This is a genomic window from Methylobacterium sp. 190mf (assembly GCF_900107945.1).
Lineage (GTDB): Bacteria > Pseudomonadota > Alphaproteobacteria > Rhizobiales > Beijerinckiaceae > Methylobacterium.
Genome location: NZ_FNVI01000007.1, coordinates 1 through 111,205 on the forward strand (window position 1 = coordinate 1; position 111,205 = coordinate 111,205).

General features: G+C 73.2%; 96 protein-coding genes. 45 read left to right on the top strand and 51 right to left on the bottom strand.

The genetic code is table 11. The features are described 5' to 3' along the window. Positions 1-529: 529 nt before the first annotated feature. A complete protein-coding gene (locus C4T42_RS09790) occupies positions 530-1,435 on the top strand; it encodes an NAD(P)-dependent oxidoreductase (protein ID WP_020092367.1) in 906 nt (301 codons plus the stop codon). 60 nt (positions 1,436-1,495) lie between these two features. Here C4T42_RS09790 and C4T42_RS09795 read toward each other — a convergent pair whose 3' ends face one another. The 3 genes from C4T42_RS09795 to C4T42_RS09805 form a co-directional block, all read right to left on the bottom strand. Next, positions 1,496-1,732: a hypothetical protein gene (locus C4T42_RS09795; protein ID WP_020092366.1), complete on the bottom strand. Its 237-nt coding sequence runs from the start codon at positions 1,730-1,732 to the stop codon at positions 1,496-1,498. A gap of 72 nt (positions 1,733-1,804) precedes the next feature. Further along, positions 1,805-3,727 (bottom strand): ABC transporter ATP-binding protein/permease, encoded by a 1,923-nt coding sequence (locus tag C4T42_RS09800; protein ID WP_020092365.1) that lies wholly within the window; start codon positions 3,725-3,727, stop codon positions 1,805-1,807. Positions 3,728-3,814: 87 nt separating this feature from the next. Then, positions 3,815-4,009 carry a translation initiation factor IF-2 gene (locus C4T42_RS09805; protein ID WP_020092364.1) on the bottom strand — a complete coding sequence of 65 codons (195 nt, stop codon included), beginning with the start codon at positions 4,007-4,009 and terminating at the stop codon, positions 3,815-3,817. Positions 4,010-4,113: 104 nt separating this feature from the next. Between C4T42_RS09805 and C4T42_RS09810 the strand changes: the two genes are divergently transcribed. Next, positions 4,114-5,448, top strand: a complete 1,335-nt coding sequence (locus C4T42_RS09810; RefSeq protein ID WP_020092363.1) for a PLP-dependent aminotransferase family protein — start codon at positions 4,114-4,116, stop codon at positions 5,446-5,448. A 10-nt stretch (positions 5,449-5,458) separates the two neighbouring features. Here the strand turns inward: C4T42_RS09810 and C4T42_RS09815 are convergent, their stop codons facing one another. Then, positions 5,459-6,955: an Ig-like domain-containing protein gene (locus tag C4T42_RS09815; protein WP_020092362.1), complete on the bottom strand. Its 1,497-nt coding sequence runs from the start codon at positions 6,953-6,955 to the stop codon at positions 5,459-5,461. A gap of 227 nt (positions 6,956-7,182) precedes the next feature. Here C4T42_RS09815 and C4T42_RS09820 point away from each other — a divergent pair, with 227 nt between their 5' ends. The 3 genes from C4T42_RS09820 (at position 7,183) to C4T42_RS09830 (ending at position 13,165) form a co-directional block, all read left to right on the top strand. Further along, complete coding sequence (locus C4T42_RS09820) at positions 7,183-7,779, top strand: TIGR00730 family Rossman fold protein (RefSeq protein WP_020092361.1); 597 nt, start codon at positions 7,183-7,185, stop codon at positions 7,777-7,779. Positions 7,780-7,813: 34 nt separating this feature from the next. Next, positions 7,814-9,592: a methanol/ethanol family PQQ-dependent dehydrogenase gene (locus C4T42_RS09825; RefSeq protein WP_020092360.1), complete on the top strand. Its 1,779-nt coding sequence runs from the start codon at positions 7,814-7,816 to the stop codon at positions 9,590-9,592. 411 nt (positions 9,593-10,003) lie between these two features. Next, the gene (locus tag C4T42_RS09830) at positions 10,004-13,165 is read left to right on the top strand and encodes an autotransporter domain-containing protein (protein WP_026604797.1); all 3,162 of its coding nucleotides are present in this window, start codon (positions 10,004-10,006) and stop codon (positions 13,163-13,165) included. On the opposite strand, the gene C4T42_RS09835 is transcribed toward C4T42_RS09830, so the two are convergent. Next, on the bottom strand, positions 13,149-14,069 hold the full coding sequence (locus C4T42_RS09835; RefSeq protein WP_020092358.1) for a LysR family transcriptional regulator: 921 nt from the start codon (positions 14,067-14,069) through the stop codon (positions 13,149-13,151). The genes C4T42_RS09830 and C4T42_RS09835 overlap by 17 nt on opposite strands. A 92-nt stretch (positions 14,070-14,161) precedes the next feature. Between C4T42_RS09835 and C4T42_RS09840 the strand changes: the two genes are divergently transcribed. Further along, on the top strand, positions 14,162-15,031 hold the full coding sequence (locus C4T42_RS09840) for an aldo/keto reductase family oxidoreductase (protein WP_020092357.1): 870 nt from the start codon (positions 14,162-14,164) through the stop codon (positions 15,029-15,031). Positions 15,032-15,189: 158 nt separating this feature from the next. Here C4T42_RS09840 and C4T42_RS09845 read toward each other — a convergent pair whose 3' ends face one another. From C4T42_RS09845 to C4T42_RS09875, 7 genes are all read right to left on the bottom strand, one after another. Beyond that, the gene (locus C4T42_RS09845; protein ID WP_020092356.1) at positions 15,190-16,419 is read right to left on the bottom strand and encodes an ABC transporter substrate-binding protein; all 1,230 of its coding nucleotides are present in this window, start codon (positions 16,417-16,419) and stop codon (positions 15,190-15,192) included. 262 nt (positions 16,420-16,681) lie between these two features. Next, complete coding sequence (locus C4T42_RS09850; RefSeq protein WP_020092355.1) at positions 16,682-17,569, bottom strand: 3-keto-5-aminohexanoate cleavage protein; 888 nt, start codon at positions 17,567-17,569, stop codon at positions 16,682-16,684. A gap of 18 nt (positions 17,570-17,587) precedes the next feature. After that, entirely contained in the window at positions 17,588-18,346 is a 759-nt protein-coding gene (locus C4T42_RS09855; RefSeq protein ID WP_020092354.1) for an SDR family oxidoreductase, read from the bottom strand. Beyond that, positions 18,343-19,293, bottom strand: a complete 951-nt coding sequence (locus tag C4T42_RS09860; RefSeq protein ID WP_020092353.1) for a 3-hydroxyacyl-CoA dehydrogenase family protein — start codon at positions 19,291-19,293, stop codon at positions 18,343-18,345. Before C4T42_RS09860 ends, C4T42_RS09855 begins: the two co-directional genes overlap by 4 nt. Positions 19,294-19,357: 64 nt before the next feature. After that, positions 19,358-20,209 carry a MoxR family ATPase gene (locus C4T42_RS09865; RefSeq protein WP_020092352.1) on the bottom strand — a complete coding sequence of 284 codons (852 nt, stop codon included), beginning with the start codon at positions 20,207-20,209 and terminating at the stop codon, positions 19,358-19,360. A gap of 233 nt (positions 20,210-20,442) precedes the next feature. After that, positions 20,443-21,084, bottom strand: a complete 642-nt coding sequence (locus C4T42_RS09870; RefSeq protein ID WP_020092351.1) for a hypothetical protein — start codon at positions 21,082-21,084, stop codon at positions 20,443-20,445. Next, on the bottom strand, positions 21,081-22,340 hold the full coding sequence (locus tag C4T42_RS09875) for a hypothetical protein (RefSeq protein WP_020092350.1): 1,260 nt from the start codon (positions 22,338-22,340) through the stop codon (positions 21,081-21,083). The genes C4T42_RS09870 and C4T42_RS09875 overlap by 4 nt, the downstream gene beginning before the upstream one ends. Positions 22,341-22,650: 310 nt before the next feature. On the opposite strand from C4T42_RS09875, the gene C4T42_RS09880 reads away from it, so the two are divergent. Beyond that, a complete protein-coding gene (locus C4T42_RS09880) occupies positions 22,651-24,495 on the top strand; it encodes a cation:proton antiporter (protein ID WP_020092349.1) in 1,845 nt (614 codons plus the stop codon). Between the two features lie 76 nt (positions 24,496-24,571). Here C4T42_RS09880 and C4T42_RS09885 read toward each other — a convergent pair whose 3' ends face one another. Further along, complete coding sequence (locus C4T42_RS09885) at positions 24,572-24,979, bottom strand: hypothetical protein (RefSeq protein WP_020092348.1); 408 nt, start codon at positions 24,977-24,979, stop codon at positions 24,572-24,574. Positions 24,980-25,314: 335 nt separating this feature from the next. On the opposite strand from C4T42_RS09885, the gene C4T42_RS09890 reads away from it, so the two are divergent. Further along, positions 25,315-26,490, top strand: coding sequence for a VWA domain-containing protein (locus C4T42_RS09890; RefSeq protein WP_020092347.1), 1,176 nt, complete (start codon positions 25,315-25,317; stop codon positions 26,488-26,490). A 169-nt stretch (positions 26,491-26,659) separates the two neighbouring features. Here the strand turns inward: C4T42_RS09890 and C4T42_RS09895 are convergent, their stop codons facing one another. After that, positions 26,660-26,980, bottom strand: coding sequence for a 2Fe-2S iron-sulfur cluster-binding protein (locus C4T42_RS09895; RefSeq protein ID WP_020092346.1), 321 nt, complete (start codon positions 26,978-26,980; stop codon positions 26,660-26,662). Positions 26,981-27,113: 133 nt separating this feature from the next. Continuing rightward, a complete protein-coding gene (locus C4T42_RS09900) occupies positions 27,114-27,434 on the bottom strand; it encodes an Hpt domain-containing protein (protein ID WP_020092345.1) in 321 nt (106 codons plus the stop codon). Positions 27,435-27,722: 288 nt separating this feature from the next. Here C4T42_RS09900 and C4T42_RS09905 point away from each other — a divergent pair, with 288 nt between their 5' ends. Further along, entirely contained in the window at positions 27,723-35,126 is a 7,404-nt protein-coding gene (locus C4T42_RS09905) for a hypothetical protein (RefSeq protein ID WP_020092344.1), read from the top strand. 71 nt (positions 35,127-35,197) lie between these two features. Here the strand turns inward: C4T42_RS09905 and C4T42_RS09910 are convergent, their stop codons facing one another. Continuing rightward, on the bottom strand, positions 35,198-35,638 hold the full coding sequence (locus tag C4T42_RS09910; protein WP_020092343.1) for a DUF1489 domain-containing protein: 441 nt from the start codon (positions 35,636-35,638) through the stop codon (positions 35,198-35,200). A gap of 103 nt (positions 35,639-35,741) precedes the next feature. Continuing rightward, entirely contained in the window at positions 35,742-37,040 is a 1,299-nt protein-coding gene (locus tag C4T42_RS09915; RefSeq protein ID WP_020092342.1) for a hypothetical protein, read from the bottom strand. 145 nt (positions 37,041-37,185) lie between these two features. Between C4T42_RS09915 and C4T42_RS09920 the strand changes: the two genes are divergently transcribed. The 6 genes from C4T42_RS09920 (at position 37,186) to C4T42_RS09945 (ending at position 43,597) form a co-directional block, all read left to right on the top strand. Next, on the top strand, positions 37,186-38,361 hold the full coding sequence (locus C4T42_RS09920) for an MFS transporter (protein ID WP_020092341.1): 1,176 nt from the start codon (positions 37,186-37,188) through the stop codon (positions 38,359-38,361). Positions 38,362-38,409: 48 nt separating this feature from the next. Then, positions 38,410-39,564: an MlaE family lipid ABC transporter permease subunit gene (locus tag C4T42_RS09925; protein ID WP_026604795.1), complete on the top strand. Its 1,155-nt coding sequence runs from the start codon at positions 38,410-38,412 to the stop codon at positions 39,562-39,564. Between the two features lie 10 nt (positions 39,565-39,574). Beyond that, on the top strand, positions 39,575-40,384 hold the full coding sequence (locus C4T42_RS09930; protein WP_020092339.1) for an ATP-binding cassette domain-containing protein: 810 nt from the start codon (positions 39,575-39,577) through the stop codon (positions 40,382-40,384). Between the two features lie 158 nt (positions 40,385-40,542). Beyond that, positions 40,543-41,625 (top strand): MlaD family protein, encoded by a 1,083-nt coding sequence (locus tag C4T42_RS09935; protein ID WP_020092338.1) that lies wholly within the window; start codon positions 40,543-40,545, stop codon positions 41,623-41,625. Between the two features lie 121 nt (positions 41,626-41,746). Beyond that, positions 41,747-42,325, top strand: a complete 579-nt coding sequence (locus C4T42_RS09940; RefSeq protein ID WP_020092337.1) for an ABC-type transport auxiliary lipoprotein family protein — start codon at positions 41,747-41,749, stop codon at positions 42,323-42,325. A gap of 252 nt (positions 42,326-42,577) precedes the next feature. After that, positions 42,578-43,597 (top strand): helix-turn-helix domain-containing protein, encoded by a 1,020-nt coding sequence (locus tag C4T42_RS09945; protein ID WP_042673838.1) that lies wholly within the window; start codon positions 42,578-42,580, stop codon positions 43,595-43,597. Here the strand turns inward: C4T42_RS09945 and C4T42_RS09950 are convergent. The 3 genes from C4T42_RS09950 to thiE form a co-directional block, all read right to left on the bottom strand. Further along, complete coding sequence (locus C4T42_RS09950; RefSeq protein WP_020092335.1) at positions 43,572-44,198, bottom strand: XRE family transcriptional regulator; 627 nt, start codon at positions 44,196-44,198, stop codon at positions 43,572-43,574. The two genes, C4T42_RS09945 and C4T42_RS09950, sit on opposite strands and share 26 nt — an antisense overlap. A gap of 136 nt (positions 44,199-44,334) precedes the next feature. After that, complete coding sequence (gene thiD, locus C4T42_RS09955; protein ID WP_020092334.1) at positions 44,335-45,150, bottom strand: bifunctional hydroxymethylpyrimidine kinase/phosphomethylpyrimidine kinase; 816 nt, start codon at positions 45,148-45,150, stop codon at positions 44,335-44,337. Continuing rightward, complete coding sequence (gene thiE / locus C4T42_RS09960; RefSeq protein WP_020092333.1) at positions 45,147-45,875, bottom strand: thiamine phosphate synthase; 729 nt, start codon at positions 45,873-45,875, stop codon at positions 45,147-45,149. Before thiE ends, thiD begins: the two co-directional genes overlap by 4 nt. Positions 45,876-46,092: 217 nt before the next feature. Between thiE and C4T42_RS09965 the strand changes: the two genes are divergently transcribed. Beyond that, positions 46,093-47,088 (top strand): membrane protein, encoded by a 996-nt coding sequence (locus tag C4T42_RS09965; RefSeq protein ID WP_020092332.1) that lies wholly within the window; start codon positions 46,093-46,095, stop codon positions 47,086-47,088. Between the two features lie 6 nt (positions 47,089-47,094). Here the strand turns inward: C4T42_RS09965 and C4T42_RS09970 are convergent, their stop codons facing one another. The 6 genes from C4T42_RS09970 to C4T42_RS09995 all read right to left on the bottom strand — a co-directional run bounded on the left by C4T42_RS09970 (position 47,095) and on the right by C4T42_RS09995 (position 52,493). Then, on the bottom strand, positions 47,095-48,651 hold the full coding sequence (locus tag C4T42_RS09970) for a serine hydrolase (RefSeq protein ID WP_020092331.1): 1,557 nt from the start codon (positions 48,649-48,651) through the stop codon (positions 47,095-47,097). Positions 48,652-48,798: 147 nt separating this feature from the next. Then, positions 48,799-49,080 (bottom strand): DUF333 domain-containing protein, encoded by a 282-nt coding sequence (locus tag C4T42_RS09975; RefSeq protein WP_020092330.1) that lies wholly within the window; start codon positions 49,078-49,080, stop codon positions 48,799-48,801. 13 nt (positions 49,081-49,093) lie between these two features. Further along, the gene (panB, locus tag C4T42_RS09980) at positions 49,094-49,912 is read right to left on the bottom strand and encodes a 3-methyl-2-oxobutanoate hydroxymethyltransferase (RefSeq protein WP_020092329.1); all 819 of its coding nucleotides are present in this window, start codon (positions 49,910-49,912) and stop codon (positions 49,094-49,096) included. A 123-nt stretch (positions 49,913-50,035) separates the two neighbouring features. Further along, a complete protein-coding gene (locus C4T42_RS09985) occupies positions 50,036-50,632 on the bottom strand; it encodes a rhodanese-like domain-containing protein (RefSeq protein WP_020092328.1) in 597 nt (198 codons plus the stop codon). Positions 50,633-50,634: 2 nt separating this feature from the next. Continuing rightward, positions 50,635-51,489 (bottom strand): quinoprotein dehydrogenase-associated SoxYZ-like carrier, encoded by an 855-nt coding sequence (locus C4T42_RS09990; RefSeq protein WP_020092327.1) that lies wholly within the window; start codon positions 51,487-51,489, stop codon positions 50,635-50,637. Positions 51,490-51,530: 41 nt separating this feature from the next. After that, positions 51,531-52,493 carry a quinoprotein relay system zinc metallohydrolase 2 gene (locus tag C4T42_RS09995; RefSeq protein ID WP_020092326.1) on the bottom strand — a complete coding sequence of 321 codons (963 nt, stop codon included), beginning with the start codon at positions 52,491-52,493 and terminating at the stop codon, positions 51,531-51,533. Between the two features lie 160 nt (positions 52,494-52,653). Here C4T42_RS09995 and C4T42_RS10000 point away from each other — a divergent pair, with 160 nt between their 5' ends. After that, the gene (locus C4T42_RS10000) at positions 52,654-53,220 is read left to right on the top strand and encodes a TetR/AcrR family transcriptional regulator (RefSeq protein WP_026604793.1); all 567 of its coding nucleotides are present in this window, start codon (positions 52,654-52,656) and stop codon (positions 53,218-53,220) included. On the opposite strand, the gene queC is transcribed toward C4T42_RS10000, so the two are convergent. The 4 genes from queC to C4T42_RS10020 form a co-directional block, all read right to left on the bottom strand. After that, complete coding sequence (queC, locus tag C4T42_RS10005; protein WP_020092324.1) at positions 53,207-53,926, bottom strand: 7-cyano-7-deazaguanine synthase QueC; 720 nt, start codon at positions 53,924-53,926, stop codon at positions 53,207-53,209. The two genes, C4T42_RS10000 and queC, sit on opposite strands and share 14 nt — an antisense overlap. Then, entirely contained in the window at positions 53,916-54,272 is a 357-nt protein-coding gene (gene queD / locus C4T42_RS10010) for a 6-carboxytetrahydropterin synthase QueD (RefSeq protein ID WP_020092323.1), read from the bottom strand. Before queD ends, queC begins: the two co-directional genes overlap by 11 nt. A gap of 100 nt (positions 54,273-54,372) precedes the next feature. Next, on the bottom strand, positions 54,373-55,326 hold the full coding sequence (locus C4T42_RS10015; protein ID WP_020092322.1) for a dihydrodipicolinate synthase family protein: 954 nt from the start codon (positions 55,324-55,326) through the stop codon (positions 54,373-54,375). A 104-nt stretch (positions 55,327-55,430) separates the two neighbouring features. Continuing rightward, complete coding sequence (locus C4T42_RS10020; RefSeq protein ID WP_020092321.1) at positions 55,431-56,108, bottom strand: GntR family transcriptional regulator; 678 nt, start codon at positions 56,106-56,108, stop codon at positions 55,431-55,433. Positions 56,109-56,225: 117 nt separating this feature from the next. On the opposite strand from C4T42_RS10020, the gene C4T42_RS10025 reads away from it, so the two are divergent. Continuing rightward, positions 56,226-57,818, top strand: a complete 1,593-nt coding sequence (locus C4T42_RS10025; RefSeq protein WP_103985075.1) for an ABC transporter substrate-binding protein — start codon at positions 56,226-56,228, stop codon at positions 57,816-57,818. A gap of 139 nt (positions 57,819-57,957) precedes the next feature. On the opposite strand, the gene cobT is transcribed toward C4T42_RS10025, so the two are convergent. Then, positions 57,958-58,998 (bottom strand): nicotinate-nucleotide--dimethylbenzimidazole phosphoribosyltransferase, encoded by a 1,041-nt coding sequence (cobT, locus tag C4T42_RS10030; RefSeq protein WP_020092319.1) that lies wholly within the window; start codon positions 58,996-58,998, stop codon positions 57,958-57,960. 86 nt (positions 58,999-59,084) lie between these two features. On the opposite strand from cobT, the gene cobS reads away from it, so the two are divergent. From cobS to C4T42_RS10045, 3 genes are read left to right on the top strand one after another with little or no spacing between them, the layout of a single operon-like run. Then, positions 59,085-59,918, top strand: a complete 834-nt coding sequence (cobS, locus tag C4T42_RS10035; RefSeq protein WP_020092318.1) for an adenosylcobinamide-GDP ribazoletransferase — start codon at positions 59,085-59,087, stop codon at positions 59,916-59,918. A 52-nt stretch (positions 59,919-59,970) separates the two neighbouring features. Beyond that, on the top strand, positions 59,971-60,183 hold the full coding sequence (locus C4T42_RS10040) for a DUF1289 domain-containing protein (RefSeq protein WP_020092317.1): 213 nt from the start codon (positions 59,971-59,973) through the stop codon (positions 60,181-60,183). Then, positions 60,180-60,872, top strand: a complete 693-nt coding sequence (locus C4T42_RS10045) for a TIGR02281 family clan AA aspartic protease (RefSeq protein ID WP_020092316.1) — start codon at positions 60,180-60,182, stop codon at positions 60,870-60,872. The genes C4T42_RS10040 and C4T42_RS10045 overlap by 4 nt, the downstream gene beginning before the upstream one ends. A gap of 21 nt (positions 60,873-60,893) precedes the next feature. Here the strand turns inward: C4T42_RS10045 and dusA are convergent, their stop codons facing one another. Next, positions 60,894-61,952: a tRNA dihydrouridine(20/20a) synthase DusA gene (gene dusA / locus C4T42_RS10050; protein WP_081636460.1), complete on the bottom strand. Its 1,059-nt coding sequence runs from the start codon at positions 61,950-61,952 to the stop codon at positions 60,894-60,896. 291 nt (positions 61,953-62,243) lie between these two features. Between dusA and motA the strand changes: the two genes are divergently transcribed. The 3 genes from motA to C4T42_RS10065 all read left to right on the top strand — a co-directional run bounded on the left by motA (position 62,244) and on the right by C4T42_RS10065 (position 66,501). Further along, positions 62,244-63,107, top strand: a complete 864-nt coding sequence (motA, locus tag C4T42_RS10055) for a flagellar motor stator protein MotA (RefSeq protein ID WP_020092314.1) — start codon at positions 62,244-62,246, stop codon at positions 63,105-63,107. 22 nt (positions 63,108-63,129) lie between these two features. Further along, a complete protein-coding gene (locus C4T42_RS10060) occupies positions 63,130-63,990 on the top strand; it encodes a flagellar motor protein MotB (RefSeq protein WP_020092313.1) in 861 nt (286 codons plus the stop codon). 900 nt (positions 63,991-64,890) lie between these two features. Continuing rightward, complete coding sequence (locus tag C4T42_RS10065; protein WP_234082880.1) at positions 64,891-66,501, top strand: cache domain-containing protein; 1,611 nt, start codon at positions 64,891-64,893, stop codon at positions 66,499-66,501. Positions 66,502-66,569: 68 nt separating this feature from the next. Here C4T42_RS10065 and C4T42_RS10070 read toward each other — a convergent pair whose 3' ends face one another. Beyond that, positions 66,570-67,445, bottom strand: coding sequence for an SDR family oxidoreductase (locus C4T42_RS10070; protein ID WP_020092289.1), 876 nt, complete (start codon positions 67,443-67,445; stop codon positions 66,570-66,572). A gap of 455 nt (positions 67,446-67,900) precedes the next feature. Between C4T42_RS10070 and C4T42_RS10075 the strand changes: the two genes are divergently transcribed. Next, positions 67,901-68,116 carry a hypothetical protein gene (locus tag C4T42_RS10075; protein WP_020092286.1) on the top strand — a complete coding sequence of 72 codons (216 nt, stop codon included), beginning with the start codon at positions 67,901-67,903 and terminating at the stop codon, positions 68,114-68,116. A 164-nt stretch (positions 68,117-68,280) separates the two neighbouring features. Then, positions 68,281-68,706 (top strand): GFA family protein, encoded by a 426-nt coding sequence (locus tag C4T42_RS10080; RefSeq protein ID WP_020092285.1) that lies wholly within the window; start codon positions 68,281-68,283, stop codon positions 68,704-68,706. A gap of 95 nt (positions 68,707-68,801) precedes the next feature. Here the strand turns inward: C4T42_RS10080 and C4T42_RS10085 are convergent, their stop codons facing one another. After that, on the bottom strand, positions 68,802-69,503 hold the full coding sequence (locus C4T42_RS10085; protein WP_020092284.1) for an urease accessory protein UreE: 702 nt from the start codon (positions 69,501-69,503) through the stop codon (positions 68,802-68,804). 251 nt (positions 69,504-69,754) lie between these two features. Between C4T42_RS10085 and C4T42_RS10090 the strand changes: the two genes are divergently transcribed. The 3 genes from C4T42_RS10090 to C4T42_RS10100 all read left to right on the top strand — a co-directional run bounded on the left by C4T42_RS10090 (position 69,755) and on the right by C4T42_RS10100 (position 71,669). Continuing rightward, on the top strand, positions 69,755-70,024 hold the full coding sequence (locus tag C4T42_RS10090) for a hypothetical protein (protein WP_012318984.1): 270 nt from the start codon (positions 69,755-69,757) through the stop codon (positions 70,022-70,024). A gap of 152 nt (positions 70,025-70,176) precedes the next feature. Further along, positions 70,177-70,917, top strand: a complete 741-nt coding sequence (locus C4T42_RS10095) for a TerB family tellurite resistance protein (protein WP_020092283.1) — start codon at positions 70,177-70,179, stop codon at positions 70,915-70,917. Then, the gene (locus C4T42_RS10100) at positions 70,914-71,669 is read left to right on the top strand and encodes an N-acetylmuramoyl-L-alanine amidase (protein WP_020092282.1); all 756 of its coding nucleotides are present in this window, start codon (positions 70,914-70,916) and stop codon (positions 71,667-71,669) included. The genes C4T42_RS10095 and C4T42_RS10100 overlap by 4 nt, the downstream gene beginning before the upstream one ends. 24 nt (positions 71,670-71,693) lie before the next feature. Here the strand turns inward: C4T42_RS10100 and C4T42_RS10105 are convergent, their stop codons facing one another. Together C4T42_RS10105 and C4T42_RS10110 are read right to left on the bottom strand one after the other, a co-directional pair. Beyond that, on the bottom strand, positions 71,694-72,728 hold the full coding sequence (locus tag C4T42_RS10105; RefSeq protein WP_020092281.1) for a TerC family protein: 1,035 nt from the start codon (positions 72,726-72,728) through the stop codon (positions 71,694-71,696). Between the two features lie 275 nt (positions 72,729-73,003). After that, a complete protein-coding gene (locus C4T42_RS10110) occupies positions 73,004-74,539 on the bottom strand; it encodes an MDR family MFS transporter (RefSeq protein ID WP_020092280.1) in 1,536 nt (511 codons plus the stop codon). 256 nt (positions 74,540-74,795) lie between these two features. Here C4T42_RS10110 and C4T42_RS10115 point away from each other — a divergent pair, with 256 nt between their 5' ends. Continuing rightward, a complete protein-coding gene (locus C4T42_RS10115) occupies positions 74,796-76,013 on the top strand; it encodes a TIGR03862 family flavoprotein (RefSeq protein ID WP_026604790.1) in 1,218 nt (405 codons plus the stop codon). A 10-nt stretch (positions 76,014-76,023) separates the two neighbouring features. Here the strand turns inward: C4T42_RS10115 and C4T42_RS10120 are convergent, their stop codons facing one another. Then, positions 76,024-76,890 carry a collagen-like protein gene (locus C4T42_RS10120; protein WP_020092278.1) on the bottom strand — a complete coding sequence of 289 codons (867 nt, stop codon included), beginning with the start codon at positions 76,888-76,890 and terminating at the stop codon, positions 76,024-76,026. 231 nt (positions 76,891-77,121) lie between these two features. Here C4T42_RS10120 and C4T42_RS10125 point away from each other — a divergent pair, with 231 nt between their 5' ends. The 4 genes from C4T42_RS10125 (at position 77,122) to C4T42_RS10140 (ending at position 83,339) form a co-directional block, all read left to right on the top strand. Next, positions 77,122-77,901 carry an ImuA protein gene (locus C4T42_RS10125; RefSeq protein WP_103985094.1) on the top strand — a complete coding sequence of 260 codons (780 nt, stop codon included), beginning with the start codon at positions 77,122-77,124 and terminating at the stop codon, positions 77,899-77,901. Further along, entirely contained in the window at positions 77,828-79,513 is a 1,686-nt protein-coding gene (locus C4T42_RS10130; protein WP_020092276.1) for a DNA polymerase Y family protein, read from the top strand. The genes C4T42_RS10125 and C4T42_RS10130 overlap by 74 nt, the downstream gene beginning before the upstream one ends. Beyond that, positions 79,510-82,794, top strand: coding sequence for an error-prone DNA polymerase (locus C4T42_RS10135; protein WP_020092275.1), 3,285 nt, complete (start codon positions 79,510-79,512; stop codon positions 82,792-82,794). Before C4T42_RS10130 ends, C4T42_RS10135 begins: the two co-directional genes overlap by 4 nt. Before the next feature lie 80 nt (positions 82,795-82,874). Then, a complete protein-coding gene (locus tag C4T42_RS10140) occupies positions 82,875-83,339 on the top strand; it encodes a hypothetical protein (protein WP_020092274.1) in 465 nt (154 codons plus the stop codon). A 39-nt stretch (positions 83,340-83,378) separates the two neighbouring features. On the opposite strand, the gene fae is transcribed toward C4T42_RS10140, so the two are convergent. Further along, the gene (gene fae, locus C4T42_RS10145; RefSeq protein ID WP_020092273.1) at positions 83,379-83,918 is read right to left on the bottom strand and encodes a formaldehyde-activating enzyme; all 540 of its coding nucleotides are present in this window, start codon (positions 83,916-83,918) and stop codon (positions 83,379-83,381) included. 320 nt (positions 83,919-84,238) lie between these two features. On the opposite strand from fae, the gene C4T42_RS10150 reads away from it, so the two are divergent. Then, positions 84,239-84,454 (top strand): hypothetical protein, encoded by a 216-nt coding sequence (locus C4T42_RS10150; RefSeq protein ID WP_020092272.1) that lies wholly within the window; start codon positions 84,239-84,241, stop codon positions 84,452-84,454. An 18-nt stretch (positions 84,455-84,472) separates the two neighbouring features. Here C4T42_RS10150 and C4T42_RS10155 read toward each other — a convergent pair whose 3' ends face one another. Continuing rightward, positions 84,473-84,922: a hypothetical protein gene (locus C4T42_RS10155; RefSeq protein ID WP_026604787.1), complete on the bottom strand. Its 450-nt coding sequence runs from the start codon at positions 84,920-84,922 to the stop codon at positions 84,473-84,475. Between the two features lie 250 nt (positions 84,923-85,172). Here C4T42_RS10155 and lexA point away from each other — a divergent pair, with 250 nt between their 5' ends. After that, the gene (gene lexA / locus C4T42_RS10160; RefSeq protein WP_103985076.1) at positions 85,173-85,901 is read left to right on the top strand and encodes a transcriptional repressor LexA; all 729 of its coding nucleotides are present in this window, start codon (positions 85,173-85,175) and stop codon (positions 85,899-85,901) included. Here lexA and C4T42_RS10165 read toward each other — a convergent pair. Continuing rightward, positions 85,895-88,222: a ComEC/Rec2 family competence protein gene (locus C4T42_RS10165; RefSeq protein ID WP_020092269.1), complete on the bottom strand. Its 2,328-nt coding sequence runs from the start codon at positions 88,220-88,222 to the stop codon at positions 85,895-85,897. The two genes, lexA and C4T42_RS10165, sit on opposite strands and share 7 nt — an antisense overlap. A gap of 193 nt (positions 88,223-88,415) precedes the next feature. Between C4T42_RS10165 and gltX the strand changes: the two genes are divergently transcribed. The 4 genes from gltX to C4T42_RS10185 all read left to right on the top strand — a co-directional run bounded on the left by gltX (position 88,416) and on the right by C4T42_RS10185 (position 92,705). After that, the gene (gene gltX / locus C4T42_RS10170; protein ID WP_020092268.1) at positions 88,416-89,843 is read left to right on the top strand and encodes a glutamate--tRNA ligase; all 1,428 of its coding nucleotides are present in this window, start codon (positions 88,416-88,418) and stop codon (positions 89,841-89,843) included. A gap of 300 nt (positions 89,844-90,143) precedes the next feature. After that, entirely contained in the window at positions 90,144-91,433 is a 1,290-nt protein-coding gene (gltA, locus tag C4T42_RS10175; RefSeq protein ID WP_020092267.1) for a citrate synthase, read from the top strand. 68 nt (positions 91,434-91,501) lie between these two features. Continuing rightward, entirely contained in the window at positions 91,502-92,383 is an 882-nt protein-coding gene (locus C4T42_RS10180) for an AlkA N-terminal domain-containing protein (protein ID WP_020092266.1), read from the top strand. Positions 92,384-92,456: 73 nt separating this feature from the next. Next, positions 92,457-92,705, top strand: a complete 249-nt coding sequence (locus C4T42_RS10185) for a hypothetical protein (RefSeq protein WP_020092265.1) — start codon at positions 92,457-92,459, stop codon at positions 92,703-92,705. 286 nt (positions 92,706-92,991) lie between these two features. Here the strand turns inward: C4T42_RS10185 and parC are convergent, their stop codons facing one another. Together parC and recO are read right to left on the bottom strand one after the other, a co-directional pair. Then, positions 92,992-95,238 (bottom strand): DNA topoisomerase IV subunit A, encoded by a 2,247-nt coding sequence (parC, locus tag C4T42_RS10190; protein WP_020092263.1) that lies wholly within the window; start codon positions 95,236-95,238, stop codon positions 92,992-92,994. A 175-nt stretch (positions 95,239-95,413) separates the two neighbouring features. Further along, positions 95,414-96,133, bottom strand: coding sequence for a DNA repair protein RecO (gene recO, locus C4T42_RS10195; RefSeq protein WP_020092262.1), 720 nt, complete (start codon positions 96,131-96,133; stop codon positions 95,414-95,416). Positions 96,134-96,269: 136 nt separating this feature from the next. On the opposite strand from recO, the gene C4T42_RS10200 reads away from it, so the two are divergent. Both C4T42_RS10200 and C4T42_RS10205 read left to right on the top strand, forming a co-directional pair. After that, positions 96,270-96,692 (top strand): hypothetical protein, encoded by a 423-nt coding sequence (locus tag C4T42_RS10200; protein WP_103985077.1) that lies wholly within the window; start codon positions 96,270-96,272, stop codon positions 96,690-96,692. A 20-nt stretch (positions 96,693-96,712) separates the two neighbouring features. Next, the gene (locus C4T42_RS10205) at positions 96,713-97,408 is read left to right on the top strand and encodes a gamma-glutamylcyclotransferase (RefSeq protein ID WP_020092260.1); all 696 of its coding nucleotides are present in this window, start codon (positions 96,713-96,715) and stop codon (positions 97,406-97,408) included. A 69-nt stretch (positions 97,409-97,477) separates the two neighbouring features. Here C4T42_RS10205 and C4T42_RS31915 read toward each other — a convergent pair whose 3' ends face one another. Next, positions 97,478-97,621 carry a hypothetical protein gene (locus C4T42_RS31915; RefSeq protein WP_020092259.1) on the bottom strand — a complete coding sequence of 48 codons (144 nt, stop codon included), beginning with the start codon at positions 97,619-97,621 and terminating at the stop codon, positions 97,478-97,480. Between the two features lie 175 nt (positions 97,622-97,796). On the opposite strand from C4T42_RS31915, the gene C4T42_RS10210 reads away from it, so the two are divergent. Beyond that, positions 97,797-98,420 carry a hypothetical protein gene (locus C4T42_RS10210; protein ID WP_020092258.1) on the top strand — a complete coding sequence of 208 codons (624 nt, stop codon included), beginning with the start codon at positions 97,797-97,799 and terminating at the stop codon, positions 98,418-98,420. Between the two features lie 64 nt (positions 98,421-98,484). Here C4T42_RS10210 and C4T42_RS10215 read toward each other — a convergent pair whose 3' ends face one another. Beyond that, positions 98,485-99,396 carry a LysR family transcriptional regulator gene (locus C4T42_RS10215; RefSeq protein WP_020092257.1) on the bottom strand — a complete coding sequence of 304 codons (912 nt, stop codon included), beginning with the start codon at positions 99,394-99,396 and terminating at the stop codon, positions 98,485-98,487. 101 nt (positions 99,397-99,497) lie between these two features. Between C4T42_RS10215 and C4T42_RS10220 the strand changes: the two genes are divergently transcribed. Continuing rightward, entirely contained in the window at positions 99,498-100,172 is a 675-nt protein-coding gene (locus C4T42_RS10220; protein ID WP_020092256.1) for a L,D-transpeptidase, read from the top strand. Between the two features lie 193 nt (positions 100,173-100,365). On the opposite strand, the gene dnaE is transcribed toward C4T42_RS10220, so the two are convergent. Further along, the gene (gene dnaE, locus C4T42_RS10225) at positions 100,366-103,896 is read right to left on the bottom strand and encodes a DNA polymerase III subunit alpha (RefSeq protein WP_103985078.1); all 3,531 of its coding nucleotides are present in this window, start codon (positions 103,894-103,896) and stop codon (positions 100,366-100,368) included. A 440-nt stretch (positions 103,897-104,336) separates the two neighbouring features. Between dnaE and C4T42_RS10230 the strand changes: the two genes are divergently transcribed. Then, positions 104,337-105,704, top strand: a complete 1,368-nt coding sequence (locus C4T42_RS10230) for a glycosyltransferase (protein WP_234082876.1) — start codon at positions 104,337-104,339, stop codon at positions 105,702-105,704. A 174-nt stretch (positions 105,705-105,878) separates the two neighbouring features. Here the strand turns inward: C4T42_RS10230 and C4T42_RS10235 are convergent, their stop codons facing one another. The 6 genes from C4T42_RS10235 to mce all read right to left on the bottom strand — a co-directional run bounded on the left by C4T42_RS10235 (position 105,879) and on the right by mce (position 111,056). Then, entirely contained in the window at positions 105,879-106,139 is a 261-nt protein-coding gene (locus tag C4T42_RS10235) for a hypothetical protein (RefSeq protein WP_020092251.1), read from the bottom strand. A 299-nt stretch (positions 106,140-106,438) separates the two neighbouring features. Next, positions 106,439-107,152 (bottom strand): ABC transporter ATP-binding protein, encoded by a 714-nt coding sequence (locus C4T42_RS10240; RefSeq protein ID WP_020092250.1) that lies wholly within the window; start codon positions 107,150-107,152, stop codon positions 106,439-106,441. Positions 107,153-107,165: 13 nt separating this feature from the next. Further along, positions 107,166-108,476, bottom strand: coding sequence for a lipoprotein-releasing ABC transporter permease subunit (locus tag C4T42_RS10245; RefSeq protein WP_020092249.1), 1,311 nt, complete (start codon positions 108,474-108,476; stop codon positions 107,166-107,168). Positions 108,477-108,485: 9 nt separating this feature from the next. Then, the gene (gene proS, locus C4T42_RS10250) at positions 108,486-109,811 is read right to left on the bottom strand and encodes a proline--tRNA ligase (RefSeq protein ID WP_020092248.1); all 1,326 of its coding nucleotides are present in this window, start codon (positions 109,809-109,811) and stop codon (positions 108,486-108,488) included. 508 nt (positions 109,812-110,319) lie between these two features. Continuing rightward, a complete protein-coding gene (locus C4T42_RS10255) occupies positions 110,320-110,646 on the bottom strand; it encodes a DUF1467 family protein (protein WP_020092247.1) in 327 nt (108 codons plus the stop codon). A 5-nt stretch (positions 110,647-110,651) separates the two neighbouring features. Beyond that, the gene (mce, locus tag C4T42_RS10260; protein WP_020092246.1) at positions 110,652-111,056 is read right to left on the bottom strand and encodes a methylmalonyl-CoA epimerase; all 405 of its coding nucleotides are present in this window, start codon (positions 111,054-111,056) and stop codon (positions 110,652-110,654) included. Between the last annotated feature and the right edge of the window lie 149 nt (positions 111,057-111,205).

The following is a 111,205-nucleotide window of genomic DNA, read 5'->3' on the forward strand; positions in this document are numbered from 1 at the left end:
AGGGTCGGCCCAGAGGCGGGTCGGCGCGGGGGCATTTCCTCACCCCGCCGGGCACAGTGCCGCCCGGTCTCACGCCCGCATCCGAGGCACGCCCCGCACCGGTCCGCCGCCCGGGGCGATGGCGGCTGAGAGCCACCGACGCGGGCGCCGCCCCGTCCCCGGACCCGCACGGTCAGCCACCGGGCGGGCCCCCGAAGGACGCCCCGGGATCGCTCCCGGGCCGCCGCGGACAGGTGCGGTCAGGAAGCACAAAATAGGAACATTGTCAAGGAAAACTGAGCCGCGCCCCGGTCGACGCCCCTCTCCGTCATCGCGAGCGCAGCGAAGCGACCCAGGGCCGCGCGACGTCGTTGAGCGGGGCGCGACCCTGGCCCGCTCCGCTCCGCTCGCAAGGACGTCGGTGCCGAGAAGCCATCGGCCGTAATTCCAGGGCCGGGGCTGGAAGACGGCCCCGTCCGGCGACATGCTGGCGCGGCGCCTCCCCCGCACGGACAGGGGGCGCCCGGACACTCGGAACAGGGACACCCGCATGGCCGCGCGCCTCGCCCTCCTCGGCCTCGGCGCGATGGGGCACCCCATCGCCCGCAACCTCGCGGCCAAGCGGGGCTCCGACGCCGAGACGCTCGTCGCGATCGACACCGACCCGGCGCGCCTCGCCGGCCTCGCCGCGCCGGGCCTCGTCGCCACCACCGATCCCGGGCAGGCCGCCGGCGCCGACGTGCTGTTCCTGTGCCTGCCGAACGGCGACGCCGTCGAGGCGGCCCTCCTCGGGGACGGCGCCCTGGCGGAGCGCCTCGCCCCGGGGGCGGTCGTGGTCGACCTCAGCACCATCGCGCACGCCAAGGCCCTCACGGTCGGCCGCGCCGTGGCGGCGACCGGGCGCGCCTTCGTCGACGCGCCCGTCTCCGGCGCGCCGGCCGGCGCCGAGGCCGGGACGCTCACCGTGATGTGCGGCGGCGCGGCCGGGGCGGTCGCGCGGGTGCGCCCGCTCCTGGAGCGGATCGGCACGACAATCCTGCACATGGGCCCGGCCGGGTCCGGCCAGCTCACCAAGACGATCAACAACGTGCTCTACGACATCAACATCGCGGCGCTGGCCGAGGTGCTGCCGATGGCCGTCGCCATGGGGCTCGACCCGGATCAGGTCGCCCAGGTGGTCACGACGGGCACGAGCCAGAGCTACGCGGCGCAGTACTTCGTGCCGCGGATCCTCCGGGGTCAGTTCGACGAGGGCTACCCGATGGGGGCGGCCTACAAGGACCTCGTCGCCGCCGCGGCGGTCGCGGCGGAGAACGGCTTCCCGATGCCGGTCACGGCGGCCGCCACCGCCACCTACCAGACCGCCCTGCGCCAGGGCCACGGCGACCGGGACAAGGGCGCCATGGTGCTGCCGTTCGAGGACCTGCTCGGGGTCCGTGTGCGGTCGCGGCCGTAGGGGCCGGCCGTAGCGGCCATCGGGCGGTCGATCCCGACCGGCCCGCCCGCGCCCTGGATCTTACGGCAGCTCGAGCACGTCCCTCAGCGGCACGACCGCCAGGACCTGCCCCGACGCGTCGGCGATCTCGAAGACCTGCCCGGCCAGCACCGCGCCGTCGACCCGCTGGATCTCCAAGAGCGCCCGGGCGGAGCGCTCGGCCTCGGTGCGGGCGGCGTCGAGGTCGGGCAGGTCGGCGCCGTCGAGATCCTCGACCAGCCACTGACCGTCCCGGATGTGCAGGTAGAAGTGCGGCATAACCGCAGAACCGCGCTTACCGCCTCCGGTTGCGTCCCGGCCGCGTTGCGCGGACCGCGTGTGGCCTTTCGGTCACTCCGCGGCCTCGGTCTCCGGCACGGCGGCGTGGCCCGTCCGGGGCGGGAGCACCGGCGCGTCGGCGCGCTGGAGCACCTCCAGGGCGGCGTCGGCCTCCCGCTGGCGGTCCCAGAGCGCCGCGTAGACGCCCCCGGCCTCCAGCAACGCGGCGTGGGTGCCGCGCTCGACGATGCGGCCCTGGTCGAGGACCAGGATCGCGTCGGCGTTGACCACCGTCGACAGCCGGTGGGCGATCACCAGGGTGGTCCGGCCGCGGCTGACCCGGTCGAGCGCCGCCTGGATCTCGGCCTCCGTGAAGGAGTCGAGCGCCGAGGTCGCCTCGTCGAGGACCAGGATCGGCGGCGCCTTGAGGATCGTGCGGGCGATGGCGACCCGCTGCTTCTCGCCGCCCGAGAGCTTCAGGCCGCGCTCGCCCACCGGGGTGTCGTAGCCCTCCGGCAGCCCCGAGACGAAGCGGTCGATCTGGGCGAGGCGGGCCGCCTCCCGCAGCTCCGCGTCGGTGGCGTCGGCCCGGCCGTAGCGGATGTTGTAGCCGATCGTGTCGTTGAACAGCACCGTGTCCTGCGGGACCATGCCGATCGCCGCCCGGAGCGACGCCTGCGTCACCGCGGCGATGTCCTGCCCGTCGACGCTGATCCGGCCCCCTTGCGGCTCGTAGAACCGGAACAGCAGGCGCGAGAGCGTCGACTTGCCGGCGCCCGAGGGCCCGACCACCGCCACCGTCTGGCCCGCCGGGATCTCGAAGGTGACGCCGCGCAGGATCGGCCGCTCGGGATTGTAGGCGAAGCGCACGTCCTCGAACCGCACCGTGCCGCCCGCGACCGCGAGCGGGGCGGCGCCCGGCCGGTCGGCGATCTCGGGGTTCTGCCCGAGGATGCGGAACATGTCGTCGATGTCGATCAGCGCCTGTTTGATCTCGCGGTAGATCATGCCCATGAAGTTGAGCGGCATCGCGAGCTGCACCAGCATGGTGTTGGCGAGCACGAAGCCGCCGATCGTGGTGCGCCCGGCCAGGATGTCGCGCGCCGCGAGCCACATCACCACGGTCATGCCGAGCGTGAAGATCACCGCCTGCCCGGCATTGAGCACCGCCAGCGACACGTAGGTCTGCGTCGAGGCCTTCTCGTACTTGGCCATCGACTCGTCGTAGCGGCCGGCCTCCCGGGCTTCCGCGCCGAAATACTTCACCGTCTCGTAGTTGAGCAGCGAGTCGACCGCCTTGGTGTTGGCGTCGGTGTCGGAGGCGTTCATCCGGCGGCGGATCGCGATCCGCCACTCGGTCGCCTTGTAGGTGAAGGCCAGGTAGGCGGCGACCGTCAGGAACGCGGTCAGCGCGTAGGTCCAGTTGAACTCGTAGGCCAGCACGCCGAGCACCAGCACGAACTCGACGATGGTCGGCACCAGGGTCAGCACCATCAGGCGCGACAGCTCCTCGATGCCGGCGCGTCCGCGCTCCAGCACCCGGGTCAGGCCGCCGGTCTTGCGCTCTAGGTGGAAGCGCAGGGACAGGCGGTGCATGTGCTCGAAGGTCTGGAGCGCCAGCCGCCGCACCGCGTGCATCGCCACCTTGGCGAACAGCCCGTCGCGCACCTGCGTCAGCGCCGACATGGCGATCCGCGAGAGGCCGTAGAGGGCGATCAGCAGCATCGGCGCGGCGAGGAGGCCGGTCGGCACGGCCTCGTCCTTGCCGCCGACCGCGGCGACCAGCGCGTCGGTGATCCACTTGAAGGTGAACGGCGTCACCATGGTCACCAGCTTGGCGGCGAGCAGCAGGCCGAAGGCCAGGAAGACCCGGCGCTGAAGGTCGGGCCGGCCGTGGGGCCAGAGATGCGGCCAGAGCCGCCGGTAGGTGGCGATCAGGCCGGGGCGCTCGGCCGGGATCGGCGTCCCGGCCGCGGGCGCGGTGTTGTCGGTCATGAAGGGTTCTGCGGGGCGGGATGTCCTGGTCCCGCATATAGGCCCGCTGCCGCGCCGGAGCACCCGCGCTGCGTGCAGGCCCCCGCCTCACGCCCGCCAGAACGGCTTCGCGACCTCGGCGCGCAGGTCCCAGGGCTCGAGGCCGGCGTCCCGGGCCTGGTCGGGGTGGAGCGCCGCCAGGGCGCGGCGGGTGCGGATCCGCTGCAGCCACGTGCGGAGCAGGGACGGGCGCGCGGTCGGACGCGTGACGGCGGGCGAGGAGGACAGGGTGACGGCTTGCATCGCAGACGATCCGGTGGCGGGAAGGCAGTCCGGCCGGGATTGCTGGCGGAGCATTGATCCGATACAAAGATCGGATCAATCGAAACATTGACCTCGGAGCAATTATGCGCCCCGCGGATTACCGCACCGTCGCCGACGCGATCGCGGCCGACATCGCGGTGGGCCGGCTGCGCCCCGGCGCGCGGCTGCCGCCGCAGCGCGACTTCGCCTACGCGCGGGGCATCGCGGTCTCGACGGCGAGCCGGGTCTACGCCGAGCTGGCCCGCCGGGGGCTGGTGACCGGCGAGGTCGGGCGCGGGACCTACGTCCGCAGCGAGCCGGGGCGCGCCGGGTTGCTCCGCCCGGAGCCGCCCCCGGCCGCCCTCGACCTGCAGCGGACCCACTCGCGCCTGCCCGAGCAGGAGGTGGTCCTGGCCGAGACCCTGGCGGCGCTCGCCCGCGACGACGGCCAGATCGGCTTCACCCAGTACGGGCCCGCGGGCACGCCCTCGGCGCAGGCGATCGCCGCCGGGTTCCTGGCGCGGGCGGGCTACGCCCCCGATCCCGCCGACATCCTGTTCACCGGCAACGGCCGGCAGGCGCTGGCCGCCGCCCTGGCGGCCCTGGCGGCGCCCGGCGAGCGGATCGGCTGCGAGCCCCTGACCTATCCCGGGGTGAAGGGCATCGCGGCGCGGCTCGGGATCACGCTGATCCCGCTCGCCATGGACGCGGAGGGCGTCTGCCCCGAGGCGCTGCTCCAGGCCCACCGCGCGACCCCGCTGAGCGGCGTCTATCTCCAGCCGACCCTGCACAACCCCCTCGGCGCCACGATGGGGCCGGCGCGCCGGGCCGCCCTGGCGGAGGTGCTGGAGCGGACCGGGCTCACCGCCGTCGAGGACGCGGTCTACAGCTTCCTCGCCGAGGCGCCGCCGCTCGCCGGCCTCGCGCCGGACCGGGTGATCTTCGTGGACAGCCTGTCGAAGCGGGTGATGCCGGCGCTGACCGTCGGCCTGATCGCCGCGCCGCCTGCCCTCACCGACCGGCTCGCCGCCTCCGTCCGCCAGGGCGCCTGGACGGTGCTCGGCCTGTCGCTCGCGGCCGGCATGCACTGGATGGCGGGGGGCTCGGCGGCGGCGCTGGCCGAGGCCAAGCGCCGGGACGCCGCGGCCCGGCAGGCCCTCGCCCGGGCCGCGCTCGCCGACCTGCGGGTCGTGGGCGATCCGCAGGCCTACCACCTCTGGCTGGAACTGCCCGAGACGTGGCGGGCCGAGGCCTACGCGGCCGCGGCCCTGCGCCAGGGCATCGCCCTCTTGCCGGCCTCGTCCTTCGCGGTCCATCCCGGCCACGCGCCGAACGCGGTGCGCCTCGCCCTGGCCTCGCCGTCGCGGGAGGAGCTCGACCGGGCGCTGCGCGGCCTGCGCCGGCTGGCTTTCGCGGGCGACGACCAAGTGGTGGAGTAGGCGGCGCCGCTCAGCCGCGCTTGTCTGTGGGCAGCACGAAGATCTGGCCCGGGTAGATCAGGTCCGGATCGCGGATCTGGTTCTGGTTGGCGTCGTAGATCACCGTGTAGCGCTCGCCGCGGCCGTAGGTGCGCTGGCTGATCCGCCAGAGGTTGTCGCCGCGGGTGATCCGGGCGGTGCTGATCTCCGGCACGAACACCGCGCCGACCCGGTCCGGCTCCGCCATGTCGGCCGCCTGGGGGTTCGAGACGGCGGCCGGCGGCGAGGCCGCGGCCGGCCGGTCCCGGTCGGCACCGTCGCGCGCGGCCTGATCGGGGCCGGCGCGATCCCGCGCGCCGCTCTGGGCGGGCGACGGTCCGGACTCGGCGGTCTCCCGGGCGGCGACCTGCGTCGGCTCCGGCACCGACAGGGGGACCGCGGCGCGGCTGGCGACCTTGCCGGTGGCCGGATCGACCTGGTCGATCCGCACCTGGTACTGCCCGGGCTTGATCCCGCGCCCGATCGTGAAGGTCGCCCGGCCGTCCGGCCCGATGCTGCCCGGGGCGATCATCGTGTCGTTGAGGTAGAGCTGGATCCGCGCCCCCGGCGTGCCGGTGGCCGTCACGAACAGGCGGCCGTTCCCCTGCACGTCCACGCTGGCGATCCGGGTCGGCCCCGCCCCGGACGCCGCGGCCTCGCGGGTCTCCCCGCTCCCGGCCGGCCGGCCGGCCCGCGCCGCGTCGGCGTCCCGGGTACCCGGCTCGGAAGCCGGACCGGAGGATCTGGCGCCGCCCTTCGCGTCGGCCGTCGCGCCCGGCGCGCCGGGCTGCGACAGCACGACGGTCGCGGCGTCCGGGGCGGTCAGGGCCACGAGGGGCTGGCGGTCCCGGCCGGGGGCCACGTCCACCGCGACGCTCTGCTGCGACTCGGACGCGCGCCCGTCCGCGCCGGTCATGCGCAGGCGGAGCGTGCTGGCGCCCGTCGGCAGGGCCGGCGGCACGATCGCGAACTGACCGTTGGAATCGGCCTTCGCCCGGGCCACGGGCTTGCCGTCGACCAGCATCTCGATCGCGGCGTCCGGCGCGCCGCGGCCGGCCACCACGGCGTCGCCGTTCGGCTCGACGCGGACGATGTCGAAGCGCGGCGCCTCAGCCGCATCCGGCAGGCGCGCGTCCTGGCCCGGACCGGCCTGCTGCGCCCCGGCGGTGCCGGCCTGCGGCGCCCCGGGGGTGCCGGCGCGGGGGGCCTGCGGGAGCGCCGCCACGGGGCCCTCCCCCGGCGCCGGGCTCGCCCGGCCCGGCTTGTCGTCGCGGAAGTCGATCGTCGGGTCGGCGCGGCCGGCCAGGGCGCCCGGATCGGCGAGGCTGCGCAGGCTGCCGCTCGGCGCCGACGACGCGGACGGCTCGGGACCACCGCGGCCGGTGAGCCGCCGCAAGGAGTCGCCGCCGAACAGCGCCAGCACGAGTCCCAGTCCGCCGAGAAGGCCGGCCAGCGCCAGGGCGAGACTGCGCCGCACCTGTCTCGACATCGCCACGAAGGCCTCCCCTCATCCTGCCGCCGCCCGGCGGGCGGCCGTCCGCCCGCGCGAAAAGCCGTCGACGGCGCCGCCCATAATACCGTACATGGTCCCCACACCAAGCCGTCCTGCCGCCCAGGCGGGTGAATCCCACGCGAATTCAGCAGTTTGGCACGTGGAGTGCTGGGCGCGGGGCGCGATCTGGACGGCTCGCAACGGACGCGCGAGGAGGACGCCGGATGGCTCCGGTGAGGACAGTCTGTGTCTATTGCGGCTCCGGCTTCGGCCGCGACCCGGCCTTCCGCGAGGCCGCCGAGATCCTCGGGACCGCGGTCGCGCAGGCCGGGATGGGCCTCGTCTACGGCGGCGGCGATGTCGGGCTGATGGGCACGGTGGCGCGGGCGGCGCTCGCCGCCGGCGGCCACGTCACCGGCATCATCCCGGACTTCCTCCAGGCGCGCGAGCACATGCTGGCGGACATCCAGGAGACCGTGGTGGTCTCCGACATGCACACCCGCAAGCGCCTGATGTTCGAGCGCTCGGACGCGTTCGTGACCCTGCCGGGCGGCATCGGCACCCTGGAGGAGCTGGTCGAGCAGCTGACCTGGGCGCAGCTCGGGCGCCACCGGAAGCCGGTGGTGCTGGTCTCGGTGGCGGAGTTCTGGGCGCCGCTGCTGGCCCTGTTCGAGCACATGCGCGGCCACGGCTTCATCCGCGAGGGCCTGGACCTGAGCTACCTCGTCGCGCGCGAGGCGGCCGAGGTGGTGCCGATGCTCCGCGCGGCCGGCCACGAGCCGGACCCCCAGGCCGAGAGCATCGTCCAGCAGCGCATGTAGGTGCGCGCGCCGCGCGGCGATGAGGATCACGAGGATGCGTGCGTCGATGCGTGCTTCACTGCTCGCGGCCCTGCCGCTCGCCGGCCTCGCCTCCGCGGCGGCGGCCGGCCCGTCGCCGGTCCTGCAGACCCTGGACTACGCCAACACCCGCTACTCGGCCCTCGACCAGATCGACGCCGGCAATGTCGGGCGCCTGAAGGTCGCCTGGACCTTCTCCACCGGCGTCCTGCGCGGCCACGAGGGTGCGCCGATCGTGGTCGGACACCTGATGTTCGTGCACACGCCGTTCCCCAACGTGGTCTACGGCCTCGACCTCGACCGGGGCGGGAGGATCCTGTGGCGCTACGCACCGCGGCAGGACGCGAGCGTCATCGCCGTGATGTGCTGCGACACGGTCTCCCGGGGGCTCGCCTACGCGGACGGGCGGTTGTTCCTCCAGCTGGCCGACACCACCGTGGTGGCGCTCGACCCCGAGACCGGCCGGGTGCTGTGGTCGGTGAGGAACGGCGACCCGGGCCGGGGCGAGACCAACACCGCCACGGTCCTGCCGGTGCGCGGCAAGCTCATCGTCGGGCTCGCGGGCGGCGAGTACGGGGCGCGCTGCCACGTGACGGCCTACGACCAGGCGACGGGCCGGCGGCTCTGGCGCGCCTACGCCACCGGGCCGGACGCCGACATGCTGGTCGATCCGGAGAGGACCACCGCGCTCGGGCGCCCGGTCGGCCGCGATTCCTCGCTCAAGAGCTGGGAGGGCGACCAGTGGCGGACCGGCGGCGCCTGCAGCTGGGGCTGGTTCTCCTACGATCCGGACCTGAACCTCGTCTATTACGGCACCGGCAATCCCTCGACCTGGAACCCGAACCAGCGCCCGGGCGACAACCGATGGGCGCAGGCGATCATCGCCCGCGACGCCGATACGGGCATCGCCCGCTGGGTCTACCAGATGACCCCCCACGACCAGTGGGACTACGACGGCGTCAACGAGATGATCCTCACCGAGCAGGTGATCGACGGCCGCGCCCGGAAGGTGCTGACTCATTTCGACCGCAACGGCTTCGGCTACACGCTGGACCGGGCCACCGGCGCGCTGCTGGTGGCGGAGAAGTTCGACCCCACGGTGAACTGGGCCAGCCGGATCAGCGTGGATCCCGCCGCGCCCGATTACGGAAAGCCGGTGGTCGACAAGCGCTACGCCCCCGGCGAGGCCGACGAGGACGAAGCAACCAAAAATATCTGTCCCGGGGCGCTCGGTGCCAAGAACCAGCAGCCGGCCGCCTACTCGGCCAAGACGCGGCTGTTCTACGTGCCGACCAACCACATGTGCATGGATTACGAGGCGTTCCGGGTCACCTACACGCCCGGCCAGCCCTATGTCGGCGCGACGCTCACCCTGCACCCGCCCGAGGGCTCGGACCGGACCGGGGCGTTCATCGCCTGGGACGGCGCGAAGGGCCGGATCGCCTGGACGATCCCGGAGCCGTTCTCGGTCTGGTCGGGGGCGCTCGCCACGGCGGGCAACGTGGTCTTCTACGGCACGCTGGAGGGCTACCTGAAGGCGGTCGATGCCCGGGACGGGCACGAGCTGTACCGGTTCAAGACCCCGTCCGGGATCGTCGGCAACGTCACCACCTACCTGCACGGCGGCAAGCAGTACGTCGCGGTGCTGTCCGGGGTCGGCGGCTGGGCCGGGATCGGCCTGGCGGCCGGGCTGACCGACCCCGCGGACGGTTCGGGGGCGGTGGGGGGCTACGCGGCCCTGTCGCAGTACACGGCGCCGGGCGGGCAGCTCACGGTGTTCGAACTGCCGCAGTGAGCCGCCCCGGCGGCGTCCGCACGCGCCGCCGGGCGATTCGCACGGCATCTCCCCGACCTTCCGAGGCGCTCCCGCGCCGGGTCTGGCTGGACGCATCCCGGGCCACCTCTCCTGTCCCGCATGACCCCGTCACCGGCGCCGGTGGCCGGCCTCGGGCGGGCCTATCCAGATGCGGCCGCGCCGCTCACGGCGATCGATGACCGGTCAGAAGTGCTGTTCGGGCAAATTCAGAAGTAAAAATTCCAATTTCTCAAACATAGCTATAAGAAATAAGCCGCCTCACAGAGTGTTGCTCAGAGGATACGAATCGAAAATGCGTCCGATTTTGAACGAACTATGACGATCTGACCTCGATGATCTTGGATATGGGGCGCGCGACCGGCCGGACGGGGCGGTGTCGGGGAGCGCGTCATGACACGAGGATATGGGGTCTCACTCGCCGCGCTGGCGGTCGTGCTGCTCGGTCCGGGCGCCCAGGCGCAGACGGCCGGCAACGGCGTCGACATCCTGTCGGGTTTCCGGCGGATCTGGATCCCCGGACGGACCTACGACACCGGATCGCCCACGGCGCTCGGGGCGCCCCTCCTGCTGCGCAACATCCAGATCGTCGCCGAGCGGGCGCGGGAGCGGACCGGCGCGCAGGAGATCGCCGCCTATTACGACGACCGCCGCAACCAGAGCTACAGCGTCATCGACGGCCTCGGGCCGCTGACGCGGGCCTATCTGGCGGGATCGGGGGCGACCACCACGATCCCGGCCTTCGACGCGACCACGTCGCGCGTGCAGTACGTTGACCAGGGGACCGGTGCCGGCGTGACGACGTCGCCCCTCGGGAAGGTCGTGCAGCTGGTCAACGCGTTCCGGACCAACGCCTCCACCGGCCCGGCCAAGGACGCCTACAGCTATCCGCGCCCCTGGCGGCAGAGCCTGGACGGCCAGAGCCTCGGCCTCGTCGTGCCGCCCTCCCTTGGGCCGGAGAAGAGCCCGACCCCCGCGACGGATGGCGGCTTCCCGAGCGGCCACACCAACGCCGCCTATCTCTCGGCCCTCGCCCTGGCCTACGCGGTCCCGCAGCGTTTCCAGGAACTGCTCACCCGCGCGAGCGAGCTCGGCGACAACCGGATCGAGGCGGGCATGCACTCGCCCACCGACGTGATCGGCGGCCGCGTGCTGGCGACCTACTTCGCCATCCGGGCACTCAACGATCCCGCGAACGCGGCCCTGCTGGGCGAGGCCTTCGCGCAGGCGCAGAGCTACCTGAGCCAGGCCTGCGGCGGCCCGCTGGAGCGGTGCGCCCACGCGCCCGTGGATCCGGCCACCGACCGGTTCTCCGATTACGCGCGCAACAAGGCCGCCTACACGGCGCGCCTGACCTACGGCCTGCCACCGGTCGGGCCCACGGACCGTCCGCCGGTGGTCCCGGCGGGTGCCGAGGCGCTGCTCGCGACCCGCTTTCCCTACCTCACGGCGGCGCAGCGCCGCGACGTGATCGCGACCACGGAGCTGCCCTCCGGCGGCTTCCTCGACAACGGGCTGGGCTACGACCGCATCAACCTGTTCGCCGCCGCCGACGGCTACGGCGCCTTCAACGGCACGGTCACCGTCACGATGGACGCGGCCCGGGGCGGGTTCTCGGCCTACGACGTCTGGCGCAACGGCATCGGCGGCGCGGGCGGCCTCGTGAAGCTCGGCAGCGGGACGCTGGTCCTGACCGGCGCCAACACCTACGCGGGCGGTACGACGATCGGCGGCGGGACGCTCGTCGGCCATGCCGGCGCCTTCGGCACGGGCGCCATCGTCGACGACGCGGCGCTCGTCGTGGATCAATCGACCGACGGGACGCTGGCCAACGCCGTCTCGGGCTCCGGGACCCTCACCAAGACCGGGGCGGGCACCCTCACGCTCACCGGGCTCAGCACGCTGACGGGCGCCACCGCGGTGCAGGCCGGTCGGCTCGTCGTGAACGGCGGCCTCGCCCACTCGGTCGTGTCGGTGCTGCCGGGGGCCGAGCTCGGCGGCTCGGGCACGCTGGGCGGGATCGTCGCGCTCGCGGGCGCCACGGTGGCGCCGGGCAATTCCATCGGCACGCTCACGGTCGCCGGCAACGTCGGCTTGGCGCCGGGGTCGACCTACCGGGTCGAGGCCGACGCCGCCGGCCGGGCCGACCGGATCGCCGCCACCGGCACCGCCACCCTGTCGGGCGGCACCGTCCAGGTGCGCGCCGCCTCCGGCGCCTACAACCCGCGCACCACCTACACGATCCTCTCCGCCGCCGGCGGCGTCTCCGGCCGGTTCGCCGGCGTGACCGCGAACCTCGCCTTCCTCACCCCGGGCCTGCGCTACCGGACCGACGCGGTCGACCTGACGCTCACCCGCAACGACGTGCCCTTCGCCGCCAGCGCTACCTCGCGCAACGGCGCGGCCGCCGCCAACGCGATCCAGGCGATCGGCGCCGGCCGGCTCTACGACGCGGCGGTCGCCTTCACGGCCAACGAGGCCGGCAGCGGCTTCCGGGCGCTGGCCGGCGACATCCACGCCGGCACCGTGTCCACCGCCTACGAGACCGCCTTCTTCGTGCGCGAGGCGGTGCTCGACCGCCTGCGCTGGGGCGATCCCGGTGCCGGGCTCGACGCCGGCGCCCTGCCGGCCGCCGACGCGGCCGACCGGCCCGGCCGGGCCCCGGTGGTGGCGACTGTGCCGGTGCGCACCCTCGACCCGCAGGTGTTCGGGCTCTGGGGCCAGGGCCTCGGCGCCCTCGGCACGGCCGATGGCGGCGGCAACGCGTTCGACCTCGACCGGCAGATCGCCGGCTTCGCGGCCGGCGCGGACGTGCGGCTCCCCAGCGGGCTGCGCTTCGGCGCGGTCGGGGGCTACACGGAGGCCTTCCTCGACAGCGCCGGCCGGGCGGGCGGCGCAAGCCGGGCGGAGAGCGCGACGCTCAGGAGCGGGTTCGGCGGCCTGTACGGCGGCTACGAGCTCGGCCCGCTGTCGCTGCGGCTCGGCGCGCTCTACGCCGACACGGACGCGCGCACCCGCCGCGCGGTGCAGTACGGCCTGGCCGACACGCTGAGCGGGCACGGCGGCGGCTCCACGGTGCAGGGCTTCGGCGAGATCGGCTGGAGGATCGCGCTGGGCACGCCGGCGGCGCGCTTCGTCGAGCCGTTCGCGGGCGGGGCCTATGTCGGCATCCGGCGCGGCGCCTTCGCGGAGGCCGGGGGCGCGGCGGCGCTGGCGAGCTTCGCGCGGGACTACGACCTCGGCGCGGCGACGGTGGGCGTGCGGGCGCAGGCGCGCCTGGACCTGGGCCTCGGCCTGCCGGTGACGCTGCGCGGTCTCGTCGGCTACCGGCGCGCGTTCGGCGACGTCGTGCCGACGGCTCTGCTGGCCTTCGGGGCGGGCGGCCCGGCCTTCCTGAGCGCGGGCGTGCCGATCGCCCGGGACGCGCTGGTGGCGCAGGTGGGCCTGGACCTGGCGGTGGCGCCGGACGCGAGCCTGGGCGTGGCCTACACGGGCCAGACCGGAGCCCGCGCCCAGGACCAGGCCGTGACGGGCCGCTTCACCCTCCGGTTCTAGCGCGCGACGCCTGCGCGCCGACGAAGTCCACGAAGGCGCGCAGCGGCGCCGGCAGGTGCCGCCGGCCGGGATAGTACAGGAACGGGCCGGAGAAGACCTGCCACCAGGGCTCCAGCACCGGCTCCAGGGCGCCGCTGTCGAGATGCGGCCGCAGCCAGTCCTCGAACAGGTGGACGATCCCGGTGCCGGCGACCGCCGCCTCGACCGCGAGGTCACTGGCGGCGACCCGCACGATCAGCGGGCCGGACGGGTCCACCCGGACGATGGTGCCGTCGCGCTCGAACTCCCACGGCGCCGTCAGGGCGCCGCTGGGGAAGCGCCCGAGCAGGCAGGCGTGCTCCAGGAGATCCCGCGGATGGTCCGGCCGGCCGCGCTTCTCGAGATAGGCCGGGGCCGCCGCGGTGGCGAAGCGCTGCCGCCGCGGGCCGATCGGCACGGCGATCATGTCCTGCTCCAGCCGCTCGTCGTAGCGGATGCCGGCGTCGCAGCCCGCCGCCAGCACGTCCACGAACCCGTCCTCGACCACCACTTCCAGGCGGATCTCCGGGTAGGCCGCCAGGAAGGGCGGCACGAGGGCCGGCAGCACCAGCCGGGCAGCGCTCAGCGGCACGTTGAGCCGGAGCGTGCCCGCGGGACGGTCGCGGAACCCGTTCACCACGTCGAGGGCGGATTCCACCTCGGCGAGCGCCGGCCCGAGCCGCTCCAGCAGGCGGGCCCCCGCCTCGGTCGGCGCGACGCTGCGGGTGGTGCGGTTCAGGAGGCGTACGCCGAGCCCCGCCTCCAGCCGGCGCACCGCCTCGCTGAGGCTCGACGCGCTCCCGCCGCTCGCCCGGGCGCCGTCGCGAAAACCGCCGGCCCGCGCCACGGTCACGAAGGCGGCGAGGTCCGTGAGATCCTGGGACATCGTTCGGGAATCCGCACAGGCCGTGCCGATTGTCACGGCTTATCGACGCAAAAACGGGCGTCTACATCCGGGCCACCAACAGGAGATTTGCCATGACCGATCTCGCGCAGGCCGAGACCTTCCAACTCGGCGACCGCACCGTGAAGCGCCTGGGCTACGGGGCCATGCAGCTCGCCGGGCCGGGCGTGTTCGGGCCGCCCAAGGACCGCGCGGCCGCGGTCGCGGTGCTGCGCGCGGCCGTGGCGGCGGGGGTCGACCACATCGACACGAGCGACTTCTACGGGCCGCACGTCACCAACCAGATCATCCGCGAGGCGCTGCACCCCTATCCGGACGGGCTCGTGATCGTCACCAAGGTCGGCGCCGAGCGCGGGGCCGACGCCTCGTGGAACCCGGCCTTCTCGGCCGAGGACCTCACCCGGGCGGTCCACGACAACCTGCGCAACCTCGGCGTCGACGCCCTCGACGTGGTCAACCTGCGCCTGATGTTCGACGTCCACGGCCCCGCGGAAGGCTCGATCGAGGCGCCGCTGACGGTGCTGGCGGATCTCCAGCGCCAGGGGCTGATCCGCCGGATCGGCCTGAGCAACGCGACGCCCCGGCAGGTCGCGGACGGGCGGCGGATCACCGACATCGTCTGCGTGCAGAACCAGTACAATCTCGCCCATCGGGGCGACGACGCCTTCGTCGACGATCTGGCGGCGGCCGGGATCGCCTACGTGCCGTTCTTCCCCCTGGGCGGGTTCAGCCCGCTGCAGTCGGACACCCTGTCGGCGGTGGCGGCCGGGCTGGGCGCGACGCCCATGCAGGTGGCGCTGGCGTGGCTGCTGCGCCGGTCGCCCAACATCCTGCTGATCCCGGGGACGTCGTCCCTCGGCCACCTCCGCGAGAACCTCGCGGCGGCCACGCTCGCGCTCCCGGATGAGGCGATGGCGGCGCTGGATCGGATCGGGGCGGCGTGAACGGTTTCCGTCCGGACGCTTCGGTTGGAGGCTCCCTCACCGTCACCACGAGCGCAGCGACGTGACCCAGGGCAGCGCGACGACGGTCGGCGTCGCGCCGTCTGGATCGCTTCGCTCCGCTCGCAAGGACGGCGGTGCGGAAAGGAGCGACCCGAGGCCTACTTCGCCGTCATGCCGGCCACCATCGGGCAGCCGCCCTCGCTCATCGGGCGGAAGGCCTGCTCGGCCGGGATCGTCTCCAGCACCTTGTAGAGATCCCACGCGCCCTTCGACTCGGACGGCGCCTTGGCCTCGAACAGGTACATCGGGTGGATCTTGCGCCCGTCCGGCCGGATCGTGCCCTTGCCGAACAGCGGGTCGTCGGTCGGCATCTCCTTCATCTTGGCGACCACGGCGGCGCCGTCCTTGGCCGAGTGCAGGGCCGCCACCGCCTTCAGGTAGTGCAGCGTGCTGGCGTAGACGCCCGCCTGGTACGAGGTCGGCTTCTTGCCGGGCATGCGCTTCTCGAACCGCTCCGCGAAGGCCCGGGTGCCGTCGTTGAGGTCCCAGTAGAACGAGGCGGTGAAGGCGAGGCCCTGCGCCACGTCCAGGCCCAGCGAGTGGATGTCGGTGATGGCGATCAGCAGGGCGGCGAGCGTCTGGCCGCCCTGGCGGATGCCGAACTCGTGCGCCTGCTTGATGGCGTTGGCGGCGTCGAGCCCGGCATCGGCGAGCCCGATCACCTGCGCGCCCGAGGCCTGGGCCTGGAGCAGGAACGAGGAGAAGTCCGGGTTCGGGAACGGCGTGCGCACGCCGCCGACGACCTTGCCGCCGTTCTTCTCCACCACCGCCTTGGTGTCGCGCTCCAGGGCGAGGCCGAAGGCGTAGTCGGCGGTGATGAAGTACCAGGACTTGCCGCCACGCTTGAGGATGGCCTTGCCGGTGCCGTTGGCCAGCGCCGCGGTGTCGTAGGTCCAGTGCACGGTGTTGGGCGTGCAGGCCGGGCCGGTGAGGTCGGCGGTGCCGCCGCCCGAGTTGATGAACGCCTTGTTCTTCTCCTTGGTGATCTGCGCGATGGCGAGCGCCACCGAGGAGGTCGGCACGTCGAACACCGCGTCGACGCCGTCGCGGTCGTACCATTGCCGGGTGATCGAGGCGCCGACATCGGGCTTGTTCTGGTGGTCGGCGGCGACGACCTCGACCTTCAGCCCGTGTTCCTCCGGCTTGAAGTCCTCGACCGCCATGCGGGCGGCCACCACCGAGCCCTCGCCGGTGGAGTCGAAGTAGACGCCGGAGCGGTCGTTCAGCACGCCGATCTTCACCGGCACGAGGTCGGCCGCGAGCGCCGCGCCGGCGCCGAGCGCGCACAAGCTCCCGAGCAGCGCCGCGGCGCGGTGGCGGAGCGTCATGTCTCTCTCCCTGTCGTGTCCACCCGGCGGCGTTGATCGCCGCTCGGAATGTTTCCGAAGGCAGAGTATCCGCGGCGGTCCGCGGCTGGAACGGGTGCGCGTGAGGATGCCGGCGATCCGTCAGGGGCAGCCCTCGCGAGGTGCTGCCCCCGTCTTTGCGAGCGGAGCGAAGCAATCCAGCAGCACCACGCTCGCCGAGGTCGCGCTGCCCTGGGTCGCTTCGCTGCGCTCGCGATGACGGGGAGCGGCGGCGATCGGCCTCTCAACCGCCCCGCGGCGTCAATCCAAACATCGCCCGCGCCTGATCGGGCGTGGCCGGCTCCCGGTCGATGTGGGCCAGCAGGCTCACCGCCTTCTCCACCAGGGCGGCGTTGCTCGGCGCGAGCGTGCCTCGGGACAGGTACAGGTTGTCCTCCAGCCCGACGCGGACGTTGCCGCCCATGCCGGCGGCGACCGCGAGGATCGGGAACTCCTCCCGGCCGATGCCGAAGGCTGACCAGACCGCGTCCTCCGGCAGTCGGGCGCGCATCGCCACGAGGGCCTCCGGCGTCGCGGGCGCCCCCCAGGGGATGCCGAGGCAGATCTGGAACAGCGGCGGGCGCGCCAGATGCCCCTCGGCGATCAGGTGCCGGGCCAGCTCGATCTGGCCGAGATCGAACACCTCGATCTCGGGCTTCACGCCCGCGTCGCGGATGTGGCCCGCCATCGCCCGCAGGTGGCCGGGGGTGTTGAGGAACAGGTGCTCGCCGAAATTCATCGTGGCGATGTCGAGGGTGCAGATCTCCGGCCGCAGCGCCCCGACATGCCGGGTGCGGGCCTCCGGTCCCACGAAGGTCGTGCCCGGGCCGGCGACCGACGGGTTGGGGTCGCCCGGCACGAACCGGCCTCCCGCCCCCGTGGTCAGGTTGAGGATCACGGCGTCGTTCTTCTCGCGGATCCGCTCCACCACCTCGCGGTAATGGGCGAGCTCCATGCTCGGCGCGGCCGTCTCGGGGTCGCGGACGTGGATGTGGACCACGGCCGCCCCGGCGGCGGCGGCCTCGAGGGCTGACTGCGCGATGGCCTCCGGGCTCACCGGCACGGCCGGGTTCTTCCGCGGCGTGTCGAAGGAGCCCGTGAGGGCGCAGGTGATGACGGTCGTGCTCGCCATGTTTGTGCTCCCCGAGCGTCAGATCGCTCCGCCGTCGACCGTGATGGTCTCGCCGGTGATGTAGGCCGCGCCCGCGCCCAGGAAGAAGATCGTCTCGGCGATGTCCTCCGGGCGGGCCATGCGGCCGAGCATCGTGCGCCCCACGGTCGAGGCCTTGCGCTCCTCCGACCAGGGCTCGGTCCAGGGCGTGGCGACGAGGCCGGGCGCCACCGCGTTGACGCGCACGTCCGGCGCCAGCGCCCGGGCGAGGCTGCGGGTCAGGTTGATCAGTCCGGCCTTGCTCGCCGAGTAGGCGACCGACGAGCCGCGCCGCCCGAGGCCGGCCACCGACGCGGTGTTGACGATGGCGCCGCGGCTCGCCTTGAGGGTCGCGGCCGCGGCCTTCGCGCAGCGGAACGGCCCGAGCAGGTTGGTCGCCAGGATCGTGGCCCAGAAATCCTCGGTCATCGCGTCGAGGTCCTCGAAGGCGATGGGCGTGGTCGTGCCCGACGTGCCGGCATTGTTGACGAGCACGTCGAGGCCACCGAGCCGGTCGATGCCGGCCGCCACCATCGCCTCGGCCTCGCCCGCCCGCGACACGTCGCCGGGCAGCGCGATCACCGAGAATCCGGCGCCGGCGAGCCGGGCGGCCTCTTCGGGGCCGCGGGGATCGTCCGGCAGGTGGTTCAGCGCCACGGTGGCGCCGTTGCGGGCGAAGATCGCGACGGTCGCGAGCCCGATCCCCGACGAGGCTCCGGTGACGAGGACGCGCCGTCCGGACAGGTCCGCTCCGATCATGATCCCTCCATCCGGCCGATCCCGGCCATCGCCGCCTTGAGCGCCAGGAGCTTGCGGTCGCGTTCGCGGAACAGCTCTTCCGGCGGCCGCCCGCCCCAGTCGAAATAGCCCTTGCCGGCCATCACCCCGGTCCGGCCCTCGGCGCAGAGGGCGTCGAGGGTCTCGGAGCGGGTGCGAGGCGGCGGCGGCGCGTAGCTGCCGTTGGCGAGCGCCCGCTGCGTCAGCTCCAGGCCGGTGAAGTCCGCCTTGGCGAGGTGGCCGAGGATCGGGATGCGCAAGGCGAGCCCGTGGATGATCGCGTCGTCGATGTCCTTCGGCGCGGCGACGTCCTCGTCGAGGAGCCGGAACACCTCGGCGCTGATCGCCTGCTGGATGCGGTTGGCGACGTAGCCCGGGATGAAGCGCTTCAGCACGATCGGGACCTGGCCCAGGCCGCGCACGAACTCGGCCATGGCGGCGACGACCGCCGGGTCCGTGCCGGGCCCCGGCACCACGTCGACGAGGTCGACGATGTAGGGCGGCGTGTACCAGTGCAGGATCAGCGCCCGCGCCTGCCGGGCTTCCGGGATCAGCGGGAAGACGTCGAGGTAGCTGGTGTTGCTGGCGAGGATCGCGTCGGCCGGGCAGAGCCGGTCCAGCTCGGAGAAGAGCGCGCGCTTGGCCTCCGGGTTCTCGGTGATCGCCTCGATCACGAGGCCGGCGCCCGAGACCGCCGCGTCGAGCGCCGCCTCGACCCGGACGGCCCGGGCGAGCCGCGCGGCATCCCAGCCCTCCGGGGCGGCGCCGGCCTCCCGCAGGGTCGCGAGGGCGGATTCCATCAGGCCGGGGATCCGCGCCCGGGTCTCGGGCCGCGTGTCGGTGATCCGCACGCCGTGGCCGGCGAGCGCCAGCACCAGGGCGATGCCGTGCCCCATCACGCCGCCGCCGACGATCGCGATCTCGCCCATGCCGCACGCTCCTGTCCCTGCCCCGGGCTCCTCTCGCGGGAATCCTCGGGTCGTCCGTCCGGCCTCAGCCGCCGCGCTGGTCCCGGCGCATCATGAAGGCCAGCTTCTCGAACAGGCTGACATCCTGCTCGTTCTTCAGGAGCGCCCCGTGCAGCGGCGGGATCAGCTTGCGGCCGTCCTGCTCGCGCAGGGTCTCGGGGGTGATGTCCTCGGAGACGAGGAGCTTCAGCCAGTCGAGCAGCTCCGAGGTCGAGGGCTTCTTCTTGAGGCCCGGGACCTCGCGCATCGCCAGGAAGGTCCGCAGGGCCTCCTCGACGAGGCGGTGCTTGATGCCCGGATAGTGGACGTCGACGATGCGCTGCAGCGTCTCGGAATCGGGGAACTTGATGTAGTGGAAGAAGCAGCGGCGCAGGAACGCGTCCGGCAACTCCTTCTCGTTGTTCGACGTGATGATCACGATCGGCCGGCGCACGGCCTTCACGGTCTCGCCGGTCTCGTAGACGTGGAACTCCATCCGGTCGAGTTCGGTCAGCAGGTCGTTGGGGAACTCGATATCGGCCTTGTCGATCTCGTCGATGAGCAGGACCGGGCGCTCGGGCGCGGTGAACGCCTCCCAGAGCTTGCCGCGCCGGATGTAGTTGGAGATGTCCGAGACCCGAGGGTCGCCGAGCTGGGAGTCGCGCAGGCGCGAGACCGCGTCGTACTCGTAGAGCCCCTGCTGCGCCTTGGTGGTCGACTTGATGTTCCAGACGATCAGCGGCGCGCCCAAGCCCTTGGCGATCTCTTCGGCCAGCACGGTCTTGCCGGTCCCGGGCTCGCCCTTCACGAGGAGCGGCCGCTCCAGGACCACGGCGGCGTTGACCGCCGCGGTGAGGTCGGGGGTCGCGACGTAGGTCTCGGTTCCGGAAAAGCGCATCGCGGTCTCGGAGAGAGGGGCTCGGGCCAAGGGGTAGCGCGCCGCGCCGCCGGGCCGCAAGCGCCGTCCCCGTCCGGCCGTCCCAGTCGGTGCCGGCTGATGCGCCCGCCCGATGGTCCACGCCGTCATCACGAGCGAAGCGAAGTGACCCAGAGCAGCGGGACGTTCGGAGGCGGGGCGCTACCCTGGATTGCTTCGCTTCGCTCGCAAGGACGGTGGCGCCGCGAGCGATCTCAGCCCTTCTCGTGCCAGACGCAGTTCCGGGCGAGGATCTCGAGGTTGACGTCCGACTTCTGCGGCTGCGGCAGGGTCTTGCCGTCCATGGCCAGGTCGATCTTGATCTCGACCTGGCCCTTCGCCTCGTTGGAGCGGCGGGAGAAGTAGCAGTACTGCTGGTAGGGCTGCTCGGCGCTGTCCTTGAAGTTCCAGCCGGTCACGATCTGCCCGTCGAGGTAGGGCACCTGCTTGAACACCGTGAAGGTCGTGTTCACCGCGGCCTTGGAGGCCGGGGCGGCGTCGTTGCCGAGCTGCGCCTTGGTGGGCGTCGGCGTCGCCGGCGCCTTGGGCAGGCCCTCGAGCTTGAGGGTGTTGTCGGTGAGGGTGACTTCGCCCTTGGTCTTCAGGGTCACGTCCGAGAGCGCCGCCTGCATGGCGGCGGCGATCTTCTCGGCGGCGGTGTCGAACTGGTTCAGGGTCGCCCAGCCGTAGGCCGCCGCGCCGACGCCGATGCCCGCGAGGCACGCGAAGGCGCCGAAGCCCAGCGCCCGGAACAGGAAGGCCCGGGCCGCGACGTAGCTCGAATCCGCCCGCAGGCGGGAATTCACCTGCTGGGCGAGGGCGATGTTCTCGGGGGTCCCGCTCGCGACGTAGTTCATGCGCCGGCTCCAGCGGCAGGGAGGGTCGGGCCCGGATGGGTCTGGTTCGGCAGCGCCTGCTGGCCCTGGGCCGGCCGGTTCATCGGGATCACCGCGCCCGACGCGTTGGCGGCGCGCGGCAGGATCGGCTCGGGGTGCGAGCGCAGGGCGTCGGCGATCGCGTCGAGCATGTAGGGGGCCGCCTCCGGGTTCACGGCGGCGCCGAGATCGTCCTCGTCCATGAAGGTCCGGCGGGTCGAGACCGCGCAGAGCGCCAGGATCGTCGACGCGAAGGCGGCGCAGACCGCGGGCAGGAACACGAAGATCCGCAGGAAGGCGTGGACCTGGCTCTCGGTCACGTCGATCGGGTCGACGCCGTAGACCATGGCGGTGAAGGAGTGGAGCTGCGAGCGGTTGACCGCGTTGCGGTAGCCCTGCTCGGCATCGGCCACGCGGCGGTCGGCGGCGCCCGGATCGAGGGCGGCGCGCGCCTTGCGGGCCTCCTCCAGGTCCTTGATCATCCCGGCGCGGTCGGCGGACGCCTTGGCGACGCCCTGCGACAGGGCGGCGACGCGGGGATCGGCCACGCATTTCAGGTTCTGGTACTTCCGGCCCTTGCTGTTGGTGCCGAAGACCCGCTCGCAGCGCTGGGCCGGGAGGCCGGCGAGCTGCTGGGCGTTGTCGGCGGAGCGCTTCTCGATCTGGTCGAGCTCGGCCGTGTACTGCGCCACGCGCTCGTCGGCCGCCTTGATCCGGTCGCCGATCGTGGCGCGGTCGGCCTGGGCGTCCTTCAGGGCGGTCTTGGTCCGGGCCGCCTCCATCAGGCGGGGATGGAACATCATCTCGCCGAGCTGCGACACCGACTTGGTGGTCACGCCCGCCGCGAAGATGATGCCCAGCACGGCGAGGCCGCGCACGAAGTAGGAGCGCTGGGTCCGGGCCAGGATGCCGAGCGGCACGCGGCACAGCTCCACCGCGGCGTAGACCAGCGGCGCCAGCAGCATGAAGTAGAAGGCGTGCCAGTCGCCGTCGCTGTAGACGCCCGCGAACAGCCACGCGCCCCAGAGCGAGGCGCCGATCACCATGAACTCGACGAGGTACGCGATCGCCACGTAGCCCCACTTGATGCGGTAGCCCTTCTCGACGTGGCGCTGGTGCCGCCAGCGGTCCGACTCGAGCTTCCACTCGCGCTTCTCGCGCTCGAGGTCGCGGCTGGGGGGCGCTGCCGGACCGGCAAATATCGATTTGATGGAGATCATCGGCCTCGTCGCATCCATCCGGTCCAGTTCCGGGCCGAGCCCGGCCGAGCTTAACCCCCGGTTAACTCAGGCGTGTATGCGCGCATTGTGCCGATTTTGGGCCGCGTTGCACGCCTTCACCGCATGCCTCCTTTGGATGCCGTCCGCATCCCGCGTGCCGGTGACCGAAATGTCTCACCCGCGCCTGTATCCGGCTTGTGTCGGAACGCACGTCCGCGGGACCGGTCGCCGGCCGAATCCGGTTGCTCCGAGGGCGCCGCCGACCCATGATCGCGCGGCCGTGAGCGGCGCTCCCCACCCCCGAGAGACGAGGTTCGATCCGCCGCCGATGCCAGAGGTCCACGCCGGCTCCTACAAGGAAGCGATCCTGTTTCTCGTCACAGCGGGCATCGTGGTGCCGCTGTTCCACCGCCTGCGGATCTCGCCGGTGCTCGGCTTCATCGGCGCCGGGGCCCTGCTCGGACCCTTCGGCCTCGGCCGGCTGGCCGACACCTATCCCTCCGTGCACCTCTTCACCATCGGCAACCGGGCCGAGATCTCGCACCTCGCCGAGTTCGGCGTGATCTTCCTGATGTTCATGATCGGGATCGAGCTGTCGTGGGAGCGCCTGCGGGTGCTGCGCCGGCTGGTCTTCGGCCTCGGCTCCCTGCAGGTGGGCTGCTCCGCGCTGATCCTCGGGGCGATCCTCTACGGGCTCAACGTGCCGCTCACCGGCGCGGTGATCGTCGGCATCGGCCTCGCGCTGTCGTCGACCGCGGTGGTCCTGCCGGTCCTCGCCGAGCAGAAGCGGCTGAACGCGCCGACCGGGCGCACGAGCTTCGCGGTGCTGCTGTTCCAGGACCTAGCGGTGGCCCCGGCCCTGTTCGCGATCGCGGTGCTCGGCCGCGACGACGGCGGCGACAAGGGCTGGGCCCTCGCCCTGGCGCTGGGCCAAGCGGCGATCGCGCTGGCCCTGATCGTGGTGGCGGGCCGCCTCGCCCTGCGCCCGCTGTTCCAGCTCGTGGCGCGCACGCGCTCCACCGAGCTGTTCATGGCCGCCTGCCTGCTGGTCATCGTCGGCACGGCGCTGACCGCGGCGGCGAGCGGCCTGTCGATGACGCTGGGCGCCTTCGTGGCCGGCCTGCTGCTGGCCGAAACCGAGTACCGCCGGGCCATCGAGGCGACGATCGACCCGTTCAAGGGCCTGCTGCTCGGCGTGTTCTTCGTCTCGGTGGGCATGAACCTCGACCCGGCGCAGCTGATGGCGACGCCGGGGGCGATCATCGGCCTGTCGCTGGCGCTGGTCCTGATCAAGGCCGCCGTGGTGATGATGGCGGCCCCCGTGCTGAAGATCCCCCGGCCGGTGGCGCTGGAGACGGCGCTCCTCCTCGGTCCGGGCGGCGAGTTCGCCTACGTGCTGATCGGCGGCGCCATGGCCACCGGCCTGGTGCCGGAGGAGGTCGGCGCGGCGGCCCTCGTGGTGACCACGGTCACGATGATCATGATCCCGGCGCTCGCCGCCGTCGGCCGCCGGCTCAAGCTGCGGGCGACCGCCAGCGCCCAGGCCACCGCCAAGGCGGAGCCGGTGCCGGAGCGCGTGGGGAACCGGGTGATCGTCGCGGGGTTCGGCCGCGTCGGCCGGCAGGTCGGCGAGATGCTGGAGCGGCACAAGATCCCGTACATCGCCCTCGATTCCGACGCCGCGCGGGTGGCCGAGCAGCGCCGTGCCGGGGCGCCGGTCTATTTCGGCGACAGCGGCAACACCGAGATGCTGCGCCGCTGCGACATCGCCACGGCCCGGGCGCTGGTCGTCACCCTCGACAATCCCCGCGCCGTCGAGGCGGCGGTGGCGGCGGCCCGCGCCGAGCGGCCGGACCTGACCATCGTGGCCCGGGCCCGCGACGCCCGCCACGCCTCCTCGCTCTACGAGCTCGGCGTCGACGACGCGGTCCCGGAGACGATCGAGGCCTCGCTGCAGCTGTCGGAGGCCGTGCTGGTCGATGTCGGCGTGCCGATGGGGCTGGTGATCGCGTCGATCCACGAGCGGCGGGACGAGTACCGCGCCCTGCTGAAGAAGCGCGAGGGCGAGTCGAAGCCGATCTTCCGGGCCCGCCGGACCGTCGGGAAGGCACTCGGCAAGGCCCCGGTCAAGCGGGAGCCCGAGCGCCAGGAGGCGGCCGGCCAGGAGGCCTGAGGGGGCGGCCTAGAGGGGGCGGCCTGAGGGGGCGGCCTGAGGCGGGAGATCCGAGCGGAGGTCCCGGGGGCCCCGCTCAGATCAGGACCGGGTGCGCGTCCTCGTGCTTGGCCCGCCGCGCCGCGCGGCTGCGCGGCGCCGGCTCGAACCCGTCGGCGAAGCTGCACCGGTAGACCAGCTCGTCCGCCGGCCCGAGGCCGGTGACCAGGGGCACCGTCACGGTGTCGCCGGAGAAGCGCCAGCCGCGGGCGCCCTTGTCCCAGTAGAGCCAGACCGTCCCGGGATAGCCCCGCAGGGTGAAGACCGCGGCCTTGCGCGACAGGGCCTGCACCGCCCGCGGGGCGTACATGCCCTTGTCGCGGTAGGCGTCCCGGGTCGCCTCCGGCTGGCGGTCCATGAAGGTGTTGCGCACCAGCTGAATCGTCGCCCCCGGCTTCCCGAGAAACCGCTTGAATTCCGTCAGATTCCGCAGGATGACCGCCATCGCAGGTCTCCTCGCTAGCTCCGTGTCGGCCGCGCTGCCGCGTCCGCACACACTCGATGTCCCGAGTTGAGCGATTCCCATGACCGATTGAGTGACTGGGCGAGGCTTGTCCGGTCACATATCAACAGATTCGACGACTTATGCCCAGGTTATGAGTCCCATCGGGTCGGAGAGACTCGTTTGGGCGCCGGAATCGGCGCTGCCGACGGGGCTGAATCTTGTCGACCATCGGCGAAGACTCGGAAGTCCTTCGGAAAAGTCCTGCCACGCTCGGCGGCGCGCCGACCGATTCGCGCGGGCTTGACCCGGACGCCCGGCTGGCGCGTTCTCCCGGCATGCTGCTGCAGTTCTTCACGGCCCTCCGGGACGCCAAGGTCCCCGTCTCCCTGAAGGAGTACCTGACCCTGCTCGGCGCCCTGGACCGGGGCCTCGCGGAGCACGACGTCGAGGCGTTCTACTTCCTGTCGCGCACCGCGCTCGTGAAGGACGAGGCGCATCTCGACCGGTTCGACCGGGTGTTCGGCACGGTGTTCAAGGGGCTGGAGACCCTGGGCGAGGCGGTCGAGCCCGCCGCGATCCCGGAGGAATGGCTCAGGAAGCTCGCCGAGAAGTACCTGACCGAGGCCGAGAAGGCGGAGCTGAAGGCGCTCGGCTGGGACAAGCTGTTCGAGACCCTGAAGCAGCGCCTCGCCGAGCAGAAGGGGCGCCACCAGGGCGGCTCGAAATGGATCGGGACCGGCGGCACCTCGCCCTTCGGCGCCTACGGCTACAATCCCGAGGGGATCCGCATCGGCCAGGACGGCAACCGCAACTTCCGGGCGGTGAAGGTCTGGGACAAGCGCGAGTTCAAGGACCTCGACGACGACCGCGAGATCGGCGCGCGCAACATGCGCCTGGCGCTGCGGCGCCTGCGCCGCTTCGCCCGGACCGGCGCGGCGGAGGAGCTCGACCTCGACGGCACGATCCGCGCGAGCGCCCGCCAGGGCTACATCGACGTGAAGCTGCGGCCGGAGCGGCGCAACGCCGTGAAGGTGCTGCTGTTCCTGGACGTCGGCGGCTCGATGGACTGGCACATCGAGCAGGCGGAGGCCCTGTTCTCGGCGGCGCGCTCGGAGTTCAAGCACCTCGCGCACTACTACTTCCACAACTGCCCCTACGAGGCGGTCTGGACCGAGAACCGGCGGCGCCACGAGGCCAAGACGCCGCTCCTCGACGTGATCCGCACCTACGGCAGCGACTACCGGCTCGTCTTCGTGGGTGACGCCTCGATGAGCCCCTACGAGATCGCGACGCCCGGCGGCTCCGTGGAGCACTGGAACGAGGAGGCGGGCGCCACCTGGATGCAGCGGCTCCTCGACCATTTCCCGAAGGCGGCGTGGCTGAACCCGGTGCCCGAGACGCACTGGGGCTACACCCAGTCGATCGGCATGATGCAGCGGCTTGTCGCCGGTCGGATGTTCCCCCTCACCCTGGACGGGCTCGACGCCGCGGCGCGGGCGCTGGTGCGATGACAGGTGCCTTTACGGCCTCACAGCGCGACGCGACCGGAGGCGATGCCGTCCTCGCGAGCGCAGCGAAGCGATCCAGCAGCGCCGCATACGCGGACGTCGTGCCACCCTGGGTCGCTTCGCTGCGCTCGCGAGGACGGGCGGGGATCGCGCGACCGAGACGGTTTCCGTCTCAGCCCTGCTGGGACGGCGTCGTCACCACGAGGCCGTCCATCGCCGGCGTGATCTTGATCTGGCAGGAGAGGCGGGAATTCTCGCGGACGTCGCTGGCGAAATCCAGCATGTCCTGCTCCATGTCCTGCGCCTTGCCGACCGTGTCGATCCAGGCGTCGGCCACGTAGACGTGGCAGGTGGCGCAGGCGCAGGCGCCCCCGCACTCCGCGTCGATGCCCGGGACGTTGTTGCGCATAGCCGTCTCCATCACGGTCGCGCCGACGCTGCCTTCGACGGTCCGTTCCGTCCCGGCGTGGTCGACGTAGGTGATCTTGGGCATGCTGGGGGCTCCGGGCTCGCGTCGAGCGCAATCTGTCCGACGGGCGGCGTGCCTGCTTGGCGGCTGGAAACGCGGAATGCAAGCGCGGCATTAGACACCGGTCCCGGATCGATCGCCGCATTGGGCGACACCGTCAGGCGCGCGCCTCCGCGATCTCCGCCAGCGCCCGCGCGACCGCGGCCGCGAGGTCGTCGACCGGCACCGCCCCGGTGCCGGCGCGCAGGCGCGTCTCCGCGGCGTCCGCGAGCGCCCGCACGTGGATCGCCCCGACGCCCGCGGCCGAGCCCTTCAGGGTGTGGGCGAGGTCGGCGCGCTGCGCCCGCGGCAGGGCCGGGTCGGCGAGGCGCGGCAGGATCGACCGGCACTGGCCGGCGAACAGCTCCAGAACCTCACGGGCCAGATCGGCGTCGCCGCCGGTCTGGGCCTCGAGTTCCGCGGGGTCGATGGCCTGCATGCTCGGGCTCCCGGCATCCGGATTCGTCGGGGATTGCGGATCTGATCCACACAATTCACCCCCTGATTCGCCGGGTGGGGATCGCGCCCGACCCCTCCCCTGCGGCAGGATGGTGGAGGCGGCGAGCGACGGGCCCGGTAACCATTCGGTTAACCTTTTCTGGGGCCGGTCGAGGGCTCGGGTATCGGCAGTCGCTGCCCGAGTTTAGTCTTGTAATGGTAAACGGGGCGTTGCGTCTCCGGCTCAAGCCTCTCCAGGCGCCGGTGAACCCGTGTAACGAGGCGTTGTATGGCGACCGAGAAGAAGCTGAAGGACCCGGCCGAGGCCGCGCTCTCTGCGATCGAGCAGGCGCTGAACCTCGACGCCCTGACGCCGAACGGCACCGACGGCCGCGCCGAGCCGCGCCTGCCCGATGTCGGTGACGCCGACCCGCTGCGCGACGGCGGTCTCGACGCCGGCCGGACCATGCCGCCGCGCCTCGACCTCGACCCGCCGCTCGCCTCCGACCTGCCGCCGCCGGGCCTGGACCGCCCCCGCCGCGAGGGCGGCCTCCTGCCCCCCGACCGCTCGCTCGTGGCCAACGACGACCGGCGCAACATCGGCATCCTGCAGCAGACCCTGCGGGTGCGCTCCTCGCCCAAGCCCTACCTGCTCGCCCTCGCGGCCGGCGCCGTCTGGATCGGCGCCCTGGTGCTGGTCGCGTGGTCGAAGTCCGACGGCGACCTGCGCGCCGTCCTGTCGGGCCTCTCGGCCCTCCAGGCGAGCGTCGGCGCCGCGGCCCTGTTCGGTCCGGTGGTGCTGTTCGTGATCGCCGCCATGCTGGCGGTGCGCGCCCAGGAGATGCGCCTCGTCGCCCGCGCGGTCGGCGAGGTCGCAGTGCGCCTGGCCGAGCCCGAGAGCTTCTCCACCGACGCGGTCCTGACCATGTCGCAGACCGTGCGCCGCGAGGTGGCGGCGGTGGGCGACGGCGTCGAGCGGGCGCTCGCCCGGGCCGGCGAGCTGGAGACCCTGGTGCGCGGCGAGATCGCCACCCTGGAGCGGGCCTATTCCGACAACGAGATCCGGATCCGCTCCCTCGTGGACGAGCTGGTGGCCCAGCGCGAGGCGATCGTCACCAACGCCGAGCGGGTGCGCAGCGCCATCACCGGGTCGCACCAGAGCCTGAGCCAGGACCTGGAGGGTGCCTCCGACCGGATCGTCTCCGCGGTGACCGGCGCGGGCGAGCGCGTGACCGGCGCGCTGGAGACCCGCGGCGCCGCGATCACCGCCTCCCTGGGCGAGGCCGGCGACCGGGTGGTCAACCTGATGACCGCCCGCGGCAGCGACCTGATCGACACGCTGGCGGCCACCAGCCAGGAGGTGCGCGGCAGCTTCCAGGAGGTCGGCGAGACCCTGACCCGCAGCTTCGAGGACCGCGCCGGCACGGCGACCGGCGCCTTCCAGGCCGCCGGCACCGCCCTGGCCGAGCGCCTGTCGGAGAATGCCGGCGCCCTCACCCGGACCCTGGAGGAGACCGGCAGCCGCGTGAGCGACGCGCTGGAGCGCCAGGCCGGCACGGTGCGCGAGACCTTCGAGCGCTCCGTGACGGGGCTCGAATCCGCCTTCCTGTCGCGCGGCTCGGAGCTGACCGAGCGCTTCGGCGCGATGGGCGCCGAGATCACCGCCCGCTTCGCCGAGACCGGCTCGGCCCTGACCCAGGACATCGCCGGCCGCGGCCTCGCGCTGCGCGCCGAGATCGAGAGCGCCGGCCTGTCGGTCGCCGAGACGATCGAGGGCCGCGGGCGCGACGCCCAGGCCGCCCTGGCGCTCGCCGCCAGCGGCGCCGGCGAGACCCTGGCGGCCCGCGCGGGCGCCGTGCGCGACGACCTCGTCGGCACCGCCGAGCGGATCGCCGAGGCCCTGTCGGAGCGCGGCGGCGCCCTCGCCGAGCGGATGGACGGCATCGCGGCGCGCCTCGACGAGACCGTGACGGTCCGGGCCGCGGACCTGGAGCACCGGGTCGCGGCGGCGGCCGAGCAGGCCGGCGGCAGCATCGCGCACCGGACCGAGACGGTCGCGGCCAACCTCGAGGCCGCCTTCGCGGCCCTGGGCCGGGGCTTCGAGACGGGGGCCTCCTCCGCGGTCCAGTCGCTGCGGGGCACCGTCGAGGGCCTGTCGGGCGAGATCGACGGCCGCACCGCCGAGGCGGTCGCGGCGCTCCGGCGCGGGGCCGAGGCGGCCACCGATGCCCTGCGCGGCACGGCCGAGGACGCCACCGGCGCGGTCGAGGCCCGGACCCTCGAGGCCGTGCGGGTGTTCGAGCGCCGGGTCGCGGATTCCGCCGCCGCCCTGTCGGCGCGGACCGAGGAGGCGGCCGCCGCGCTGCGGGCCGCCGCCGATCAGGCGAGCCAAGCCGCCGAGACGCAGACGCGGGACGCCGCCGCCCGGCTCGCCGCGGCCCTGGACACCCTGCGCAACGCCTCCGGCGAGGTCACCGGCGCGGTCGAGGCCGAGACCGCGATCCTCACCGCCCGGTTCCGCGACGCCGCCGACCGGGCCGGCACCGAGCTCGGCGCCCGCGGCACGGACGCCGTCGCGGCGGTCCGCGCCGCCCTGGACGATCTCAACCGCGAGCTCGCCGCCCGGACCGGCGACGCCACCGGCAGCCTCGCCGAGGCCGCCCGCGCGATCTCGGCCGACCTCGCCGCCCGGATCGGCGAGATGGAGGCGGCCTTCGGCGAGCACGGCCGGAGCGTCGCCGAGCTGCTCGCCGGCCACGCCGACGAGACCCAGGCCCGGATCAGCGGCACCGGCCGCGACATCGTGCTCGCCGTGGCGAGCCAGGGCGCCCGCATCGCCGACACCCTCAGCCAGACCGGCGCGAGCTTCGCCGAGACCGCCGACGGCCGGGTCCGGGCGATCGACGAGACGCTGGGCAACCGCCTCGCCGCCCTGCAGGAGACCATCGCCCGCGGCGACATCCTGGCCGACCGAATCAACCGCGACACCGCCGCGCTGGGCGAGACTGTCGGCGCCCGGCTGGAGGAGATGGACCGCCTCCTCACCGGCAAGGGCGAGGCCGTCGCCGAGACGATCGCCACCCGGGCCCGCGAGGCCGGCAGCCTGATCGAGACCCATCTCGGCGGCCTGGAGACGCGCTCGGCCGAGCGGGCCGCCGCCATCGCGGCCGCCGTGGCGGCGCTGGTCGGCCAGATCGACGACCATCTCGGCAGCCGCGCGAACGCCGTGGACGACGCGCTGCGCGCCCGGACCGACGAGATGGCCCGCGTCATGGCCGAGGGCCATCGCGGTCTGATGGAGATGCTGGAGGGCCGCACCTCCGGGCTCGGCCAGGACATCGCCCGCCACACGGGCGAGATCGCCCGGCGGATCGAGGAGAGCGCCGGCCATTTCGACACCGGCGTCATCGGCCGCCTGCAGGCGATCGCCGAGACCCTGGACCAGCGCGCCCGCCTCGTGGACGAGAGCTTCGGCGTCCAGGCCTTCGAGGCGATCCGCCTGATCGAGGCGCGCACCCGCGCGGTGGACGAGGAGCTGGCCGGCCGGACCCGCGACCTCGTGGCGATGATCGCCGACCGGACCGGCGGCCTCGACGGCGCCATGGCCGAGCGCGTCCGCGCCCTCACCGGCACCATCGAGGAGGCCACCCGCGGCCTCGAGGCCGCGCTGGCGAACCGCGCGGATTCGATGATCCGCCTGGTGGACGAGCGCACCGAGAACGCCGACGCGGCGCTGGCCGCCCGCACCGAGGCCGTGCACGCGGCCTTCGCGGAGCGCGCCGACCTCATCGGCCGCCTGATCGACGAGCGCATCGCCGCCATGTCGGGCGAGCTCGACGAGAAGGGCCGCGCCGTGTTCGGGGCGATCGGCGGCCGGATCACCGAGCTCGCCCGCCTGCTCGACCGCGGCGGCACCTCGCTGGCCGAACTCATCGACCAGCGCGGCGAGAGCGTGCTCGCCAAGCTCCAGCAGACCATCGCGGACGCCGAGCGGATGCTCGATGCCGGCGAGGGCCGCCTGGGCCACACCCTGTCGAGCCGCACGGCCGACATCAGCGGCCTCCTCGACGAGGGCGTCCGCTCGGTCCACACCCTGCTGGACGACCGGACCAACCAGATCCGCGTCCTGCTGGACGACCATGCCGGCACCCTGGCCGCCACCCTGGACGGCCGGATGGGCCCGATCCACGAGGCGCTGGACGGCCGCGGGCAGGCGATGGTCGCCGCCCTGGAGGGCGCGTTCGGCTCCGCCACCGGCGCCCTCGACGACCGCACCCGCCAGCTCGGCAGCCTGTTCGACGAGCGGCTGGGCCACCTCGAGAGCTTGGTCGACGGCCGCGGCACCCGCCTCGCCGACACCCTCACCGCCCGGGCCCAGGCCCTGCGCACCCTGTTCGAGGAGGCTCAGTCGGCCCTCGACGGCGTGGTCGAGGGCGGCGGCGGCCGCTTCGCCGCCGCGGTCGACGCCCGCATTCAGTCCCTCCGCGCGGTGCTGGAGGAGGCGCCCGCCGCCGTCTCCGCGCTGGTGGAGACCCGCGAGCGCCAGCTCGCCGCCACCCTCGACGCCCGCACGCAGCGCCTCCACACCCTGTTCGAGGAGGCCCAGGCCGGCCTGCGCGACCTCGTGGACGGGCGCGGCCAGGAGGTCGCCGACGCCATCGCGGCCCGGACCGAGGGCCTGCGCACGACCCTCGACGCGGCGCCCGCCCAGATGGCGGATCTGCTGGACACCCGCCTGTCCGACCTTCAGGGCCTGTTCGAGCGGGCGCAGGGCGAGATCGACCGCCTCGTGGACACCCGCGGCCGCCAGATCGCCGGCACGATCGAGCACCGCACCCAGGCGCTCCAGACCACGATCGAGGGCGTGAACCCGGCGATCGCCGGCCTGCTCGAGGAGCGCGAGAACCGCCTCGCCGAGACCCTCAAGGAGCGGACGGGCGAGCTGCAGACTCTGTTCGACCGGGTGCAGAACCGCCTCGGCGCCCTTGTCGAGGGCACCGGCCGCGACGTGTCCGAGCGGGTCGACGCGCGCGTCGAGACCCTGCGGGCGACCTTCGAGCAGGCGCGCGCCGCGATCGAGGGCCTGCTGGAGGACCGCGGCCAGGCCCTGGTGGCGGCCGCCGAGGGCCGGACCGGCGCCCTGGTGGAGGTGTTCGACGCCCGCCTGCGCGCCCTCGACGGTGCCGTCGAGGGCCGGACCGGCGCCCTGGTCGAGACCTTCGACGCCCGCCTGCGCGCCCTGGACGGCGCCGTCGAGGGCCGGACCGGCGCCCTGGTCGAGACCTTCGACGCCCGGCTGCGGGAGCTGGACGGCGTGGTCGAGGGCCGCACCGCGGCCCTGGCGCAGGCCGTCGAGGCGCAGAGCGAGGCCCTGGCCCGCGGCGTCGACGCCCGCGCCGACGCCTTCACGCAGCGCATCGACAGCCGCATGCGGCTGTTCGCGACCCTGGTGGCGCAGCGCGCCGACACCCTGGCCACCGCCTTCGACGACCGCCACGAGGCCTTCGCGGGCCTCATGGACGAGCGCACGGCGTCCCTGGTCGCCGCCCTCGACGAGCGGGCCCGCGCCCATGCCGAGCAGGTCGAGGCCCACAACGCGGCCCTGGCCGAGACGCTCAGCCGCCGCGAGGCCGCGCTCGCCGGCCTGATCGACGCCCGCACCGAGGCCCTCGGGGCCGGGTTCGAGCGCCGCGCCACGGCGCTCGGTGCCCTGGTCGACGCCCGCGGCGAGGCCCTGTCCCGCCGCCTCGCCGAGAGCGCCGAGACCCTGGTGCGCGCCATCGAGGAGCGCGGCGGCGCGCTGCTCGCCAGCGTCGAGGGCAGTGGCCGCGCCGTCGGCGACAGCCTGGAGGGCCATGTCGAGCGCCTGCGCAGCGCCATCGACGGGCCGATGATGGACCTGTCGCGGGCCCTGTCGGACCGGGCCGAGGCGATCGAGCGGACGCTCGCCGAAACCGGAATGCCGCTCGCCGAGAGCCTGCGGGAGCGGACCGAGGAGCTGGCCGTGCAGTCGCGGGCCTCGGCCGAGCTGCTGCGCGCCGCCGTCGAGGACGGCGCGGGCCGCACGCTCTCGGAGCTGTTCGAGACCAACGACCGGATGGGCCGCGAGCTCGGCGCGCTGCTGCAGCGGATCGAGGCCGCCAACACGGCGCTGACCGACCTCGTGGCCGGCGCCGACACCAACCTCGGCGCGATCGAGCAGGGTCTCGCCGGCCGGATCGAGCAGGTCCAGGGGGCGCTGGAGCGCATCGCCGCCGAGACCGGCCGGGCCAGCGCCGGCGTCTCGGCCCAGGTCGAGGCCCTGCGCGGCGCCGCCGACGGGGCGCTCAGCGAGGCCTCGCGCCTCGCCGAGACCCTCGACGGCCGCGGCCGCTCCCTCGGCGAGCAGACCGCCGCGCACGTGGCGGCCCTCGACCGGGCCGCGGCCTCGCTGGCGGCCATCGAGGAGCGCCTGGACTCGGCCCTGTCGGGCCGCGAGACCAAGCTGACCGAGGCTCTGGCCGCGTTCGAGGCCCGGGCCGCCGCCCTGGAGCAGAACGGCACCGCCCTGGCCCAGACCATCGAGCAGACCCTGCGCGCCGCCGAGGAGCGTGCCCGCAGCGTCGGCGAGTCCCTGGCCCAGTCGGCCCAGGGCGCCGGGGCCTCGGTGACGAGCGCCTTCGCCGACCTGAAGGACAGCGCCAGCGCCGAGGGCGAGAAGGCCGCCCAGGGCGTCCGGCAGGTCATCGAGGAGGCGGCCCGCGAGATGCGCAGCGGCTTCCAGGAGGCCCAGGCCAGCTTCGGCGACTCCTTCTCGGCCCTGCGCGAGATGGCGGGCTCGATCCGCGGCGAACTCGACGCGACCCGCGCCGAGCTCGCCAAGGGCGTCCTCGAGCTGCCGCGCGAGACGCAGGACGCAACCGGCGAGATGCGCCGGGTGGTAGCGGACCAGATCAAGGCCCTCAACGAGCTGTCGTCCCTGGTCTCCCGCTCCGGCCGCTCGGTCGACGTCGCCCAGCCGCAGGCGCAGCCCCAGCGCCGGGTCGCGGAGAGCGGCGGCCGCGCCGTCGCGGCGGCGGCGCCCGCCGCGGCCCCGGTCGCACCGGCGATGCCGACGGCGGCCCCCGCGGCTCCGGCCCTGCCGGCGCCCGCGGCGACGCCGCGGCCCGCCGCGGCCAAGATCGAGGCGCCGCGCCCGTCCGCGACCGCCCGCCCGGCGCAGGCCGGCGACAAGCGCGGCTGGCTGTCCGACCTGCTGACCCGCGCCTCGCTGGACGACGACGAGGAGCCGGCGGCCGACGCGCCGGCCGCCGCCCCGGCGCCCGCGCCGGCGGCCCGCCGCCCCGCGGTGGCGGCCGCCGAGACCGGGCGGATCGCCCTCGACACGATCTCGACCGACATCGCCAAGATGATCGAGCACCGGACCGCGGTCGACCTGTGGGAGCGGTACCGCCGGGGCGAGCCGAACCTGTTCGACCCGCGGATCTACACGCCGCAGGGCCGGGCCACCTTCGCGGAGATCCAGCGCCGGTACAGGACCGACGCGGAGTTCCGCCGCAGCGTCGACCGCTACGTCAGCGAGTTCGAGCGCCTGCTCGGCGACGTGGTCAAGAACGACAGCGACGCCAAGCGCACCGACGCCTACCTGACCTCGGAGACCGGCAAGGTCTACACCATGCTGGCCCATGCCAGCGGGCGCTTCGACGGGGCGTAGGACCGATCCCGCCGGGGCCGCTCGCGGCGCCGGCGGGCGCCTGACCGGGGGCGACGAGACCCGTCGCGCCCTCACAGCAGGCCGAGGCCGACCAGCTCGCGCCGCAGGGCCTCGGGCATCTCGGCGAGGTCTCCCGAGGCCTCGGCCCCGAGATCGGCCGGCGCGTCGCTGGCCGTCAGGTAGCGCCAGCCCTGGAACGGCCGGTAGGGCCGGGGCGCCACCGGGACGAGCCGGGGATCGAAGACCAGCCGGCAGCGCGGGATGCCGTCCGCGTCGGTGAGCGGCTCGATCGCGGTGATCGCCTGCCGGCAGGACAGCGTCCCGCGGATCACCCAGTAGATCGAGCCCTGACCGGTGATCTCCCGGTGGCGCTTGGGCAGGGTGCGGGTGACGTGGAACGGCGCCGCTTGCCGGCCGTCCCGGAGCGCCTCCGCGCGGAAGCGGGCCTGCCGGGCCTCGAGATCGGCGATGGTGGCGGGGCCGACGCAGAGCTTGATCAGGTGCAGGGCCACGGATGCGCGTGCTCGGGGGTGCCGGGGGCGCCCCTGATAGCAGGGTCCGCGCCGGCGCGCGCCTGTCGAACTGCGCCGGAGCGCCGGCGCCGGGCCGGACCCGTCAGGCGAAGAGCGCGAGCCGCTGCTCCGGCGTCAGCGCGTCGATCTCGGCGAAGCTCAGGGCCGGCTCCTCCGGCGGCATCGCCGGCTGGGGCGCCGCCGCGACGGTCTCGCCCCAGGTGAGGTCGACCACGTCCGGCGCGATGTCCTCCTCGACGTCCGCCTCGACGTCCGCCTCGAACGCCTCCTCGATCGCGGTGGCGGGCTCCGGCGCGTCCGCGGCGGACGGATCGGCGACGGGAAGGGAGGCGACCTCCGGAGCCGGCTCCGGCTCCGGGGCGGCCTCGAGATCGACCGCCCAGTCCGCTTCCAGATCGGCCTCCGAGCCGGCCTCCAAGCCGGCCTCTAAGTCGGCCGCGGGTGCGGCCTCCGACCCGTCCCCCGGCGCGGCGAGGTCCGGCTCCGGGGCGAATGCCAGCGCGGCCACTCCCCCCGGCTCGGACACGGCGTCCGGCTCGGCCTCTGCCACCGGCTCCGGCGCGGCCGGCGCTTCGGCCGCGACCTCTGTCTCCGGCTCGGCCTCCGGCGCCCGGGCCTCCGCCTGGACCGGCAGGAACACCAGATCCTCGTGCAGCGCCGGGCTGCCGGGGCGGGCCACGAGGGCCGCCACCGTGACGGCCGGCACGTCCATGGCGATGTAGCGGTCGATGTCGCTCTGGTTCAGATCGGCCGGCTCGCCGGCCGGCCGCGCGCCCCGGTGGGGCGGCACCCGGACCGCGTCCTCGCCCCAGATGGCGATCATCGCGGAGACCCGGTCCTCCAGGTAGCGCAGGGTGTAGACGATCCGGGCGGTGCGCTGCGCGGTCAGGTCCTGGAAGGAGCAGGCGGTGTAGATCGCGGTCGCGTGGCGGTCGAGGGCGTCGCAGGCCTGCGCTTCGGCCCCGTGCTCGCGCAGGGTCCAGGCCGCCTCCTGGATCGACTCGGCGGCGCTGAGGATGTCGGAGGTGGCCTGCTCGGTCTCGCGCACGATGGCGTCGAGGGCGAGGGACGCCTGCGTCAGCCGGGTCTCGTCGCCGTTCGGGGTGTTGAGCGCCGCGATCTCGCCCTTGGTCCGGCTGATCGCGTCGGCCATATCGAGGAGATTGCCGCGCAGGTGCCCGAAGGCCTCCTGCCCGCGGTCGGCGGTGACGCTCCGCTCCAGCCGCGCGATCGCCCCGAGCAGCACCTCGGTCTCGGCGCCCCGGTTGCGCCGGGCGTACTCGGCGAGGAACCAGCGGCCGCGCTCGCTGGCGCTGATCGTCGCCTCGATCGCCTCGTACTCGGCCGAAGCGTGCGCGCTCGGGTTGACGGAACCGAACATGGGCCTCTCTGGACGCTGAATGCGGGCGCGGCGGCGGCCCCGATGCGCGCCAATCGCGGCGAATTTGACAGAGGGCCTTTAACGGGCGCTTACGGACGCCGTCCCGGTCCCACCTCCCTGCTCACCCCGCTCGTCGAGACCCGCCTTGCCCCGCCCGTCCGGCCCGGCGCGCCTGTCGCTGCTCTACGCCGTGGTGTTCACCGAGATCGGCATCGCGATGCCGTTCATGCCCCTGTGGCTCGACGCCCTGGGGCTCGATGCCCGGGTGATCGGTCTCCTCCTCGCCCTGCCGATCGCCACGCGGATCGCCGCCACGGCGCCGCTGATGAGCCTCCTCGACCGCGGCCTCGGGCCCCGGCGGCTGATCCTGCTCGGCAGCCTCGCCCTGAGCCTGACCTACGCGCTGATGCCCGCCGCGGCCGGGATCGGGTGGCCGCTGCTGGCCGGGCTGATCGTGCTCAACGCGGTCGCCGGCGCGCCGCTCGTGCCCTGCATCGACTACCTGACGCTCGCGGCCGTGCGCCAAGACGCCCGCCTGACCTACGCGCGGATCCGGATGGCGGGCTCCATCGCGTTCCTGCTGGCGAACCTCGCGGGCGGGCTGCTGCTGACGGCGCTCGGCGGCCGGCTCGCCGTGCCGCTGCTCCTGACCGGCCTCGCCCTCGGCGCGGGTCTGGTGGCGTGGCGCAGCCGCGCGGTGGCGGCCCTGCCGCCGTCGGCGGCGGGCGACGGCCGGACGCGGCTGCCGCGGCGGCTCTGGCTGTGCATCGGCGCGGCGGCCGCGATCCAGGCGAGCCACGGGGCGATCTACGGGTTCGGCAGCATCTACTGGACCGGCCAGGGCATCCCGCCGACCTGGGTCGGCGCGCTCTGGGCGACCGGGGTGCTGGCCGAGATCGCCCTGTTCGCCGGCCTCCCCGCCCTGCCCGCCGCCTGGCGCGGCCCGGTGCGGCTCCTCGGCGCCGGGGCCGTCGCGGCGATCCTGCGGGCGATCGGCATGTACCTCCTCGGCGACCATCTCGCCGCGCTGGTGCCGCTCCAGTGCCTCCACGGCCTGACCTTCGGGGCGACCCAGCTCGGCGCCATGGCGGCGGTCTCGGCCTACGCCCCCGACGGCGCGCGGGGCCGGGCGCAGGGCACGCTCAGCGCGGTCAATGCCGGGATCTCGGTGGTCGCGACCCTGGGGAGCGGCGTCGCCTACCGGGCCGGCGGCCCCCTCGCCTTCCTGCTGATGGCGCCGCTCGCCGCCGCCGGCCTGGGCCTCGCCCTGGCGTCCCGCCGCGCGCGGGGGGTGAGGTTGGAGACGGATCGTCAACCGTAATGTCGTCATAACCGCCGGGCAGGGTGGTGCCTCGATCGAGGAGTATGGGTGTTGCTGAGCGAGGGCACTGTTCCCGGCGCCTTGGCCGGCGCCGCGCTGCGGGACCGGTCGGCCGACGGCCGCCTGGCGCTCGACGGCCGCTGGACCGCCGACCAGGCCCCGACCGTCGAGGCCGCGGCCGCGCGCATCGCGGCGGCCGGCCGCGCCGGGCCGGTGGCGGTCGACCTGTCGGGGATCGAGCGCCTCGACACGCTCGGCGCCTGGGTCCTGGAGCGGACCCGCGCCGAGATCGAGCAGGCGGGCAGCGCCCTCACCTATCTCGGCGCCCGCCCGGAGCACCGCACCCTGCTGGGCGAGGTCCGGCTGCGCGAGCCGGACGCGCCGCCGCCGCGGCGGCACGGCCCGGTCGTCGGCCTGCTCGACTCCACCGGGCGCCGGACCGTGCAGGGCGGCCGCGAGTTCGTCACCGCCCTCGCGTTCCTGGGCGAGCTGATCGCCGCCTGCGGGCGCGTCGCCCTGCGGCCCGGCACGTTCCGCGGCAACGCCCTGATCAACCAGATCCAGCAGGTGGCGCTCAACGGCACGCCGATCATCGTGCTGATCTCGTTCCTCGTGGGCGGCATCGTCGCCCAGCAGGGCATCTTCCAGCTCCAGCGCTTCGGCGCCCAGACCTTCGTGGTCAACCTGATCGGCCTCCTGATCCTGCGCGAGATGGGCGTGCTGCTCACCTCGATCATGGTCGCCGGCCGCTCCGGCTCGGCGATCACCGCCGAGATCGGCTCCATGCGCATGCGCGAGGAGGTCGACGCGCTCCGGGTCATGGGCCTCGACCCCGTCGAGATCCTGATCGTGCCCCGGGTGCTCGCGCTGATGATCGGCCTGCCGATGCTGACGCTGATCGGCGACCTCGCGGCGCTCGCCGGCGGCGGCCTCACCGCGATGCTCTACGGCGGCCTGACCCTCGACCAGTTCCTGGTCCGGCTCCAGGCGGCGGTGGGCGTCCACCACGTCATGGTCGGCCTGATCAAGGCGCCGTTCATGGCGCTGACGATCGGGGTGATCGCCACGATCGAGGGCTTCGCGGTCGAGGGCTCCGCGGAATCGCTCGGCCGTCACGTCACCGCGTCGGTGGTGAAGTCCATCTTCATGGTCATCGTCCTCGACGGCCTGTTCGCGGTGTTCTTCGCCGCGATCGATTTCTGAGGCCGCCGCGATGAATGCCCCGATGACCGCCTCGCCGAATGGCCCCGCCCCGATCATCCGCGTGCGCGACCTCGTGGTCGGCTTCCGCGACCGCAACATCCTGAAGGGCCTGAGCCTCGACATCCGCGCCGGCGAGATCCTGGGCTTCGTCGGGCCCTCGGGCCAGGGCAAGTCGGTGCTCACCCGGACGATCCTCGGCCTCAACCCGAAGCGGGCCGGGACCATCGAGGTGTTCGGCCGCGACGTCGACGCGCTCACCTACGCGGAGCGGCGCCGGATGGAGCAGCGCTGGGGCGTGCTGTTCCAGCAGGGCGCCCTGTTCTCGGCTCTCACCGTCAAGCAGAACATCCAGGTGCCGATGCGCGAGCACCTGAACCTGTCCGAGCGCCTGCTCGACGAGTTCGCCCGGCTGAAGATCGAGATGGTCGGCCTGAAGCCCGACGCCGCCGACAAGCTGCCCTCGGAATTGTCGGGCGGCATGATCAAGCGCGCGGCGCTCGCCCGCTCCCTGGCGCTCGATCCCGAGATCCTGTTCCTCGACGAGCCGACCTCGGGCCTCGACCCGATCGGCGCGGGCGAGTTCGACGACCTCGTCTCGACCCTCAAGGAGACGCTGGGGCTGACCGTCTTCATGGTCACCCACGACCTCGACAGCCTCTACACCGCCTGCGACCGCATCGCGGCGCTCGGCGACGGCCAGATCATCGCCGCCGGCACGATCGACGAGATGCTGGCGAGCGACCATCCCTGGCTGCGCTCGTACTTCCACGGCAAGCGCGCCCGGACCATCGCGACGGGGGGCGCCTCGGCCCATGCCTGATCCCATGCCTGATCCCATGCCTGATCCCGTGCCTGCTCCCGTGCCTGACCCGATGCCCGATCGCCGCCGTCCCACCCAGATCCCGCCCTGCTCCCCTCCGGGAGCCGGGGCTCCAGGCCCGGCCGGATCTCCGCCGGCCAGAACCGCAGGTTGAGCGCATGGAAACCCGCGCGAACTACGCCCTGATCGGGGCCTTCACGATCGCCGTCATCCTGGCGGGCTTCGGCACCGTGCTGTGGCTCTCCGGCGGCTCCTCGCGGCAGGTCAGCCAGCTCGTCCGCATCGTCTTCTCCGGCTCGGTCGGGGGCTTGTCGCGCGGCTCGAGCGTGAACTTCAACGGCATCAAGGTCGGCGAGGTCACCGACATCCGCCTCGCCCCGCAGGATCCCCGCCGGGTGCTCGCCACGATCAAAGTCGATCCCGCGACCCCGCTCCGGGCCGACACCCGCGCCCGCCTCGACTCGGCGATGCTCACCGGCGTCTCGGTGATCTCCCTGTCGGGCGGCAATGCCGACGCGCCGGTGCTGACCCCGATGGCCAACGGCGAGCCGCCGACGATCTTCGCCGATTCCTCCGACATGCAGGACATGATGGCGCTGGCGCGCCAGGTGGCGCAGCGGGCCGACGACATGCTGGCCCGCCTCGACCGGCTGGTCTCCGCCAACGAGGGGGCGATCAACCGGTCGCTGACCAATGTCGAGACCTTCTCGAAGACGCTGGCCGATGCCGGCCCGAACATCTCGGCGCTGGTGAAGGCCGTGGACGGGGCCAAGCTCGGCCGGGTGATCGACAACGCCGACCGCTTCTCGGCCGCCCTGTCCAAGGCCAGCCCCGACATCGAGGCCGGCCTGCACGACGCCCGGCTGCTCGCCGGCAAGCTCAGCGCCTCGGCCGACAAGATCGACGCGGTGCTGAACGGCGCCCAGAGCTTCCTGGGCTCGGCCTCCGGCCAGGAGGGCTCCAGCACCTTCACGGAGATCCGCGCGGCGGCGATCTCGGTGCGCGACGCCGGCAAGGCGTTCCGGACCATGTCGGAGAACCTCGACAAGCGCACCGCCAGCATCTCGGCCAATTTCGGCCGGCTGAGCGGCACCGGCCGCCGGGAGGTCGAGGCCCTGTCGGGCGACGGGCAGCGGACGCTGAGCACCCTCAACCGCACGGTGCGCAGCCTGGAGCGCGACCCGAGCCAGGTGATCTTCGGCGGCAAGCCTTCGTTGCCTGAATACAACGGTGGCCGGTGAAATGCCGCGTCGCCGGGCGGATGTGTCCCGGCGCACGGCACGGATGCCGCAGCGGATTAGTTTTAACCGCATAGCTTATACAGCTCCGCCGTTCGCCGGCGGGGTCCTTCAGGTCATGCGTATGGTCCGCTCGTCCCACATCGCCGCCGCCGCGCTGCTCGCCGCCCTCTTGGGCGGCTGCGGCGGCGCGGCGCCCCTCACCTTCGACCTCGCGGCGCTGCCGGCCGCGGGGCGGCCGATCGCGGCCGGCCGCTCGATCGCGGTCTCGGAGCCGGTGAGCATCCAGCCCTTCGAGGCCGACCGGATCATCGTCCGCGAGAACGGCGGCGCCCTGTCGTTCCTGGGCGGCGGCCAGTGGGCCGACCGGCTGCCGCGCCTGATCCAGACGCGGCTCATCCAGAGCCTGGAGAATTCCGGGCGGCTCCGCTCGGTGAGCCGGCCCGGCGACAAGGTCGTGGCCGACTACCAGCTGATCAGCGAGATCCGCGCCTTCGACGTGCAGTCCGGGACCGGCGAGGCGGTGGTCGACCTGTCGCTGAAGCTCGTGGCCGACGGCACCGGCAGGGTTGCGGCGGCGCGGATCTTCACGGCCCGCGTGCCGGTGTCCAAGATCGATGCCGGCAGCGGCGCCCGCGCCCTCGATCAGGCGCTGAGCATCGTGCTGGCCGACGTGGTGCGCTGGGTGAACAGCGGGCGCTGACGGCCCCGCGGCCGGGCCGCGCCGACGCCCCCGCCGGGGCGGGGCGCTCGCGACGGAACGTCCTCCGAATGCCAGCCGCGCGGATCCGCTCCACGGCCCGACAGGCGCCACGGGTGATGGGACGGGCCCGACGGTGCATCGTGGGCGCGCGGGATTTCCTGCCGATCAATCCGTGTCCCGCGGCGCCGCGGCGGCGTGCGTGGACGGGGCGCGGTTGCGGTTCGCAGCAATCGCGGTCATACGGCTGCCGCGATGCAGACTCTGTTCTCAACTGAAGGTGTATTGGAGAAGGACAAGTTTCGCCTTTGGCGAGATATCTGCGAAGATCGCCTGGTTCCGATGGCGCAGACTTGTCTCAACGACGAGCCCTTTCACGCGACGATCGAGGGGGCCAGTATCGGCGGCCTGGTCTTCACGAAATTCGCGCTGCGCAACCTGCGGGCGGCCACGACGCCGCGCACGCTTCGCCATGAAAACCACAAGACCGACCACCTGTTCATGAGCATCGTGCTCTCGGGACAGGTCCGCGCGGATCAGTACGATCGGTCGAGCACGGATCGGGTCGGCGACTTCTCGATCCGGGATACGAATACACCCTGGACGATCGAGCACAGCGGCTACAGCGAGGTGCTGGCCATCGGGATCCCGCGGGAGCGGCTGGAGAGGGCTCTGGGCTCCGCACGCCTGTTCGCCGGCGTGACTGTCGGCGGCGATCTGCCGACCGCGACCCTGACCCGGTCGTTCCTGGGCAACCTGCTCAGCCTGGGCGACCGGCTGACGCCCCAGGTGGCCGAGAGCATGGTTTCCACGGGGCTCGACCTCATCGTCGCCAGCCTCGCGGAGCGGCTCGCGCGGGAGGCGCAGCGGCCCGTCCAGGACAGCGTCGTGGTGCAGCGCGCCCGGGCCTATCTCGAGGCCCATCTCCACGATCCGACCCTGGACCCGCCCCGGCTCGCGGCCGCGGCCGGCGTGTCCCTGCGCCGGCTGCAGGCCTTGTTCCGCGCGCAGGACCGGCACGTCTCCGACTGGATCTGGCACCGCAGGCTCGAGGCGGCCGCCAAGCGCTTGGCCGATCCGGGCTGCCTCCACATGCCGCTGGGGACCTTGGCGTATGGCTGCGGCTTCCTCAGCCAGTCCCACTTCTCCCGCCGCTTCAAGGAGCGCTACGGCCTGAGCCCCCGCGACTACCGCGTGCGCGCCCTCGCGCGGGGCGCCGAGGGTGGGCCGGAGGGCCGACCGGGCCGCCTCACTCCATCACGGCGGCCTTCATGATCACCACCATGGTGGCCCGGGCCGGACCGTCCGTGCAGCGCACGAGGTGGGGCCGGTCGCAGCGGTAGCGCAGGGTCTCGCCGGCCCGCGCCCGCTGCACGACGCCGCCGATCTCGACCTCGAACGCCCCCTCGGTGACCGAGAGCGACTCCACCGAGCCGCGCTGGTGCGGGTCCGAGTCGAGGACGCCGCCCGGGTCGGCCGTGACCTCGTACCATTGCAGCCACTCGATCGTCTTGAGCCAGCCGATGATCGCCAGCCGCACCTTCCCGTCCTCGGAGACGAGGATCGGCGTGTCGGCCCGGGAGGTCTTCTCGATGAACGGCTCCTCGTCGCCGGCCGCCAACACCCGCTCGATCGACACGTCGAGGGCCTGGGACAGGCGCCAGATCGTCGCCAGCGTCGGGTTGGTCTCGTTGCGCTCGATCTGGCTGATGATCGACTTGGCCACGCCGGACTGCTCGGCGAGTTCCGAGAGCGACAGGTTGTAGGCCTTGCGCAGCCGCTGGATGGTCTTGCCGAGCTGGCCGGAGAGCACCTGCGCGCCGGTCAGCAGGTCGCGCCCGCGCGCCCGGTCGGGCCGTTCCGCCTGATCCTGCATCGTCCCCGATCCGCCTGCACCGTTCCATTATCCGAACGATCGTGCGCTTCTTCAAACGCAATCGACGCCCGGTTGCAAGGCGGCGGGCGGCGTGCGCGGCGGCGTGCGCACCGGAAAGCGGCGGCCGGATCGGCCTCTAAGTCCAGACGGCGTGGAAGTGGTGGACCGGCCCGTGCCCCGTCCCGACCGCGAGGCTGTCCGCCGCCGCGAGGGCGGCCGTGAGGTAGGCCTTGGCCTCCGCCACCGCCTCCGGCAGGGCCAAGCCCTGGGCGAGGCCCGCCGCCACCGCCGCCGAGAGGGTGCAGCCGGTGCCGTGGGTGTTGCGCGTCGCGATCCGCGGCGCCGACAGGGTCCGCAGGGTGCCGTCCGCCGTGACGAGGTGGTCGATGCTCTCGCGCCCCGCGCCGTGGCCGCCCTTGATCAGCACCGCCCGGGCGCCGAGGGCGACCAGCCGCCGCGCCTGGGCCACGATCGCTGCCGCGTCCGCGGCGACGGGCTCGCCGAGGAGCACCGCCGCCTCCGGCAGGTTGGGGGTGATCAGGTCGGCCCGCGGGAGCAGCCGCTCGCGGAGCGTCGCCACGGCGTCGTCGGTGATCAGCCGGTCGCCGCTGGTGGCGACCATCACCGGGTCGAGGACGACCGGGATCGACCCGGCGTGGCGCGCCAGGCCGTCGGCGACCGCCGCGATCACCGCGGTCTGCGACAGCATGCCGATCTTCACCGCCCTCACGGCGAGGTCGGAGAACACGCTGTCGATCTGCCGGGCGACGAACTCCGCCGGCACGTCGTGGATACCCTGGACCCCCGTCGTGTTCTGCGCGGTCAGCGCCGTGATCACGCTGGCGCCGTAGACGCCCAGCGCCGAGAAGGTCTTGAGATCCGCCTGGATGCCGGCGCCGCCGCCGGAATCCGAGCCCGCGATCGTGACCGCGATGGGCGCGGGGCCGCTCATCGGGCGCCGGCCCGCTCCGCCAGGGCGCCGTCGATCCGCGCGCGCAGGTCGCGGGCGCGCTGGCGCACCGACTCCGCGCCGAACAGCGCGGTGATCACCGCGACCCCGTCCGCCCCCGCGGCGACCACCGCGGCGGCGTTGTCGAGCCCGATCCCCGCGATGGCGCCGAGCGGCAGGCCGGCTCCGCGGGCGAGGCGGGCGCGGAAGGCGATGCTGGCGAAGCCGTCGAGGCCCACCGGCGGGTCGGGATTGTCCTTGCTGGTGGTGGCGAACACGCCGCCGATGCAGGCGTAGTCGACGGGCAGCCGGTACAATTCGTCGGCCTGGGCGGGCTTCTTCAGGGTGAGGCCGATGATCGCGCCCTCCCCCAGCAGCCGGCGGGCGTCGGCCGGGTGGAGGTCGCCCTGGCCGAGATGCACCCCGTCGGCTCCGGCCGCGAGGGCGAGGTCGACGCGGTCGTTGACGAGGACCGGGACGCGGCCGCCCACCGCCGCCAGGATCGCCCGGATCCGCGCCAGGGCGGCGCGGGCATCGGCGATGTACTTCTCGCGGTACTGGAGCAGGGTGCAGCCCCCCGCCACCGCCTCGGCGCCGAGCTCCGCCAGCCGCGCCCCGTCGGCGCCGCAGACGCCGACATCGAGGAGCCCGTAGAGCCGCAGGTCGACGGCTCGGCTGCCGGTCGGGGTCGAGGGGGAAGCTGCGGGGGAAGTCGCGCTCGCTGGCATCGCTGTCGTCGCTCGGTCCGCCTCGGCCGGTCCCGTGCCAGCCTACCCGGACCCCTGTTTGGGCAGGGCTCGCGGCGTTGGCAAGCGGCGGGTGGACAGCGGTGCGTCGACGGGCCCCCCCGCTCCGTCATACGGCGGCGTTGACGCGCGGCGATCCTGTCCCCCTATAGGTGGGATCCGCTACGGCGCATCCCGGGGGACGGACGGTCGAGGAACGATGACGGGTGCCGCGGCGCAGACGGACGCGCGCGGGGGGCAGGCCCCGCCGGAGCGCTCCTCCGTAGGCCTCGTCGCGGTGATCGTCGCCGCGACCAAGGGGGAGCCGCGCGCCCTGACGATCCGGGTCCCCGACCAGGCGCCCGGCCGCGGCGACGGCCTGCCGGCCGGCCCCCTCGTCCCCGAGCACGCCACGCTGGAGCGGGGCCTGCGCGCCTGGGTGGAGCGGCAGACGCACCAGCGCCTCGGCTACGTGGAGCAGCTCTACACCTTCGGCGACCGCGACCGCTCCGGCACGGCGACCCTGTCGGGGGTGCACTCGCTCTCGGTGGCCTATCTGGCGCTCGTCCGCGAGGAGCGGCCGGCGGGGCTCGCCGAGGCCGCGTGGCAGAACTGGTACCGCTACCTGCCCTACGAGGATTTCCGGCAGGGGCGCCCGCGCCAGCTCGACGCCATCGAGGCGCGGCTCGCCGAATGGGCGTCCGAGCCCGCGGACTGCGCCACCCGGACCCGCCGCCTCGACCGCCTCGGCCTGACCTTCGGCATGAACGGCGGTACGTGGAACGAGGAGCGCGTCCTGGAGCGCTACGAGCTGCTGTTCGAGGCCGGGCTGATCCCGGAGGCGCGGGGCAATCCCGGCCCGGCCCTGCCGAACGACCCGACCGGCGTCCCCATGGCGTTCGACCACCGGCGGGTGCTCGCGACCGCGATCGGCCGGCTCCGGGGCAAGATCAAGTACCGCCCGGTGGTGTTCGAGCTGATGCCGCCGGAATTCACCCTGCTGCAGCTGCAGAAGACCGTGGAGGCCCTGTCGGGGACGCAGCTGCACAAGCAGAACTTCCGGCGCCTCGTGGCCCAGCAGGGGCTGGTGGAGGAGACCGAGAGCGTGACCAGCGGCGCCGCCGGCCGGCCGGCGCGGCTGGTGCGCTTCCGCCGGGAGGTGCTGCTGGAGCGCCCGGCCCCGGGCCTGCGGCTGCCGTCGCGGCGGGCGGGGTGACGGCGGTCAGTCTCGCCGCGCCAGGGTGCCGAGCCCGCTCGCGTCGAGCGCGTCCACCGTCACGGCGGCGGCCCGGCCGTCGCTGCCGATGGCGAAGCGGACGGCGGAGGGGCGGTCGGGCGCCTCGGCGTCCGGGAAGCTGAGGAAGAGGTCGCGGTCGAAGTGCCGGAGGGGGTAGCGGCGCGCCCCCGCGGGGCCGACCGTCAGCGTCAGGGCGCCGTCCGCCTCCGCCACCACGGCCTCGCCGACATAGGCGTTGGCGTAGCGTCCGGCATAGGCCGAGAGCGCCAGGGGCGCGGCGGGCGGCGCCGGCGGTGTGCCGTAGGCCGCCTTGTCGGCGGCGATGCCCGGCGCGAACAGGCTCTCGTAGGCCGCGCCCCAGGCCGTCACCCAGTCCCGGCCGACGCGGCCGTCGAAGACGAGGTCGGCGAAGCTGTCGGCCAGCCCCTCCGGCACGCCGGACGGGAAGGCGTTGGTCAGGACGAGGATCCCGAGACCGGCCTCCGGATGGATCGAGACGAGCGTCTGCGCGCCGACGCTGAAGGCGCCCGCGTGGCCCCAGACGAGGCCGTGCCGGCCGTACTCGACGTTCCAGCCGAGGCCGTAGAAGGACGCGCCGCCGGTCACGGGGTTGCGGCCGCGGGCCATGAGCGGGGCGTGCGTCTGCGCCAGGGCCGGGGCCGCGACGCGCTGCGCGCCCTCGAAACGGCCCTTGCCGATCACGAGCCGCAGCCATCGGGAGAGGTCGCGGACATCGCTGCTGACGCCGCCGGCCGGTGCCTGCGCGTCGGGATCGCGCTCGATCTTGGCGGTCCAGACGCCGCCGGCCCGGACGTGGAGCGCCGCGCGGTCGGGCCGGCTGAGGAAATCCGCGTGGGTCGTGCCGGTGGCGGCCATCCCGAGCGGCCGGAACAGCCGGTCCCGGGCCACCGCCTCCCAGGGCTGGCCGGTCGGCTTCGCGGCGGCGACCGCGCCCTCGGTGAAGCCGAAATTGCTGTAGGCGTAGCCGGCGCGGAAGCTGGAGGCGGGCGGCGCGAGGCGCAGCCGGTGCAGGATCGCGTCGCGGCCGAAGCCGATCGCCTCCAGATCGTCGCCGGCGGTCCCCGGCAGGCCGCTGCGATGGTTGAGGAAGTCGCGCACCGTGACCTGCGCGGTCGGGTAGGGCTCGTGCAGCTGGAAGGCGGGATCGAGATCCGCGACGCGCGAATCCCAGTCGACCACCCCGTCGCCCACCAGGGCGGCCACGATCGTCGCGGTGACGGGCTTGGACAGCGAGGCGATCTGGAAGACCGTGTCGGGGCCGACCGGCTCGGGCTTCCCGGCCTGCCTGAGGCCGTATCCCTTCAGGAGGAGCGTCTCGTCGCCGAGGACGACCGCGACCGCGAGGCCCGGCACCGCGCCCGCGTCGACGGCCCGCCGCGCCAGCGCCTCCAGCGCCGGCAGCTGCGCCTCGACCTGCGCCCGCGTCAGCGTCCCGGCGGATCCGGCTCCGGGCCCGGCCGCGATCAGGCCGAGGGCGAGGCACGCGCCGACGAGGCGCCGGCGCGATCGGGCCCGCTGCATGAGTCGTCGATCCCGCCTGAGAGAGCTCGGACCTCGAGAGTGGCATCGTCGGGCCGCCGAAATCAATCGCGCCGCCCCGGGCCGCGCCGCGAATGCGCGGGCCGGCCTGACGGACACGGACGAAGACTGTTCGGGAACCGGGCCGGGCTAGCGGAACGGGTCGGCGCCGGGTGCCGGCTTCACGCCGCGGAGCATCCGGTACAGCGTCCATTCCTCGACGATCTTCCGCCCCGGAAGGGCGCAGAGCCCGATCGTGCCGCCATCGGGCAGCTTCGCGAGGATCGTCTGCCCGCCCATCGTCGCGCAGAAGGCCGAGGCCGGATTCTCCAGCGCGCGGGCCGGCCCGGATCCGGCAAGGGCGGCGCAGACCGCGAGCGCGCGGACAGGCCACGCGGCGGGCGCCCTCCACGGTCCGATCATGCGCGTCATGGGCCGCCCTGCCCTAACCGTAGGTGTGGTCGTCGGCCGGGAACCGGCCGGCCCGGACCTCGTCCGCGTAGGCTTTCACGGCGTCCTCGATGTGGGTCCGCAGGCTCCCGAACTGGCGCACGAATTTCGGCGTGCGCTCGGACAGGCCGAGCATGTCCTCCAGCACCAGGATCTGGCCGTCGCAGACCGCCGAGGCGCCGATGCCGATCGTGGCGGCGGTGACCTGGGGGGAGGTCGCGATCGCCCGCGCCACCGGCTCGACGATGCCCTCGAGCACGATCGCGAAGGCGCCGGCCTCCGAGATGGCGCGGGCATCCTCCAGGAGGCGGCGCTCGTCGTCGGGGGCCCGGCCCTGGACCTTGAAGCCGCCCATCGTGTTCACCGCCTGCGGGGTGAGGCCGATATGGCCCATCACCGGCACGCCGCGCTGGACGAGGAACGCCACCGTCTCGGCGAAATGGGCGCCGCCCTCCATCTTGATCGCGCCGGCGCCGGTCTCCTTGAGAACCCGGGAGGCGCTGAGGAAGGCCTGCTCCCGGCTCGCCTCGTAGGAGCCGAACGGCATGTCGACCACGACCAGCGCCTTCTGCGTGCCGCGGATCACCGCCTGGGCCTGGAGGATCATCATCTCCAGGGTCACGGGGATCGTCGATTCCATCCCGTGCATCACCATGCCGAGGGAATCGCCCACGAGGATGAAGTCGCAATAGGGATCGACGATGCCGGCCGTGTGGGCGTGGTAGGCGGTGAGCGCGATGATCTTGCGCCCCTCGGCCTTGCGCTTGCCGATATCGACCGCCCGGAGCCGTCGGGACTGCACGACCTGCGACATGGTTCAGACCTCATTCCGGCCACTCGGGACGCGGCGCGGGCCCCCTCTCCCGCCCGGGAGAGGGCGCGCCCCGCCACGCGAGCCTTGTTCCGCGGCGTCTCTTACAATGCCCGGCGATGCGGGTCAGCGCCCCGCCTGCGGCTCGGCGCCCGCCTTCCAGTCCGGATCGACCGTCAGGTTCGCGGTCTCGTGCATCTCCTGCCAGCCCTCGACGCCCTCGGGGAACCAGCGCACGCCGGTATAGCCCTTCAGCACCAGCCGCTTGGCGGCGTTCCAGCTGCCCCAGCACTCGACGTGGCAGAACACCACGACGGGCTTCGCCTTGTCGCCCCCGGTCAGCGCCGCGACGCGGGCGTAGAAGAGCGCCTCGCGCGCCGGCGCCAGGGGCTCGGCGCCGGCCTCCGGCATCCAGACGGCGCCGGGGATCGACGGATGCACCGGCAGCCAGAGGCGGCCCTCCGGGAAGTTCGACGGCTTGCGGTCCGGCGCCGCCACGTCGAGCAGCACCGGCTTGTCGGGGCCGGCGATCAGGGCGGCGACGGCGTCGGCGTCGACCACCGCGGCGCCCTTGAGGGTCTGCGGCGTGTAGCCCTTCGGAGGGCCGGCGTAGAGCCCCTCCGGCTCGGGCACGTTCACCGGCGAATCGGCCGGCGCCGCGGCGAGGCAGAGGAGCGCGGCGCAGGCCGCCGCGGCCCGGCCGGTCAGGAGGAGGCGCCGCATGGTCAGTTCGTCGGGCTCGGCGCGGTGAAGCTGTGCTGCCACTGGCCGCCCTGGTTGTCGGAGGCCGCCACCTGGATCGGCTTGCCGTCCGGCTTGAACGCGAAGTTGATCACCGGGTTCGACGCGATCGAGATGTCGCCCGTCATGGTGAAGACCTTCCGGTCGCCCGCCGAGACGGTGAGCTTGTCGATGTAGCGCGCCGGCGTGTAGTCGCGGGTCACCTGGTTCATCTGCATGCCGGAGAAGTTCGGGTGGCGGATCATCAGCGTCGCCTCCACGGGCTTGCCGGCCGCCGTCTCGGCGAACTTCATGCGCATGTCGCCCATGCCCTTCATGGCCTCCTCGTCGCTCATCCCCATCGGGGCCGAGCAGCCGCCGGAGGCCTTCACGAACTGCTTGGCCTCGTAGAGCTTGCCGTCCGTGGTCTCCACCACGGCGTGCATGTCGGTGTAGTTGTTGACCCGCACGCGCAGCTTCAGCTCGGCCGGGTCGGCGGCCGGCCCGAACTCGAACTTGGCCGCGTAGGGCGCCGGGTTGTCGTCGATGATCAGCGAGACCGCCTTGATCTGCCCGTCCTTGGGCATGGTCAGGGTGATCGGAACCAGGGCGGCGTCGAGCGCCCGGGCGGGCGCCTCGATCTTCACGAGGCTGTCGGTCGGGGCGATCTGGCGGTCGCCGAAGATCGACTTGGCGATCTCCTGCCAGCGGGCCGCCCGCTCCTGATCGGTGTCGGAGGCGCCGGCCGCCCGCGCGGCGCCGGCGAGCGGTCCCGACAGCGCCGTCGTCGCCAGGACGAGGCCGAGGGCGAGGCTGGAGAAGGTCTGTCCGATGAAGGTCTGTCCGATCCTGTGCGTCATGGCGTGCCTCCCGATTGGCTTGGATATGGGGATTCTGAAACCTATTCCCACTCGAGTTCCTGGTAGGCCACGGTGACGTTGCGGCCGTTGTAGGTGTCGAACAGGGCCCACTTGTCGCGCTGGTCCGCCGCGACGCTGGTCACGGCCTTCTCGATGGGCACGTCCTTGGCGATCGCCGCCCGGGTGCCGTCGCGCAGGGCGGCCAGGTAGCCGGAGAGGTCGGCGAGCGCCGGGGCGAGGTCGACCGCGACGGGGCCGTGGCCCGGGACGGCCCGGGCGGGACCCATGGCCTTCAGCCGCTCGATCTCGGCGAGCCAGCCCTTGAGGCTGCCGTCGAGGGAGGGGATCCGGTTCACGAACAGCAGGTCGGCGGGGAACAGCAGGCCGCTGCCGGAATCGATCATCGACAGGTCCGAGGTGGTGTGCGCCGGACCGTGCGCCGTGAAGGTCAGGCGGCGGTCGCCGAGGTCGATCTCGGCCGTGTCGGCGACGGTCATGGTCGGGTAGACCACAGGCCCGGTCCGGTCCTCGCCGAGCAGGTCGATCAGCCGCTTGCGGTAGAACTCGCCCCGGGCCGCCAGGGCCTCGGTGAGCTTGGCGTGGCCGATGAAGACCGGCTTGTCCTGGACGAAGGCCCCCGCCCCGAAGACGTGGTCCGGGTGGACGTGGGTCAGAACCACGTGAGTGATCGGCTTGTCCGTGCGCTTGGCGATCTCGGCGCGCAGCCACTGGCCGTCGGCGAGGCTGCCGCCGGACTCGGTCACCACCACGCCGGTCCTGCCGACGAGGAAGCCGATATTGGCGATGGCGTCGGCGTTGTCGGGGGTGGCGTCGGCGATCAGGCCCTTGCGCACGTACAGGCCCGGCCCGACCTCCTCCATCGTGAAGCTCTCGGCGGCGCGGCCCAGCGTCGGCAGGCAGCACAGGCAGAGCCCCGCGAAGAGGGCGTGCCGTCGCGTCGGCCCGGCGGTCTGCACCCGCGGATGGACGGCGCGTGCCGTCATGCCGAAACCTCCCGATCTTGCCCGTTCTTGATTGTCTACCATTAAGTAGGTAGATTGATCGTCCGTCAAGGGGTCGCCGGGAGCCGGTCCCCGCCGCGGCCGCACGTTCGCGTGACTTCGTGCGATGACGGGGGTGAGTTTTGGAGCGACGTTCGCCGCGATGAGGGATACCCGCGCCGAGTTGCTGATGCAGGCCGAGACCCTGGTGCGGGGCCGCGGCTTCGCCGGCTTCAGCTACGCCGACCTCGCGGCGGCGGTGGGCATCCGCAAGGCGAGCATCCACCACCACTTCCCCACCAAGGTCGATCTCGGCGCCGCCCTGGTGGCGGCCTACGCGGCGCGCTACGCCGCGGCCCTGGAGGCGATCCGCCGGGACGTGCCGGACGGGCCGGGCCGGGTCGAGGCCTACGGGCGGCTCTATCTCGGCGGCGTCGAGCAGGGGCTCGGCTGCCTCTGCGCGGCGCTGGCCATCGAGGGCGAGGCCCTGCCCGAGCGCCTGCGCCGGGACGTCGCGGCCTTCTTCGCGGACCATCTCGCGTGGCTGGAAGGCATCCTGCGCGCGGGCCAGGTGGATGGCAGCGTGCGCGGCGGCGCGGATCCGGCGGCGCTCGCCCGCTACGTCGTCGCCACCCTGGAGGGGGCGCTCCTGATGGAGCGCCTGTTCGCGAGCCCCGACGCCTTCCGGGGGACGCTGGCGGTGCTGGTCGACGGCCTCAGGCCGCAGTGAACCGGGCGTAGCCGTCCGCCCGCAGCCGGCAGGCCGGGCAGGTGCCGCAGCCGTAGCCCCAGGGATGCCGCTGCCCGCGCTCGCCGAGGTAGCAGGTGTGGCTCTCCTCGACGATCAGGTCGACCAGCGCCCGCCCGCCGAGGCTCTCGGCCAGCTCCCAGGTCTGCGCCTTGTCGAGCCACATCAGCGGCGTGTGCAGCACGAAGCGCCGCTCCATGCCGAGATTGAGCGCCACCTGCAGGGCCTTGATCGTGTCGTCGCGGCAATCCGGGTAGCCGGAATAGTCGGTCTCGCACATGCCGCCGACCACGTGCCGGAGCCCGCGCCGGTAGGCGAGCGCCGCCGCGAAGGTCAGGAACACGAGGTTGCGGCCGGGCACGAAGGTGTTGGGCAGGCCCGACGCCTCGTAGCCGATCGCGGCCTCCCGGGTCAGCGCCGTCTCGGAGACCTGCCCGAGGGCGTCGAGGGCGAGCGTGTGGTCCTCGCCGAGGCGGGCCGCCCAGGCGGGATCGAGGGCGGTCGTGCCCGCCCGCAGGGCCGCGCGGCGGTCGAGCTCGACCCGGTGGCGCTGGCCGTAGTCGAAGCCGAGGGTCTCGACGTGGTCGAATTGGTCGAGCGCCCAGGCCAGGCAGGTGGCCGAATCCTGGCCCCCGGAGAACAGCACCAGCGCGGCGCGGTCCCCCGGGATGGCGGCGTCACTCGCCATCGTACTCGGCCCAGGACATCGGGGTCTCGGCGACCCGCACGAGCGCGAGGCCCGGCAGGTCCGGCCGGAGGCGCTGCCAGATCCAGGCCGCGATGTTCTCGGCGGTCGGGTTCTCCAGCCCCTCGATCTCGTTGAGGCAGTGGTGGTCGAGCCGGGCGAGCAGCGGCCCGAAGATCGACTCGATGTCGTAGAAGTCGATCACCCAGCCGGTGTGGGGATCGACCGGGCCGGCGACCGTCAGCTCGACCCGGTAGGAATGCCCGTGCATCCGGTGGCAGCGGTGGGTCTCGGGCACGTTCGGCAGCCGGTGGGCCGCCTCGAAGGTGAAGGCTTGGGTGATCTTCATGGACGGTTCGCGGGTGTGGCCGATCTCGCCCCCGCCATAGCGCCGACGGGCGGTCCCGCGCAAAGGCGGGCTGCCCTGCGTTCGGCGGCGCGGCCGGGGATCAGGCCCCGGCGCCGGCTTCCGACCACTGCGCGTACCACGCCTTGAACAGGCGCAGCTGCGTCTCCGCGTAGTGGCGCTGACCGGCGCTGAGCGCGTCGGTGGCGTTGAAGTGCAGCGCGTATTCCGGGTTCCCCTCCAGCACCATCAGGTGCTTGTAGTAGAGGACGAGGTCGGTCCCCTCGTCGAAGCTCGACAGGATCGCCAGCGCGGCGTCGAGTTCCTCGGCCCGGCGCCGGGCCCGGACGTCGCCCGCGGCGGCCTTCTCGCACAGGGCGACGAGGTGGAGCACCTCCCGCGGCAGGACGTTGCCGATGCCCGTGATGGCGCCCCGGGCGCCGCAATTGACGTAGCCGTGCACCACCTGGGTATCCACCCCGACCATCAGGGTGATGTCGGGGGACTGGCCGGTGATGTGCTCGGCCGCGTAGGTGAGCGAGGCCGCGCCGCCGAATTCCTTGAAGCCGACGAGGTGCGGGTGGCGGGCGCGCAGGCGGAAGAACAGGTCCGCCCGGGTCTCGAACCCGTAATAGGGGCTGTTGTAGATCACCGACGGCAGGTCGACGGCCGCCTCCAGGATGCCGCCGAAATGCGCCTCCTGGGCCGCGGCCGAACTGCCGCGCGACAGGACCCGCGGGATGATCATCAGGCCGTGGGCGCCGGCCGCCTTGGCGTGCGCCGCGAGCGCCGCCGCCCGCTTCGGGTTCTGCGCGCCGGTCCCGACGATCACCGGGACGCCGGCGGCGAGCAGCCGCTCGACGCCCGCCATCCGCTCCTCGTCGGTGAGTAGCGGCCAGTCGCCCATCGAGCCGCAGTAGACGACCGCCGACATGCCGGCACCGACGAGCTCCCGCCCCTTGCGCGCCAGGGCGTCGAGGTCGGGCGTCCGGTCCGGCCGGCAGGGCGTCATCAGGGCCGGGATCGTGCCGGAGAAGATGTGTCGATCGAAGGCCATCGCCGGCTCGCCTGCTGGGAGGTGGGATCGTCCCGGCCGGCCCCGCGGGCCTCGCGGGGCGGCACGCCTCTCCATGGCAGCGCCGCGCGAGTCTGGCAAGGATTTTATACAATCTCTGTCGCGCGGGCCGGGACCGGCGCGGCGCCGAGGAAGGCCATCAGCGCGGCGGCGACGTGGTCGATATGGTCGGTCAGGAGGGCGCAGGCGGCCGAGACGTGGCCGTTCCGGCAGAGCCGGACGATCTCGCGGTGCTCGCGGTCGGCCCGCTCCAGCTCGGCGCTGTCGGTGGAGAGCTGGAGGCGGGTGTAGCGGTCGCACTCGGCCAGCAGGGAGCCGACCAGTCCGAGGGCGCGGGGACGATCCGCCCGGCCGTAGAGGAGGAGGTGCAGCTCCGTGTTGAGGGCGCCCCAGCGCGCCGTCGCGCCCGCCCGCAGGGCCGCGGCGTACTCCTCCAAGAGGGTGTCGGCCCGGGCGTAGTCGTCGGCGGTCAGGCGGGGCGCCGAGAGGGCCAGGAGGCGCGGCTCGAGGGCGCCCCGGAGCTCGAGGGCCTCGGCGGCGTCGGCAGCCGAGAGTGGCGCCACCATGGCCCCGCGATGCGGCAGGATCCGCACGAGGCCCTCGGCCTCCAGCTGAAACAGGGCCTCCCGCACCGGGATCCGGCTGGCGCCGAACTCCGCCGCGAGGCCATCCTGGCGGAGCTGCGAGCCGGCCGGATAGCGGCCGTCGAGGATGCGCCGCCGGATCTCGGTCCCGATCGAGCTCGCGATGGTCCGGTTCTTCATCGTCTCGCTCCCGGTCGATCCCGGATGCCCCGCAGGACCCTTGACGGCGGAGCTCCGGTGTTGAAATTGTATAAAATCAATCGGGCAACGGGCTCGATCAGGACAAGGGTGCCCGCGATGACGCTCTCCCGTCGCCAGATTCTGGCCGGAACCGCCGGCGCGGCCGCCGGCCTCGGCCTCCCGCACCTGGTCCGGGCCCAGCCCGGCGGCGGCAGCGTGCTGCGCTTCATCCCGTCGACGCCCCTGCCGTCCCTCGATCCGATCGTCGCCACGAGCTACGTCATCCGCAATCACGGCTATCTCGTCTACGACACGCTGTTCGCCACCGACGAGAATTTCCGCATCCAGCCGCAGATGGTGAGCGAGTGGCAGACCGCGCCCGACGGCCTGCGCTGGACCTTCCATCTCCGCGACGGCCTCACGTTCCACGACGGCTCCCCCGTCGAGGCCAAGGACTGCATCGCGTCCATCGCGCGCTGGTCCAAGCGGGACGCGTTCGGCCAGACCCTGGCGGGCTTCGTGGAGGGGTACGGCCAGGAGGACGCGCGGACCTTCACGGTCGCGCTGAAGAAGCCGTTCCCCCTGCTCCCGGCGGCGCTCGGCAAGCTGTCCTCGAACGTGCCCTTCATCATGCCGGAGCGCGTCGCCCTCCAGGACGCGTCCAAGCCGATCGCCGACGCCACGGGCTCCGGGCCGTGGCGCTTCGAGGCGCGGGAATGGATCCCCGGCCAGAACGCGATCTACACCCGGCACGCCGGCTACCGCCCCCGCGAGGAAGCGCCCTCCTGGGCGGCCGGCGGCAAGGTCGCCAAGGTCGACCGGATCGAGTGGCTCGCCATCACCGAGGCCTCGGCGGCGGTGGGCGCGATGATCCAGGGCGCGGTCGACTGGTACGAGCAGCCGGCGATCGACCTGATCCCCGTCCTCAAGGGCAAGCCGGGGATCGAGATCCGCAACGTGCCGCTCGGGCTGATCCTGCTGATGCGGTTCAACCACACGCAGCCGCCGTTCAACAATCCCGAGATCCGCCGGGCCGTGATGATGGCCATGAAGCAGGACGACTACATGCAGGCGGTGGTTGGCAGCCCCGAATACTACCGGGAGGCCAAGACCTTCTTCACGACGGGCTCGCCGATGTCGACCGGGGCCGGCGGGGCCGCGGCCATGCAGGCGGACCTCGCCAAGGCCAAGGCGATGCTGGCCAAGGCCGGCTACAAGGGCGAGCGCGTGGTGCTGCTGGCCCCGGCCGACCAGCCGATCGCCTACAACCAGTCGCTGGTGACCCAGGACCTGCTCAAGCAGCTCGGCATGAACGTCGATCTGGTCTCGACCGACTGGGGCAGCTTCATCGCCCGCCGCGGCAACCGCGGGCCGGTCGATGCCGGCGGCTGGTCGCTGTTCCACACCCTCTGGTCGGGGGCCGACGTGCTGAACCCGGCGCTCCACCCACTGATCCGCGCCAACGGTCAGGCGGCGTGGTTCGGCTGGCCGGACGACCCGACCCTGGAGGGCCTGCGCAGCGAGTGGATCGCCACCAGCGACGAGGCGCAGCAGAAGGCGCTCGCCGCACGCATCGAGGAGCGGGCCTTCGCGGTCGTGCCCTACGCCCCGGCAGGCCTCGTGCAGCAGCCGATGGCGGTCAGCGCGAAGCTCAAGGGCATGGTCATGGCCCCGGTGCAGTTCTTCTGGAACATCGAGAAGACCGCCTGAGTCCGGGCGCTCCCGAGGAAGGTTCGTCTTTGCGAGCGCAGCGAAGCAACCCAGGGCAGCGGGCCGCTGATGGGCGTGGCGCCGCTGGATTGCTTCGCTCCGCTCGCAAAGACGCGAGGGCGCAGGTGCCCGCGCGTCTTCAGCCCGCGCCCTTCCCCGACACGCCGGCCTGCGCGAAGGTCGCCATGCCGGTGTGGCAGGCGAGCGCGCCCTTCAGCAGGCCCATCGCCATGCCGGCGCCCGAGGCCTCGCCGAGGCGCATGCCGAGCGCCAGCAGCGGCACCAGCCCGAGCCGCTCCAGAACCTCCGCGTGGGCGCCCTCCGCCGAGACGTGGCCGGCGAGGCAGTGATCGAGGGCATTTGGGTCGGCGGCGTGCAGCACGGCCGCGGCGGCGGTCGCCACGTAGCCGTCGATCACCACCGGGATGCGCTGCAGCCGCGCGGCCAGGATCGCCCCCGCCATGGCGGCGATCTCCCGGCCGCCGAGGCGCGCCAGGACCTGGAGCGGGTCGTCGAGGTGGCCGGCATGGTGCGCGAGCGCCGCCTCCACGGCCGCGACCTTCCGGGACAGGCCGTCCCGGTCGACGCCCGTGCCGCGCCCGACCCAGTGGGCGGGATCGCCGCCGAACAGGGCGGCGTAGAGGGCGGCCGCCACCGTGGTGTTGCCGATGCCCATCTCGCCGATGCCGAGGCAGTCGGTGCCGGCGGCCACCGCCTCCATGCCGAACGCCATGGTGGCGACCGTGGCGCGCTCGTCGAGGGCCGGCCCCTCCGCGATGTCGCCGGTGGGCATGTCGAGGGCGAGGTCGAACACCTTGAAGCCGAGGCCGTAGGCCGCGCAGATCTGGTTGATCGCCCCGCCCCCGGCGGCGAAGTTGTCGAGCATCTGGCGGTTGACCGCGTCCGGGAAGGCCGAGACGCCGCGGCGCGTGACCCCGTGGCTGCCGGCGAAGACGCAGACCAGCGGCCGGTCGAAGGTCGGCGGCGCCTTGCCCTGCCACGCCGCCAGCCACGTCACGAGGCTCTCGAGGCGCCCCAGCGAACCGGCGGGCTTCGTCAGGGTCGCGTCCCGGGCCGCGACGGCTTCCTTCGCCTCCGCGTCGGGGCCCGGCATCGCCTTCAGCAGGTTGCGGATGTCGTCGAAGGGGCCGGGTTCGGGAGCGGTCGTCGAATCGGTCATGGCGGCGATGATTTCCTGTGGGCGCCTCCGGACGGGGAGACTATACGGGAGCGGCGCGCGGTGGCGGGCGGATGCGAGAGGCCGCGATGGACAGGCAGACCGGCGGGGAGGCCGACTGGCCCGGGCGCGGCGCCCTCTACGACCTCGCCGGGTGCCTGCGCTTCTACTCCCGCCTGCCGGTGCCGCAACTGCCCGGCGAGCCGGACCCGCACCGGAGCCCCGACTTCACCACCCTGCCGCGGATGCTGCCGCTGGCCGGCCTGATCCTGGCGCTGCCCGCCGCCCTGGTGCTGGCGGCCGGCTGGGCCGTCGGGCTCGGGCCGTTCCTGGCCGCGACCCTCGCGGTGGCGGTCGCCGTGGTGGCGACCGGTGCCCTCCACGAGGACGGGCTCGCGGACGTCGCCGACGGGTTCGGCGGCGGCGCCACGCGGGAGCGCCGCCTGGAGATCATGCGCGACAGCCGGATCGGGGCCTACGGCGGCGCCGCCCTGGTCCTGGCGCTGGCCCTGCGGATCGGCGCCCTGGCGACGCTCCTCGACCGGATCGGCCACGCGGCCGTGGCCGGCCTGATCCTGGCGGCCGCCCTGTCGCGGGTCGCCGCCCTCGCCCCGATGGCGCTGCTCGCGCCGGCGCGGCCGGGCGGCCTCTCCGCCTCGGTCGGCCGCCCGGGCCGGGCGAGTCTCGCCACCGCGCTCGGCCTCGGCGCGGTGCTGGCGCTCGGCGCCGTGCCCCTCGGCCTGCCCCTCGGCGGCGTCGCGCTGATGATCCTGTGCGCCGGCCTCGCGGCCCTGGGCCTGACCCGGCTGGCGCGCGCCAGGATCGGCGGCCAGACCGGCGACGTCATCGGCGCCTGCCAGCAGGTCGCGGAGATCGCCGCCCTGCTGGCCCTGGTGGCGGCGACGGCGGGCGTGGCGGATTGAGGGAGGCCGCCGCGTCTTGACCCGGCCACGATCCCCCGGCCAAGGATCACCGATGCCGCCCGCGCCGAAACCCTCCTCGCCCTGCACCAAGGTCTGCGTCCTCGACGCCGCGACCGGCCTGTGCTGCGGCTGCGGCCGGACCCGCGACGAGATCGCCGCCTGGGGCTCGCTGTCGGAGGACCGGCGCCGCGCCGTGATGGCGGGGCTCGGCGCCCGGATGCGGGCCGCCGGCCTCACCCCCCTGGAAGCGCCGCTGCCGTCATGATCTATCTCGGCCTCGCGGCCCTCGCCCTGGTTCTCGTCGCCCTGGTCCTCAGCGACGGCAGCGACAGCGTCGGCGGCGTGATCGAGCCCGACCAGTTGGCGAACCTCGCCTGGACCGGCACGATCCTGCTCCTGGTGGTGGCCGGGTTCTGGCGGCAGTTCACGGCCCGGCTCGGCGCGAACCTGCAGGCGCTCCTGGCCTGGGCGCTGATCGGCCTCGCCCTGGTGATCGGCTACAGCTACCGCGACCGGATCCAGGATGTCGGCGCCCGGGTGCTCGGCGATCTCCGGCCGGGGAGCGCGACCTCGAGCGGCGACGGTTCCGTCACCGTCACAAGGCGGGCGGACGGCGATTTCCGGGTCGACGCCTCGGTCAACGGCCGGGTGCAGCCCTTCCTGTTCGACACCGGGGCGAGCAGCGTCGTGCTCACCGCCGAGAACGCCGCCGCGCTGGGGCTCACGCCCGCGCCTGCCGAGTTCACCGCCCGCGTCTCCACCGCCAACGGCATCACCTACGCGGCGCCGACCCAGCTCGACTCGCTCAGCGTCGGGACGATCACCGAGCGGCGCGTCAACGCCATGGTGGCCAAGCCGGGCGCGCTCTCGGCGAACCTCCTCGGCCAGACCTTCCTGTCGCGGCTCTCCGGCTACGAGGTCCGGGGCGACCGCCTGATCCTGCGCCGGCCCTGACCGGGCCGCCGCGCAAGACGCTCAGGCGGCGTGGGCCTCGGGGGCGGCGCGGGAGACCAGCGCCACCGCCTCCCGCAGGGTCGCGAGGTCGGCCTCCGGGCGCATGCCGTGTGTCGAGAGGTGGCGCCGGAAGGCCCGCGCGCCCGGCCGGCCGTTGAACAGGCCGAGCATGTGCCGGGTGACCGCGTGGAGGCGCTCGCCCCGGGCGAGGCACGCGGCGATGTAGGGCTCGAACGCCGCGACCGCCGCGAAGGCGTCGGGGGCCGGCGCCGGCACGCCGAACAGGTCGGGATCGACCCCGAGCAGGAGCGCCGGCTCGGTGTAGGCGGCGCGGCCGACCATGACGCCGTCGACCTCGGCGAGCCGCGCCCGCGCGGAATCCAGGTCGCGCAGGCCGCCGTTGACCGCGATCGGCAGGCCGGGAAGCCGCCGCTTCAGCCGCGCGGCGCGGCCGTAATCGAGGGGCGGCACGTCCCGGTTCTCCTTGGGCGAGAGCCCCTGAAGCCAGGCCTTGCGGGCGTGGACGATCAGCCCGTCGACGCCCGCCGCCACCACGGCGTCGGCCAGGGTGTCGAGCGCCGCCTCGGGGTCCTGGTCGTCGACGCCGATCCGGCACTTCACCGTCACCGGCACGGAGACCGCGGCCTTCATGGCGGCGACGCAGTCGCCGACCAGGGCCGGCTCGCGCATCAGGCAGGCGCCGAAGCGGCCCTCCTGCACCCGGTCCGAGGGGCAGCCGACGTTGAGATTGACCTCGTCGTAGCCGAGATCCGCGGCGATCCGGGCGGCCCGCGCCAGGTCCGCCGGGTCCGAGCCGCCGAGCTGGACCGCCACCGGGTGCTCGATCTCCGCGAAGCCGAGCAGGCGCTCCCGCGGCCCGTGCAGCACCGCGCCGGTCGTCACCATCTCGGTGTAGAGGCGGGCGCGCGCCGAGAGGGACCGGTGGAACGCCCGGCAGTGGCGGTCCGTCCAGTCCATCATCGGGGCGACGGAGAAGCGCCATCCACTGAGAGTTCCGGGTTCTTCCGTTGCGGCAATCACTTGCTGTCGCTCTCGTGCTGTACCTCGGCGATGCCCCATCGGGCGTCGGACTGCTCGGAATCCGGCTGTGGCGTGCCCGCTCGGCCCCGTCCGGTCCCACCGCGGGGGCGCGATGGGGCGCATCGTCGAGTCCGCCGGGAAGCACGGGACGACGGGGTATCACGCCCGGACCGTCGTCAAAAGAGACGGCACGGTCCACCGCGGGGCCCGGACCGTCGACCGGCGCGCCCGCCGCGGCTCTAAACGCGCCGTTAACCAAGATCAGTGATTTCCCAGGTCATTGGTAGCGTCGCGCGGGCTGTACCTGCCGCCGCGCAAGGATGGCACATCATGCGGCTGATCGTCGGCACAGTGATCGTCTTCGCCTGCGTCTTCGGCAGCTACGCGGCGATGGGCGGCCATCTGCTGGTCCTGTGGCAGCCGTTCGAGTTCGTCATCATCCTGGGTGCGGCGATCGGCGCCTTCGTCATCGGCAACACCGGGCCGGTGCTCAAGGCCGTGCCCGCCATGCTGGGCACGCTGATCAAGGGCCCCAAGTACAACCAGCAATCCTATGTCGAACTGCTGGGAATGCAGTATTCGTTGTTCAAGCTCGCGAAGCAGAAGGGTGCGATGGCGCTCGAGCCGCACATCGAGGATCCGGGCGAGTCGACGCTGTTCAACGCCTTCCCGACCTTCGCGGCGAACCACCACGCGGTCGAGTTCGTCTGCGACTACATGCGCATGGTGACGCTGGGCGCCAACAACGTCCACGAGATCGACGCGCTCATGGATGAGGAGCTGGAGACGCACCATCAGGAGCAGGAGCGCGTCGTCTCGGCCATGCAGTCGCTCGCCGACGGGACGCCGGCGCTCGGCATCGTCGCCGCCGTGCTCGGCGTGATCAAGACGATGGGGGCGATCAAGGAGCCGCCGGAGGTGCTGGGACACCTGATCGGCGGCGCGCTCGTCGGCACCTTCTTCGGCGTCTTCGTGGCCTACGGCTTCTTCGGGCCCATGGCGCAGTCGCTCAAGAGCCTCTTCGAGGCCGAGTCCAAGTACTATCTCTCGCTCAAGGCGGGGCTGCTCGCCCACATCGCCGGCCAGCCGCCGGTGATGGCGGTCGAGTTCGCCCGCAAGTCCCTGATGAGCGACGTCCGCCCGACCTTCAACGAAGTGGAAGCGGCGACCGCCGCTCTGCCCGCCCAGAGCTGATCCGACATCCGGGAGGGAGTCCATGGCGACGATCATCATCAAGAAGGTCAAGAAGGCCGCCCACGCCCACCACGGCGGGGCCTGGAAGATCGCCTACGCGGACTTCGTGACCGCCATGATGGCGTTCTTCCTGCTGATGTGGCTGATCAGCATGACGACGCAGGAGCAGAAGATCGGCCTGGCGGAGTACTTCTCGCCGGCGGCTCTGAGCCCTGCGACCAGCGGCGCCGGCGGAATCCTGTACGGGACCGCCCTCGACACGTCCGGCAACAAGCCGTCCACGCCCCGCGACGCGGAGCGGGGCTCCGCCGAGCGGGAGGAGATCACGCGCCCGACCAGCCCGGGGCGCGTCAGCGACGTCGATGCCAGCCGCCCGGTCGCCAACGTGGAGGCCAATTTCAGCGCCATAGCCAGCCTCCGGCAGGCGCTCCAGACGATGCCCGACATCGCCGAACTGTCGAAGAACATCGTGATCGAGCAGACCAAGGAGGGCGTGAACGTCTCCCTCGTGGACCAGGACGGCCGCGCCATGTTCCGCGAGGGGTCCGTCGAGCCCTACGACCGCACCCGTCGCGTGCTGGAGGCCCTCGCGCCCGCCATCCGGCGGCTGCCCAACCGCCTGTCGATCACCGGCTACACGGCCGTCGCGCGCCCGGGCTCGACGCGGGCCGGCGAGCCCTGGAACCTCTCCGCCGGGCGTGCCCTCGCCGTGCGCGAGGTCCTGTCGGGTGCCGGGGTTCCCAACGACAACTTCTCCTCCGTGTCGGGACGCGGCGACACGGAGCCGGTTTTCCCGGACAATCCCTACCTCGCGCCGAACCGGCGGGTGACGATCACGCTGCTCAACGCGAGCCCGCCGGTGCCCCCGAACCTTCTCCGCTGACGCCGGAGCGGCGCGTCGCGTCGGACCGCGACGCGGCGCGCCGTCGATGCCGCCTCACGTCACCGCGGCGCGTCACGCGCTCCGCGCGGGACCGCGCGCCGCCGCGTCGCTTCCGGCGCGCGGTGTCGAGGCGGCGCGGGTGGCCGGCGACCGGGCCGAGCGCCCGCGCCGCGCCGAGGCGGTAGGCTGACGGCGCGGCGGCGCGCGCACGTCGCCCGCGAGCGGCACCGCGATCCCTGAGCCCGCCGCGCTCGGAGCCTCCGGGTTCGAGGCCGCACCGGCGCGATCCGGGTCAGCCCCGGGCATCCTCTCGGCCGGGATGCCGGAAATCGATGTCGCGGTCGGGCCGCGCGCCGCGCGCTCCACGGGGCGCGACAGCGTCCGACGATTTACCGCCGGGACCTGCGCGCAACCCGCCTCCCCCGCCCTGACTCCCGGAAGCGGACCGGCGGCAGTCCGCCCGGAGCAGCCGGTCGAGCGCGGCCGACGGGCGGGCGTGGACGACCGGCGGCTCGCTGACCCGCCGCGTGTCGCGCGGCGTGAACCTCTCGAACGTCGTGTCCCTGCCTAGCCCGCTCCGGCAGCGCGGTGGGCGCGTCCGGCCCGCCGATCGGCGCCCGCGGGCCGTGCGACGGCGGCACGAGACCGTCCGCGACGAGGTCGATCGTCCCGGCCGACCGCTCCGCCGGGAGCGCGATGAAGCATATCTCACATGTGTGGCCGGAATGGAATTATTCCAATGTTCGGCAGATGATCGGCGGGCGCGGCGCCGAAGGGCAGTTGATTCGATCTGCGAGCTTCGCGGTGTAGCTTTATTTATAGTTAGGAATATTTGATATGACGATCGGTAGAAAGATATTTTGTCTTATCAGTAGCATCCTTCTGGCATTCATATCGATCGTGGGCGTCCAGGTCTCGTCCGTCGGCGCGGTGATGATGGAGGGGCGCAAGGCCGCCATCCGCGCCCAGGTCGAGTCGGCGCACGGCATCGTGGCGGCGTTCGCCCGGCAGGCGGAGGCCGGCGCCGTCTCGGCCGACGAGGCGCGGCGGCGCGCGGCGGAGGCGCTGCGGGCCATGCGCTACAACGGCGGCGACTACGTCTTCGTCTACAGCTCGGAGCCGGGCAACATCGGCCGCAACGTCGTGCATCCCGATCCCAAGATCGAGGGCACGCGGTCCCGCGACGACGCGGCGATGAAGAAGACCTTCGTCTGGACGATGATCCAGCACGCCCGGGAGGGCGGCGGCTTCACCGAGTACCGCTGGGCCCGCCTCGGCGAGACCGAGCCCGCCCCGAAGGTCGCCTACTCGCTCGCCTACGAGCCCTGGCAATGGGTCATCAATTCGGCCCTGTACGTGGACGACATCCACGCCCTGGACCGGGCGCGGATGGTCACCACCCTGCTCTGGCTGATCCCCCTCGCGATCGGGATCGGGCTGGTCGGGTTCCTGCTGGCGCGCAGCATCACCCGCCCCCTGAGCGCCTTCACGGCCGCCCTGCGCCGCCTCGCCGGCGGCGCGACGGACGTCGCCATCCCGGGTCTCGGCCGGCGCGACGAGATCGGCCAGATGGCCGAGGCCGCCGGCGTGTTCCGGGACAGCATGATCGAGGCGCGGACCCTGTCGACCGAGCAGCGCGCCGAGCAGGAGCGTCGGCAGGAGCGGGCCCAGTGGATGGAGGCGGTGACCCGCAGCTTCGACACCGAGGCGAGCCAGCTCCTGGCACGGGTCGACACCGCCGCGGCCGGCATGCGGGAGGCCTGTCGGGCGATGGCCGACACCGCCGCGCAGGCGTCGCGGCAGGCCGGCTCGGCCGCCGGGGCGGCGCAGCAGGCCGCCGCCAACGTGCAGACGGTGGCGGCGGCGACCGAGGAGCTGTCCGCCTCGATCGGCGAGATCGGCGGGCAGGTCACCAAGTCGGCCGCGATCGCCGGTCAGGCGGTGAGCGAGGCGGAGCGGACCGACCGGCAGATCCGCGGCCTCGCCGGGGCGGCGGAGCGGATCGGGGAGGTCGTGCGGATCATCTCGGCGATCGCCGAGCAGACCAACCTCCTGGCGCTGAACGCCACGATCGAGGCGGCGCGGGCGGGCGAGTCGGGGCGCGGCTTCGCGGTGGTCGCCGCCGAGGTGAAGGGCTTGGCCGGGCAGACCGCGAAGGCCACGGAGGAGATCACCGCGCAGATCGCGGCGATCCAGGGCGAGACGACGGAGGCGGTCGGCGCGGTCCACTCGATCGGGAGGACCGTCGACACGATGAACGCGATCGCCAGCGCGATCGCGGCGGCGGTCGAGCAGCAGCGGTTCGCCACCGGGCACATCTCTCAGAACATCGACGAGGCCGCCCGGGGGACCGACGCGGTGAGCGCGAACGTGGTCTCGGCCTCGTCGGCGGCGGAGGCGACGCACCGCGTGGCCGGGGAGGTCGGTGCCGCGGCCGGCGACGTCTGCCGCAGCGCCGAGGCCCTGCGCGCCGAGGTGATGCGCTTCCTCGTCGAGATGCGCGCCGCCTGAGCGCGCCGACGCCCCGGACGGGCGCCGCTGGCGCGGGGCACATCCGTGACGTGCGTGGGAGAGGCGCGTCAGAACACCGGCATGGCCCCGGCCACCGTGACGAGCGCGCCCGACGTGTAGCTGCTCTCGTCGGAGGCCAACATCACGTAGGCTGAGGCGAGTTCGGCCGGTTGTCCGGGCCGACCGAACGGAACCTGACTGCCGAAGGATTTCACCGAATCCTGGCTCATCCCGGAGGGGATGAACGGGGTCCAGATCGGCCCGGGCAGCACGCCGTTCACGCGCACGCCCTTCTCGGCGAGGAGCTGGGCCAAGCTGAGCACCATGTTGCTCAGGGCGCCCTTGGTGGCGCTGTAGGCCATGAGCGACGGCATCGGGTGCTTGGAATTCACCGAGGAGGTGAAGATCACCGAGGCGCCGGGCTTGAGATGGGCGAGCGCCGCCTTGGTCACGTAGAACGCGCCGAACACGTTGGTGCGGAAATGGTCCTCGAACACGGCGTCGTCGATCGCGGCGAGGTCCTCGTTCGGCTGCTGGAACGCGCCGTTGTTGACCAGCACGTCGAGGCGCCCGAACGTCTCGACGGTGCGGGCGACGATCTGGCGCCCGTAGGCGGCGTCCTTGAGGTCGCCCGGCAGGAGCAGCGCCCGCCGACCCGCCTTCTCGACCCACTGGGCGACCGCCTCCGCGTCGGCCTGCTCGTCCGGCAGGTAGGAGATGGCGATGTCGGCCCCCTCCCGGGCGAAGGCGATGGCGACCGCGCGGCCGATGCCGGAATCGCCGCCGGTGATCAGCGCGGCCTGGCCGGTCAGCTTGCCCGAGCCCTTGTAGCTCGCCTCGCCGTGGTCGGGTTCGGGCTCCATGCGGCCGGTCTTGCCGGGGAAGCTCTGGGGCTGCGCCGCGAAGGGCGGGCGGGGATACTTGTGCAGCGGATCCGTGGTCACGCGTCGTCTCCGATGGGGATGCCGGTCCAACCGCACGGCATCCCGGGTGTTCCGGTGCCCTGGCGCCGCGCCCCGCCGGCACAGCCCTGTTCGAGGCCGCCCGCCGCCCTTCCCCCCTCGCGGACAACACGAACCCGTGTGCCGGCGAGGGGCCGACACAGGTCAGCAACAGCCGCTCGTCACTCTGGCCGCGAGGAGGTCCCGCCATGATCGACGTTCAGCCGGAGGATCGGGCCGCCCGCGTGATCGACCGGGTCCTGATCTGCGCAGCGATGCTCTCGCTCACCTTCGGACTGGCGACGGGCCTGTGGGGTCTGCTGCAGTGAGCCGGCCCGGTCGCGCGCCCGCGCGGCGGTCCGGACGCGACTACACCGCCGTGACGCTGATCGGAGCGGGACTCACGGTGCTCGCGCTCGCGCTGCTGCTGGTCGGGATCCCGTGAGCGGTCGCCGGCGATGCTGCTGAACCGCGTCCTCGTCGCCGCGCTGGTCGTCGCGGTCGCGGCGTTCCTGCTGTACCTAGCGGCCCTCGCCCGCGCGGCGCTGTCGCCCAACGAGCCCTACGCGGCCAGCATCGGCCTCACCCTCGACCAGTGCGTGGCCGCCCAGGACAGCCTGTCCGCCGAGGCGTCGCGCCTCTACTGCCTCAGGCCCGTCCCGAAGCGCCTGTGACCGGCAAGGATCTCGGCCCGCCGGAGACCCTGCGTGAGTTTTCCTGACACATCGTGTGAGGACATGGTGATTGTCCGCACGGTGCCGGAAACTTACGGTTCGAGGTGCCGGCTGGCTCCGCCACCGCGCTCGATCACAGGAAAACGCACGGAAGACCCGGCATCATGACGGATGACGCGACGATCCGGTCCGGACGCTGCCACTGCGGGGCGGTGCGCTTGGAGGCGGCCCTCGACGACGATCTCGCGTCGATCCGTCGATGCACCTGCTCCTACTGCCGCATGCGCGGCGCCGTCGTCGTCATGGCGCGGCCGGGCGGGGTGAGGATCCTGGAGGGGTCGGAGGCGCTGACGACCTACCGGTTCCATACCGGGGCGGCGCAGCACTTCTTCTGCTCCCGCTGCGGCGTCTACACGCACCATCAGCGGCGGTCGGACCCGAACGTCCACGCCGTCAACGTGGCCTGCCTGGACGGGGTCAGCCCCTTCGACTTTCCGGAGGTCCCGGTGATGGACGGCGTCAATCACACGAACGACACCGGCCAGCCCACGCGGCGCGCCGGCACGCTGCGCTTCGTCTCGGCAGAGTGACGGCCGCGTAGGGCTGCGTGAGGGTCGCGTGACGGCGGCGGACCGTCCGCGGTCGGGGCCCGGTGCGGGATCCCCGATCGGGCCCGGCTCAACCGCTAGTGATCGTGGCCGCAGCCGCAGCCGGGACCGTGCACGTGGCCGTGCTTCTGGTGCCCGTGCTCGTGATCATGGCCGTGATCATGGCTGTGACCGTGGGCATGATCGTGGCCGTGCTTCTCGTGCCCGTGATCGTGGCTGTGCCCATGATCGTGCGCGTGGGCGTGGTCATGCCCGTGGTCATGGCCGTGCTCATGGCCGTGCTCATTCCCGTGGTCGTGATGATGGTGGGCGTGATGGTCGTGCCCGTGATCGTGCCCGCAGGTGCTGTGATCGTGGGCGGCCTGCTCGGGACGGAAGGCACGGGAGACCGGGGTCGCGACGCAGCCCTGCCCGCGCACCAGCTCGGCCGCGGCGGGCGTCGCCGGCACGTAGAGCACGTCCGCGCCGATCTCGGCGTCCACGTGGCTGCCGCCGAGCTGCCAGGCCAGGCGCAGCAGGCGGGCCGGATTCTCGGCGCGCACCTCCAGGAGATCCTCGGCGGCCGCCCGCACCGCGACGAGCCGGCCGTCGTCGAGGCGCAGGGCGTCGCCGTCCTCGAGCGCCGCGGCCTTGGTGAGCGCGACGTCGAAGCCGAGGCCGCCCTCGGCGACCAGGGATCCGGCGACGGCAGCCCGGCCCGCGCGGTCGAGGGTCACCGTGTCGGCGACGCGGTCGGCGCGGACCGCGGCCCGGCGGACGATCGTGGTGGCTGTCGGCATGGGACCCTCGGACATGTGCCGGACTGGTGCCGGGCGTGGTGCCGGATAGGGCGTCGCGGCACCGCGGCCGGAGCGCCTCCGAACGTGGCATAGGGCGAGACGGGAACCGGGCGCAACTCGTCTCGCAACGCGTCTCGCGGCCGATGGAACCTTAGCCGTATGGCCGACATTCCTTTCCTGCTAAGCTCGACCCGATCCGCAACGATCACGGCCACCGGCCGGACCGGATTCACAAGGGAGTTCTGGGGACCATGAAGAAGCTGACGGCCGCCGCCATCGCCACCATCGCCGCCCTCTCGCTCGCCGGCTGCAACACCCCGGAGGACCGGGCTCTGGGCGGCGCCGGCCTCGGCGCCCTGACCGGTGCCGCGATCGGCGCGGCGGCCACCGGCCGCGCGGGCGGTGCCCTGGCGGGTGCCGCGATCGGCGGCGCCGGCGGCGCCATCGTGGGCGCCTCGACCGCGCCGCGCTGCCCCTACGGCACCTATCGCGACGCCTACGGCAACGTGTACTGCCGCTGAGCTGAAGGGGAAGGGCCGGGCGCGTCCCGGCCCTTCCTCGCGGCGTGCGGAGCGGCTATCCCGTCGCTCGGCCGGGCCCGTCCCGGTGCCGGAACCCCGCCGCCGCCGATGACAGAGCCGAGCCGAGGATCAGCGCCGGGACCGGTCGTCCCATGACTCAGGCGACCAAAACTCAGGGCGTCTGGGGCAAGCTCGGCGGCGCGGGATTCGGCCTCGCGATCGGCGGCCCCCTCGGGGCGCTGATCGGCGGGGTCGCCGGTCATTTCCTGCTCGACCGCGTCGGCGCGCCCTTCGGGCGGACGCCGCGCGACGTCGTGTTCACCACCGGACTCGTGGCGCTCGCCGCCAAGATGGCCAAGTCCGACGGCGTCGTGCTGCCCTCGGAGGTCGAGGCGTTCGGCCGGGTCGTGCAGGTGGAGCCGTCCGCGCGGGCGGGCGTCGAGCGCCTGTTCGACCTCGCCAAGAAAACCACGAACGGCTTCGAGGCCTACGCCCAGCAACTGGCGACCACCTTCGGCGACGAGCCGGCCCTCCTCGAGGACGTGCTCGACGGCCTGTTCCAGATCGCCGGCGCCGACGGGGCGCTGCACGAGGCCGAGGAGCGCTACCTGCGCGCGGTCTCGGGCATCTTCGGCTTCGACGAGGCGGCGTTCCGGCGCATCGCCGCCCGCCACGTGCGGTTGCCGGACGATCCCTACGGCGTCCTCGGGCTCGACCGCGAGGCGGACGACGCCGCCGTGAAGGCCCGCCACCGGGCGCTGGTGGCCGAGCACCACCCGGACCGGGCGCTCGCCCGCGGCCTGCCGACGGAGGCGGTGGCCATCGCCACGCGGCGGCTCGCCGCGATCAACGCCGCCTATGACCGGATCGCGCAGGAGCGCGGGCTGCGGTGAGCCTGACCCCCGACAGCCCCCTCGCCCGCCGCGTCGCGCCCTCGCCGAACCACGGCGCCCGCCGCGCGGGGCCGCTCGACATGCTGATCCTGCACTACACCGGGATGGACAGCGGGGCCGCCGCCCTCGCGCGCCTGCGCGACCCGCTGAGCGAGGTCTCGGCGCACTACCTCGTGTTCGAGGATGGCGGGATCGTCCAGATGGTGCCGGAGGCCCGCCGGGCCTGGCACGCCGGCGCCGGCGCCTGGAAGGGCGAGACCGACGTCAATTCCCGGTCGATCGGGATCGAGATCGTGAACCCGGGCCATGCCGGCGGCCTGCCGCCCTACCCGGAGCCCCAGGTCGAGGCGGTGATCGCGCTGGCCCGGGACATCCTCGCCCGCTGGCCGATCCCGCCGGAGCGGGTGCTCGCCCATTCCGACGTCGCGCCCGAGCGCAAGGAGGATCCGGGGGAGATCTTCCCGTGGGACCGTCTGGCGGCGGCGGGGGTGGGGCACCGCGTGCCCCCCGCGCGCCTCCAGGACGGCCGGTTCTTCGCGCGGGGCGATGCCGGCCAGCCCGTCGAGGCGCTGCAGGCGATGTTCGCGCTCTACGGCTACGACCTGCCGGTGACCGGTCTGTTCGACGCGCGCACCCACGCGGTGGTCACCGCGTTCCAGCGCCATTTCCGCCCGGCGCGGGTGGACGGCGTGGCCGACGCCTCCACCATCACCACCCTGCGCGACCTGATCGCGGCGCTGCCGCCGGCCTGAGGGCCAGGCGCCCGCCGGGCCCCCTCAGGCGCGGTGGGCCCGGGCCTCGCGGGGGTGTCCGGCCTCCGGGGCCGGCGCGACCGGCGCGTCGGTCCGGGTCCGCCAGAGGCTGTAGAAGACGCCGGCCGCCAGCAGCGTCAGGGTCACCACCAGGGAGACCCAGGGCTGCACGTGGATGAGCCCGAACGTGTCAGCGACCACGATCTTGGCGCCGATGAAGATCAGGATGAAGGCCAGCGCCGTCTTCAGGTAGGCGAACCGGTCGACCATCGCGGCGAGCGCGAAGTAGAGGGCGCGCAGGCCCAGGATCGCGAAGATGTTGGAGGTGTAGACCACGAACGTGTCGGTGGTGATCGCGAAGATCGCCGGCACGCTGTCGACCGCGAAGATCACGTCGGCGCCGTTCACCAGCACCAGGGCGAGCGCCAGCGGGGTGAAGTACAGGGCGACCTTGCCGGTCCTCGGGTCGGTCTTGCGCACGGTGAAGCGCTGGCCGTGCAGGTCGGGCGTGACCCGGAAGGTCGTCTTGAACCAGCGCACGACGGCGCTGTTCTGGAAGTCGCCTTCCTCCTCGTCGCCCGAGAGCAGGATCTTCAGGCCGGCGTAGATCAGGAAGGCGGCGAACAGGGAGAGCACCCAGTGCACCTCGTGCACCAGGGCGGCGCCGAGCCCGATCATCAGCCCGCGCAGCACCACGGCCGCCAGGATGCCCCAGAGGAGAACCCGGTGCTGGGCCGCCCGCGGGATGCCCAGGGCCGTGAGGATCATGGCGATGACGAAGACGTTGTCCATCGACAGCGACTTCTCGACCACGAGGCCGGTGACGTACTCCTCGGCGGAAGACGGCCCGAGATACCACCAGATCCAGCCGCCGAAGGCGAGGCCGAGGGCGAGGTAGAAGCCAGTGAGAGCCAAGCTCTCCCGGACGCCGATCTCGTGCTCCTTGTCGCGGTGGAGGAGCCCGAGGTCGAAGGCGAGCAGGCAGGCGATCAGGACGTGGAACCCGAGCCACATCCACAACGGCTTGCCGAGCCATTCGACGGTGAGGACGTCCATCATGTGCGGGGACCTGATGCTGATTCCAGATGGAAAGCATCGGCTCCGACATCACGGGCGCTGAGGAGCGCCCGCCAGAGGGGCCCGCAGCCGATGGGGCCGACGTAAGCGGTGATCCGGGCGAATCAAGGGCAGAGCGCCCGGCCGGCGCGCGGTCCGGTGACGCTGTCCGCTCCCCGTGGCCCCGCCGCGACGCGGGCGCGCGCGTCGGGGCGGCCTCCTGTCCTGGAACAGGAGCGCGCGCGGGGTGAGGGACCGCGTCCGGTTCCGCGCCGCCGTCAGGCGGAGGCGTCCGGCGTCTCGGCGGCCATCTTGGGGGATGTGCGCTCGCGCAGGGGCCGCTCCTCCATCAGCGCCAGGAACGTGAAGGCTCCGAGCAGGCCGAGGCAGGCGGCCAGGAAGACGTGGCGGAAGGTTAGGGCGAGCTGGGCCGGGTCCGCGCCGCGGATTAGGCTCTCCACGTCGTGGGCCCCTCCCCCCGCCCCGCCCGCGGCGCCGCCGAGCACGATCGTGCCGAAGGCCGCCACGATCAGCGCCCCGCCGAGGGAGCGGAAGAAGTTCATCGCGGCGGTGGCGATGCCGAGCTGGTGCGTCTCCACCGCGTTCTGGATCGAGATGGTCGAGAGCGGCAGGATCGTCCCGATCCCCATGGAGAGCAGCGCGAACAGCACCTCCATGAGCCAGAAGGGCAGCGCCCGGCCCTGCCAGGCGATGGTGGCGCAGCAGGCGAGGCTGACGCACATCATCGCCAGGGGCACGCGCTTGTAGTGCCGGAAATGGAGCATCGACCGGCCCGACAGGGTCGCACCCGTGACGGTGCCGATCATCAGCGGCACCAGGGCCACTCCGGACTCGCTCGCCGAGAGCCCGATCACCCCTTCGAGGAAGATCGGCACGTAGATGGTGAGCCCGATGAAGGTGCCCATGGCGAAGCACGCCGCCAGCGTCGCGCTGTAGACCACCCGGTCCTTGAGCACCTCCGTGGGGATCAGCGGCTCGGCCGCCGTGGCGAGCCGCGCCGCGAAGCCGCCGCCCAGCACGGCCGCCCCGGCCAGGAGGGCGAGGACCGGCGCCGAGTCCCAGGGATAGCGCACCCCGCCCCAGCTCAGGGCCAGCAGGAGGGTGACGGAGCCCGCCACCATCAGGGCGGCGCCGGGATAGTCCAGCCGGTGGCGGCGCTCGTGGCGGGGCAGGCGCTTGAGGTTGGCGTTGGTGAGCGCGAAGGCGAGGACGCCGATCGGCAGGTTGATCCAGAAGATCAGGGACCAGTGCAGGTGCTGGGCGAAGAGGCCGCCGAGCAGCGGCCCCGCCACCGAGGCCGTCACGAACACGCCCGCGATCACCACCTGGTAGCGCGCCCGCTCCTTGGGCGACATGATGTCGGCCAGGATGGTCTGCGCCAGGGCGATCAGACCGCCGCCGCCGACACCCTGGAGACCCCGGGCGAGCGCCAGCGCCACCATCGTGGGCGCGAGCGCGCAGGCGAGCGAGCCGACCACGAAGGTCGCGATGGCGATCAGCAGCATGACCCGCCGGCCGTGGATGTCGCTGAGCTTGCCGTAGAGCGGGGTCACCGCCGTGGAGGCCAGCAGGTAGGCGGTGACGATCCAGGGCAGGTTCGCGGCGTCGCCGAGGTCGAGGCCGATGGTCGGCATGGCGGTCGCCACGATGGTCTGGTCGAGGGCCGCGAGCAGCATCGCGGTCATCAGCCCGTAGACGATGGCGCGGATCTCGCCGGGGCTGAGCGCGGCCTGCGGGGCGGGCCGCGCCTGGGCCTGCGGCTGGATCTCGGTGACGGCGACGGGACTGGCCACGTGTCTGAGAGCCTCTGATCCGGACCGTGCCGGCCGACCGTCCGGGACGGACGGGGCCTGGGGCGGCATGAGGGGGGCGCGGGCGGGCCGCGGTCGCGGGCCTGTGCACCGGTAACCGCGGCGCCCGGGATCGGGAAGAACGTGCGTTCGGGCGTGTCCGTTTCCTAGCGCAACGCTGGAGGCCGGCCCATGGCGCCCGGCGCCGATCCGACCTTCGCCCTTGACAGAGGGGGCCGGGCTGTCGCTCTCCCGCCCCATGCCGGATGACAGGGACGCAATCGCCATCGTGGGCGGGGGGCCCGCCGGGCTCGCCGCGGCCGAGGTGCTGGGCGAGGCTGGCCGCGCGGTCACGGTCTACGAGCGCATGCCGTCGGTCGCCCGCAAGCTGCTGATCGCCGGGCGCGGCGGCCTCAACATCACCCACAGCGAGGCGCGGGCGGAGTTCCTCGCCCGCTACCATCCGCGCGGCGCCCTCGACGCGGCGATCGCGGCCTTCCCGCCCGACGCGCTCAGGGCGTGGTGCGGGGATCTCGGCGAGCCGACCTTCGTCGGCTCGAGCGGGCGCGTCTTCCCGCGCAGCTTCAAGGCCTCGCCCCTGCTGCGGGCGTGGCTGGCGCGGCTCGACCGCCTCGGCGTCCGGATCCGGACCCGCCACCGGCTCACGGGGATCGCCGGGGGCCTGCGCTTCGAGACCCCGGACGGTCCCCTGGACATCCGGCCGCGCGCCACCCTGCTGGCGCTGGGCGGGGCGAGCTGGCCGCGCCTCGGCTCGGACGGGCGCTGGGTGCCGCTCCTCGAGGGGCTCGGCGTGGCGGTGTCGCCCCTGCGTCCGGCCAATGCCGGCTTCGCGGCGGCGTGGTCCGACCTGTTCCGGGAGCGGTTCTCCGGCGCGCCGCTGAAGCGGGTGGCGCTCACCTGCGCGGGCACCACGGTGCGGGGCGAGGCCGTGATCACGGAGGCCGGCCTCGAGGGCGGGGCGGTCTACGCCCTCTCGCGCGCCCTGCGCGAGGCGATCGCGGCCGGGGGCAGCGCCCGGCTCGTCGTGGATCTCCGCCCGGACCTGACCCGGGACGCCCTCGCCCGCCGCCTGTGCGGCGCCCGGCCGGGCGACTCGGCCGCGACCCGGCTGCGCAAGGCCGCGGGCCTCGCGCCCGCGGCGGCGGGGCTGCTGCGCGAGGCGGCCGGCACCGCCCTCCCGGCGGAGCCCGGGGCCCTCGCCGGGCTGATCAAGGCGGCGCCCATCACCCTCACCGCCTCCGCGCCGATCGAGCGGGCGATCTCGACGGCGGGCGGCGTCCGGCTCGACGCGCTGGACGGGCGGTCCATGCTGCGCGCCCATCCCGGCCTGTTCCTGGCCGGCGAGATGCTCGACTGGGAGGCGCCGACCGGCGGCTACCTCCTCCAGGGCGCCTTCGCGGGCGGCCGGTCGGCCGCCGCCGGGATGCTCGACTGGCTGCGCGAGAGCGGCGGCTGACCCGCCCGGTTCACGGCCGCGTGCAGAACCCGACGATGCCGGTCGCCTCCGCCGGGCAACTGGCGCCCTCCCCGTCGTAGGTCGGCGCGCCGCCCTTGAGGCAGTGGGCCGTGACCAGCATCTCCCCGGTCCCGCAGGTGATCGTGCAGCCTCCCGGGCAGTCGGACTTGCGCACGGGCCGCAGGCTGGCGGCCTCGCCCTTCGGGCCCGGGCCGCCCTGCGGCCCGATCGGCCCCCGCGAGCCCGGTGCGCCCGGCGGGCCCGAGGCTCCCGTGTCGCCCTTCGGGCCCGGTGCGCCCTGCGGGCCGGCCGCGCCCGTGGCACCGGGCTCCCCCTTCGGGCCGGGCTCGCCCTGGGGACCCGTATCGCCCTTGAGGCCCTGATCCCCCTTGGGGCCGGTCTCGCCCTTGGCCCCCGTCTCGCCGGGCGGTCCCGCCGCACCCTGGGGACCGGGCGGTCCGGGCGGACCCTCGGGCGCGCAGTTCGCCACGACCGCCTCGCGCTCGTCCGGCTCCGCCTTCAGCGTCACCACGCAGGTCGAGGGCCGGTAGGGCAGCCGGAAGGTGAACCGGCCGCGCCGGTCGGCCTGGATCGAGATGTCGTCGTCCAGCACCACGATCGCGCCGGGCTTGCGCACGGAGCCCGAGATCCTCAGGTCGCCGGCCTCGATCCGCGCGTCGTAGACCATGATCGGCTGGCTCGGGGCCTGCGCGTGGCGGACCCGCGGACGGGCCGGGCGCGCCCGCCCCGTCGCGGGGGCGGACGCGGCCGGATCCGGGGCGGCGGCACCCGGCGGATCCGCCTGCTGGCCGAGCGCCGCGCCCGGCAGGGCGAGCAGGAGCGTCAGGGTGAGGGCTGAGCTGAGGGCTGAGCGCATGCGCGGTCCGGTTCGGCCGCGTCACGCGCGCGGCGTCCGGACATTGGTCTCGCCCTGCGATTGCGGTCAACCGCGACCTCGGACGCCGCGGGGGCGGCCGATTCCACAGGCGTCCACAGCCGTCCACAGGCCAAGCCGCTGCCGCCACGCGCGATTCCGGGACCCCGCGGAAACCGTTTGTGCATGTTCCTGTTATGTTCCTATCGTCCAGCATGACCGGAGCCGATGGAGATGGGGCTGGACCCTGCCGACGAGACCGAGGCGGCGATCGCGCGGGACGATCCCCGGGCCCGGCTGGCGGTCCTGCGGGCGCGCCTCGCGCCGCCGGATCGCGGCCGGGATCCGGTCCCGGTCCTGCCGCTGGGCGTTCCGGATCTCGACGCGCACCTGCCGGGCGGCGGTCTCGCCCTCGGGCCGCCCCACGAGATCGCGCCGGCCGAGCCCGCGGACGCGATCGCGGCCCTGGGCTTCGCCCTGGCGCTCTGCGCCCGCCAGCTCGCCCGGGAGCCGGGGGAAGCGCTGATCGCCGCCGCGCCCGGCGAGCCCCTGCCCTACGGGCACGGCCTCGCCGGCCTCGGCCTCGACCCCGGCCGCCTGCTGCTGCTGGAAGCCGGCAGCGACGCGGAGGTGTTCCGCGCCCTGGAGGCGGCCCTGCACGCGCGGGCGCTCACGGCCCTGATCGGCCTCCTGCGGGACGGGCTGCCGCTGAAGCCGGGCCGGCGCCTGCAGCTCGCCGCGGAAGGGCCGGCGCCGCCGCTGCTGCTGATCCTGCGGCCGGCGCCGGCCGGTCTGCCCAACGGGGCCGCCACGCGCTGGCGGATCGCCGCCGCGCCGGCGGCGCGGGACCGGTTCGGGACCCTGGACAGGCCGCGCTGGCGGGCGCGGCTCGAGCGCTGCCGCAACGGGCGGGGCGGCGACTGGCTTCTGGAGTGGGACCATGCCGCGCATCGTCTGCATCTGCCTGAGCCACTGGCCGGTGACGCGGCTGCGGCGGGCCGGTCTCGCGCCTGAGCGCGGCCCCCTCGCGGTGGCGGCCGAGGGGGCCGGCGGGCTGCGGCTCGTGGCCCTCGACCCGGAGGCCCGCGCCCTCGGCCTCCGGGTCGGCGAGCCCCTCGGCCGGGTCCGGGCGCGGATCGGCGTGCCGCTCCAGGTCTACCCGGCCGACCCGGAGGCCGACCGGGACGCCCTGCTGCGGCTGTGCCGCTGGGCGAGCGGCTACGCGCCCCACGTGGCCCCGTTCGGGCCGGGCGAGGCGGCGGACGGGCTCTACATCGACGTCGCCGGCGCGAGCCACCTGCGCGGCGGCGAGGCGAACCTCGTCGCGGACTTGGCCGCCCGGCTCGCGCGGAGCCGCGTACCGGCGGGGATCGCGCTGGCCGACACGCCCGGCGCCGCCTTCGCGCTGGCGCGGCAGGGCGGGCCCGATCCGGTCGTGGTGCCGCCGGGCGGGGCCTCGCAGGCCCTGCGGGCCCTCCCGGTGGACGCCCTGCGCCTCGATCCCGGCACGGTCGCGGGCCTGAAGCGGCTCGGCCTGCGCCGGATCGGCGAACTCGACGCCCTGCCCCGGGGGCCCCTCGCCCGCCGCTTCGGCGCGGCGCTGCTGCTGCGCCTCGACCAAGCCCTGGGCCGCCGGCCCGAGCCGCTGGCGCCCCTGACGGAGGCGGCCGCCTACGCCGCCGCCCGCGGCTTCCTCGACCCGATCGGGCGGCAGTCGGACATCGTTCGGACCGCCCGGGACCTGATGGCGGAGACCGCGCCGCGGCTGGAGCGGGACGGGCTCGGCGCCTGCGCCCTGCGCCTCGGCCTGCACCGGGTCGACGGCGCCCTGCGGGTGATCGATCTCGGCCTGTCCCGCCCCGAGCGCGATCCTGAGCGGGTCGCGGCCCTCGTCGCCCTGCGCCTCGACCGGCTGGGCCCCGCCCTCGACGCCGGCTTCGGCTTCGAGACGGTGGCGCTCGCCGTGACGGTGACCGGCCCCATGCCGGCCCGCCAGACGGATCTCGGCGCGGCGGCCCCGGGCGACGGGATCGGGTTCCTGGCCGACGCCCTGGCGCAGCGCCTCGGGCGGGCGCTCCTGCGGCTCGAGCCGCGGGCGAGCCACCTGCCGGAGCGGGCCGACCGGGACCGGGTCTGGGTTGCCGGAATGGGGCACGGACCGTCGACCGATCGAGGCGTCAGCCGGCCACGGGCGCCTCTCCCGCCCCCCGCTCCCGAACGGCAGCGTGGGCCGGATGCGCTCCTTCAGCGTCGGCGTTCAACCGTGATGGCTGCGCCTTCCGACCCAGCGGCGGAAGAGGAGGCGCGCACCGGCGCGTCCCCCTGGCCCGACCACCTCCCGCCCCGCCCCCTGGTGATCTTCCCCCGCGGCGAGGCCGCCCTCGACGTGCTCTCGACCGTCCCGGAGGGGCCGCCCCGGCGCTTCCGCTGGCGCGCCCGGGTCCACCGCGTCGCCCATGCCGAGGGGCCGGAGCGGATCGCCGCCGAATGGTGGCGCGCGCCCGGCGCGGATCGCGATTACTACCGCATCGAGTGCGAGGCCGGGCACCGGCTCTGGCTCTACCGCGACGGCCCGCACGCCCCTGATCGCCCGGCCGCGTGGTACGTCCACGGGCTCTTCGCGTGAGCGGCCCCGCCTACGCCGAGCTCGCCGTCACCACGAACTTCTCCTTCCTGCACGGCGCCTCCCATCCGCAGGACTTCGTCGTGCAGGCGGCGTCCTACGGCCTCGCGGCCATCGGCATCGCCGACCGCAACACCGTGGCCGGCGTGGTCCGGGCGCACGCGGCGGCGCTGGCGCTCGACCAGGAAGGCACACCGATCCGGATCCTGCCGGGGGTGCGCCTCGTCACCGAGGAGGGGTTCGAAGCCGTCACCTACCCGATGGACCGGGGCGCCTGGGGGCGCCTCTGCCGGCTGCTCACCCTGGGCAACCGGCGCGTCCGCAAGGGCGCGTGCCGCTTCTCCTTCGCCGAGATGGTGGAGGCCGCCGAGGGGCAGATGTTCATCGCGATGCCGCCGGCCCGGCGCCTGCCGGAGGGGTTCCGGGCGCGGCTGGAGGCGCTGGCCGCCGCCGCCCCGGGCCGGACCTTTCTGGGGGCGAGCCACACGCGCCGCGGCGACGAGCGGCGGCGCCTCGGGCTGCTCGCCGAGCTGGGCGCGGCCTCCGGCGCCCCGATGGTCGCGGTCTCGGACGCGCTCTACCACCATCCCGAGCGACGCCCGCTGCAGGACGTGGTCACCTGCATCCGCCAAGGCTGCCGGATCGAGGACGCCGGCTACCGGCTGGAGGCCAATGCCGAGCGCCACCTGAAGCCCGCCGCCGAGATGGCGCGGCTGTTCTCCGACCACCCGGAGGCGCTGGCCCGCACCGTCGAGATCGCGCAGGCCTGCGAGTTCAACCTGTCGCAGCTGCACTACGAGTATCCCGACGAGCCGGTGCCCCCCGGGCGCACGCCGCAGGAATACCTGGAGGAGAAGACCTGGGAACGGGCGCGCTGGCGCTACGGCGGCGAGGTCCCGGACGGCGTCGCGGCGACGCTGCGCGAGGAGCTGCGGCTCATCGCCAAGATGAAATACGCCCGCTACTTCCTGACCCTGTTCGACGTGGTCGAGTTCGCTCGCGGCCGGGGCATCCTCTGCCAGGGCCGCGGCTCGGCGGCCAATTCCGCCGTGTGCTTCTGCCTCGGCATCACCGCGGTGGACCCGTCGAAGCACCGGCTGCTCTTCGCCCGCTTCATCTCGGAGAACCGCGGCGAGCCCCCCGACATCGACGTCGACTTCGAGCACGAGCGCCGCGAGGAGGTGATCCAGCACCTCTACGCCCGCTACGGCCGGGAGCGCGCCGCCCTCTGCGCCACGGTGATCCACTACCGGCCCCGCATGGCGATCCGCGAGGTCGGCAAGGTCCTGGGCCTGACCGAGGACGTGACCGCGGCGATCGCCGACACGGTCTGGGGCTCCTGGGGCACCGGCATGCCGGACCAGCACGTGCGCGAGGCCGGGCTCGACCCGGAGAACCCGGCGATCCGGCAGGCGCTCGACCTCGCCCACCAGCTGATCGGCTTCCCCCGCCACCTGTCGCAGCATGTCGGCGGCTTCGTGCTGACCCGCGGCCGCCTCGACGAGACCGTGCCGGTGGGCAACGGCGCCATGGCGGACCGCACCTTCATCGAGTGGGACAAGGACGACATCGACGCGATCGGCCTGATGAAGGTCGACGTGCTGGCGCTCGGCATGCTGACCTGCCTCAAGCGCGGCCTCGATTTCTTGGAGAAGGATCACGGCACCTTCTACGAGACGCTGGCCGACCTGCCGCAGGACGATCCCGCGACCTACGCGATGCTGACGAAGGCCGATTCCGTCGGCGTGTTCCAGGTCGAGAGCCGGGCGCAGATGTCGATGCTGCCGCGCCTTAAGCCCAGGGAGTTCTACGACCTCGTGGTGCAGGTCGCGATCGTGCGCCCCGGCCCGATCCAGGGCGACATGGTCCATCCCTACCTGCGGCGACGCTCCGGGATCGACCCGGTCGAGTACCCGGCCCCGCACCCGGATCACGGCCCGGCGGACGAGCTGAAGGAGGTCCTGCAGAAGACCTACGGCGTGCCGCTGTTCCAGGAGCACGCCATGCAGATCGCCATCACGGCGGCGGGCTTCACCCCGGCCGAGGCCGACGGGCTGCGCCGGGCGATGGCGACCTTCCGCCACGTCGGGTCGATCGGCGGCTTCGCGGACAAGTTCGTGGGCGGCATGACCCGCCGGGGCTACCCGCAGGACTTCGCCGAGCGCTGCTTCGCGCAGATCCGGGGCTTCTCGACCTACGGCTTCCCGGAGAGCCACGCGGCGAGCTTCGCGCTCCTCGTCTACGCCTCGGCCTGGATGAAGTGCCGGCACCCCGACGTCTTCCTGGCCGCGATCCTCAACGCCCAGCCCATGGGCTTCTACCAGCCGGCCCAGCTGGTGCGCGACGCCCGGGCCCACGGGGTCGAGGTGCGGGGCGTCTGCGTCAACGCCAGCGACTGGGACTGCACCCTGGAGCCGGCCGGGGATCCGGCGCTGCACGCCGTGCGGATCGGTCTGCGCGTCGTGCGCGGCCTGCCCGAGGCCGCGATGCGCCGGCTCGTGCGGCTGCGCGCCAACGGCTACGCCAGCATCGAGGGCCTGCAGGCGTCCCTCGCCCTGCCCCGCAACGCCCTGGAGCGGCTGGCGGAGGCGGACGCGTTCCGCTCGCTCGGCCTCGACCGGCGCGCCGCCCTGTGGATGGTCCGCACCCTGGAAGGGACGTCATCCCGCAAGGCCGCCAAGGCCGATGCGAGCGAGCGCCGCGCCCATCTTCTCGACGCACCCCTGCCGCTCTTCGCGTGGCACGCCGATGACGGCCTGTTCCGGCACGAGCCGGCGGTGGACCTTCAGCCCCTGGCCCCGTCCGAGGCCGTGGCCGAGGATTACGCCGCCACCGGCCTGTCGCTCCAGGGGCACCCGGTCGCGTTCTTCCGGGGGCGGCTCGCCCGGATCGGCGCGATTCCGGCCCGGGCCCATCTCGATCCGGCGCTGCCCCAGGGGGCGCGGGTCACGGTGGCAGGGCTCGTGCTGATCCGCCAGCGGCCCGGCACCGCCAAGGGCGTGGTCTTCCTGACGCTGGAGGACGAGACCGGTATCGCCAACGTGATCGTCTGGAAGACCGTGTTCGAGGCGAACCGCCGGATCGCCATGCAGGCGCGGTTCCTCGCCGTGCGCGGCCGGATCCAGCGGGCGGACGGGGTGGTCCACCTCGTGGCGGAGGGGTTTCGCGACCTCACCGCTGCCCTGCGCGATCTGCGCGAGGCCGGCATGAAGCTGCCGCCCGAGAACACGGATTTCGGCGTGCCCCCGGACCGGCGCGTGTTCCCCAGCCGGGATTTCCACTGAGGCCGGCACTTCGACCAGCCCCTCGACCAGCCCCTCGACAGGCCCCTCGACAGGCCCCGCGCCGCGCGTAGAGTGCGGCGATGTCGAGCTTCGCCGTCCCGCGCCTCCTCCTCGCCGCCTGCGCGGCCCTGCCCCTCCTGGCGGAGGCCGCCCGGGCCGACAGCTGCGACGACCTCACCCGCCAGATCGCCGACGCGATCGGCGGCCGGGTCGGCAAGCGCGCCGGCCCCAGCATCGACATCCGCGTGGCCGGCCCGATCAAGTTCGACGTGACCTGCCGGGCCGAGCCGATCGTGCAGGCGACCTCCGCCGAGCCGAGCCCCTCGGCGACCTTCTTCCGCGACCTGTCGGTGGCCTCCGAGATCCTCATCGGCCAACCGGCCGCGACCGTCGAGCCGATCATCGCCACCGCCTACCGGACCGCGCTGGCGGAGCGGCGCAAGTCGTTCATCCAGCAGAACGGCTGGTCGGCGTCCTGCTACACCGACCCGGGCAGCAGCACGATGCGCACCCTGTGCTCGGTGGGGCGTATCCCGCCGGGCTGAGGCGGACCTGAGCCGGCAGGATGCGTGGCCTGGGCCCGCTCAGTACTCGATCACGCCGTCGAGCGCGTAGTGCTTCACGGTCTTCCGGTTGGCGATCAGCTCGTCGACCGTGGGCTCGCCCTTGAGGGCGCGGGCGATGGCGAGTTTCGTGGCCTCGTAGTTGGTCCGGTAGAGGTCCTTCTGGTCGAGGTTGTCGTCCTCGGCGCAGCGCTGATCGAGCCAGATCATGATGATCATGCACAGCTCGTCGAGCCCGTCCTTCGGCAGGATGCCCTCGATGATGCAGTCCACGATCGCGTCGCCGGTGGCGGCCTGGACCACGCCGCCGAGGAGCTCGGCATACTCGGCCGTGTGGATCGTGACCTTGGTGGTCATCATCGTGGCCGGGCGCACGAGCTGGTTGAGGTCGCGCACCACGAACATCCGCGTGTGGCCCTGGACCTGCCCCATCATCGACGCGAAGGCCTGACCGACCGGGCCGCGCACCGAGCCGATCAGCACCTCCGGCATGGCGTCGGTGTACTGGCCCTCGGCCGCCAGCACCGTGGCCTCGCCCGTGCGGAACCAGATCTCTTGCATGTTCGAACTCCACCTGATCGGAGCCCGCGGGAGACATCATCGGCGGCCTCGCGTCAATCGCCCCGAAGCCGGCTCCCATCCCGGCCGCCCCTGCCCTCGCCCGCGCTGCGGCGCGGGCGCGGACCCGTGCCGCCCCGCGTCGCCGCGATGCGGCCGCCGGCATCCGCGACGGCGCGCATCTCCACCCCTGCGCGGCCTGTGGCCTTGAGGAACGCGGACAGGCGAGGCAGGGAAGATCGGAGCGCGGCTCCGGGAGCGGTCCCGGGCCTGGCCGTTCCGGTGGGCGCGCGGCGCCGTGCCGGGCATGCGGGAGGAACACGATGGCGGAGAGCACGGACCGGGGCTCCGGCTGGAGCCTTCAGGCGAGCGCCGTGCCCGACGGGGTGCGCCTGGAACTCGCCCTCGCCGACCTCGGCGGTGCGCCGGTCACCGCCGCGATCGTGCTCGACCGGACGGAGGCCCGGGCCTTCGCCCGCGCCCTGCTGGCCGCCGCCGGCGACGCCGCGGAGCGGACCTTCCCGAAGCCGGGCGCCTGAGGACGCGCCGCCGGCCGGTCAGCGCACGCCGAGGCCCGGATTGCGGCCCGGCAGGCGGGGGACCACGGTGCCGCGCTTCTCGATCGGCGCGTCGCAGGCGTAGGCGAACTCGGTCTTCAGCGGATCGAACACGGTCTCGCCGGTGATCCGGCAATCCTCGCGCACGGTCTCGTCGAGATAGGCCCGGGCGGCGGTGCGGAAGCGCTTCACCCGGGTGGCGCCCGGCTCCGGATCGATCCGGACCTCGCTCAGGTTGCAGCCGGTATACTCGCGCAGGGCGTTGGACACGATCAGCATCCGGCGCAGCTGCCGGTTGTCGTAGACCTCGTAGGGCTCCTTGCAGCCGATCGTGACGACCTGGGGAGTGAGCGCCACGTAGTTCCGCGAGATGTAGGAGAATCCGGTGGTGCAGCCGGCGAGGCCGAGGGCGGCGAGGCCGAGGGGCAGCAGAGCTGCGGGTCGTCGCATCCTCGTCATTCCAAGAGGGTCCCAGCCCGCACCCCGGATCCGCCGCCTTCCCGGCGGGGCGCCGCGATGCATTGAAACGGCTCCGCTTGCGCCGTCAATGCGTTTCTCGACCTTCTCCCGCGGGCGCGCCCGCGGCGCGCCGAGCCGAGCGGTGCCGCTCTTGCGGAACACTTGCGGAACGTTTAACCTGTTCGTGATTTGTTTCGGAGACCGTCACGTGGCGGTCCGCCAAGCCGCGAGTCCCCCGTCGATGCTCACGCGCAAGCAGCTGGACCTCCTGCGATTCATCCAGAGCCGGATGCAGGAATGCGGTGTCCCGCCGTCGTTCGACGAGATGAAGGATGCCCTCGATCTCAAGTCGAAATCCGGCATCCACCGGCTGATCACGGCGCTCGAGGAGCGCGGCTTCCTCCGGCGCCTTCCGAATCGGGCGCGCGCCATCGAGGTGATCCGGATCCCCGAGAGCCTGACCCAGGCCGCTCCGGCGACTCAGGCCCCCGCCGAGCCGCGCCGCTTCACGCCGAGCGTGGTCGAGGGCGGTAAGTCCAAGCAGCCGCTGGCCCCGGCGAGCACGCGGATGATCGACGAGTCCGGCCGCGCCATCTCGATCCCGGTCATGGGCCGGATCGCGGCCGGTACCCCCGTCTCGGCGATCCAGAACCAGAGCCACGCCATCACCCTGTCGCCGGACTTCGTGGCCGGCGGCGAGCACTACGCCCTCGAGGTGCGCGGCGACTCGATGGTCGAGGCGGGCATCCTGGACGGCGACCTCGTGGTCATCCGCAAGCAGGAGACGGCCAATACCGGCGACATCATCGTGGCGCTGATCGACGACGAGGAGGCGACGCTCAAGCGCCTGCGCCGCCGCGGCTCGTCGATCGCCCTCGAGGCCGCCAACCCGGCCTACGAGACCCGCGTGCTCGGGCCCGACCGGGTCCGGATCCAGGGCCGCCTTGTGAGCCTCGTCCGCCGCTACTGAAGCGGCTCGGCCGGCGCGTCGCCGGGGGCGAGGTCTCCGCCCGGCGCGGCGTCGGCCTCCGGCGTCGCGGCGACCCCGTCCTCCGCGGGGCGGTCGCCCGGCTCCGCGGTGACCGGCCGCGGCGGTCCCGGCCCGCGCCCGGCGGCCGGCCGCCAGGGCACGGCGCGGCCGTCGTCCCGGGCGTAGCGCGCGGCGAAGCCGTCGCCGTCGGTCCGGAGGGCCACGGCCCCGCGGGCGGCGAGGACGCGCCGGTCGATCACCAGCGGCCCCGTGCAGGTCGGCGGCGCCGCGAGGCCCGTGATCAGCACCGCGGCGCGGGCGCAATCCTCCGGGAAGGCCCGCCGGTCCCGGACCAGGGCGACCGCCCGCCCGTCCGGCAGCCGGGCGGTGCAGCCGAGCCGGTCGCAGCGCCCGCTGCCGGACCGGACGATCAGCCCCGCGGACCGCCGCCCGTCGCCGTCCGCCTTCAGCCACTGCTCGAGGACGAAGCCCGAAGGGCTGCCGAGGGCCGCGAGCCGCCCGTCCGGGCCCCTCACCGCGGCCCCCGCGCCCTGCCGGTCGACGTAGAGGTCGTAGTGGTTGGGCCGGGCCGCGAGGACGAGCCCGAGCAGGACCGGCGGCACGGCGAGCCAGCGCAGGCGCGAGGCCGGCAGCGTCCCCAGCAGCAGGCCGGCGGTCAGCAGGGCGAGCGCCCCGGCGCCGAAGGCCGGCAGCACCAGGACCGCCCGCTCGAACCCGGCGATCCAGTCCGAGATCGCCAGCATCCCGGCCACCGCCTGCCCCATCAGCCACCAGACCGGCCGGTCGAGGGCGAAGGGATAGGCGAGGCAGCCGATTACCGCGGCCGGCATCACCACCAGGGAGACGAGCGGCAGGGTCAGGGCGTTGCCGACGAGGCCGAAGGGCTGGACCGTCTGGAAGTGGTAGGTGGCGAAGGGGGCCGTCGCGACCTGCGCCACCAGGGTCGTGGCCAGGGTCCCGGTGATCGCCGACAGGCCGGTCCCGACGAGCCGCCCGATCCGCCCGGCCCCCGGGCGCACGAGCAGCCGCCCGTCGATCAGCCGCGCGCAGGCGATCAGCCCGGCCACGGCGCCGAAGGACATCTGGAAGCTCGGGCCGAGCAGGCCCTCCGGCTCCCGGGCGAGCGCGATCAGCGCCGCGAGGGCGAGGTTGCGCATCGACAGGGCCGGCCGGTCCACCAGGATCGCGCCGAGCATGATCAGGGTCATGATCAGCGAGCGCTCGGCCGCGATGTCCCAGCCCGAGAAGGCGCAGTAGGCGGTGACGCCGACCATGGCGAAGCCGGCCGCGATCTTCTTGATCGGCCAGAGCAGCGCGCAGAGCGGCACCGCGGCGAGGAGCGCCCGCACCAGCCAGAACACCACGCCGGCGGCCAGCACCATGTGGAGGCCCGAGATCGACACCACGTGGTAGATGCCGGCGGCGCGGAGCGCGTCGTTGGTGGCCGGCCCGATGAGGCCGCGCTTGCCCGTCACCAGGGCCGCCGCCACCGCACCCGCCTGGCCGCCGGCGGCCTCCGCGATCCGGCGCGTGAGCCCGTTGCGCGCCGCGTCGAGCGCAGCGGCGAGCCGCAGGCCCAGCGGCGGCGGCCCGGACGGTTCCCGGACGGTGACGGTGCCGATCAGCGAGCCCACCGCGCCGATCCCCTGGAAATAGGCGTCCCGGGCGAAGTCGTAGCCGCCGGGCCGGGCCGCCTCCGGGGGCGGAAGCAGCCGGGCCGTGGCGGCGACGCCGTCCCCGGGACGCGGGATCGGCGTCTTCCGGAACGAGACCCGGACCCGGGCGGGCCGCGCCTCCGGCGCGAGGCCGGCGAAGCTCTCCACCCGGATCACCAGCCGGGCGCCCACCTCGCGCTCGTCCAGGGCCTCGACCGTTCCGACGAGCGGGCCGATCGTGGTGCGGGTGAGGATCGGTGCGGCGACCTGCGAGACCCGCCAGGTCGCCGCCGCGAAGCCGAGGAACGCGGCCGCCACCGCGAGCGCCGCCGCCAGGGCCGCCGGCCGCGCGCCGAGGACGGGGACCGGCGCCAGCGCGAGGCCGGCCGCGATCAGGGGGGCGGCGAGGCTCGGCGCGCCGTCGGCCGCCGCGAAGTAGACCAGGATCCCGCCGCCGAAGGCCACCGCCAGCCAGGGGAACAGCCGGCGCTGCTCGGCCTCGCGGGCGAGGCCGGCGACGACCCAGTCGCGGAGCGCCGGGAGGGCGGCCGGGAGGGCGGCCAAGAGGGCGGCGGGAAGGGCTCGGGCGCGCGGGCCGATCAGCGCGACCGCGCCGTCCGCCCGCCTCGCGCCGATCCGCCGCATCGCCGCCGCCCCGCTCCGCGCGACCTGTCGTCGGGGCCGTGCGATTCTGCGGGCGATTCTTAACGCATCCGCCGGCCCGTGCTACAGCGGGTTCTTCGTGCTACGGGCGCCCTGTCGAGCCCCTCGCCGCTCCGCCGCCCCTTCGCCGTCCGTCGCGCCCCGTCCGCGACCAGCCCCGGAACATACCGGACCGATGTCCTCAGCCGTCGTCACGCGCTTCGCCCCCTCGCCCACGGGTTACCTGCATATCGGCGGGGCCCGCACGGCCTTGTTCAACTGGCTCTACGCCCGCCACACCGGCGGCACGATGCTGCTGCGCATCGAGGACACCGACCGCGAGCGCTCCACCAAGGGGGCGATCGACGCGATCCTCGACGGCCTCTCCTGGCTCGGCCTCGACTGGGACGGCGACGTGGTCTTCCAGTTCGCCCGCGCCGAGCGCCACCGCGCGGTCGCCGAGGAGCTGCTGGCCGCGGGCCGCGCCTATCACTGCTACGCCACCGCCGAGGAGCTCACGCAGATGCGCGAGACCGCCCGCGCGGAGGGGCGCGCTCCGCGCTACGACGGCCGCTGGCGCGACCGCGACCCGTCCGAGGCCCCCGCCGGGGTCAAGCCGGTGATCCGCCTGCGCGCGCCGACCGAGGGCGAGACCGTGGTCGAGGACGCCGTCCAGGGCCGCGTGACCTGGGCCAACAAGGACCTCGACGACCTCGTCCTGCTGCGCTCGGACGGGACGCCGACCTACATGCTCGCCGTCGTGGTCGACGACCACGACATGGGCGTCACGCAGATCATCCGCGGCGACGACCACCTCACCAACGCGGCGCGCCAGAGCCAGATCTTCTCGGCCCTCGGATGGGACATCCCGAGGATGGCGCATATCCCGCTGATCCACGGAGCGGACGGGGCCAAGCTCTCGAAGCGCCACGGCGCGCTCGGCGTCGAGGCCTACCGCGATCTCGGCTACCTGCCGGCGGCCCTGCGCAACTACCTCGTGCGGCTCGGCTGGAGCCACGGCGACCAGGAGGTCTTCTCCACCGACGAGATGGTCGCGGCCTTCGACCTCGGCGCGGTCGGACGCTCCGCGGCGCGGTTCGACTTCGCCAAGCTCGCCAACCTCAACGGCCTCTACATCCGCACCAGCGCCGATTCCGACCTCGTCGCGGCGATCGAGACCATCCTGCCCAACGTCGGGCCGGAGCGCGGCTTGTCGGCGCCGCTGCGGCCCGACCTCAGGGACAAGCTCGTCCAGGCCATGCCGGGCCTGAAGGAGCGGGCCAAGACGCTGATCGAGCTCCTCGACAGCGCCTACTACCTCTACGCCCAGCGGCCCCTGGCGCTCGACGACAAGGCCCGCGCCCTGCTCTCCGACGAGGGGTGCGGCCGCCTCGCCGGGGTGCGGCCGGTGCTCGAGGCTGTGCCCGACTGGAGCGCGACCTCCACCGAGGGCGCGGTGCGGCAGTACGCGGAATCGGCCGGCTGCAAGCTCGGGCAGGTGGCCCAGCCCCTGCGCGCGGCGCTCACCGGCCGCACCACCTCCCCGCCCCTGTTCGACGTGATGGCGGTGCTCGGCCGGGAGGAAACCCTGGCGCGCCTCGGGGATCAGGCGCCGCAGGGCTGAGGCCGGGCTGAGGGCAGGGACGAGGCGGGGACGAGGCGGCGCTGGGACCGCCGCGCGCGGACCGGGAGCGGACAGGGAACTGCCGGCCCCGACCCGGATTGCGTTGGGTGGAAATCGGTTGGCGGAATTCGCTTGGCGACGGGGGCGGGTTGTCACCGACCCCGTTGCTGCTGCACTGCCGTTTGGGTAACCCATGGCTGTGAGCACCCGCAGCATAATGCGTGTGCTCAGGCCCCCGGGACCGACTCGGGCAGCCCGAGGCCGGCATCCGCCACGTCGCCAGAGAAGGGTCCACGATCCATGAGCGCACCCAGCACCATCACCGTGGACGGCAAGTCGATCGAACTGCCGGTGAAAACCGGCACGATCGGGCCGGACGTGATCGATATCGGCAAGCTCTACGCCCAGACCGGCGCCTTCACCTTCGACCCGGGCTTCACCTCGACGGCCTCGTGCGAGTCGAAGATCACCTACATCGACGGTGACGAGGGCGTGCTGCTCTACCGCGGCTACCCGATCGAGCAGCTCGCCGAGAAGGGCGACTTCCTCGAGACCTGCTACCTGATGCTGTTCGGCGCCCTGCCGACCGCCGCCCAGCGGGCCGATTTCGAGTACCGGGTCACGCGCCACACCATGGTGCACGACCAGATGAACCGGTTCTTCACCGGCTTCCGCCGCGACGCGCACCCGATGGCCGTCATGGTCGCCTCGGTGGGCGCCCTCTCGGCCTTCTACCACGATTCCACCGACATCACGGACGAGAGCCAGCGGCTGATCGCGTCGATCCGCATGATCGCCAAGATGCCGACGCTCGCCGCGATGGCCTACAAGTACTCGATCGGCCAGCCGTTCGTGTACCCGAAGAACGATCTCGACTACACGTCGAACTTCCTGCGCATGTGCTACGCGGTGCCGTGCGAGGAGTACGAGGTGAACCCGGTCTTCGCCCGGGCGCTCGACAAGATCTTCATCCTGCACGCCGACCACGAGCAGAACGCCTCGACCTCGACGGTGCGGCTCGCCGGCTCCTCGGGCGCCAATCCCTTCGCCTGCATCGCGGCCGGCATCGCCTGCCTGTGGGGCCCGGCCCATGGCGGCGCCAACGAGGCGGCCCTCAAGATGCTGATGGAGATCGGCACCCCCGAGAATGTCAGCAAGTACGTCGCCAAGGCCAAGGACAAGAACGACCCGTTCCGCCTGATGGGCTTCGGCCACCGCGTCTACAAGAACTACGACCCGCGCGCGCGGATCATGCAGAACACCACGCACCAGGTGCTCAAGGAGCTCGGCAAGACCGACGACCCGCTGCTCCACGTCGCCATGGAGCTGGAGCAGATCGCGCTCAAGGACGAGTACTTCATCGAGAAGAAGCTCTACCCGAACATCGACTTCTACTCGGGCATCACCCTCAAGGCGATGGGCTTCCCCACCGACATGTTCACCGTGCTGTTCGCGGTGGCCCGCACCGTCGGCTGGATCGCCCAGTGGGCCGAGATGATCGAGGACCCGTCGCAGAAGATCGGCCGTCCGCGCCAGCTCTACGTCGGTCCGGCCCAGCGCGACTACGTGGCCGTGGACCAGCGCGGCTGAGGCGGGACCACCTGCCCCGGGAAGCGTCGAGCGGGGCGGCCGAGAGGCCGCCCTTCGCGTTCGCGGAGGTGATCGAACGCCGCCTGCCCGTCCGGCCGCCCTACGACTGGCCGGCGATCCGCGCGTTCCTCGCCAAGCGGGCGATCCCGGGCGTCGAGACGACGGATCCCGCGGCTTCCTACGCGCGCACGATCAGCGTCGCGGGGCGGCACGGGCTCCTGACGGTGGCACCGGGCGCGGATTGCCTGCACGTCGCGCTGCGCGGCGTCGAGGCCGGGCACGAAGAGGCCGTCGCGGGACGCCTGCGCCGCCTGTTCGACTGCGACGCCGATCCGGCCGCCGTCGCGGCCTGCCTCGGCGGGGACCCCGTCCTGGCCCCGCTCGTCGCGGCGCGGCCGGGTCTGCGCCTGCCGGGGGCCTGGGACCCGTTCGAGACCGGCTGCCGGGCGATCCTCGGCCAGCAGGTCTCGGTGGCGGCCGCGATCGGGCTCGCGGGCAGGCTGGTGGCGGCGTTCGGGACGCCGCTGGCGGAGCCGGCAGGCGGTCTGACCCACGTGTTTCCCGCGCCGACCGATCTGGTCGAGGCGGACGTCGCCCTGGCGCTCAACATGCCGCGGGCCCGCGGCGCGGCGATCCGGGCGCTGGCCGCGGCGGCGCTGGCCGATCCGGACCTGTTCGCCCCGGCGGAGTCGCTCGAGGCCGCGGTGCTGCGCTTCACGGCGATCCGCGGGATCGGTCCCTGGACGGCGCAGTACATCGCCATGCGGGCGCTCAAGCTGCCGGACGCCCTGCCGGTGGGCGATGTCGGGCTGCTGCGGGCGCTGGAGGGGGCCACCGGGCGTCCCAGTCCTGCGGAGCTGCTGGCGCGGGCCGAGGCGTGGCGCCCGTTCCGGGCCTACGCGGCGCAGCACCTCTGGGCGGCGGACGAAGCGTCCGCGACGGGGCGATGAGGCGACCGAGAGGTTCATGTTCCGCATCGCCGATATCGGCTAAGCTTGCGGCCGGCCGGGGGGCTCAGGTTCGATGTCGGAAGCGGACAGCGAAGCGCGCGACACGCTTGTTGCGAACGAGCGGATCAAGTTCACGGCCACCTACGCCAACGGCCTCGCGGTCGCGATCTTCGCCGTCGGCGGTTTCGCGCCGTTCATCTCGACTGCCCTGTCGGATCGTCCGCACTTCGCGCCCGTGCTCATCGCCATGGTGGTTTGCTGGATCATGAGTGGCGCCATACATTGGGCTGTGAGGCGCGCATTGCGGAACCTTCGCCCATGACGACAGCTCAGCTTCTTCTCCTGCTCGCGGTTCCGATCGGCGGCGGCGTGCTAGCCTTCGGTGCGCTCTGGCTCGCCCAGCGGGCGCATTGAGGACTGGCCCTCCGCACCGCGGGAACCGTTCCAGACACTCCCAATCGCGCCCGCATCTCGAGGGGCGGCGGAGCCGCCTCGAAGGCGGGCTCCAGGGATTGCGCGGCTGACCGGAGGTCTCCCCCCGAGGCGACTCCTCTCCGGCATCTCAGGATGAGGTGGTGGGTCGGGAATCCTTCACCCTCCGCGGCTCCTCACCGTCCGAACCGCTCGAATTTCGGGAAGCTGCGCGCCATCATCAGCCCGACCTCGGCGCGGTGGCCGAGCCACTTCTCCAGCACCGACGCGTTCGCGAGCCGGCCCTCGGCCGAGCCGTCCTGCCAGGGCAGGCCGTCGGCGAGCTTGAACACGTGCGCGTCGAGCAGCGTCCCGCTGCGGCAGCGCTGCAGCCGGACCCCCTTGCCGCGGGCGAGCTCCGCCACCTCGGAGACCGGGAAGACCAGCAGCAGCTTCTCGGTGTTCACCACCGCCACGTGATCGCCGTCGGCCGGCACCAGCACGGCGGCCGTGGCGTCGCCGTCGAGGCCGAGCACGCTCTTGCCCTTGCGGGTGTTGGCCACGAGCGCGTCGGCGGGCGCCACGAAGCCGCGTCCGTCCGAGCCGGCGATCAGCAGCTTGGTCTCCGGCCGGTACGGCAGCGCCGCCACGATCTCGGTGCCGTCGTCGAGGTCGGCCATCAGCCGGACCGGGTCGCCGAAGCCGCGGCCGCCCGGCAGCTTCGAGGCCTCGAGCGTGAACACCTTGCCGTTGGTGGCGAGCAGCAGGATCTTCTGGGTCGTCTCGGTCGGGAAGGCGATCTTCAGGGTGTCGTCGCCCTTGAACGCGACGCCCGAGAGATCGGCGACGTGGCCCTTGAGCGCCCGGATCCAGCCCTTGGTCGAGACGATCACGGTGATCGGCTCGCGCTCGACCAGGGCCGCCGTGAAGTCGATGCCGCCGACATCCGGCGGGCTCGCCAGCGTCGTGCGGCGCTTGCCGAGCTTGGTCTCGGGCCCGAAGGTCTTCTTCACCGCGCGGATCTGCGCCTGGATCGCCTTCCACTGCGCCGGCTCGGAGGCGAGCAGGGCGTCGATCTCGGCCTTCTCGGCGGTCAGCGCCTCGAACTCGCGCTTCAGCTCCATCTCCTCCAGCTTGCGCAGGGAGCGCAGCCGGGTGTCGAGGATCGCGTTGGCCTGGAGCTCGGTCAGCTCGAACCGGGCCATGAGGGCGGCCTTCGGCTCGTCCTCCTCGCGGATGATCCGGATCACCTCGTCGAGGTCGAGGTAGACAATGAGCAGGCCGCCCAGGATCTCGAGGCGCCGGTCGATCTGGCCGAGGCGGTAGCGCGAGCGGCGCTGCAGGACCACGCGGCGGTGGTCGACCCACTCGCGCAGGCACTCGGCGAGCCCGATCACCTTCGGCACGAGGCCGCCGACCAGGACGTTGAGGTTGAGCGGGATGCGGGTCTCGAGTTCCGTGAGCCGGAACAGCGATTCCATCAGGATCACCGGGTCGACCGTGCGCGAGCGCGGCTCCAGCACCACGCGCACGTCCTCGGCCGACTCGTCGCGCACGTCAGCCAGCAGCGGCAGCTTCTTCTCCTGCAGCAGCTCGGCCATCTTCTCGATCAGCCGGCCCTTCGGGATGCCGTAGGGAATCTCGGTGACGACGATGTTCCAGGTGCCGCGGCCGAGATCCTCCTTGGCCCAGCGGGCGCGGACCCGGAAGGCGCCCCGCCCGGTCCGGTAGGCCTCGGCGATCGACTCGGCCGAGTCGACGAGGATGCCGCCGGTCGGGAAGTCCGGCCCCTGGACGAACTTGGCGAGCTGCCCCGAGGTCGCCTCGGGATGGTTGATCAGGTAGAGCGCCGCGTCGCATAGCTCGGCGGCGTTGTGCGGCGGGATCGAGGTCGCCATGCCGACCGCGATGCCCTGGCTGCCGTTGGCGAGCAGGTTCGGGAAGGCCGCCGGCAGGACGATCGGCTCCTCCTTCTCGCCGTTGTAGGACGGGCGGAAGTCGACCGTGTCCTCGTCGATCCCGTCCAGCAGGAGGCGCGCGACCTCGGTGAGCCGCGCCTCGGTGTAGCGGTAGGCCGCGGGACCGTCGCCGTCGATGTTGCCGAAATTGCCCTGGCCGTCGACCAGGGGGTAGCGCTGGGCGAAGTCCTGGCTGAGCCGCACCAGGGCGTCGTAGATCGCCTGGTCGCCGTGGGGATGGAAGTCGCCCATCACGTCGCCGACGATCTTGGCGCACTTCTTGTGCGCGGTGGTCGGGTCGAGGCGCAGCAGCCGCATCCCGTACAGGATGCGCCGATGCACGGGCTTCAACCCGTCGCGGGCATCCGGAAGGGCCCGGTGCATGATCGTGGAGAGCGCGTAGGCGAGGTAGCGCTCCTCCAGCGCGGATTTCAGCTCGACGCTCTCGATCCCGTCGCCGGACGGCGGCTCGAAGGGCTGGCCCATGACGGCTCCTCACTACAACGTCTTCACCGCGCGCCGTCATTCCGGGGCCGCGCAGCGGGACCCGGAATCCAGAGCCGCCGACGTCCCGCGCGTGCGCGCGGACGGTGGTTCTGGATTCCGGGCGCGCCTTCGGCACCCGGAACGACGACGGGGCATTAAGAACAGAACACGAACATTACCCGGCCTCGCGGCCGAGCGCAACGAATCGCGCCCGCTCCTCGGGCGGCCCGAGGCCGCGGGGGCCCCAGACGTGCCGGTCGAGGAAGTACCCCGTCAAGGTAAACCCTTGGGCAACGCCGTCGGGACCCGGGGATCCGCCCGCGTGCAGGAAGGTCGGGAGCGCCAGCAGGCGGTCCCGGTAGGGCTCGCCCGCCGAGGCGCTGACCGCCCGGCCGCTCTTCGGCGACACGTAGGCCAGGGCGTCGTTGCCGCCGGTGGCCGCGCAGGCGGTGAGGTCGAGGCCGAAGCCGAGTTCCGACAGGATCGCCAGCTCGAACCGCACCATCAGGGGCGGGGCGATGGCGGGGTCGTCGAGGTGCTCGACCAGGATCCCCGCCGCCGCGTAGAGCGCCGGATGCGGGTCGCGCTCGGGGAGGAGCCGCAGAAGCGCGGCCATGTGGTTCATGCCGTAGAGGGCGAGGCTCGACCCGATCAGCCGCGAGACCTGCGAGTCCAGGGGCTCGACCGCGTAGGCGCCGAGACCCTCGTCGAGGCGCGCCCGCCACGTCACGCGGACCCGGTTCCCGGCCTGCAGCACGGGCTGCATCCGGCGCGAGCGCCCACCGTGCACGAGGCCGAGATGGCGCCCGTGGGCCTCGGTCATGGCCTCGAGGATGACGCCGGTCTCCCCGTGCCGGCGCAGGCCGAGCACCAGGGCGTCGTCGGTCCACTGCATCGAACGTCGCGTCTTCGTGTGAGGGATCGGGTGAGAGGCGCGCTCCGCGCCTGTCTCTCATATAGGGGGCCGCGGCCGCCGGCGCTGCCCCGCGCGGTCCCAGCCTCGGGCAACCTTGGCCGGATAGCGATGACCGATGCCGCTCCGCGCCGCCCTCGCCGCCCTCGCCGCCCTGCTGGTCCTCCTCGCCGCCGGCGCGCAGGCCGCGCCGCGCGCACCGAAGCCCGCCGCCGAGCCCGCCGCCGAGGCCGACCCCTCCCCGGCCCTCCTCCGGCGGATCGCCGCCCTGGCGCTGAGGCAGGTCGATTTCGGCGCGGTCTCGCTGCTGCCGGTGCGGTTCGCGGGCAGCCGGATCGCCGGGCCGATCGCCGAGGGCGGCCGGGTGATCTACTGCGTGTCGGGCCGGATGTACGGCCGGACCTTCGGCAAGCCCGAGCGCCCGAGGGTGGCGCTGCGCTACGACAACGACCGGCTCACGGTGCTCGACGACGACGAGGTCTGCACCGGACACCGCACCCGGCCCTTCCCCGAACTCGACGCGCTGGGCAACAAGCCGTGAGGCCCGGGCGTTGAGGGCCTATGCCCGCCGCGTCCGTCCGCACCCTCGACCTCAGCCTCGACCTGATCGCCCGCGCCCATTCCGTCCCGATCCCCGACGACCCGAGCGCGCTCGAGGTTCTGTCGGACGCCGAGTTGCGCCCGGGGCTCGACGCGATCGTCGCCGGGCGCGAGGGCAGCGACCTCTGGGTCTTCGCCTACGGCTCGCTGATGTGGAACCCGGAATTCCCGGTGGCCGAGCGCCGGATCGGGACGGTGCGCGGCTTCCACCGCCGCTTCTGCCTGCTCCAGCGGCGGTTCCGCGGCACGCCGGAACGGCCGGGCTTCGTCCTGGCGCTGGACCGCGGCGGCCTGTGCCGGGGCGTGGCCTTCCGCCTGCCCGGCATGGAGATCCGCGAGGCGCTGATGCCGGTCTGGCGCCGCGAGATGCGCGGCCGCGGCTACGTCGCCCGCTGGCTGCCGGTCGCCACCGAGGCCGGGACCGTCCCGGCCCTGACCTTCCTGGCGAACCGCGCCAGCGACCGCTACGCCGGACGCCTCTCGGATTCCGAGATCGCCGAGAAGATCGCCGCGGCCTGCGGCCACAAAGGGCCGAGCGCCGAGTACCTGTTCCGGACCGTGGAGGCCTGCGAGCGCCTCGGCATCCGCGACCGCCACCTCTGGAGCCTCCAGGCCCTCGTGGCCGCGCGCCTCAGGGCCTGCGCGCCCGGGGGGTGAGACCGTCTCCTGTCGAGCGCGTCGGTGCAGCCGTGCTCGCGAGGACGGTCGCGTCGACCGGGCAGCGGTTCAGATCCAGGCCCGCTTGGTCGCGACCACGAGGCGCCCGCCGCCGTGCTCCGCGTCCGGATTGCGCGGCTCCCGGATGCCGGGGGCGCGGCCGGTGGTGACGTAGACGAGGAGGGTGAGGACGAGCAGGATCTTCGTGCGCATGGCGACGCTCAAGGTTGAGCGTCGGTGCATAGGAACGATCGGTTTTTACCGAGTTGCTGCAGTGCACGCGGGCGCGCCGGCGGACGATTCCCTGCGGACGTGGTGAACGGAGGGTTGCGATGCGGCCGCGATCGTCTATGCCGCCGGCCCGTGATGTCCACAGGCGGAGGATGGGATGCGGCTCCGGATCGGCGTGGCCCTGGCGGTGGTCGTCATCGCCGCCGTTGCTCTGCTTGCCGGGCCGCTGAGCCGCGGCGACAGCCTGTCCGACATCCTGACCGGCCGGACCCCCCTGCTCGCCGGCAGCGCCCGGGCGCCCGGCGGCAGCGCGGACTTGAGCGGCACCGCGACCCTCGCGGCGGACCAGCGGCCGGCGACCCTGCACGTCGCCTGCGATCCGGGCGGCACCGGCCTGTCGGCGGCGCTGACCGTGCCGCGCTTCGCCGAACTGGCGCCGCGCTTCGATTTCGCGGGCCTCGAAGGGGCCGACAGCGAGAAGCCCCTGACCGGCCTCCTGGTCTCCAGCGCCGGCAGCGTGCGCTCCGTGCGCATGCCGGTCCGCGGCGCCGCGACCGGGGCCGATGCGGGCTTCACGCTGACGGTGGCGGGCGCGCGCCGCGGCGAGGATCCGCTGCGCGGGGTCGCCCTGGCCCTCGTCCAGCCCGGGACGAAGCTGACCTGGACGCAGGCGAGCCCGCGCGGCGAGGACCCGACCCTGACGGCCACGTTCACGGTGGCGGAGGCCGACGCCGCCGCGCTGAAGGGCGCCCTGAGCGGCTGCCTCGCGGCGCCGTTCTAGGGTCGCGATCGCGGCGGTCGGCCACCCCGGCCCGTTCGTCGCGGCCGCAGCGCACCGGAGCTGGTCAACCGGCGTGGCTGATCCCCTCGATGGCGCGGATGCGCGGCACGGCGAAATCGGTGAATGCGCGGACGACCGGGCGCATGTGGCGGACCGAAGGGTAGACCAGATAGGCGTCCGTCGACCGCACCTCGTACGCGGGCAGGACGCGGACGAGGTGGCCGGCCGCCAAGTCCTCGGCGACCAGCAGGTGCTGGACCGGGCCCATGTACCGTCCCGCGCGCAGTTCGGCCAACAGCACCTCCGCGCTGTTGGTCCGCAGGGCCGGGCGGACGGCGAGGCTCAGCGTCTCGCGCCCGTGCTGGAGTACGAGCGTGTTCCGGTCGTCCAGGGCCGACGTGGTCGTCACGAGGGCCCGGTCGGCGATCTGCCCGGGCGCGTCGATGCCGCCGGCCCGCGCCAAGTATGCCGGGGCGGCGACCAGGATGCGGCGCACCCAGCCGAGCCGCCGCGTCACGACGTCCTGCCCGTGGGGCCGGCCGTAGCGGAGCGCGAGGTCGTAATCCTCGTAGACGAGGTCGATCAGCCGGTTGTCCAGCACGAGATCGACCGTGACCCGCGGATTCTCGGCCTGGAACGCCGCCACGATCCGGTGCAGATGGGCCGCCCCGATGCAGGCGGGCGCGTGCAGCCGCAGCCGGCCTTCGATGCGGCCAGCCTCGGTGCGGGCATCTTCCAGGGCGGCGTCGATCGTGGCGAGCGCGGGCTGACAGGCCGCGTAGAGCCGCTGGCCCTGCTGGGTCGGACGCACCAGCCGCGCGGACCGTTCGAGGAGCCGCGCGCCGACCTGGGCCTCCAGATTGCGCAGATGCTTGCTGATCGCCGGCTGCGACACCGCGAGGTCGCGCGCGGCCGCGGTCATCGAGCCGCGCTCGACGGTCCGGAGGAACGCGCGCAGGGCCAGCGTCAGATCCATGGATGCCATCCGGTTATGGGTGCGATCACCCCATAGCCGATGGACGGGGCGGCCGCGTGGCGGTTCTGTGCGTCGTCGCCAGACCTTGGAGCGCAGCATCGATGTTTCCGACCCGCCGCAGCCTGCTCGCCGGCACGCCCCTGCTCGTCGCCGGCTGCGTCACCCGCGAGCCGCGCCCCGTCGCCGCGCTGCGCCCGCCCGTCGACCCGGCCTACACGGCCCTCTACGCCGCGCTCGACGGCGAGCCCTTCCCCGTGCCGGCGGTGGACCTGTCCGCGATAGACCCGCGCTTCCTGCGCCGGGAGGTGGCCTACGCCACGGCCGAGCCGCCGGGCACGATCGTGGTCGATCCTTCGGCGCGCTACGCCTACCTCGTGCGCGAGGGCGGGCGCGCCATCCGCTACGGCGTGGGCGTCGGTCGCGATGAGGCGTTCAACTTCCGAGGCGCGGCCGTCATCGCCCGCAAGGCCGAATGGCCGCGCTGGACGCCGACCCAGGCCATGATCAAGCGGGAGCCCGAGCGCTACGGGCCCTATGCCGGCGGCCTGCCCGGCGGGGCCGGCAATCCGCTCGGTCCGCGGGCGCTCTACCTCTATCGGGACGGAGGCGACACGCTCTACCGCCTGCACGGCACCACGGAGCCGCAGACCATCGGCACGATGGTGTCGTCGGGCTGCGTCCGGTTCCTGAACCAGGACATCATCGACCTGTACGCCCGCGTGCCGGTGGGGAGCCGGGCGGTGGTGCTGGCAGCCAGCGGGACGGCGGCGAGCTGAGGGCCTCGACGGGCACGCACCTACAATTCCCGGCGACAGAACTCACAAAAGCCCACCCGTCCTTGCGAGCGGAGCGAAGCAACCCCGTGTCGCGCGCCCTCATCGAGCGTGGCGCGTCCCTGGATCGCTTCGCTCCGCTCGCGAAGACGGCGCGGGCCAACCGAACCCACACGCGCTTGGTATCAGCCGCCCCTCAGCTCACCTCCACCTGCACCACCCCGGGCACGGTCCGGAGCTGGCCGGCGAGCGCCGGGCTCGCCTGGAACTTGCCCGGCAGCCGGATCTCCACCTCGCGCTCGCCGCCGTCGAGCTTGAGGATCAGCGAGACCTCGCTCTCGCCCCGCATCGACAGGCGCTGCTGCACGGGCGCGACGCCGCGCGGGTCGCTCAGATGGATGCGGATGCCCTTCTGGTGGCGGGCGACCGCTTGGTCGAGGGGTTCCGCGGTGAGGATGCGGGCGCGCACGTCCTCGCCCTCCAGGTTCGCCTGGAGCTGCAGAACCAGCGGTCGGCCCGGTTCCAGGATGTCGCGGTACTGGCCGAGCCCCTCGGAGAAGATGATCGCCTCGAAATGCGCGGTCCGGTCCGACAGGGTGACGATGCCCATCTTGTTGCCGGTCTTGGTCCGCCGCTCCGCCCGGTCGAGCACCGAGGCCGCCACGCGGCCGACGCTCGACGTCCCGGCCCGCACGGCGCGGCAGAAATCCGTCCAGCTCTGCACCCGCAGCTTGTCCAAGAGGTCGCCGTACTCGTCGAGCGGATGGCCCGAGATGAAGAAGCCGATCGCCGCGTACTCGCGCTTGAGCGTGTCGGCCATCGGCCAGATCTCGTGCGGCGGGATCCGCAGGGACACGTCGTCCGCCACCACGCCGCCGAACATGTCGGTGACGCCGGCCGATTCCGCCTCCGCCGCGCTGGCGGCGAGCTTCATCATCGGCTCCACCGCCGCGAAGGCGCGCGCGCGGTCGGGCTCGATGCAGTCGAGCGCCCCGGCCTGGACGAGGCTCTCCAGGGTGCGCTTGTTGATCATCCGCGGGTTCAGCCGGCGGGCGAGGCAGGCGAGATCCTTGAACGGCCGGTCGCCGCGGGCCTCCACCAGCGCCCGCACCGCCTCGCGGCCGACGCCCTTGATGGCGGCCAGCGCATAGAAGATCTTGCCGTTGCGCACCGCGAAGACCTCGCCGGAGGTGTTGATCGAGGGCGGCTCGACCGTGATCTTCAGGCGCTGCGCGTCCTGGCGGAATTCGGCCAGCTTGTCGGTGTTGTCGATGTCGAGGGTCATGGCGGCCGCCAGGAACTCGACCGGGAAGTTCGCCTTCAGGTAGGCGGTCTGGTAGGTCAGCAGCGCGTAGGCCGCCGCGTGGCTCTTGTTGAAGCCGTAATCGGCGAACTTGGCGAGCAGGTCGAAGATCTCGTTGGCCTTGGCCTTGGTCAGCCCGCGCTCGGTGCAGCCCTTGAGGAACCGGTCGCGCTGCGCGTCCATCTCGGCGCGGATCTTCTTGCCCATGGCGCGCCGGAGCATGTCGGCCTCGCCGAGCGAGTAGCCGGCGAGCACCTTGGCGATCTCCATCACCTGTTCCTGGTAGACGATGATGCCGAAGGTCTCCTTCAGCATCGGCTCCAGCTTCGGATCCGGGTACCAGGACGCCTCGTTGCCGGCGTCGCGGCCGAGCTTGCGCTCGCAGTAGACCGGGATGTTGGCCATCGGGCCCGGCCGGTAGAGCGCCACCAGGGCGATGATGTCCTCCAGCCGGTCGGCCTGCATCTCGCAGAGCGCCTTGCGCATGCCGGCCGATTCCACCTGGAACACGCCGACCGTCTCGCCCCGGCCCATCGGCCCGTAGGTGTTCGGGTCGTCGAGCGGCAGCGAGGCGAGGTCGATGTCGATGCCGCGCTGCTTCAGCAGATCGGTGCAGCACCGCAGCATCGTCAGGGTCTTGAGGCCCAGGAAGTCGAACTTCACCAGCCCCGCCTGCTCGACCCACTTCATGTTGAACTGGGTGACCCGCATGCCGGTCTTCGGGTCCCGGTAGAGCGGGACCAGCTCCTCGAGCGGCCGATCGCCGATCACCACGCCGGCGGCGTGGGTCGAGGCGTGCCGGTGCAGGCCCTCGAGCTTCTTGGAGATGTCGATGAGGCGGCCGACGATCGGCTCCTCCTCCATGGCCTGCTGGAGCTTGGGCTCGCCCTCGATGGCCTGGGCGAGCGTCACCGGGTTGGCGGGGTTCTGCGGCACGAGCTTGGTCAGCTTGTCGACCTGCCCGTAGGGCATCTCCAGGACGCGGCCGACGTCGCGCAGCACGCCGCGGGCGAGCAGCGTGCCGAAGGTGATGATCTGCCCGACCTGCCCCTCGCCGTAGCGCTGCTGCACGTAGCGGATCACCCGCTCCCGGCCCTCGACGCAGAAGTCGATGTCGAAATCCGGCATCGAGACGCGCTCGGGGTTGAGGAAGCGCTCGAACAGCAGGCCGAACCGGAGCGGGTCGAGGTCGGTGATGAGCAGCGACCACGCCACCAGCGAGCCGGCGCCCGAGCCGCGGCCCGGACCGACCGGGATGTCGTGGTCCTTGGCCCACTTGATGAAGTCGGAGACGATCAGGAAGTAGCCCGGGAACTTCATCTTGACGATGACGTCGAGCTCGAACTCGAGGCGCTTGCGGTAATCCTCCTCGGAGAAGCCCGGCGCCGTGCCGTGCTGCTTCAGGCGCAACTCCAGCCCGGCCTCGGCCTGCCGGCGCAGCTCGGTCGGCTCGTCGGCCGAGACCGCCCGCGCGCCCGCGTCGGACGCCTCCGCCAGGGCCTCCGCCAGGGCCTCCGCCATGGGCGGCGTCTCGCCGGCCGCCACGGCGCCGAAATTCGGCAGGATCGGCTTGCGGGTCCGCGCACGGACGGCGCAGCGCATGGCGATCTCGACCGTCGCCTGGAGCGCGTCCGGCAGGTCGCGGAACAGCTCGGCCATCTCGGCCCGGGTCTTGAAGGCGTGGCTCGGTGTCAGGCGGCGGCGGCGCTCGTCCGAGACGAGGCGGCCCTCCGCGATGGCGAGCAGCGCGTCGTGGGCGTCGTAGTCGTCGGGCTTGGCGAAGTAGGGCTCGTTCGTCGCCACGATCCCGAGGCCGTGGCGACCGGCGAGGTCGAGGAGCGCGGTCTCGATCCGCGCCTCCTCGGACTGGCCGTGGCGCTGGATCTCCACGTAGAGCCGGTCCTCGCCGAACGTCTCCTTCAGGCGCTTCAGGCGGTTGAGGGCGAGCTCCGGCCGGCCCGCCCGGAAGGCCGCGTCGAGGGGGCCCGCCATCCCGCCGGTGAGCGCGATCAGCCCCTCGGAGGCGCCCGCGAGCGCTCCGGCATCGAGGCGCGGCGCCTCGCCGAGGGCCGTGTCGAAATAGGCGCGGCTCGCCAGCCGCAGCAGATTGGCGTAGCCGGTCTCGTCCTGGGCGAGGAGCACGATGCCGTGGCTGGTCGGCGCCTGACGCTGGTGCGGGTCCGCGGCCTCGAACGCCACCGAGAGCTGCACGCCGGCGATCGGCTGGACGCCCTCCCCGGCCGCCTTCTCGGAGAATTCCAGCGCGCCGAACAGGTTGTTGGTGTCGGTCAGGGCCAGGGCCGGCTGCCTGTCGGCGACCGCCGCCTTGATCAGGGAGCCGACCTTCAGCGCCCCTTCGAGCAGGGAATAGGACGAGTGGACGTGGAGGTGGACGAATCCGACCTCCTTGAGCTGGCGTGGCATGGCCGACCTTGTTCCGGGGTCGGGCAGCATCCCCGCTCGCCGGCCTCAAGTCGACGTGCGCCGCGCCGCCGGCGGACGATATCCACCGGTCGTGCCCCGGAAGCACCAGTTCGGCCCAGCCCTGTGGACAATCGGCGCCTACGGGGCGATCGCCTGTGCATAACCCGTCCGCGGACGGAACCGGGCAGTCTTCGGAAAAATCCGGCTAACGAACCGGTGCCAAGGCTATCGCCCAGGCGCCCACCGCCGCGAACAGCATCCCGAACGCCATGAACTCGACCATTCCGGTCAGGATCACCCGCTTCAGCATCGACCTGCCTCCTGTGTTCCGGCCCTAGTATGTTCATGTTTTGTTCTATGGAAAGGGTCTGCGGGTCACAGGGCGGCCCCGTTTCTTCGACAGGGTAAAAAGTGTCTTGATGCGGATCGGGCGGGCTGGCATGCCCCCGCCTTCAAGACGAGCTCGTCACCGGCTGGGGAGTTCGAAGGAGCAAGCCATTCCCGAGCACCGGACGGTCGAACGGTTCGACGTCGCCCTCGTGGCCGTCGGCACACACGGCGATGTGCTTCCGTTCATCGCGCTGGGGCACGAGCTCCTGAAGCGCGGCCACGGCGTCTCGCTGGCGGCCCCGGCCCCGTTCGAGGCGATGGCCCGCCGGGCCGGCCTCGCCTTCCAGCCCCTGGGCACGGTCGCCGATTACGAGGCGGTGATCCGCCAGCCGGATCTGTGGCACCCGCAGCAGGGGTTCCGCCCGATGTTCGACTACGCCCTGCGGGTGGCCGAGCCGGCCTGCCTGTGGCTCGGCGCGACCCGCGCCCGGGGGATCGACCTGCGGGTGGTCGCCTCGCCGCTGGGCTGGGGGGCGCGGCTCGCGCAGGACCTCTACGATCTGCCGACCGCGACGCTGCACGTCATGCCGTTCCTGATCGAGAGCCGGTACGATCCGCCGCGCCTGCCGGGCCTGCCGCTGCCGCGCGTCCTGCCGGCCGCCCTGCGAGCCTACGTGAATCTCGGCGTCGACAAGGTGGCGGTCGGCCCGTTCACCCTCCCGCCGCTGAACGCCCTGCGGGCGCGTCTCGGCCTCGATCCGGTCTACCGGCTGCGGCACTGGTGGAACAGCCCGACCGGCATGCTCCTGATGTTCCCCGACTGGTACGCGGAGCCCCAGGCCGACTGGCCGGGCCAGGCGGTGCAGCTCGGCTTCCCGCTGGTCGACCGGTTCGGCGACGTGGCGTCCATGCCGCCGGAGCTGGAAGCGTTCCTCGAGGCGGGCGACCCGCCGATCGTGTTCACCTACGGCTCGGCCATGCGCCAGGGCGCCGGCTTCTTCGACACTGCGGTGCGGCTGTGCCGGCGCATGGGCCGGCGCGGCGTCCTGCTCGCCCCGCAGGGGGGGCAGATCCCGAAGCCGCTGCCGGCCGGGATCATCCACCTGCCCTACGCCCCCCTGAGCGCCCTGCTGCCGCGCAGCGCGGCGCTGGTCCACCACGGCGGCGTCGGCACGGTGGCGCAGGCGCTGGCCGCGGGCGTCCCGCAGCTGGTGGTGCCCGTGGCCTTCGACCATTTCGACGAGGGGCGGCGGCTGAAGGATCGGGATCTCGGCGCCACCCTGAGCCGCCGCGCCTTCCGGCCCGCGCGGGCGGCGCGGGTCCTCGGCCGGCTGCTCGCCGACCCCGCGGTGACGCGGGCCTGCGCGGCGGCCCGGGCGCGGATGGCGGACGGCCGCGACGCCGTCCTCGACGCCTGCGACTACGTCGAGCGGCTGACGGCCGCCGAGTCCGGTCCCGGCCCGTCCCGCGCGTCCTGACCCGCCGGCTGCCCGAACGCGGGGGGGCGCCCCCTCCGACGGAAGCGGCGCCCTTTCGATTACTGCCCGAGCAGCGCGGTGGCCGAACCGACGAACGTCATGAGCAGGCCGCTCACGAAGGCGCCGATCATGACGTAGGAGAGAGCCTTGAGCTTCATCCGTCCTCGCGTCGGCTCAGCAGCGGTAGCCGCCGGAGGTCTGGCCGTACTGCTTCACCGGCCGGGTCTGCTGGTCGGCGTTGCCCTCGGCGGCCGAGCTCAGCGGGCAGCCGACGTAGTTGGGATTGTCGTGGACCCCCAGTCCGAGCGAGCCCGTGGTCTCGACCTCGTAGGGAGCGAGGCCCGTCCAGCGGGCGCCGTTCGCCGCCAGAGCGGACGAGATCGGGGCAACGCCAAGGACAAGTGCGGTGACGGCTGCGGCGATACGGGTCTTCATGGTCAGGCTCCAGAGATAACGCAGTACAGACCGGTTGTTCGGCTCTGTTTTGTCTTGCGTGATCACAAGATAGGGGCCCGGTGTCTTCCGCGACGTGACGCGTCGCACGCGGCGCAACGGATTAAAGAGCGCGTGCACTTGCGGGGCTCGGAGGTCTGCGGTCCGGCTGGCGTCGCGGGCCGGGAGCGATGCGCCCTGTGGTTGATCGAGGCTGCCGGGGCGCGGCGTGCAAGGGGCGCGCCGCCGCGCGTGCCATATCTGCGCCGGCACACGGGAGATCTGCTCAGCGGGTGGCCCGCTCAGTCGAGCTGCGTGATCAGCCCGTCCCGGATGGTGACCCGCCGATCCATGCGGGCGGCCAATTCCAGGTTGTGGGTCGCGACCAGGGCGGCGAGCCCCGAGGCGCGGACCAGGGCCATCAGGATCGAGAAGACGTGGCCCGCCGTCCCGGGATCGAGGTTGCCGGTCGGCTCGTCGGCGAGCAGCAGCCGCGGTCCGTTGGCCACCGCCCGGGCGATGGCGACGCGCTGCTGCTCGCCTCCCGACAGCTCCGCCGGACGGTGCGGCAGGCGCTCCTTGAGGCCGAGGAAGCTCAGGAGTTCCGTGGCGCGGGCCTTCGCCTCCGGGGCCTTCAGGCCGCGGATGAGCTGGGGCATCACCACGTTCTCCAGCGCCGAGAACTCCGGCAGGAGGTGGTGGAACTGGTAGACGAAACCCATCTCCTCGCGCCGCAGGCGCGTGCGCTCGGAATCCGCCATCGCGGCCGTGGGCTGACCGCCGATATAGATCTCGCCCCCGTCCGGCCGCTCCAAGAGGCCGGCGAGGTGCAGCAGGGTCGACTTGCCGGCTCCCGACGGCGCCACCAGCGCGACCAACTCCCCCGGCCAGATCGCGAGGTCGGCCCCGCGCAGGATCTCGAGGGCACCCTCGGCCTGGGCGTAGCGCCGCTCGACGCGGGAGAAGAACAGCGCCGGCACCGGCTGGTCGCCGGCGGTCTGGCTCGAATCGCTCATCGGATGCGGCCCGTCAGCCGTAGCGGAGGGCCTGCACCGGATCGAGCCGGGCGGCGCGCCAAGAGGGATACAGCGTCGCCGCGAGCGACAGCAGCAGGGAGGTGATCACTACGGCGGTGATCTCCTTCGGGTTCATCTGCGCCGGGATCTCGGCGAGGAACCGCACCGTGGGGTCCCAGGCGCCCGGAAACAGCACGTGCTGGATCGGCTTGATGTTGAGGGTGATCAGGATGCCGAGGCCGAGCCCGCTGAGCGTCCCGACGACGCCGATCAGCGCGCCGTTGATCAGGAACACCCGCATGATCGTGCCCGGCGTCGCCCCCATGGTGCGCAGGATCGCGATGTCGCTCGACTTGTCGCGCACCAGCAGGATCAGGCCGGAGACGATGTTGAGGGTCGCCACCACGACGATCAGGCTGAGGATCAGGAACATGACGTTCCGCTCGACCTCCAGGGCCCCGAAGAAGGTCCGGTTGCGCTGGCGCCAGTCGGTGAGCAGGATCGGGCGCTCGGCCGCCATCTCCAGGGGCTCGCGCATGTCGCCGACATGGTCGGGATCGTCGACATAGATCTCGATCATGCTCACGTCGCCGTCCTTGTTGAAGAACGCCTGGGCCTCGACCAGCGGCATGAACACGAAGGTCTGGTCGAACTCGGTCATGCCGACCTCGAACACCGCCTTGACCGTGTAGCTCTTGGTGCGCGGCGCCGTCCCGAAGGGCGTCGACGAGCCCTTGGGCGTGACCAGCGTGATCGTGTCGCCGGCCTGCAGGCCCAGCGTGTCGGCGAGCCGCCGCCCGATCAGCACGCCGGTGCCGTCGTCGAAACCTTCGAGGGTGCCGCCGCGGATCGCCGAGGACACGGCCGCCAGCGCGTCGAGGTCGGCCGCCCGCACGCCGCGGATGATGACGCCGGATCCGCCGTACTGCGACGAGGCGAAGGCCTGGCCCTCGACCAGCGGCACCGCGGCGCGCACGCCCGCCACCTTCGACAGCCGGTCCGACAGGTCGGTCCAGTCGTTGAACGGCCGGTCGATGGGCGTCGCGAACAGGTGGCCGTTGATGCCGACGATCTTCGACAGCAGTTCCGCGCGGAAGCCGTTCATCACTGACAGGACGATGATCAGCGTGGCGACGCCGAGCGCGATGCCGAGCACCGAGAAGAACGCCACCACCGAGACGCCGCCGCCCCGGCGCCGGGCGCGCAGGTAGCGGCCGGCGAGGATCCACTCGAACGGCGCGAAGGGCGCGGTGCCCTGGCGGAACGAGGCCGCGAACGAGGCCGCGAAGGTCCGAACCCGGTCCAGCTTCGCTGAGGCGGCCATCGGCACGCCTCAGACGCGCCGGATGCGTGCCAGCAGATCGACGGTCGCGAGGCTCTCGCGCTCGCCGCCGGCACGCCGCTTCAGCTCGACCTTGCCCTCCGCTAGGCCCTTGGGCCCGACGATCACCTGCCAGGGCAGGCCGATCAGGTCGGCGGTGGCGAACTTCGCGCCGGGGCGCTCGTCGCGGTCGTCGTAGAGCACCGACAGGCCGGCGGTCTCCAGGTCGGACTGGATCTGCGCGCAGGCGGCGTCGGTGGCCGCGTCCCCGACCTTGAGGTTGATCAGGGCGACGTCGAACGGCGCGACCGAGTCCGGCCAGATGATCCCGGCCTCGTCGTGGCTGGCCTCGACGATGGCGGCGACCAGCCGGCTCGGCCCGATGCCGTAGGAGCCCATATGGACCGGCCGCTCGATCCCGTCCGGACCGGCGACCTTGGCGCCCATCGGCTCGGAATACTTGGTGCCGAAGTAGAAGATGTGCCCGACCTCGATGCCGCGGGCCGCCATGCGGTTGTCCTCCGGGACCTCCGCGAAGGCCGCCGGCTCGTGCATCTCCTCGGTGGCCGCGTAGTGCGAGGTCCAGGCATCGACGATGCCCTGGAGGGCGGCGACGTCGTCGAAATCGACGGTCGCCGGCGGGATGTCGAAGTCGAGATAGGCCTTGTCGCAGAAGACCTCGCTCTCGCCGGTCTTCGCCAGGATGATGAACTCGTGGGACAGGTCGCCGCCGATCGGGCCGGTATCGGCGCGCATCGGGATCGCTTTCAGGCCGAGGCCCGCGAAGGTCCGCAGGTACGCCACGAACATCCGGTTGTAGGCGTGGCGCGCGCCGGCCTGGTCGAAATCGAACGAGTAGGCGTCCTTCATCAGGAACTCGCGGGAGCGCATCGTGCCGAAGCGCGGCCGCACCTCGTCGCGGAACTTCCACGAGATCTGGTAGAGGTTCTTGGGCAGGTCCTTGTAGGAGCGCACGCTCGCCCGGAAGATCTCGGTGACCATCTCCTCGGCTGTGGGGCCGTAGAGCATCTCGCGGTCGTGCCGGTCCTTCAGGCGCAGCATCTCCTTGCCGTAGGCGTCGTAGCGGCCGGATTCCCGCCACAGCTCGGCGGACTGCACCGTCGGCATCAGGATCTCGACGGCGCCGGACCGGTCCTGCTCCCGCCGGATCACCGCGCAGACGCGCTCCAGAACCCGCAGGCCCAGCGGCAACCAGGCGTAGATGCCGGCGGCTTCCTGGCGGACTAGGCCGGCGCGCAGCATCAGCCGGTGCGAGACGATCTCGGCTTCCTTGGGCGTCTCGCGCAAGGTCGGCATGAAATAGCGGGAGAGACGCATGTCGTCAGAGTCTTGGAAGAGGATCGGCCGGGAGGAGCCGCGGCGCGCCGGCACACAACACGCCGGAGACGCAAATTACAAGCACTGCGCGACCACGGCGGGGCGTAATCGCGGCGAACCGGAGGCGGCGGCCCGGCCGCGCTGAGGCCGCTGCCTAGGCGGAAAGCGGTATGCCCATTTGCCGGCAAGAAAGCGCAGATTTTTCTCGCAGACCCGGTGACAACACGAATTGTTGTTCCTATAAGCGTCCGGCGATGTTTGCGACGCCCGGAAGAGGTGGCGCAAGGTCCGAGTCTCGGGAGGAAAAGCGACCGCCCCGCAGCCAATGCGAGGGATATTTCAAGGTCGAGCCAGTGAAGCTTGAAAGCAAGGCCTCGGGCCTTGCTTTTTTTATTCTTGGGTCCGGTCGGCGCGGCCGTGTCGGACCACCGGGAGGGCCCGCGCCCATCTGGTTTCCCGGGCCGTGACCCGACGCGGGGCGTCTCCCGGATCGCCGCTCAGAGCCGTCCTAAAGTCCGGTCAGCGGGAACACCGCCAGGGCGATCAGGAAGGCGGCGCCCGCGACCAGCGTCGTCCAGATCGCCTTCTCGCGCAGTCGCGGCGCTGCCGGCGCGCCGGGATCCTGGCCCGGAACCACGTGGCTGGGCCGCGTCTCCGGCTGGTTGCGCAGGGGCAGGACCGCGAAGAGCAGCGTCCACCAGACCACGAAGTAGAGGGCGATCGCCCCGCCCACCGTCAGCTTGAACAGGCTCACCGCCGCCGCCACGAAGGCGGCGATCAGGACGGTGATCGCCGCCAGGGTCACCGGCGTCGAGCGGGCCAGTGCGTTCATCATCCGGCTCACACCTGCTCCAGCTCGACCAGGGTGCCGAGGAAGTCCTTGGGGTGCAGGAACAGGACCGGCTTGCCGTGCGCGCCGATCCGCGGCTCACCGGTGCCGAGCACCCGGGCGCCCTGCGCCTTGAGCTGGTCGCGGGCGGCCAGGATGTCGTCGACCTCGTAGCAGACGTGGTGGATGCCGCCGCCCGGGTTGCGGGCCACGAAGGACTCGATCGGCGAGCCCTCGCCCAGAGGGGACATCAGCTCGATCTTGCTGTTCGGCAGCTCGACGAACACGACGGTGACGCCGTGCTCGGGCTGCGGCAGGGGCGCGGTGATCGTCGCGCCCAGCGTGTCGCGGTAGACCGCGCAGGCGGCGTCGAGATCCTGCACGGCGATGGCCACGTGGTTGAGACGGCCGATCATGATGTTTCCTCCCCGGCATTCTGGCCCCCTGTCCGGGAGCTTCGTTCGTTCGCGGGGAAGGCTCCGCCCGTACGCGCGGACGCGACCGGCCCCCTCTCCCGTGCGGCAGAGGGTTGGGGTGAGGGACGAGCCCTCTCCGGCAGAACCTG

What these genes read in the sequence shown, in the direction of transcription:
- C4T42_RS09790 (WP_020092367.1), top strand. Translation starts at nt 530, where the DNA reads ATGGCCGCGCGCCTCGCCCTCCTCGGCCTCGGCGCGATGGGGCACCCC.
- C4T42_RS09795 (WP_020092366.1), bottom strand. Translation starts at nt 1,732, where the DNA reads ATGCCGCACTTCTACCTGCACATCCGGGACGGTCAGTGGCTGGTCGAG.
- C4T42_RS09800 (WP_020092365.1), bottom strand. Translation starts at nt 3,727, where the DNA reads ATGACCGACAACACCGCGCCCGCGGCCGGGACGCCGATCCCGGCCGAG.
- C4T42_RS09805 (WP_020092364.1), bottom strand. Translation starts at nt 4,009, where the DNA reads ATGCAAGCCGTCACCCTGTCCTCCTCGCCCGCCGTCACGCGTCCGACC.
- C4T42_RS09810 (WP_020092363.1), top strand. Translation starts at nt 4,114, where the DNA reads ATGCGCCCCGCGGATTACCGCACCGTCGCCGACGCGATCGCGGCCGAC.
- C4T42_RS09815 (WP_020092362.1), bottom strand. Translation starts at nt 6,955, where the DNA reads ATGTCGAGACAGGTGCGGCGCAGTCTCGCCCTGGCGCTGGCCGGCCTT.
- C4T42_RS09820 (WP_020092361.1), top strand. Translation starts at nt 7,183, where the DNA reads ATGGCTCCGGTGAGGACAGTCTGTGTCTATTGCGGCTCCGGCTTCGGC.
- C4T42_RS09825 (WP_020092360.1), top strand. Translation starts at nt 7,814, where the DNA reads ATGCGTGCGTCGATGCGTGCTTCACTGCTCGCGGCCCTGCCGCTCGCC.
- C4T42_RS09830 (WP_026604797.1), top strand. Translation starts at nt 10,004, where the DNA reads ATGACACGAGGATATGGGGTCTCACTCGCCGCGCTGGCGGTCGTGCTG.
- C4T42_RS09835 (WP_020092358.1), bottom strand. Translation starts at nt 14,069, where the DNA reads ATGTCCCAGGATCTCACGGACCTCGCCGCCTTCGTGACCGTGGCGCGG.
- C4T42_RS09840 (WP_020092357.1), top strand. Translation starts at nt 14,162, where the DNA reads ATGACCGATCTCGCGCAGGCCGAGACCTTCCAACTCGGCGACCGCACC.
- C4T42_RS09845 (WP_020092356.1), bottom strand. Translation starts at nt 16,419, where the DNA reads ATGACGCTCCGCCACCGCGCCGCGGCGCTGCTCGGGAGCTTGTGCGCG.
- C4T42_RS09850 (WP_020092355.1), bottom strand. Translation starts at nt 17,569, where the DNA reads ATGGCGAGCACGACCGTCATCACCTGCGCCCTCACGGGCTCCTTCGAC.
- C4T42_RS09855 (WP_020092354.1), bottom strand. Translation starts at nt 18,346, where the DNA reads ATGATCGGAGCGGACCTGTCCGGACGGCGCGTCCTCGTCACCGGAGCC.
- C4T42_RS09860 (WP_020092353.1), bottom strand. Translation starts at nt 19,293, where the DNA reads ATGGGCGAGATCGCGATCGTCGGCGGCGGCGTGATGGGGCACGGCATC.
- C4T42_RS09865 (WP_020092352.1), bottom strand. Translation starts at nt 20,209, where the DNA reads ATGCGCTTTTCCGGAACCGAGACCTACGTCGCGACCCCCGACCTCACC.
- C4T42_RS09870 (WP_020092351.1), bottom strand. Translation starts at nt 21,084, where the DNA reads ATGAACTACGTCGCGAGCGGGACCCCCGAGAACATCGCCCTCGCCCAG.
- C4T42_RS09875 (WP_020092350.1), bottom strand. Translation starts at nt 22,340, where the DNA reads ATGGATGCGACGAGGCCGATGATCTCCATCAAATCGATATTTGCCGGT.
- C4T42_RS09880 (WP_020092349.1), top strand. Translation starts at nt 22,651, where the DNA reads ATGCCAGAGGTCCACGCCGGCTCCTACAAGGAAGCGATCCTGTTTCTC.
- C4T42_RS09885 (WP_020092348.1), bottom strand. Translation starts at nt 24,979, where the DNA reads ATGGCGGTCATCCTGCGGAATCTGACGGAATTCAAGCGGTTTCTCGGG.
- C4T42_RS09890 (WP_020092347.1), top strand. Translation starts at nt 25,315, where the DNA reads ATGCTGCTGCAGTTCTTCACGGCCCTCCGGGACGCCAAGGTCCCCGTC.
- C4T42_RS09895 (WP_020092346.1), bottom strand. Translation starts at nt 26,980, where the DNA reads ATGCCCAAGATCACCTACGTCGACCACGCCGGGACGGAACGGACCGTC.
- C4T42_RS09900 (WP_020092345.1), bottom strand. Translation starts at nt 27,434, where the DNA reads ATGCAGGCCATCGACCCCGCGGAACTCGAGGCCCAGACCGGCGGCGAC.
- C4T42_RS09905 (WP_020092344.1), top strand. Translation starts at nt 27,723, where the DNA reads ATGGCGACCGAGAAGAAGCTGAAGGACCCGGCCGAGGCCGCGCTCTCT.
- C4T42_RS09915 (WP_020092342.1), bottom strand. Translation starts at nt 37,040, where the DNA reads ATGTTCGGTTCCGTCAACCCGAGCGCGCACGCTTCGGCCGAGTACGAG.
- C4T42_RS09930 (WP_020092339.1), top strand. Translation starts at nt 39,575, where the DNA reads ATGAATGCCCCGATGACCGCCTCGCCGAATGGCCCCGCCCCGATCATC.
- C4T42_RS09935 (WP_020092338.1), top strand. Translation starts at nt 40,543, where the DNA reads ATGGAAACCCGCGCGAACTACGCCCTGATCGGGGCCTTCACGATCGCC.
- C4T42_RS09940 (WP_020092337.1), top strand. Translation starts at nt 41,747, where the DNA reads ATGGTCCGCTCGTCCCACATCGCCGCCGCCGCGCTGCTCGCCGCCCTC.
- C4T42_RS09945 (WP_042673838.1), top strand. Translation starts at nt 42,578, where the DNA reads ATGCAGACTCTGTTCTCAACTGAAGGTGTATTGGAGAAGGACAAGTTT.
- C4T42_RS09950 (WP_020092335.1), bottom strand. Translation starts at nt 44,198, where the DNA reads ATGCAGGATCAGGCGGAACGGCCCGACCGGGCGCGCGGGCGCGACCTG.
- thiD (WP_020092334.1), bottom strand. Translation starts at nt 45,150, where the DNA reads ATGAGCGGCCCCGCGCCCATCGCGGTCACGATCGCGGGCTCGGATTCC.
- thiE (WP_020092333.1), bottom strand. Translation starts at nt 45,875, where the DNA reads ATGCCAGCGAGCGCGACTTCCCCCGCAGCTTCCCCCTCGACCCCGACC.
- C4T42_RS09965 (WP_020092332.1), top strand. Translation starts at nt 46,093, where the DNA reads ATGACGGGTGCCGCGGCGCAGACGGACGCGCGCGGGGGGCAGGCCCCG.
- C4T42_RS09970 (WP_020092331.1), bottom strand. Translation starts at nt 48,651, where the DNA reads ATGCAGCGGGCCCGATCGCGCCGGCGCCTCGTCGGCGCGTGCCTCGCC.
- C4T42_RS09975 (WP_020092330.1), bottom strand. Translation starts at nt 49,080, where the DNA reads ATGACGCGCATGATCGGACCGTGGAGGGCGCCCGCCGCGTGGCCTGTC.
- panB (WP_020092329.1), bottom strand. Translation starts at nt 49,912, where the DNA reads ATGTCGCAGGTCGTGCAGTCCCGACGGCTCCGGGCGGTCGATATCGGC.
- C4T42_RS09985 (WP_020092328.1), bottom strand. Translation starts at nt 50,632, where the DNA reads ATGCGGCGCCTCCTCCTGACCGGCCGGGCCGCGGCGGCCTGCGCCGCG.
- C4T42_RS09990 (WP_020092327.1), bottom strand. Translation starts at nt 51,489, where the DNA reads ATGACGCACAGGATCGGACAGACCTTCATCGGACAGACCTTCTCCAGC.
- C4T42_RS09995 (WP_020092326.1), bottom strand. Translation starts at nt 52,493, where the DNA reads ATGACGGCACGCGCCGTCCATCCGCGGGTGCAGACCGCCGGGCCGACG.
- C4T42_RS10000 (WP_026604793.1), top strand. Translation starts at nt 52,654, where the DNA reads ATGAGGGATACCCGCGCCGAGTTGCTGATGCAGGCCGAGACCCTGGTG.
- queC (WP_020092324.1), bottom strand. Translation starts at nt 53,926, where the DNA reads ATGGCGAGTGACGCCGCCATCCCGGGGGACCGCGCCGCGCTGGTGCTG.
- queD (WP_020092323.1), bottom strand. Translation starts at nt 54,272, where the DNA reads ATGAAGATCACCCAAGCCTTCACCTTCGAGGCGGCCCACCGGCTGCCG.
- C4T42_RS10015 (WP_020092322.1), bottom strand. Translation starts at nt 55,326, where the DNA reads ATGGCCTTCGATCGACACATCTTCTCCGGCACGATCCCGGCCCTGATG.
- C4T42_RS10020 (WP_020092321.1), bottom strand. Translation starts at nt 56,108, where the DNA reads ATGAAGAACCGGACCATCGCGAGCTCGATCGGGACCGAGATCCGGCGG.
- C4T42_RS10025 (WP_103985075.1), top strand. Translation starts at nt 56,226, where the DNA reads ATGACGCTCTCCCGTCGCCAGATTCTGGCCGGAACCGCCGGCGCGGCC.
- cobT (WP_020092319.1), bottom strand. Translation starts at nt 58,998, where the DNA reads ATGACCGATTCGACGACCGCTCCCGAACCCGGCCCCTTCGACGACATC.
- cobS (WP_020092318.1), top strand. Translation starts at nt 59,085, where the DNA reads ATGGACAGGCAGACCGGCGGGGAGGCCGACTGGCCCGGGCGCGGCGCC.
- C4T42_RS10040 (WP_020092317.1), top strand. Translation starts at nt 59,971, where the DNA reads ATGCCGCCCGCGCCGAAACCCTCCTCGCCCTGCACCAAGGTCTGCGTC.
- C4T42_RS10045 (WP_020092316.1), top strand. Translation starts at nt 60,180, where the DNA reads ATGATCTATCTCGGCCTCGCGGCCCTCGCCCTGGTTCTCGTCGCCCTG.
- dusA (WP_081636460.1), bottom strand. Translation starts at nt 61,952, where the DNA reads ATGGGGCATCGCCGAGGTACAGCACGAGAGCGACAGCAAGTGATTGCC.
- motA (WP_020092314.1), top strand. Translation starts at nt 62,244, where the DNA reads ATGCGGCTGATCGTCGGCACAGTGATCGTCTTCGCCTGCGTCTTCGGC.
- C4T42_RS10060 (WP_020092313.1), top strand. Translation starts at nt 63,130, where the DNA reads ATGGCGACGATCATCATCAAGAAGGTCAAGAAGGCCGCCCACGCCCAC.
- C4T42_RS10075 (WP_020092286.1), top strand. Translation starts at nt 67,901, where the DNA reads ATGCTGCTGAACCGCGTCCTCGTCGCCGCGCTGGTCGTCGCGGTCGCG.
- C4T42_RS10080 (WP_020092285.1), top strand. Translation starts at nt 68,281, where the DNA reads ATGACGGATGACGCGACGATCCGGTCCGGACGCTGCCACTGCGGGGCG.
- C4T42_RS10085 (WP_020092284.1), bottom strand. Translation starts at nt 69,503, where the DNA reads ATGCCGACAGCCACCACGATCGTCCGCCGGGCCGCGGTCCGCGCCGAC.
- C4T42_RS10090 (WP_012318984.1), top strand. Translation starts at nt 69,755, where the DNA reads ATGAAGAAGCTGACGGCCGCCGCCATCGCCACCATCGCCGCCCTCTCG.
- C4T42_RS10095 (WP_020092283.1), top strand. Translation starts at nt 70,177, where the DNA reads ATGACTCAGGCGACCAAAACTCAGGGCGTCTGGGGCAAGCTCGGCGGC.
- C4T42_RS10105 (WP_020092281.1), bottom strand. Translation starts at nt 72,728, where the DNA reads ATGATGGACGTCCTCACCGTCGAATGGCTCGGCAAGCCGTTGTGGATG.
- C4T42_RS10115 (WP_026604790.1), top strand. Translation starts at nt 74,796, where the DNA reads ATGCCGGATGACAGGGACGCAATCGCCATCGTGGGCGGGGGGCCCGCC.
- C4T42_RS10120 (WP_020092278.1), bottom strand. Translation starts at nt 76,890, where the DNA reads ATGCGCTCAGCCCTCAGCTCAGCCCTCACCCTGACGCTCCTGCTCGCC.
- C4T42_RS10125 (WP_103985094.1), top strand. Translation starts at nt 77,122, where the DNA reads ATGGGGCTGGACCCTGCCGACGAGACCGAGGCGGCGATCGCGCGGGAC.
- C4T42_RS10130 (WP_020092276.1), top strand. Translation starts at nt 77,828, where the DNA reads ATGCCGCGCATCGTCTGCATCTGCCTGAGCCACTGGCCGGTGACGCGG.
- C4T42_RS10140 (WP_020092274.1), top strand. Translation starts at nt 82,875, where the DNA reads ATGTCGAGCTTCGCCGTCCCGCGCCTCCTCCTCGCCGCCTGCGCGGCC.
- fae (WP_020092273.1), bottom strand. Translation starts at nt 83,918, where the DNA reads ATGCAAGAGATCTGGTTCCGCACGGGCGAGGCCACGGTGCTGGCGGCC.
- C4T42_RS10150 (WP_020092272.1), top strand. Translation starts at nt 84,239, where the DNA reads ATGGCGGAGAGCACGGACCGGGGCTCCGGCTGGAGCCTTCAGGCGAGC.
- C4T42_RS10155 (WP_026604787.1), bottom strand. Translation starts at nt 84,922, where the DNA reads ATGCGACGACCCGCAGCTCTGCTGCCCCTCGGCCTCGCCGCCCTCGGC.
- lexA (WP_103985076.1), top strand. Translation starts at nt 85,173, where the DNA reads ATGCTCACGCGCAAGCAGCTGGACCTCCTGCGATTCATCCAGAGCCGG.
- C4T42_RS10165 (WP_020092269.1), bottom strand. Translation starts at nt 88,222, where the DNA reads ATGCGGCGGATCGGCGCGAGGCGGGCGGACGGCGCGGTCGCGCTGATC.
- gltX (WP_020092268.1), top strand. Translation starts at nt 88,416, where the DNA reads ATGTCCTCAGCCGTCGTCACGCGCTTCGCCCCCTCGCCCACGGGTTAC.
- gltA (WP_020092267.1), top strand. Translation starts at nt 90,144, where the DNA reads ATGAGCGCACCCAGCACCATCACCGTGGACGGCAAGTCGATCGAACTG.
- C4T42_RS10185 (WP_020092265.1), top strand. Translation starts at nt 92,457, where the DNA reads ATGTCGGAAGCGGACAGCGAAGCGCGCGACACGCTTGTTGCGAACGAG.
- parC (WP_020092263.1), bottom strand. Translation starts at nt 95,238, where the DNA reads ATGGGCCAGCCCTTCGAGCCGCCGTCCGGCGACGGGATCGAGAGCGTC.
- recO (WP_020092262.1), bottom strand. Translation starts at nt 96,133, where the DNA reads ATGCAGTGGACCGACGACGCCCTGGTGCTCGGCCTGCGCCGGCACGGG.
- C4T42_RS10200 (WP_103985077.1), top strand. Translation starts at nt 96,270, where the DNA reads ATGCCGCTCCGCGCCGCCCTCGCCGCCCTCGCCGCCCTGCTGGTCCTC.
- C4T42_RS10205 (WP_020092260.1), top strand. Translation starts at nt 96,713, where the DNA reads ATGCCCGCCGCGTCCGTCCGCACCCTCGACCTCAGCCTCGACCTGATC.
- C4T42_RS31915 (WP_020092259.1), bottom strand. Translation starts at nt 97,621, where the DNA reads ATGCGCACGAAGATCCTGCTCGTCCTCACCCTCCTCGTCTACGTCACC.
- C4T42_RS10210 (WP_020092258.1), top strand. Translation starts at nt 97,797, where the DNA reads ATGCGGCTCCGGATCGGCGTGGCCCTGGCGGTGGTCGTCATCGCCGCC.
- C4T42_RS10215 (WP_020092257.1), bottom strand. Translation starts at nt 99,396, where the DNA reads ATGGATCTGACGCTGGCCCTGCGCGCGTTCCTCCGGACCGTCGAGCGC.
- C4T42_RS10220 (WP_020092256.1), top strand. Translation starts at nt 99,498, where the DNA reads ATGTTTCCGACCCGCCGCAGCCTGCTCGCCGGCACGCCCCTGCTCGTC.
- dnaE (WP_103985078.1), bottom strand. Translation starts at nt 103,896, where the DNA reads ATGCCACGCCAGCTCAAGGAGGTCGGATTCGTCCACCTCCACGTCCAC.
- C4T42_RS10230 (WP_234082876.1), top strand. Translation starts at nt 104,337, where the DNA reads ATGCCCCCGCCTTCAAGACGAGCTCGTCACCGGCTGGGGAGTTCGAAG.
- C4T42_RS10235 (WP_020092251.1), bottom strand. Translation starts at nt 106,139, where the DNA reads ATGAAGACCCGTATCGCCGCAGCCGTCACCGCACTTGTCCTTGGCGTT.
- C4T42_RS10240 (WP_020092250.1), bottom strand. Translation starts at nt 107,152, where the DNA reads ATGAGCGATTCGAGCCAGACCGCCGGCGACCAGCCGGTGCCGGCGCTG.
- C4T42_RS10245 (WP_020092249.1), bottom strand. Translation starts at nt 108,476, where the DNA reads ATGGCCGCCTCAGCGAAGCTGGACCGGGTTCGGACCTTCGCGGCCTCG.
- proS (WP_020092248.1), bottom strand. Translation starts at nt 109,811, where the DNA reads ATGCGTCTCTCCCGCTATTTCATGCCGACCTTGCGCGAGACGCCCAAG.
- C4T42_RS10255 (WP_020092247.1), bottom strand. Translation starts at nt 110,646, where the DNA reads ATGATGAACGCACTGGCCCGCTCGACGCCGGTGACCCTGGCGGCGATC.
- mce (WP_020092246.1), bottom strand. Translation starts at nt 111,056, where the DNA reads ATGATCGGCCGTCTCAACCACGTGGCCATCGCCGTGCAGGATCTCGAC.